Genomic DNA, 111,329 nt, shown 5'->3' with positions numbered 1-111,329 from the left:
TACGTCCGACCCGCAGGACCTGCACGTCGACCCACACGTCGGCCACGCCCATCCCGATGACCTGCCGGAAATCGATCTCCATCCAGCGCGCCAGGGCAATCGGCACGCGGGACCCGGGAACGTCGAACTTGTCCCGGAACCACATGAGTCGGGCGTCCTGGGAGAACTCCTGGAAACGCACGTTGTTGACGTGCATGCCCACGAAGTCGGAGATGCGGAGGGGGATCCGGACGCGGTGTACCGGTCCGGCGGCCTCCGGTGCGGATGCTGTGGGGACGGACATCTCGCCTCAGTCCCGGGTGAGCTTGCGGTGGGTGACGCGGTGCGGGCGTGCGGCCTCGGGCCCCAGACGCTCGACCTTGTTCTTCTCGTAGCCCTCGAAGTTGCCCTCGTACCAGTACCACTGGCCCTCTTCGACGTTGCCCTCCCACGCGAGGATGTGGGTACAGGTCCGGTCGAGGAACCAGCGGTCGTGGGAGATCACGACGGCGCAGCCCGGGAAGTCCTCGAGCGCGTTCTCGAGGCTGCCGAGCGTCTCGGTGTCCAGGTCGTTCGTCGGCTCGTCCAGGAGGATCAGGTTGCCGCCGACCTTGAGCGTCAGTGCGAGGTTGAGGCGGTTGCGCTCACCACCGGACAGGACGCCGGACTTCTTCTGCTGGTCGGGCCCCTTGAACCCGAAGGCGCTGACGTAGGCGCGGGACGGCATCTCGTTCTGGCCGACCTCGATGAAGTCGTTGCCCTCGGAGACTACCTCCCACACGGACTTCTCCGGGTCGATGTTCGCGCGGTTCTGGTCCACGTAGCTGAGCTTGACCGTGTCGCCGATGCGGACGGTGCCGGCATCCGGCTCCTCCAGTCCGACGATGGTCTTGAACAACGTGGTCTTACCGACACCGTTGGGGCCGATCACGCCGACGATGCCGTTCCGCGGCAGGGTGAACGACAAGTCCTTGATGAGGACCCGGCCGTCGAAGCCCTTCTGCAGGTTCTCGACCTCCACCACGACGTTGCCCAGACGGGGCGGCGTGGGGATCTGGATCTCCTCGAAGTCCAGCTTCCGCATCTTCTCCGCCTCGGCGGCCATCTCCTCGTACTTGGCCAGACGCGCCTTGGACTTGGTCTGCCGGGCCTTGGCGCCGGAGCGGACCCACTCGAGCTCGGCCTTGAGCCGCTTCTGCAGCTTCTGATCCTTCTTGCCCTGGACCTCCAGTCGCTCGGCCTTCTTCTCCAGGTAGGTGGAGTAGTTGCCCTCGTACGGGTGGAGCTTGCCGCGGTCGACCTCACAGATCCACTGCGCGACGTGGTCGAGGAAGTAGCGGTCGTGTGTCACGGCCATGACGGCGCCCGGGTAGCTGGCCAGGTGCTGCTCCAGCCAGAGCACGGACTCGGCGTCGAGGTGGTTGGTGGGCTCGTCGAGCAGCAGCAGATCAGGCTTGCTCAGCAGGAGCTTGCACAGCGCCACGCGGCGCAGCTCGCCGCCGGAGAGGTTGGTGACCGGCGAGTCCCCTGGCGGGCAACGCAGGGCGTCCATGGCCTGCTCGATCTGCGAATCGACCTCCCAGGCGTCGACGGCGTCCAGGTACTCCTGGAGCTGGCCCATCTCCTCCATGAGCTCGTCGGTGTAGTTGGTCGCCATCTCCTCGGCGACCTCGTTGTACCGGCGCAGCTTGACCATGGTCTCGCCGAGGCCGTCCTCGACGTTCTCCTTGACGGTCTTGGACTGGTCGAGCTCGGGCTCCTGCATGAGGATGCCGACGGTGGCCTCGGGGTCGAGGAACGCCTCACCGTTGGACGGCTGGTCCAGGCCGGCCATGATCTTGAGGATCGAGGACTTACCGGCGCCGTTCGGCCCCACGACGCCGATCTTCGCACCGGGGTAGAAGGCCATCGTCACATCGTCGAGGATCACCTTGTCCCCGTGCGCCTTGCGAACCTTCTTCATCGTGTAGATAAACTCGGCCATTCTACCCTCTCACCAGCTGAAACAGATCTGATCGCCGCGGGCGGGCCGCGGGCACGACCCCCATGTTACGTGCCCGCCCGCGACCCCGGCTCCCACGGCGGGAGCAGCCCCCGCGATCCGGCCGCTCAGGCGCTGGCCGCGCCGACGTACCGCCCGGCATCCGAGTCGTCGTCCGAGGGTTCCGAGCCCGCGTCCGAGCCGTCGTCTCCCGCGCCTGCCTCCTCCGCGTCGAGCGCGTTCAGGACGGCCGCGGCCTCGTCGATGTCCACCTCGTGGGCGTCGACCGAGCCGATCTCCATCGGGTCACCGTCCGCACCCTGCTCGCCCGCGCCGCCGGCACCCGTGGCCTCGGGATCGCGCGGGTCGAACCGGATCCGCTTGGCGGTGACGTCCATGCGGGACATGTCCGGGCCGATCGAGATGACGCGCATCTCCAGGTCCCGCTGCACCCGCCCGTCCTTCTCGTACTCGTTGGTGAGCAGCCGTCCCTGCACGAGGATCCCGTCGCCCTTGAACAGTCGCCCCGCGGTGCGCTGCGCGAGAGTTCCCCAACAACTCGCCGAGAAGTAGAGGGTGCCGCCGGTCTTCCACTCCCCCGTGGTGCGGTCCTGGTAGCGGGTGTTGCTCGCGACGCGGAACGTGAACACCTGGTCGGTGCCCACGCGCCGGGTGACGGGGTCGGTGATGATGGTGCCGCGGATGGCCGTCTGGGTCTCGTTCATTGCGCCTGCTCCTGCCCTTACCGGACCGACCGGGTGTCGGTCTCGTGAGGAAAGGATGTCGCACCTCGTCGTCGTCGCCCCCGGTCTACGCCGCGCCGCGCGGCGTCCCTGTGGACAGGGACGCCGGGTGTGGAAATCGGGACGACGACGACACCACGCCCGCGCACTCAGGGCCGGCGGTCCCCCTCGGCCATCTGGGCGAGCATCTCGTTATAGGCCTTGAGCTCGGCATCGTCGTCGCGATCGGCCTGCCGCTCGCCGCGCCGCGCCTCGCGCATATCGCTGCTGTACCACTGGAAGCCCAGCGCCACCATGACGATGAACAGAGGGATTTCTCCCATCGCCCACGCGACGCCGCCGCCGACACGCTGACTCTGCAGGAGATCCGGGATCCACGGCAGTCCGATCCCCGAGTACCAGCCCTCGGCCAGGACCGTCGGGTAGTTCATGAGCAGGATGCCGAAGAACGCGTGGAACGGCAGGGACCCGAGCAGCACCATCAGCCGGTACATCGGCGTGAACTGCCGCGGCGCCGCGTCGACTCCGATGATCACCCAGTAGAAGAGGTACCCGGAGATCAGGAAGTGGACGTTCATGAACATGTGACCCAGGTGCTCCGAGGCGAGGGTCTCGTAGAAGCCGCCGAAGTAGACGACGTAGAAGCCGGCCACGAACTGGATCGTCGCCACGATCGGATGCGTGAGAAACCGGGACAGCGGATTGTTGATGAACTCGACGATCCACTCGCGCGGCCCCGGCGGGTTGCCGCGACCGGCGGCCGGGAGGGCCCGCAGCGCCAGGGTCAGCGGCCCGCCGAGGGCAAGCATGACCGGCGCGAGCATCGAGATGATCATGTGGCCGATCATGTGGCTCGCGAAGTCGGCCATCATGTACATCCCCATGCCAGACGAGGTGGTGAGGAACACCATCACGCAGCCGAGGACCCAGAACACCGTGTAGCCCACCGGCCACGAATCGCCCCGGCGGCGCAGGTGGAACACGCCCCACAGGTACAGCCCCAGCAGGATCACCGAGGCCAGTCCGAGGATCAGGTCGAAGCGCCACAGCCCGAATACGGTCCCGAACGAGAACGGGCCGGGCAGTTCGAACCCGAGCAGCGCCTCCTGGCGGGTGGGTACGTACAGCGGCGCCGGCGGCGGGGTGCGGCCGAGCGAGACCGACAGGCCGATCGTGCCCGCCATGACCACCGACTCCAGCACGGCGATCCGCAGCAGGCTCGCCCTGTCGACGGGCGCGTTGGCACCGGTGGATTCGATATTGGCGATCACGCGGCGCCTCATCGCGAGACCGAAGATCGCGAGCAGGATGAGCAGCAGCGCCTTGGCCACCACGAGCAGACCGTAGGTCGAGGAGAACAGGTCCGCCGGGTGCAGGCGCACGATCGCGTTGATCAGGCCGGTGAAGGCCAGGGCGGCGATGGCGACCGTCGCGACCACCGAGAAGCGGCGCAGCGCCAACGCCACCCGGGCGCCCCCGCGCAGCGTGTGGATGAGTACCGCGACCAGCCCTCCGACGTAGAACGCGGCACTGAACAGGTGGATGATCAGCGAGTTGGTGGCCAGATCATGCGCCGTGCTTCCGGAGGCGTGGCCGGTCGCGGCGACGGGCAGCAGCGAGGCGACGGTCACCGCCAGCCAGATGACCGACCACCGCCAGCTCAGGGTGAGGCGCTGCCCGATCGCGGCGACGAGCGCGATCACGAACGTCCAGCGCCACGAGGAGGCCACATCGATCTGGTTGATCGCCACGAACCACTGGTCCGGCGGCAACGACTCAAAGAACGTCCGGCCCGAGACGTCGGAGAGGGTCAGCGGGATGAGCAGCGCCGCGGCCACCGCCCACGCGATGTTCACCCGGGACGAGATCTGCTGCATGCGGTAGCCGTCCACATCGAGCGTCTTGTCCTTCTGCGGCGGCGTGAAGAACGCCGCGAACAGCGCGGTCCCCACCGCCACCGCCGCCAGCAACTCGCCGATCGCGCGGAGCGCGGGCAGGCCGGCTGTCGTCACCGGGCCCGGGTCCGGAACCCCGACCAGTTCGAGCGCGATGTCGGTGGACATGGCCGACAAGGGAACGACCACCGCCGCGGCGACGGTCGCCAGGAGCAGCACCAGCAGTACGGCACCGCGGGCTCCCAGCCGTCCGAGAAGGGCGGGAGCGGACTTCGACGACGTCATGACCTCCATCGTAGGAAGACCAATGCCCAAGCGACGATTCGCGCCTGCTCGGCTCTCCCCCGGCATCCCGGTCGGTGCCGCCGAGCGATCGGCTACCATTCTTCCGGCGACGCCTGCTGCAGGTGCCGCATGCCTCCGTAGCTCAGTGGATAGAGCATCCGGTTTCTACCCGGCTGGTCAGGGGTTCGAATCCTCTCGGGGGCGCGCAGGTCAGGGCATGTTTTCGGCACGGCGGCTGGTTCTCAACCGGTCGCCGTGCCCACATTTTGCCCACATTCCTTCTGCCGCAGTTCGCCGAGCGCGTCCGCGACGGTGTCCAGGTCGTCGTCGAACAGATGCCCATACCGGTCCAGGGTGAGCGCCGCGGACGCGTGGCCGAGCATCCGCTGCACCACCTTCACGTTCGCCCCCGACCGGATCGCCAACGACGCGCACGTGTGCCGCAGTTCGTGCGGGGTCAGCCCGTCAGGAACGTCCGCTTTGTCGACGGCGGTGTCCCACCAACGGCGGGCGTTGCGGTACCGCAGCACTCCCCCACGGGCCGCGGTGAACACCAGATCGTCCGCCGCCTTGTCTTTGATTGCGAACCGGAGTTGGTCGGCCAGGAACGTCGGGATCGGCACCTCCCGGTGCTCGCGGTTCTTCGTCTCACCCCAGTGCAGGGTGCCGGACACTTCCGTCACCGATCGACGGACAGTGATGCGCCGCTTCTTCGGGCTGATGTCCCGCTTCTGAAGGGCTGCGAGCTCACCCCACCGCAGGCCCGAGTAGGCGAGCGTATTGACCAGGGTCGGCCGCTTAGACACCTGTGCGAGGGACTCGACTTGCGCGGCGGTCAGGTACCGGCGCTCGGTTGCCGCGACTTTCGGCAGTTCCACTCCGTCGCACGGATTGGACTGGATCTGTCGGTCGCGGACGGCGCGGGACATGATCGAGTGGAGGATCGACGCCGCGTTGCGGACGGTTTTCGGCGAGCCGTTGAGCCCGTCGATCCAGTCCTGCACCACACCGGGCGTCACCTTGCCCACCTCGATGGTCCGTAGTGGCTCCAGGTGGAGTTTCACGGTGGTGGTGTACCCGGCGAGGGTCTTGGGGGTGACGCGGCTTTTGGAGGCCAGCCAGGCGTCCGCGACAGCACTCAGGGGGGTCTTGCCGGCTTCGGGTGGAATCCATGTGCCGGAGGCGAGTTCGACGACGTTGTTGGACGCCCACAACTCTGCGGCTTTCTTGGTGGTGAAGCCGCGTTTGTCTGTCTGTCGTCCGCCCGGTTTTCGGTACCGGACGCGCCAGCGTTTACCTGCTTTGGTGTCGTAGGCTTTGATGTTCGCCACGGTGGTTCCTAGTCGAGGTTGGGGGTGCCGACTCGGGGTCGGGCGGGTGTGCGGCTCATGCGGCGTCGTAGCCGTTTGGTCTGGACTGGGTAGGTGGCGAGGACGTCTTCGCGCTGAGCGAGCTGCTGCAGCAGTTGGTAGTAGCGGGTCGGCGACATGTCGAGTTCGTCGCAGATGGCGGACTCCTTCGACCCCGCGAGGCGCCACCATCGGTCCTCGAACTTCATGATCAGGTGCTCGAGGTCGGTCACGCGCTCCCCTCCCTCCGGGCGACTATCTGTTCAATGTAGGCCCGCTCGTCGGGCCGTAGTGCCCGGATGCGGGCGAGGAGGATCGCGCGGTCGACCCACAAGTCCTCGGCCATCCCGTCGTGGGCGTGGCCGTCGTGCCAGACGATCGCGTCGGCGAGGTCGTCCAGGCCGACGAGCCGGCGGGCGGCGATCTCCTCCACGATCAGTTCTTCGCGAGCGGCCAGGTGGGGCGGTGCCGGCCCGCGTTCGAGGTGCACCAGCTCGTGCGCCAGCGTCGACCGCCGCTCGGCTTGGGTCAGTAGCGGGTGGAGGGTGATCGTGTGGCCGTCGACCCTTCCCCTGGCGACGGCCGCGGACCACCTGAGGGTGATGTGGGGCAGGCCACGGAGGATCCGCCACGGATGGTATCGGTGTTCACGCATGGCCGACATAGGACCATACGACTACGACACTCATACCGGCTGAGCTGGGATTACATCGATGTAGTTCTATCGCCGCTTCATCGGCTTGAGCCGGTTATCTCGGACGGTCCCGTTCAAGTCGCGAGACACGTCGTTCACGGCGACGTACGCCCCGTACAGACGCGGCAGGGTGAGAACCACCAGGGCGACAATGTAATAGATCAGGCTGAAAGTGACCCCGGCTAGCAGCGCGTTGATCACCAGATCGGCATATTTTCCGAGGGCTGGTACCGCGGCGTCGACCGCAGTCACCCCAGCGGCCACGAGAGACAGCATGGCGGCAAAGAGGACATGAGCGACGGATTCGTCGATCATGTTCTTCTCCACTCGGTGGCCGATGTCTTCCTCCGAGAACCACTCGGTCAACTTCAGCCTAAGGGAGGACAACTGGGCGAAGACAGTAAGAAGCGATCCTGTCAGCAGCGCGAACGCGGCAAGGCGAAGACTGGGCTCACCGAGGGGCGCTTGGGTGAAGAGCCCCGCCAGGCCCGCAATGGTAGCCCCTGCGAGCAGTACCGACCTTGCGTACCAGTCAGGCACCGGCTCCGAGCCATCCGTCTCCTGTGATAACCCCTTCCAGTGGGCGCTGAACAAGGATTTCACCTGGAATCGTGACACTTCCGCCCACCTCCAGCCTCACCAAGAGTCAACGTCTATTGTTGCACCGATCTCCCGCCGAACCGACAGCACCCGCCGTTTCAGTTCGGCCAGCCAGTCGCTGTCAGACGGGCGGTCGGTCGAGACCGGGTAGGTGAAGACTTCTGGCAAACGCGACGGGCTGACCGCCTCCTTGCCGGATTCCGTATCCAGAACGATAAAGCCGTCGTCGTACGTCAGCCCTCCCAGGCCCTTCCCGATGCTGCTCGCCACCGCCTTCGCGAACTCGGCGTCGGACGCCACTACCAGCTCGTCGTCTGTGGCGTCTGGATCGAGATTGTCTCGCTCGCCTTCTGATTCCTCGGCGTCGCGCATGATCACGCCCTCCGCAAGCTCACGCAGATCAGCCTCGGAGTTGTCGAAGATCGCAGCCTCGATGCGAAAGAGTTCGTCGGATCGGAGGCGGGACTCGGGCGTGCCGCGCCGAATGAGGACGGCGTGGTCCAAGCTGGCGCGCTTGATGTAGCTCCGAAGAAGTTCCGGGTCAGCAGCAGCGAACGCCCGCACCTTGTACCACTCACTCGGGTGCGCAGTGACCTGAGCTCGGTCATACATCCAACGTCGAATCCACTTCGTTACGTACTGGGTAGGGCATGCCCCACCGATGACTTCCACAGCCAAGACACCGACCTTCCCGGTCTCGGGAGGAAGGACTGCCACTCTGTAAGAACGTGTCGGAGCGAGGTCTCCGAGCGGGATGTCTGAGCTACCGCCACCACCGTTGATCGAAACTCCGAGATCCTCATCCTTGTGACGGCCATAGCGGACCTGCATGAGTACTCCTCGGCTACCGAGACCGTCCACCTCGACGACTCGGAAGCAGGGGCGTACGCGTCGATCGTTGTCAGTCAGAGGCGGCTCGGTCGGGGCCCGGGGTGCCCCGAACTCTGTCACGCCGCGGGCTCCATCGAGGACGTCCTTCAGCTCGTCGGCAAAGTCGACAGTCCGGCCCCCAAGCGACAAGCCCCGCCACTCCTGCGGGGTGCGACCGTCGCGCAGGACTGAATCCATGCTGAACAGCCGGAATCCATAACCGGGCATCAGGCACCCTCCCAATCGTCGGGTTCTTGGTTCTCTTCGCCGGCATCCTTGCCCGGGAGGCGGCGGCGTTCACCTTCGCTCATCCCGGGTAGGTCGCGTGCGGCGTGCAGCTGCTCGGGCTCGTACGGCAGGGGTTCCTCGAGCTCCTGCTCCGCTTCGTCCTGCCGGCGGGCTTCTTCGGTGACGCGGTCGAGCATGTCGTCAACGTCCGGGGCTCGCCTGTCATCAAGCCAGGCGATGTCGGCGCCTTTCATGGGGGCTCCGTCAGCCCGAGCTTCTCCATCAGCCGGCGGATTGCTCGGCGGGTCCTGCGTGCCCTGGTCTTCATCGTGAGTGCCCTTCATCTCTCGGAGGAGTGCTAGGAGCATCCGACGCTGCGAGTCCGCTAGGAGCGGGTCTCGGCGGATCGCAGTCTCGACGTCGTTGTCGGCTGCGTTACTGCGGTGGATGCCCATGCTTGCCAGGGCGGCGTCCGCGATGTCCAGGGGCGAGATCCCAAGTCCGGCCGCGAGGGCCTTGATCGCGTCGCCTTTGATCGAGCGGACTGGCTCGAGTCGTAGGCGGGAGATGTTGGACTTGCTGATCGTGTGCCCCCGTTGCCGCGCACGCTCGGCGACTTCTGGATCGCTCCATCCGTTCGCGTCCTCGACCGACTGGATCAGTGCGGCGAGCTGGTGCCTGGGTTGCATGGGCTCTACTTCACTTCCCTCTGTCCGTTCCGTCCAGCGGGGCGGACACCGGCGCTGCGCCCGTCGGCGAAAAACGTGGACACTAACGCGTTGCTGACGGGAACGACTATACGTGCAGGTCAGCCCCTACCTGCGAAAGAACAGGCGTGTCATTACTTGCGGTGTGGACACCAACGTGCGATCCTTTGGACAGGAATGCTGGACACAACGGACAGGAGGACGTACCGTGAGTACTGCCATCAAGGAACGACTTGGGGAGGTGTACATGGAGCTTCTTGACCGCAAGCGGCTCGCCCGCCTGATGGTCATTCAAGGGGTCTCCCAGAGAGAGTTGGCCAAAGCCGCAGGATGGAGCTCCCACTCGTACCTCGGCAGGCTCTTGGCTGGCGAGGTCAAGACCCTGAAGACAGACCCGGCTTTGCGCATAGCGCACAAGCTTCAGGTGGGGGTCGACGATCTTTTTTTGACCAAAGTGGACAGTCCCGCTGTCCACACTGGACAGACCAGTGGCCGATCGGCCGCATAGAAAGACCCCCAGCTGCTCGCAACAGCTGAGGGTCAACGACAAGGAAGGCACTTCAATGTCTGACCACAATGGTACCGGGGATATGAGCCCGGTCCAGCAGGAAGGCGGATCGCCGTTCGACGCGATCTGCCGCACCCGACCAGATGGTTCTGAGTTCTGGTCGGCCCGCGACCTCCAGCCACTGCTCGACTACGACAAGTGGGAGCGGTTCGAGGACGCGATCGAGCGTGCCGTCGTCGCGATGGTGGCGCAGGGCTACTCCCCGACCGATGAAGCTTCCCGGCTCCGGGAACCTTCCGGCCGCACGAATCAGTTGCGCGTCGACTTTCACCTCTCGCGGTTCGCTTGCTACCTCGTCGCAATGAATGGCGATCCTCGCAAGGACGCAGTCGCCGCGGCGCAGGCGTACTTCGCGGTCCGCACCCGTGAAGCGGAAACCCGGACTGAGTTTGATCCGGCGTCTCTGTCGCGGCAGGAGATCTTGCGACTCGCCCTGAACGCGGAGGAAGAACGCCTCGCACTCCAGGCGGAGAACAAGGCGCTCGCCCCGAAGGCTGAGGCGTACGACGACTTCATCGACGCGACCGGCAAGTACAGCGTCGGCGCGGTGGCGAAGATGCTCGGCTCATCCCAGAACAAACTGTTCCGGGATCTGCGAAACGCTGGTGTGTTCATCGCCAAGGGTGCGATGCGGAACACGCCGTATCAGCAGTACATGCGTCACTTCGAGGTGAAGGCGCACGCTTTCGAGCGGTCGAACGGTGAGCAGGGGACGTCGTACACGACTTATGTGCAACCGTCGGGGATCGCATTCATTCAGCGCAAGTTGGGGTTGCTAGCGATTGATCCGCTGCCTTCGTCTGAGTCGGAGGTGGCGTGATGATGCCGTACTCCGAACTGCGTGAGCAGATGATGCGGTCCCTGCAGCGTGCCCGCGCCCTAGCCGGGATCGAGGTCGTCGCTGACCTGTACGAGGCCGAGGTCGACGAGGCGTCCCGGGCGTTGAAGTGGCTGATCCTGCACCCCGACCACGAGACCGGGCACATCCCGGCCGAGGTGATGGAAGAAATCAACAGCCGGTTCGATGCGGCGTTCCCGAAAGCGGTGGCGTCATGAGTCGGGTCGATGTCGCCCAGGCGGCGTTCAAGTTGGTGCTGACCTCGCATGAGGCCGGCGCTTTGGTGAATCGGGACCCGAAGACGGTTGCCGGGTTGTGTGAGCTCGGGGTGATTCGGGCTTCTCGTGATCGGGCTGGTGGTCGGTGGCGTATTCCGCGGTCGTCGATTGATGAGTGGATTGCGTCTGGTCAGCCGATGGCGGTGGCGTGATGTGTAGCAAGCATCTTCGTTCCCCCGCACAGGGTGACTGGGTTGTTGCTCATCGGCTTCATCACTCCCAGCCGGTGCAGGTGCCGTCGGATCGTGGCGAGCGGATCTGGCTGGCCGAGTACTTGGTCGATGTCTACGGGTGGCCTGCGTATCGGGCGGCTGCGGTGCTTGGTCTGCGGACGCTGGATTTGGCGGTGGCGTCGTGACTTCTTTGTTCTTCTCTTCTTCTGAAAGCGGTGTGTCCGTGAAGCGTGCCTTGTTTGTTCTTCCTGTTGCTCTGTTGGCCCTGTCGGCGTGTGAGTCGGCGTCGTCGGTGCCGGTTTCGTCTGGGGATCGGGTGTTGGAGTCGACGACTGTCGCCCCGGTGTCCCCCGCTGTGGTGCCGCCGGCGGATCGTACGGATGCGGTGCTGCAGTCGGTTGCTGCTGGTGAGGGCATCGACATGCCGGACGGTATGGCGTCGCAGTACGCGGACATCATCTGCCAGGGCCTCGATGACGGCCTGTCCCCGATGGCGCTTGTTCGGATCGCAGCAAACGAGTTGACGCAGTGGGATGACGACCAGCACGCGTTTCTGGTCGGTGCGTCGATTGGGGCGAAGTGCCCTGAGTTCTCGTACCTGGTCGGGGGTGCGTGATGACTGCGAAGCCTTCCCCATCGGTGCGGCGCCGGCAGTGGGTTGTTCATGGCTCGAACGGTGCGGAGACAGTGTTCCTCGCCGACTACCACCGCACGACGGAACGTAAGGACGGCCTGGAGCTGCAGTTCCTCAACCGGGACGAACACTTGGATCGTCGTGTGGGGTCTGTTCGGCCTGGTGCGTGGCATTGGGTTGCTGAGGAGTCGGCTCTGGTTGAGGAGGACTCTGATGCGTGATCTGCGGTTTGAGGCGATGTGTGCGCATCCGGCGGGTAAGGGGATCCCTGAGTCGGCGGAGGTTGCGCAGGCGCGGATGGATTCTGAGGCGGTCGCGCTCGCTAACTCGGGTCGCCCGGTGCGTGGTGTGTGGCTGGTGGCGGTGGGTCAGGTCGCCGGGATTGTCGGGTTGTTTCTGCTGGTGATGGTTGTGACGGTGCTGGCTGACGTGGCCGGGGGGTGGCTGCTGTGAGTCGCGACCTATTGAAGGCTCACACTGCTGACCTGATCCGTCCCCGGTGGGAGCAGCACAAGGCCGGTCTTGGCCACCTAGTCACCACCGCGCATGACCCCAACGCGTCCGATGATCAGGCCGAGGCGGCGGCTCTCGCGTTTATCGATGAGTGGTCAGGTCACCCGGTGTATCGGAAGACGGCCCGTTATGGGCTGATCCTCCACACGTTGCGTCACCGACCCGAGTTGGCCGACAAGGTTGCGGCGTTCGGTGTGGTGGTGGACGGGGTGGGGTCCACGTCGGGCGGTTTGGAGGGCTGGTACTCGGCCCGCTACCCGAAGGCGGTGCCGTCATGAGTCTTGATCGTGAGTTTGAGCCGGACTGGGTGGACGACTACGACATCGAGTCGGACGAGCGTGACCCGGACGTGGAGCGTGACCGGGCATGGGCCGACGAATCGGATCGCCTGTACGAGGAGTGCCGCGACCGGCAGATGGGGTGGGACCAGTGACTGACCCTATGGAATCCCTCGCCATCCGGGTCGGGGAAATGTCCGTCGCCGTTGACGACCTCGAATATCTTCTCGCCGCCCTGGATAGCGGCAACCAGTGGGAGATCGACGCCGCAGTCAGGCGAGCCGTCACCACCCTCAACACACTTAAGGACAAGCCATGCTCCCCCGCCATGCAGTGGTGATGGACCGGGACGGCGACCTGTGGACCTGCCCTGACGAGGCCGAAGACCGCTGGTACTGCGCCACTCAGCACGACACGCACGGTGTGCCCGCCGAGGAGATGTTGGCCGCGTGCGGGCCGCTCGACGTGCTCGTGCATCGGCACCGAATCGAAGCAAAGGAAGACAAGTGAGCTCTCAGGAGATTGGCCGCCGGCTGGCGGTGTTGGAGTGGATGGCCCGCAAGATCAAGGACCGCCAGGAGGTGGAGAAAGCGGCGTATCAGGACGAGAAAGTCGGTCGGGGTACTGACTACATCGTTGACGACGAGGGCCGGGAGATCGGTTCGTTGCAGGTGGCGAAGGGCCGCAAGTCGGTCTCTGTCGATATTGCGGATGAGGCTGCGGCGCTTGCGTGGGCGGTGGATAACTTCGGCGAGTCGGTGATCGGGTTGTCTGCTGCGGGCCGGAAGTCGGTGATTGAGGCGGCTAAGCGTGGCACGCCGGTTCCTGGTGTGGATGTGGTGGAGAAGACGGGTGATCCGTCGGTGCGGTGGGTTCCGCATAAGCCCGGCCATGAGGATGGCGGTGCTGACGTGTTGGTGGAGTCGATGCTTTCGCGTGGCCTGCTGACGTTGGATGATGCCCTCGCGATCGAGGAGGGTCGACCATGACGTCCATCTATCAGGCTCTCAACTCAGTCATGCGTGACGTCCAGGCCGTGCGTAAGGGTGAGCGGAACACGCATGGCGGGTTCAATTTCCGCGGCATTGATGCGGTGACGAACGCTGTGGGTCCGGCGTTGCGTGAGCACGGTGTGATCGTGGTGCCGAATGTTCTGGACGCGCAGTACGACGTGGTGCATGTGGGGCAGAAGCAGACCGTTATGTCACGTGTCGCTCTGCGTATCGAGTGGAAGTGGTTCGGCCCGGAGGGTGATTCGCTCACGTGCATCACGCAGGGCGAAGCTTTTGACAGCGGCGATAAGGCGACGGCGAAGGCGCACAGTGTGGCGTTCCGTACGGCGATGTTGCAGACGCTCTGTCTGCCGACGGATGAGAAGGATCCGGACGTCGACACGTACGAGCGTGCCGCCGCCCCTACTGGTCAGGATCAGCTGATCACGGCTTTGTCGGAGATTGGTGTTGAGCCTGGCGCGTTTGCTGCGTGGGCGATCACTCCGCAGGGCTGGGACACGAATGTGCGGGCGCTGGACGATCGTCAGCTCTCTGCGTTGTCGACGAGGGTGCGGGCTGAGGCTGACAAGGTGAAGGCCGGCGTCCAGGCGGTGACGGCATGACTATCACTCTGACTGACCTCTTCTGCGGAGCGGGCGGATCCTCAACCGGCGCGATCCAGGTCCCCGGAGTCGAGGTGCGGGCCGCATCGAACCACTGGCAGCTCGCCGTCGACACCCACAACACCAACCACCCGGACGCCGCGCACATCTGCGCGGACCTGTCCCAGATCGACCCCGCCTACTTCCCGCGCACCGACATCCTGTGGGCGTCCCCGGAGTGCACCAACCACTCGGTGGCCCGCGGGAAGCGCCGCGAGTTCGCGACCCCCGACATGTTCGGCGACCTCCTCCCCGACGAGGCAGCCGAACGGTCGAGGGCGACGATGTGGGACGTCCCCCGGTTCACGGAGTACCACCGCTACCAGGCGGTGATCGTCGAGAACGTCGTCGATGCCGCGAACTGGCTGCCGTTCAACGCGTGGCTGGCAGCGATGGACTCGCTCGGCTACGACCACTCCATCGTGTACCTGAACTCGATGCACGCCCACCACATGGGTGTGGGTGCCCCGCAGTCCCGGGACCGCATGTACGTGGTGTTCTGGCGGCAGGGGAACCATCGCCCGGATCTCGAGCTAGTGACCCGCCCGGATGCGATGTGCGACATGCATGGGCCGGTGAAGGCGATGCAGTCGTGGAAGCGTCACGATCGTCTGCCTTGGGGCCGCTACCGGGCGCAGTACGTGTACCGGTGCCCGTCGGTGGAGTGCCGCAATCAGATCGTCGAGCCGCTGTTCCGGCCGGCCGCGGACATCATCGACTGGTCGCTCGAGGGGACGCGGATAGGTGACCGGGCGAAGCCTCTGGCACCGAAGACGATGGCGCGGATCCAGGCCGGGATCGACCGCTACTGGGCGCCTGTCGCGGTGCCGGTCGAGGGCCGGGAAGGCAAGCAGGCTGCCCCGGTGTCGGGTCCGTTGCGGACGATGACGACCCGCAATGAGACGGGGCTGGCGGTGCCGTTCATCGCTGAGCTGCGTGGGGGCGGGTCGAAGCATCGACCAACCACCGATCCCCTGTGCACGGTCACCGCGTCGGGGAACCATCACGGTCTGTGCACGACGGATGCGCTGACGATGACCTACTACGGCAACGGCGGGGTGCGCCCGGCGGACGATGAGTTGTCGACGGTGACGACGGTGGAGAAGCACGGACTGATCATGCGGAACAACCGCGGCGGCGCGGAGATGTCGACGCCGGTTTCGGAGCCGACTCGCACGATCACCACGACCGGGCATCAGTCGTTGCTCGACGCTCACCGGCCGACTGTGGACATTGATGATGTTCGCTTCCGGATGCTCGAGCCGTCGGAGATCATCGCGGCGATGGATTTCCCGTCCGGGTACACGGTGCTGGGGAATCGCCGGGAGAAGGTCCGGATGGCTGGGAATGCGGTTACTCCCCCGGCGGCGCGGGATCTGGTCGCGGTGGTCGCTGACTCGCTGGGGGTGACGGCATGAGTGACGTGCTGAACCCGGTGCAGATCGAGCAGTCGATCCGGGACGTGGCGAACCGCATGGCGAAGGGTGTTGCCGTCTGCTCTGAGCGGTACGGGCTGTACCTCGAGACGGAGCACGCCCACGACCTGGCGTATGCCCGCGCTTACATGGCGCATGACGGGGCCGCGCACGAGAAGAAGTACGCGGCCACTCTCAAGACGGCTGATGAGCGGGCGGCTCGTGATGCCGCTGACGTGGCGTACCGGCACGCAGACCGCACTGCTCGCGCTCTCGAGGCTGAGCTCCGTGCTTGGCAGTCGATTGGGGCGTCTGTCCGGTCGATGTACTCGGTGGCCGGGAGGGGTGAGGGCGCATGAGCGTGTCGGCTTTCTCTGATGTGGTGCGTGCCCGTGTCATGGCCCGCTCCGGCGGGTTCTGCGAGGTGCGGGTGGCGGGGTGTTGGGACGAAGCATCCCAACTGCATCATCGCCGGCCCCGCGGTCTCGGTGGGTCGAAGAACCCGGCGACGGGGCAGGCGAGCAATGGACTCATGGTCTGCCTTCCCTGTCATAACTATCTCGAGACGGTCGAGCGTGCCGAAGCGCGTGACCGTGGATGGATTGTCCGGCAGGGCCAGGACCCGCGTGAGATCCCCGTCTACAGGTACCGGCGGTGGGTGCTTCTTGATGACGAGGGCGGTATCGCCCCGGTGGAGGTGACGGCATGAACCCGACAGTCGAAACGATCATCCGCGACTACCAGCGGCAGCTCGCAGCAGCCCAGGCGGAGAACGAGACGTTGCGTAAGCGCTTGTTCGCCGCGGATCGGCGGGACGAATGGACGCAAGGCCTGCTGCGGCAGTTGAACCGGAAGGTGGCAGCCAATGTCGCGTAGTGGTGCTAGGCATCCGGTGTCGCGGGTGGTGTTCCCGAGGTTGCGGGCGGAGACGTTCGCTGAGGCGCCGTGTCATACGGAGGACGAGAACTTGTGGGAGCCGGTCCGTGATGGGGAGCCGGATAAGGCGGCTCGGGTGCGGTGGCGTGAGGCCGCGGAGTTGTGCGGCTACTGCCCTGCCTTGGATGCGTGTGCCCGTCTGGCTGATGCGCAGGAGTCTCTGTCTGGTGTGTGGGCGGGTCGTGTGCCCCGCATCAAGGGTGAGCGCATCCAGGGTGAGCTCATCAAGGGCGACCTGATCGGGTGCGGGACCCGGGCTGGGTATCAGCAGCACAGGCGGGCCGGTGAGGACGCGTGTGGCGCGTGTTCGGCGGCGAATCGTGCGTATTCGAAGGAGTACAACGCTCGCAGGAAGGCGGGTGTGGTGTGAGCAGTTTTGTTGAGCCTCGGTTGTTGCCGGCGGTGCGTCGGGACCATTGGACGCTGCCGGATGAGCAGGTTGGGTTTCGTTTGTCGGATGCGCGTGTGGAGCGCCGGGAGGAAGCACGCCGGCGGACACAACCAAGGAAGGAGGAACGACCATGAGGATCCGCAGTATCAAGCCCGAGTTCTGGCGATCTCTCGACACCGCCCGCTACGACTACTTCACCCGCCTACTGTTCATCGGCCTCTGGTCGTACGTCGACGACAACGGGGTCGGGAACGACTCGGTCGACCTTATCCGGGCGGACCTGTTCCCTCTCGACTCGGCCGACAGTGAGCTCTCACGGAGCATTCACGGAGGGCTCACTGAGCTCTCAAACGGGGGTCAAATCGTGCGCTACGAAGGCCCCGACAGGCGCCGATACCTCTACGTCCGTAAATGGGAAGAGCATCAGCGGATCAATCGCCCATCCAGGTCGACAAAACCGCTCCCCACCAGCAACGACACAGACACTCACGACACCCTCACTGAGCCGTCAGTGAGCCCTCACGACACCCTCACTGAAGGCTCATCCCCGGAACAAGGGAACAAGGGAACAAGGGAACAAGGGAACAAGGGATCGAGTGAGCCGCGCAAGCGCGGCGCTCGCGGGACTCGCCTCTCCCCCGACTGGAAGCCCTCGGCCGAGCTCATCGAGCAGATGCGGGCTGAGCGGCCCGGCATCGACTTCGAGGCCGAGCACCGGAAGTTCGTCGACCACTTCCTCGCGGCGCCTGGGCAGAAGGGCGTGAAGGTCGACTGGTCGGCCGCTTGGCGGAACTGGATGCGCCGTGCTCACGAGTTCACCCCGAAGCAGTCGGGGCGCCGGGAGAACACGATCGACGCGTGGTCCACCCCGGCAGGCCAGCCGGCGATGGACTTCATCGACGGTGAGGTCGTCGAGTTCCGGAGGGCGTTGCCGTGATGGACATCGAGTTGGCGAAGCACATCCTCCGCAAGGGCAAGGCGCTTGCCCCGGACAGGTTCCCGCAGCCGTCGCTTGAGGTGGCCCAGGCGTGGGCGGGGGCGCTCGGTTCGCCGGAGTTTCCGCCGGCGCTCTGGTCGGAGTCGGTGGATCTGTGGGCCACGACGCTCGTGGGTGACCGGATGTGCACCCCGAAGGAGCTTTTCCAAGCCGCTCTGGTCGTCCGCGATCGGTGGGATGCCGTCCCGGAGAAGAAGCAAGTGCTGGACGAGTTGCGGGTCGCTCGGGCTAACAGCTTCTACGCGAGAAACGGCCTGGATCCGATTACGGCGGCGGACCTGCCCCAGCATGCGGGCAGGCCACCGGAGGCGCTCACAGCGCGTTCTGGGCGGCAGCAATCACAGCCGGAGCGCATCGGCGCGGCCGGAACATTCATCAGAAGGAGCCAGCAATGAGGCACGAACTCATGACGGACTGGTCGGCCCAGGATCCGGACGGGACGCGATTCCGAGTGGCGTGGCTAGACCTCTCCGAGCCGAACGCTGCCTACGTGCTGACGGGCCGGGAGGGCATGCACCTCACATCCCAGCAGTGCCGTGAGGCGGCAGCACACCTGACGGCACTTGCCGAGCAGTGGGACCGCAACCAGGTGGCCCACTTCCTGATGCACCAAACCGAGGAGAACTGACCATGAGCGCCATGTTCGGGCGAATCCCGGCGACGTGGGCAGTCCGCGCCGACTACGCGTACGAGGACCGATATGGCGGCGGCACGGACGGCGAGAAGGCCGAAGCGTTTGACCGCTGGCTAGACCAGGTCCGCGCCGACGCGTGGGACGAGGGCCGCAAGGCGGGCGTGGACGACATGATCGCCGCCGAACTCGGCACATTCCGGAGCCGCAAGCCCAACCCATACCGAACCATTAAGGAGAACTGACCATGCCTAACCAGATTCGTATCGAGGGCAACCTCGGCAAAGACAGTGAGCTCAGGTACATCCCGAACGGCCGTGCCGTGCTGGTGTATTCGATCGCCGCCGACCAGCAGTCGCGCAAGAACGAGCAGGGCGGGTGGGAGCAGACCGGCCCGACCCTGTGGCTCGACTGCGAGCTGTGGGGCGACGAAGCCGAGCGGGTGCATGAGAAGGCTGTGAAGGGTGCCCGGCTGGTGACGTTCGGTCATCTGAAGTGTGAGACGTGGGATGACAAGCAGACCGGGGAGAAGCGGTTCAAGGCGAAGGTTGCGGTGGATGCGGTGAAGGTGTTGCCGCCCCGCAATCAGCAGGGCCAGCAGTTCGGCGGGCAGCAGCAGGGCGGGTTCCAGCAGCAGCAGCAGGACGACCCGTGGGGCAGCACGCCCGGCCAGCAGCAGGGCTTCGGCCAGTCCGACGACGAGCCCCCGTTCTGATGTCGCGCTCACGATCGTCGGCTAAGGCCGCCGGCTCCCGCATGGAGCGGATGGTCGCGGACTGCCTGTCCCATCACGTCGACGACCGGGTCGACCGCCGGGTGAAGACAGGCGCGGCGGACAAGGGCGACATCGGCGGGTTGCGCACCCACACCGGCAAGCGCGTGGTCGTCGAGGTCAAGGACTACGGCGGCCGCTACCTCATCGGCCCCTGGCTCGACGAAGCCGAAACCGAACGCATCAACGACGACGCCACCGCCGGCGTAGTTATCGCCAAACGCCGCGGCATCACCGACCCCCTTCAACAGGTCTGCGTCATGCAGGTCGCCGACCTCATCGCCCTCATCACCGGGAGCAGACCATGACCACCCCCTCCGGCACCTCCAACGCCGCCATCACCTGCCTACTCGCCGGACAACTCGACGACACCCACCTCGGCAAGCACATCGCCTTCTACACGGGCGGCAAACGCCAGTTCGGTGTCCTCGAATCCATCTACCGACCGAAGCAGGGCGTCCGCACCCTCGGCCTGTCCTCCGGCCGGCACCGCGACGTCACTGCCACCACCGAGATCGACGTCATCACCCAGGAGGCAGAACAGTGACCGCACTCCCCGGAAACCCGCACAATCTGTGCGTCGACGACCTCAACGACCAGGTGAACGACTGGCTAGAGAGGGAGGGCGAGACAGACGCGACCATGACTGCTATCGCCCTCGCGGCCAACACCCAAGCAGTCCTGGCCCTGGCACATGAGCAGCGCACTGCCACGCTCTTGCAGTTCCTCATGTGGGAACCGACCCGTGGCCTCGATACGACTGGTGCCGAGTTGCAGGAGCAAATCGTGCAGCGACTCGGATTGAGGGAGGACCAGTGACCGCCCGCGACTCGGTGGCCCGCGACTGGCTCGCCCACATCCCCTACCTGCCGGCCTGGTCTGGCTGGCCGACAATCTCACGTCTCGCGGAAGGAACCCCGACATGGTGAACAAATGGACCGCAGAGCAACTCATGCACGAGTTGAGCAACCCGGACCAGGAGAAGGTGGCGCTGGACGAGGCCCGCATCAAGGCGAACATTGAACGCAATGAGGCGCAGCGCGAGGCGGATCGTTGGCGTCGTGCTCACGGGATTGTGGAGCAGGAACGCGACCAAGCACGTGACCAGTGGAAGAAGTGGGAGCACGAGGCGCGGGAGCGGGCCAACCGCGCCGAGGACGCCGAGCGGGAGCGGGATGATCTGCGCCGCCAGGTTGACGATCTGAAGGAGCGCCGTCGGAAGCACGCGACAGAGCGGGAGGCGTGGACTCGGAACCGGCGAGAGTTGGAGTCGGAGCGTGATGCTGCGGTCGCCCGCGCCGAGCAGGCAGAGAACGCCCGCGACACCGCCGCCACCCGCGCCGAGCAGTTGGAGAAGGCGCTCGCGGGGTCGCGTGACGCTCACCAGCGGTCCGCCGATGCGCACATGGAGTGGAAGGCCCGCGCTGAGGCTGCCGAAGCCCGACTGGCTGACCCGTACAGTCAGACGAACCAGGACGCGGCGGCATGGAAGCGCATCGCAGATCACCCAGCACTGCGGATGGACCTCCTGCCCGAGGCAGACCACACCTACGCGGGCCGCGTGTTCGAGCGCATCACGTGGCTTGCGGAGACCGCTGAGGCCGTTACGGAGATGAAGCCCGCCCCCGCCGTCACCCGCGAGGACGTAGAGGGCGCAATCAGGGCCGCTTATTTCCAACGCAGATTCGGATACACCAGCGGAGACATTGAAGTCTCGACCGATGCCGTGTGCGACCTGTTTGGTGTCTCGACTGGGCAGGGCACCGACCCGGTGCTGGAGAAGGCGCGGGAGCTCGCCCAGGCCGGGGGAATCGACTTTGACGAACAGGAGCCAGAAGGCGTGGAGATGCTCATCGGCATGGCCCGCCACGTTCTCGGGCAGGAGGCAGACCAGTGATCGAGCAACTCCGACAGTCGACCCCCACGGCACGCAAGGCTCACCACTGCTCACTGTGTCACGGGACCATCTCCGCTGGCGAAACCTATACGCGCTCCAGCAACGTCTTCGACGGCCACGTCTACGACTTCCTCACATGCCAAGGGTGCGAGGCCGACCGCATCCTGGGCCGCGTCTACGACTGGTGTGGTGACCCAGATGAGGGCGTGAGTTTCGACGACGCTATCGAGTGGGCCACAGATCACGCTGAGCATGGGGGTGGCGCGGCTAAGGGTGCCGCCTCTAGGTACCTCGACCGCTATCGCAAGGTGAGGGCCGACCGATGACGGCCCGTGAGCGTGTGGCCCGCGTGTGGCACGCGGGGTCGGATCACGCCAAGGACGGCAGCCCGTTCGGTGGGCCACTGTGCAACTGCTGGCGGGTGGCAGGACGGATCATGCCCATGCTCGACCACGCATGGACCGAGGGGTGGGCCGAATGCTACGAGTGGCTACAAATGGCCCCTGCCAGCCAGCCAGAACCGACCAGTCCCTACGAGGCCGAGGAGGCCCATCATGTCGATCAGTGACCCGATAGTGGATAACGCCTGGCACGCGGTGTACAGCATCGAGAGCCGCCACCACATTCACGGCACCCAATGTCTGTGCGGTTTCCAGTCCCACAAATCCCGCGACCGGACGAAACACATCGTGCGGATCGCCCTGGCCGAGTTCCTGGGCACTGACGTTGCCGAGGCTGTCGAACGTCGCGAGAGGGGCGAGTAGTCATGTCGATCAGTGACCGCACGTGCCCCGAGTGCGACAACCCAGTTGACGCTGACGGCGTGACCACGGGGGAATGCGCAGCCGGGAAGAGTGACTGTGATGAGTGTTTCTACTGCTACTGCGATGGGAGTTGCTGATGTCGATCAGTGACCGACTCGACCAGATCGAGCGCAGAGCATCTAGCGCCACCGACGGACCGTGGGTGGCGTACCCGAACGATCAGACCCCCGGCATCTCCCACGTCGACATTCCGGGGTCGATGCACCCAACGGCGTGGCCTGGCAATGCCGAGTTCATCGCGGACGCCCGCACTACGGTCCCGGCCCTGGTGGCTGCTCTCCGGGCCGTCCTCGACGTGTGCGAGGGGCTAGAGGAAGCGTACCGCGCTAACCCTGAGCAGGCTTACGAGTACGGGCTGGAAGAGGCTGCACACCAGGTACGCAACACCATCGCTGCCGCTCTCAGGGAGGAATCGTGACCACCGTGTTCCGGGCGCACTCCCCCAGCCGCAATGAGGGCACCATCGTCACCGACGACCGCACCTGGGCGGCAGGTGTGGCGGGGACACGTAACCAACTCTGCGCCGTACACCCCGACCACACACCGGATTGGGTTGTGCAGGCAGGCCACGTCGAATGGGAGACACCATGACTGACACATTCCTCGACGACCACCGAACCCAACTCCTCGCCGGCGACTGCACTGTCATCGCCACATCCTCAACCGAACTGCTCCGCATCGCACGACGGGAGACATCACCACCCGGAGGAAGGGCAGCCCGCAACCCCAACGTCCCCGACAGTCGACCACCACTCAACATCGGAGCCCTGTCCGTCTCAGAGGAAATGACCGCCTGCCTCAAAGGCTGGTGCGACAACCTCCGCACCGACACCGGCATCCCCATGCCCACCATTGCCGACGTCGCCGGCTACGCCTTGCATCTGCGCTACCACTCCCACCGGGTGGCACAGCAGCCGTGGGCTGAGGACTGCGCCACCGAGGTGGGCCGCTGGGCACGCATCGTCCAAACGATCACCACCCCACCACCGGAGAAGCTGCTCGCCGACTACACCCCGGAACAACGCCGCGAAGGGATGACCCACGCGAAGGTCGACGCCCCCACCTGCGCCGAACTGGTAGCCGAATGGACACACGGCCAGTGCAAGCCGACCGCCGACATGATCCGCAACTGGGGCCGACGCAACCATGTGACCAGGTTCGGCCCCCAGCCGGGCAAGGGTGTGTACTCGCCGCGGGAGGTGATCGCCCACATGCGCCGCCAGAAAGCGAAACCTGCTTGACCTGCACTGTCTGAACTGTGTGCTAGACTGACGTCTAGAGCGAGCCCCGTCCCCATTGGATGCGGCTCGCTTTAGTCGTATCCCGTGACCACACCGGGCCACGACCCCTAGTCTCCCGGTCGTCGCCGTCCGCGCTCACTCCCCCACTGGCCCCGCCATCGAGCGAGGGCGCGATACACACGCGACACGCGACCGACCGGGCCAAACCACACGAGGAGCGGACAATGCCTGAGCTCGCAAAGAAGATCACCATCGACCGCAAGCAACACAAGGTGTACATCGACGGCATCGAGTTCCCCTACGCGATCGCAGAGCGCGGCCCCGACGTCGAGAGCGTCGACGAGGCCCACGCCATTCCGATCGTGTCGCTACCGATCCTCACCGCGGACCTCGAGATCATCCCCAAGGGTGAGCCCTCCATCTCTCCGGACGTGCTGGCACAGTCGAGACTCGACAAGGCGTGGCGCACCGAGATGACCACACCCAATCCAGAATCTAGATAGCCAAGGACCGGCCATGTCCACCGGCACGACAGCACGCGGGTACGGGTACAGGGAACACCAAGTCCACCGCGACCGTCTCATGCGCACACACCGCGACGGCACACCATGCCCCGCGGTCATCAACGGCGAACACTGCGGCAAACCCATGTGGCGAGACAAGACCCGCAACTACGACGGCATGGCCCTCGAAGCTGACCACGAAGACCAACTCCAAGACCAGACCAGCCGCCGCGGACACAAACCCTCACGGCTAACCCACGGACGATGCAACCGCCGCATGGGCAGAGCACGCCAACTCGAACGCCAAGCCGCCACAGCGACACCCAGCGACCCCCACGGCCTCCCCAGCGGAGTGCAACCCCTCATCTGACCCACCCCCCACAAATCTTGAAGGGGTACCGCTCCTGACAGCCCCCCGCCGGTAGTCAGGCTTTTTTGTACGGCCCGAAAAGTTGCGGGTTTGGAGGTGACGGTGGTGGACGAGTTCGGCCCGGGTGGGACGGAGTTGCACGGGGCGCTGTCCCGGCCGGATGACGAGTACTCGACGACGTCGCTGGTCGTTGAGGCGGCGCGCATCAAGGATCGTCTGGATCGGCTGCACGCGTTGACGTCAGGTGATGCGGATTCATGGTGCCGGGTATTCCGTTCGGACTTTGACGGGGAGTTGGTGCTGAAGCTGGACACGGCGGTGTCGGAGCAGCGGCAGTTGACGACGGTGTTCCGACAGCTCCTTGCCGAAATCGAGAGAAGGCAGGGCGATGACGGCGGTGCGGGAGATGGAGGCGACGACCTCGCTGGGCTCTGACTTCTGGTCGGCGGGGATGGAGTCGTGGCCGACGCTGACCGGTCGTCAGGAGCCGCATCATCTTGTCGCCACTCCGGGCGACTGGTCGTTGGGCGAGAAGACGATCACGTTAATGGAGCGGATCCGTCATCCGTTGATGCCGTGGCAGGGCGGGTCTGTTCGGCTGATCGAGGCGACTACCGCTGAGGGGCGGTGGACGCACACCGACGGGGTGCTCATCTGCACGCGGCAGAACGGTAAGTCCGAGCTCGTTTCCGCCGTCATCATCCGGCGCACCATGCTGGCAGGGCACAAGGTGTTCTACACCGCCCAGAGGTGGAAGACCGCGAAGGAGATGTACGAGCGGACGCTGGCGATGATCTGGTCCCGACCGTCGTTGCGCCGGCGGATCGTCAAGAAAACGTGCTCCCAGGGCGAGGGAGTCCTGGTGTTCGACAACGGCGGTACGGTCACGTTCACGACCCGCTCCCCCGATACAGGTCGGGGCCTGACCAAGCTGGACCTAGCCGTCTACGACGAGGCGTACAACCTCTCCGAGGGCGAGATGTCCGCGCTGAACTACGCGCAGGACGCCGCCGAGGATCCGCAGACGCTCTACGTGTCATCGGCGGTCAACGCGGATGAGATGCCGAAAGGCGAGGTGCTGTCCGGGCTGCGTCGTCAGGCGTTGGCCGGGGATGACCCGCAGATGTTCCTCATCGAGTACATGGCGCCGGAAGACATGGACCGCATGGATGAGGCGACGTGGAAGTACGCGAACCCGTCTTACGGCGTGATCAAGACCGCGGAGAAGATTCGGAAGAACATGCGGGGCATGGCAACCGACCGTGGCCGACTCGCGTTCGACGTTGATGCGCTGGGCCGCGGCGTCTGGTTCGAGGAGCGGGCCGCCGCTGACGAGTTCGGCCCGGAGATTGATCTGGATGTCTGGGGGCAGTTGGTGGATCGTTCCCCTGTCCGTGCCGGGCACTTCGTGTTGGCGGTGGAGGCGACCCCCGATGAGAAGTTCGCGTCGATCGCCCAGGGGGTGAAGACCGCGACCGGTGTTCACGCTCAGGTGATCTATCACGGCCCGTTCGATCGTGCGGAGATCGTGTCCCGCATCAAGTCGGTCAAGGCGCGTGAGACGCCGACCGCGGTGCTGTTGGATCCGAAGTCCGCGGCCGGCGCGTTCCGGATCCCGCTCGAGGACGCGGGGATCGAGGTGACGTCGATGACCCTGACCCACGTGAAAGAGGCGTGCCGCGACTTCCTCGTCCAGGTGCGTGAGGGCAAGGCCACTCACGACGACGATCCTCGGCTCGTGTCCGCTCTTGAGCAGGCCCGACTCCGGGAGTTCTCTGACGGGTCGAAGGCGTGGGAGCGCCATTCGGGTGAGGTGTCGCAGTTGGTGGCGCTGACTCACGCGACGTGGGGTGTGTCGGTGTTCAAGCCGCTGGTTGTGAATGCGGCGCCGTTGAAGTCGGTTCCTGCGGTCCCGGTTGGTTCGGGGTCGTCGTGGCAGTCGATGAGTTTCTAGGGGGTGAGTATGGCCGACACTACTGAGACTGGGTATGCGAAGCCGGTTGGGGTTTCCCGTCTGGCGGAGACGAACTTCGAGTTGAAGTGGCCGCAGTCGGTGCGGCAGTACTCCCGCATGGTGCGTGAGGACGCGCAGGTGAAGAGCCTGATCAAGGGTGTCACGTTGCCGCCGCAGCGCACGACGTGGCGCATTGACCCGAATGGTGCGGACGTGGCGCGGGTGCAGTTGGTGGCGGAGGATCTTCGACTGCCGGTGTTGGGTGATGATGGCTCGAATCCGGTGTCGTCGTCGGGTGGGCATGTGTCGTGGCAGGAGCACCTGTACTGGGCACTGCAGTCCCTCACCTACGGTGTGATGTTCTTCGAGAAGGTGTACAAGATCGTTGACGGCCGGGACAGGTTGTGGAAACTGGCGCCGCGGATGCCGGACACGATCGCGAAGATCAACATCGCTGATGACGGCGGGCTGGAGTCGATTGAGCAGAATCCCCGCCCTGGGGCGAGGGACGCGAAGCCGATCGTCATCCCTGTGGAGCGACTGTTGGTGTACGTGCATGACCCGGTGGTGCAGGACTGGACCGGGACGTCGATGCTTCGGCCCGCCTACAAGCATTGGGTACTCAAGGACCAACTGATGCGTCTCGAGGCGCAGGTGCTTGAGCGCAACGGCATGGGTGTGCCGGTGTACACGACGGCCAACCCGGAAGACCGGGAGGAGCTGGATCGGGGCCAGAAGCTTGCGGCTGGTCTGCGTGCCGGGTCGGAGGCCGGGGCGTCGATCCCATTCGGGGCGAAGCTGGAGATCGCGGGCACGAAGGGCCAGCTCGTGTCGCCGCGTGAGGCGATCGACTTCCACAACCGGGAGATCACGAAAGCCGGACTGGCGCACGTCCTGAACTTGGACGGCAAGGGCGGTTCGTACGCGCTCGCTGAGACCCAGTTGGACATGTTCATTCAGTCGCTGCAGACGATCGGTGAACAGATCGCGACGGTCGCGAACAAGTACCTGATCGAAGAGATGGTCGACATCGCGTTCGACTCGACTGGCGGGCCGTACCCGCGGCTGGTGTTCGATCCGATCGGCTCCAAGAAGGAACTGACCGCCGAATCCCTGTCGATCTTGACGAACTCGGGCGTGATCTTGCCGGACAAGGACCTCGAGGAAGAAGTTCGTAGGCGGTACAGCCTGCCCCCGAAACGACCACTGCCGAATCAGACGGAGGATTCATGAACCCGTTCATCACCGATCCGAACCGGTCGCGGGCCGAAGTGACTGCGACGGTCACTGATTCCGGGGTGGCGACGATCCGCTTGTACGACCCGGTCGACTCGTGGGGTGGCCCGTTCGGTGTGTCTGCGAAGGAGTTCGTTGACACGCTTGACGCGCTGCCTGACGAGACGGAGGAGATCCGGCTTCTCATCAACTGCCCGGGCGGCGAGGTGTGGGAGGGCATGGCGATCTACAACTCGCTGCGCTCTCACAAGGCCCGGATCGTGACCATCGTGGAGGGGCTGGCAGCGTCGGCGGCGTCGTTCATAGCGATGGCCGGCGACGAGGTCATCATGCGTCCCGCGTCGGAGATGATGATTCACGACGCGTGGATTGTCGGAATCGGCAACGCCGAGGGTCTGCGGGAGATCGCGGACCGTATCGACGCGGAGACGATGCTTATCGCTGAGATCTACGCCGAGAAGGCGGGCACTCCGGCGGACATGTGGCGTGAGGCGATGCGGGCGGAGACGTGGTTCTCCCCGACGGAGGCGGTCGAGGCCGGGCTGGTGGAGCGGGTCGAGTCCGGCGTCCCCTCCCCTGCCGCGTCTACGAACAGGTTCAACCTCGCGTCTTTCAACTACGCCGGGCGCCGTGAGGCTCCCGCCCCGGCAGTTCAGACTTCCTCCGCGCTGGCGGAGGACAACAGGAAGGAGAGCAGCATGGCTGATCTCATGAACGAGCTCCGCCAGCGCCTCGGTGTCGCCGACGCTGACGCTGACGAGGGCACGATTCTGGCGGCTCTGGATGAGGCGCTGAACGAGCGGGCCGCAGACGAGGACCCCGCCGAGGACCCGTCCGATGAAGCGGATGAGACGCCCGACGAGGACGATCAGGGCGACGAGGCCCCGGCCAATACCGTCGAGCCGGACGATGAGACGGTTGTCCTCGACAAAGAGGTCTACGCCGACCTCCTGGCTCGCGCCGAGAAGGGCGACGAGTTCGACGAGAAGACCACCCGCGAGGACGCCGAGGAGTTCGTGCAGAACGCCATCGACGCCGGCAAGCTGTCCGCCGCGTCGAAGGACCGGTGGGTGACTCGTGTGCTCGGTGATCCCGATGACGCGAAGGCCCGCATCAACCAGATGGCATCCGGGCGAATCCCTCGCGAAGAGGCCGGCCGCGGTGGCAGCGATGCTGACACCGGCACCTCGAACGAACTGTCCGCTGCCGCTGATCGTGCGGGTATCGCCGCACGTCCCAAGCTCTGAGGAGAAGCCAGATGTCCAATCCCACCTTCAAGACCGGTCCGATCTCGTTCGAGGTTGCTGACGCGGTCACCAAGTTCTCTGTCGTCACCCTCGCCGCGGGTGGTGTCTCTCCGTGTGGCGCTGCTGACGTGCCGTTTGGTGCAGTCGCCACGTCCGGCGCCCCGGATGTGCCGCGGGAGCCGAACGACCTTCAGCATGGTCTGCCGGCGCATGTGGCGGTTCACTCCGCAGGTGCCGCGCTGCCGCTCCGCCTCGACGGAGAGGCTGCGGTCGGTGCAACCGTCTACGCCGCCGCTGGCGGCGCTGTGTCCGCGACCGGCACTAACCCTGTCGGTGTTGTGGTCCGTGCGGCCACTGGCGACACGGACAAGACGGCGGTTGTTCTGCTGACCTGCCCCAACCCGGCCGCCTCGGCCTGACACGAAACGGAGTGACTGATGGCTAACAACATCACCTCGATCTACGACGGCGACAAGATCACCGTCGACTCGATGATCGCCGACCCCACGTGGATCGCCCAGCGGATCATCCAGAACCTCGATGGCGCGTTCCTGGTCGACGCGGTTTTCCGCGACGGCGGCTCCAACCAGGGGGTCGTCGCCTACCGTGAGGCCGCCGCGCCTTTCCTCAACTCGGACGCGGAGAACGTCGCCGAGTTCGGCGAGATCCCGGTCGCGGATCTCAACATCGGCAAGGTGCGAACGGTCATCGCCCAGAAGATCGCGCAGGCGGTGCGTGTCTCGTTCGAGATGCGCAACTTCAACAAGATCGACCTGGTCAACCAGCAGATCACTGCCCTGCAGAACAACGTCCTGCGGTCGTCGATCCGCGCCGGCCTGGCGTCGTTCAACGCCGCCAGCGTTCCGGACGCGGCTGCCTCCGCTACGTGGGGCACGACCGGAGATCCGATCAAGGACGTGTTCGACGCGATCGACGCGATCCAGGGCGCCAACGTGGACGGCGACGACACCCGCAACTTCGGGTACAGCCCCGACACGATCGTCGCGCACCCGCGTGCCGTGACCGCCCTCCTTCGTAACGAGAAGGTGCAGTCGAAGTACATCGGTGACGCGGCGTCCGCGAACCCGCTGTACACGGGGCAGCTCCCGCAGACCGTGTTCGGCCTGAACGTGCTGCAGTCCCGCTACATGGACCCCACCGAGGTCCTCGTGATGGAGGCCGGCACTGTCGGTTTCCGTTCGGATGCGATTCCGCTGCAGATGACCCCGCTCTACGCCGAGGGTGGCGGACCGGACTCGAGTGGTGGCCCGACCATGTCGTACCGGTCGGATTGCTTCCAATCCCGTGTGTACGCGGTCGACAACCCGAAGGCCGCGTTCCGGATCACCGGCATCTCCTGATGTCTGCGGTGAGGTTGACCTGCCAGTGGTGGGACCAGCCCACGGACGGCGGGCATGTGCGGCGGGTGCAGGGCGAGACTGTCGAGGTGTCAGAGTCTGAGGCGGAGCGTTTGATCCGTGCTCGGGCCGCTGAGCCCGTCCAGGCATCGAAGCCCCGCACCCGCCGCAAGGCTGGGCCGACCGACGCCGAGTGATGCAGAGCGGTTAGGGAAGGGGGCCCTATGTGGGTAGTCAAGGAACCGTTCGCGAGTGTCGGTGATGTGGCCGCCGAGTTCCCTCGGCCACTGACCCCGTCTGAGGAGAAGCGCGCCGAGTCGCTCGTGCTTGTGGCGTCGCGGCTATTGGAGACGAACGTCAAGACCCACATCGCAACGATGGAAGAGCACGAACTCGCTCGGATCGTCGTGGTTGACATGGTCGCGACCGCGCTACTCCCCGGCGAGTACCGGGGGCATCAGTCCTACTCGTGGCGTAACGGTTCGCTGGCGGGGTCGGGGACGTTGGTCGCTGACGCTGCTGGCGGTATCCGTCTACTGGATTGGCATCTGGCGATGTTCGGCGGATCAGTGAGGGCGATGCCCAAGGGAACATTCCCCAAGCCCCAGAGGTGGCCGGAATGAGTCAGGGGTTCACCACCGAGATTGAGATACTTCGGGCGACGTGGGTCGAGGACAGGTACTCGTCCAGCGGCGGCCGGTGGTCGTGGGACGACCCGGAGGTTACGCCGGTGGAGTTCCCGGTCTCGGTGCAGCCGACGACGTCATCGGAGGGCCCGCCGGAGCGCCCGACAATCATCACGAGTTGGCAGATGATCACCCCGCCTGGACGGGATCTGCCACTGGACTCAAAGAGTCGGATCCGGGTCGCGTCGGGCGATGAATACAGCGTGGATGGCGACGTCCATCGTTTTCCCCACCCCACGATCATCAACGGAATCCATCACCTCGAGGTCCAACTCCAACGAGTGAAGGACTAAGCCGTGGCGATCAACGACGAGATCTGGCGTCAGGTCAACCGCTCCAAGCCGGTGAGGCAGGCCGAGAAACGGGTGGCAGAACAGTTGGCCGCCCGCGCACGGGCCATCACCGCCGCGGAGGGCGGGAAAGCGAAGATCCGGGTGGAAGCGGGTATCCGCCCTGGTGGTCGTTCAAGGGTGAACGTCGTGTCGGACTCCCCTTGGGAGGAGTACGGGACGGAATCAACGAAACGGATCCGCGCCTTGGGCCGGGCCGCGAGAGAGGTATAGCGAGATGGCAGATGACATGGTGTCGGTGACGTGGGCAAGTCACCGCGATTCGAAGAAGGTCGGCACGTCGGAGAAGGTCACTCGGGCGAAGGCCCGGTCGCTGGCGCGTGAGGGCCTGGTCCGTGTGGAGGAGCCGAAGCGTTCCAGCAAGCCGGCGGCGAAGCCGGACTCGGACAGCAAGAAGGCGTAAGCGGTGCGTGACGTCGAAGCCGATCTGGTGGTGGCGCTGGTGTCGTTGCCGTCGGTGACGGCGTCTGGAGTGGACGCGGTCGACATCGAGGCCGGATCTCCGTTCGTTCAGGTGACCGAGCTCCCGTCGCAGGAGGCGGAACGGTTCTCGAACGGGCCACGCCGCTCCCTGTACGACCTCGTGGACGTAGACCTCGACGTGTACGCCTCCACCCTCGATGCGGCGTTCGACACGGCTCAGGCGGTCCGTGAATGGCTCCTATCTGGGGCGCCGGGGCTGCCGTTCACGCCGGTGCAGGTTCCGGTGTTCGCGCGCCGCCCGGACTACAACGAACGCATCAGGCGCAGAGGAGCTGCGGTCACATTCCGTGTCCGCTCCGACAACTGACCCACCCAACTAGAACCACGAACCCCGTACACACCGTGCGGGGTTTTTCTCATGCCTGAAGGAGGCAGTGATGGCGGACATTGACAAGACCGGCCCCAACTACGACCCGGATGCGGTCGACTTCGCGAAGGAGGGCGCGGTTTCGTACGCGCCTCTGGGTACGGCGGAGCCGACGGGTCTCGACCCGTACGAGGCGGAGTACGTCGACCTCGGCTGGTTGTCCACGGACGGGATCGAGGAGTCCCTCGAGGACGAGTCGGCGAACGTGCAGGTGTGGCAGGCGGCCGGGAACCTGAAGGAGTGGCGCCTGTCGCGGGCGATCACGTTCGGGTTCACGATGATGGCCCGCTCGATCTCCACCCTGTCGGTGTTCTACGGCATCCCGGAGGACGCGTTCGAGCTCGTCACCCCGACGGAGGGTGACTCCTACTACGAGTGGACCGACGGCGGTGTGCCGAAGGTGGACGAGCGCCTGTACAGCCTGGACATCGCGTCCGGCGGCGGCACCGGCCACGACCGGATCATCATCCCCCGCGGCACGTTCACCCCGTCCGGGGCGATCACCTACAACCGTGACGGCTCGGTGCAGATGCCGGGTTCGATCTCCTGCCAGGTCAACCAGCTGGGCTACTCGATCAAGCGCCGCTCGTCCGCGCTGGTCCTGCCCACGCCCTGACCGTTTCCCCTCGCCCACCTCTGGTGGGCGCCTGATCGGCGTCGGCCGAGAGTTTCATGGGTAGCTCTCGGCCGGCGTCTTCATACCCATGAATGCCCGTGAAAGTGGAGGTGCGGCTATGGCTGCGAAGGTGACACCCCTGTCCGAGATGCTGGCGACCCGCAAGGAGGCGCTCGGCACCGAGGACCGTTTCGACTGGCCTGTTGACGACGAGAAGTCGTTCCAGGTCCGTGACCCGCGGATGGCGTCGGAGGCGTGGCGCGACGAGCTGGTGCAGCTCGGGCGCGACTTTGAGGACGGTGAACTGCTGCCGTCTGAGTTCTCTCGTGAGCTGATCGAGATGTATCTCGACGACCAGACCGATGACTACCTGGCCCTGTTCGAGGGCATGTCCGACCCGGCGTCCACGGCGCGTGAGCTTCTCACTGACGCGGTGAAGTCGTGGGTTGAGCAGACGGACCCTACCCAGAAGTCCTCGCGCGCCACGCGGAGGCGATCGAAGCAGCGCTGATCCACGAGTATCCGTCGCTCGGTGATCCCCTCGCGGCGTTCTGGCGGGGCGAGATCACGGGCCGAAAGCTCGTGGCGCTGATCAACGGACTCCCGCCGGATTCGGCGCTGCACAGGGCGCAGATGAACGGGCAGTCGTGGACGTGGACCGAGGCACTGTTGTGGCGCCTCGGCTACTTCCTCGAGGTCATCGTCAAGCTCCTGATCTGGCAGAAGGACGGCAAGAAACCGAAGTTCCCGAAGTGGCGCGACTATCCGTGGGCGAAGGCCGAGGGGTCGACGCATTACGGCGATCGAGGCGATCTGACGAATGAGGACATCGAGCGGTGGGTGGATTCGCTTCACCCGCACCGATCCAAGAAGTGAGGGGTGGTCGTTGTGGCTTCTGACGATGCGGTCTGGGTCCCGGTACTCCCCTCTCTGAAGGATTTCGGGAAGAACCTGGCGTCCGGCACCAAGGGGGCGGGGGCGAAGGTCGGCGAGCAGGTCGGCAAGGAGATCGCCGACGGCATCTCCAAGTCGGAGGCCGCAGTCACCAAGGCCAGCAGCGCGGCGGAGAAGGCACATAACCGTGTTGCTGACGCCGCCGGCAAGGTCCGTGTCGCGCAGGAGCAGTACAACAAGGCGCTCGAGTCCGGCGACCCGGTGAAGATTGCCCGTGCCGAGGAGCAACTGGAGTCACAGCGCCGTCGTCAGGCGGAGGCGACGACCGCAGCGGAGCAGGCGGACAAGAACCTCACCGGGGCGCAGGAGCGTCTAGCGCAGGCCCACAAAGATTCGGAGCAGGCGGCGCGGGAGCAGTCCCGTGCAGTCGGTGAGTCGAAGCTGTCCGCCGAGCAGGCGGAGCAGGCCACCAAGGATCTGGAGTCGGCGCAGAAGATCCTCGAAGTCGGTCTCGTAGCGGTCGGCGCTGCAGCGATCGCCACCGCTGGCTACCTGGTGTCGCTGGGGTCGGATTTCCATTCGATGTCCCGCGACATCCGAGTCGGTACGGGCGCCTCGGGTGAGGCGCTGGCGGGCCTGGAAGCGTCGGCCCTGTCGGTGATGCGAACGGTCCCGAACGCGATGGGCGAGGTGGGCTCGACCCTCGCGGACCTGAACACCCGTCTCGGGTTGACCGGTACCGACCTTGAGACGGTGTCGCGGCAGATGCTCGAACTGGAGAACATCACCGGCATCGCTCCGAACATCAACGACATCTCTGCCGCGATGACCGGGTTCGGCATCTCCGGGGCGGACACGTCAGGAGCGCTGGACACCCTGTTCCGGGTGTCGCAGGCGACCGGCGTGGGCGTGGACTCCCTCGCGTCCAGCATGGGCAAGGGCGGCGCCGCGTTGCGCCAGTTCGGCATCAGTTTCGACGAGTCGGCGGCGCTCATCGGTTCACTGGACAAGGCCGGCATCCAGGGCGATCAGGTCATTCAGCGGCTCACCCGATCACTGGGCGAGTTCGCAGAGGCGGGCAAGGACCCGCAGGACGCCCTGTTCGACACGGTCAACGAGATCGACCGGTTCATGGAGGCCGGTGACCGTGCCGCTGCCTACGACCTGGCGGAGGGCTTGTTCGGTACCCGGGGCGCGGCGTCGTTCATCGACGCGGTGCAGTCTGGGACGCTGCAGGTCGACGACTTCATGTCCGGCATCAATGCCTCGGACGACACGATTCTCGGGCTCGCGGATGAGACCCGCACGCTGGGTGAGCAGTTCGACATCCTCAAGAACCAGGCCCTGGTGGAGTTGGAGCCCTACGCCCGGGCGGCGTTCGATGCGTTGCGTGAGGGCGGGGTGTGGGTCCGCGACAACGTGATCCCCGCGATTCAGGATCTGGTCGAGTGGATCCGGGAGAACAAGGAACTGGTGATCGGCCTGACGATCGTCATCGGGTCGATGGCGGCAGGTCTCGCGCTCGCCCGCATCGGGATGGTGGCGTACACGGTCGCGACTCGGGCGATGGCGGTGGCGACCCTGCTGTCTGAGAAGGGCATCCGGGGTCTCAATCTGGCGATGAAGGCCAACATCTTCGGCCTGATCGCGGGGGCGATTGTCGGTCTGATCGCGGCGTTGACGTGGTTCTTCACGCAGACGGAGACCGGCAAGGCGATCTGGGAGTCTTTCACCTCCGCGATGGGCACCGCCTGGGAGTGGGTGAAGGGTGTCCTGCTGTCCGGGTGGGAGATGATCAAGGGCGCGTTCGCTGCGGCGTGGGCGTTCATCTCCCCCATTTTCGAGGGCCTCAAGATCGCGTTCGCGGTCGTCGTGACGGCTGCCCTGCTGTGGTGGGAGGGCGTCAAGCTGTACTGGGGCCTGGTTGCCGACCTTGTGGTGGGGGCGTGGAACAACGTCATTAAGCCTGTCTGGGATGCGATGCAGTTCGGGTTGCAGGCGCTTGGTGCGTTCTTCTCGTGGGTGTGGACTGCCCTGATCCAGCCGGCGTGGAATGCGCTCGGCGCCGGGATCCAGTGGGTGTGGGCCACGATCATTAACCCGACGTGGGAGCTGCTGAAGGCGGCTCTCGGCGCGGTGGGGGCGGCGTTCTGGTTCTACTGGAACAACGTCATCAAGCCCGCCTGGGACGCCCTCGGCGCGGGCATCAACTGGGTGTGGCAGAACGTCATCTCCCCCGCCTGGGATGCGCTGAAGGCCGCGCTCGGTGCGGTCGGCGACTTCTTCAACTGGGTGTGGAACGTAGTCATCAAGCCCGCGTGGGACGCCCTCGGGAACGGGATCCGCTGGGTCCTCGACACCGTGGTGCATCCGGCGTTCGAGGGGCTCAAGACCGGGCTCGGGTTCGTGCGCGACGCGTTCCAGACGGCGGTCGACTTCATCGGGCAGATGTGGGACCGGATCAAGGGCATCACCGCCGCCCCGATCCGGTTCGTCATCGACACCGTGTACAACAGCGGCATCAGGGCCGTGTGGAACAAGGTGGCCGGCTGGCTCGGTCTCGACGAGTTGGACGAGATGCCGATGCCCGAGGCGCTCGGCGCCTACGCCCGCGGTGGTGTCCTGCCCGGCCACACGCCGGGCCGGGACATCTACAACTTCGTGGACCCCAAGACCGGCGTGCGCGTCGATCTGGGTGGTGGCGAGGGCATCATGACGACCGAGTTCGTCGACGCTGTCGGCGGACCGAAGGCGATTGACGAGCTCAACGCCCGCGCCCGCAAGGGTCTGCCCCTCGGTCACGCCGGGCACTACGCCGCCGGTGGTGTGCTGCCGGGCTGGGAGAAGCTCACCACCGACATTCAGCGAGCAATGGCCGGATCCGTGGCCAACGCGTTCCCGAATCAGGTCATCACCTCCGGCACCCGCTATCAGGATGTCGGGTCCGGGTTCGACAACCACATGGCCGGCCGGGCGGTGGACTTCGGCCCGTCCGGTGCGCTGGCGTCGTGGATCGCCCGCGAGTACCCGGACACCCTCGAGTTGTTCTGGGATCCGGGTCCGAACATGAAGAACGGCGCCCCCACTGGTGCGATCGGCGGTCACTCCGATCACGTGCACTGGGCGATGGCGAGCATGGTCGACCCGTACACCGGGGACGTCATCTCTCACGATGGCCCCGGCGGGGGCGGTGGTGGCGTGTCGGCGGTGCGGTCGCTGGTGGCGAACGCGTTCTCCTCGATCATGGATCCGATCATGGGCATGATCCCAGAGGGGCCGGGCTTGTTCGGCGGGGTTGCTAAGGGCATGGCGACGAAGCTGGTCGACTCTGTCAAGGAGTTCCTGATGGGCCAGTCGGGGGGCAGTTCGCCGCACGGCGATTGGGTCGGCACGCCGGGCGTTGAGCAGTTCCGCAGCCTGGTGGAGCGGCTGCTCGCGGAGAAGGGGCACTCGCAGGCTCTCGTCGGTTCGGTGCTGCGGCGCATGAACCAGGAGTCCGGGGGCGACCCGAACGCGATCAACCTGTGGGACTCCAACGCGCTTGCAGGCTGGCCAACCAAGGGCCTGATGCAGATGCGCGACGACACGTTCCTGACGAACGCGGATCCGGGGTACACGAACATCTGGTCCCCGGAGGACAACCTGCGGTCATCGTTGAACTACGCGATGAACGAATATGGGTCCATTTCGGCCGCCTACGACCGGGCCGGCGGCTACGACCAGGGTGGTTGGCTGCCCGATGACGGTATCGGGATCAACACCTCTGGGATGCCGGAGCCGGTGTTCAGCCACGACCAGTGGCGCGACCTCAAGGCCCTGATCGGTGCGGTGATCGAGCTGACCCCGGCGATCGAGGCGTGGGTCGACGAAGGCATGGTCGCGCTCGAGGAGTTCGCCAACGGGATCATCCCGGCCGCACAGTCCGAGATCGGCGACGGCATCGCCGAGTTCTTCGGATTCGGTGGTCTCGTCACCGACGTCAACAGCCTGATGTCGGAAGTGCAGCAGGCGCAGGCCCCCACCGTGGGGCCGGTGGCGGTGGCCGAACCGCCCACTGCGGAGGCCGCCGAGGCATCCGAAGGCGCCCAGGGCGCGGTGCCGCTGGTGCATATCGAGAACCTGCACGTCGAGGACGAGGACGCCGCCACTGCGGTCGGCCGTGAGGTGCGGCGTGCTGTCCGTTCCGAGACTCTCGTCGGGGGGTGGTGACATGACGGGCCTACTGCCGCTGGATCAGACGCTGGTCTGGTACATGTCCCCCGACGGGCGGATCGTGCACCTGTCCGGGGAGCCGCTAGCCGGGTCGGACGGGGTGTGGCTCGGCCCGGACCCGGACGGGTTGGGGTCGGCGGAGGTCGAGTCACTGTTCGAGGCCGCGGCCCGCCAGTCCGGTGAGACGTGGATCGGCACGAAGATGGGGCACGGCACCATCGATCTGCAGCTGTACGTGGAGGCCGAGTCGGCTGACGCGTTCCGCCGCCGCTGGTTGTGGTTGTCGAACCTGATTGAACGCCGCCGGCCGGGCTGGCTGTTGGCGTACACGTCGGCGACCGGCTGGCGGTGGCTGGCGGTCCGCAAGGAGTCATTCAAGCCTGCGCTCGGTCGGGATCCGGGGCCGCGGAACTGGGCAACGTTTGATCTGCTGCTGATCGTCGAGTCGCCGCTGGCGCGTGAGGCCGACGACACCGACGAGTGGATCAACGCGGCCGGGTCGGGGCGGGGCGACCTGTACCTGTACCCCGGTGACAGTGAGTGGCCGCCGTGGCCGCAGTTCGTGCTGCGCGGTCCGGGCCGGTTCAGGCTGCGGTGGGCGGGTAACGATGTCGAGTTCCCGATGCTGAGGGCGGATGAGTGGGCGTTGGTCAACACCGACGAAGCCCGCCCGACGATCCGGGCGCGGGACATCAACGGGGTGGATCGGAACTTGTGGCCGGAGATGAAGCCGGGCACGAAGATCGAGCACCCGCTGCGGCCCCGTGAGGTGTCGCGTGTGGACGTCAAGGTGACCGGCGGATCGTCGCAGTCGTCGGCGTGGGGCACGGTTGCAGTGCAGCGGGAGGGGCTGGTGTGACCACCGCGAGGAGCATGTACGCCGCCCTGACGGCGGACGAGAAGGCGGAACGGGACACCTACGGGCATCCGCGGGCGCACGTCCGGTTCATGTCGAAGTTCATGCAGGTGTGGTCGCCATGCGGCGACTACGCCGAGCTGAAGTTCACAGAGAAGGAGAACGCGCCCGGCGGTCTAGTCATCCTCGTCCCGGACGACGAGCACTGGGGCGAGTACTTCTACGGCCAGCCGCGGGACACGGCCCGACCGATCGTGGTGGATCTTCCCGGCTGGCGCACCATGTGGCTGACCGTGTCGTTCACCCGCACCCGGAAGGGTAAGCGCCGCTACATCGAGGTGTCGGCGGTGCACTGCATCGAGTACCTGAACTGGATGCGGATCTGGCCGGACCCGGGCCTGCCGGCGGAGTTTCAGCCGTCGAAGTGGCGGATGCCGATCGGGCCGGCGGCCACGGTGTGCGCCGCGATCATGATCCCGGAACTGCAGCGCCTGCAAGGCGACCTGTGGCCAATCATGACGCACGCCCGGTTCTACCGGGAGCCGGACAACACGTCGTGGACGAACGGCGTGTACCGGATGGACAAGGTGTACGACGCGGTGCTGGACATCTGCGAGGCGGAGAACCTGCAGATGGTGCCGACGCTGTACATCCACGGCGAGGACGAACAGCCGTTCCCGCAGCATCACGTGCTTCACCGGACGACGTTGATCTTCGACTTCGTACCGCGGAGTAATTCGCGGGCGTTCACGGGCACCTTGTCCGGGGGTCTGCTGCGCACGGGGATCGAGATCGCCCAGGACTTGTTCGAGTGGGTGCAGTTCCCTGTCGCGGATCCGCAGGACCCGCGCGCGATCGACGATCTGGCGGGCCGTGACGGTGAGGTGTTCCCGGTCTACTCCGATGGGGAGTGGTCGCCGGTCGACGAGGTGTCGCAGACGGTCCATATCCAGATGGCTCGCCGGTTCACCGGCGGCGGCAAGTCGCCGGACTTCATCAACGACGTTGTGATCGGTGGGCTCGAGGCCCTCGTCCGCGGTATCGCCGGGTTCTTCCAGCTCGAGGGGTTCCTGCCCGACTTCCTGGCGGAGCGTGCCAAGGATGTGGCAATGGCGTTCCACTCGGTGAAGGATCGTCGGGCTGACGAGGTGCAGGGGCCGTGGGCGCTGCACGAGGCGTTCACCGATTCCCAGGCGACCGGATTGTCGCTGCAGGTGGCGCAGGCGCTCAAGTCGACCGCGTACGCGCACCGCGGGTACACGTCGCACGCGATCACGGTCGAGAACGGGATGCCCTACCTGGTGGGTCGCCACATTCGCACGGGATGGCCTGTGGGTGTCGAGATGCGTGATGGGACGGTGGAAGTCGACAGGGTGTCGGAAGTGACTTATGAAGATTCCCGGTCGGCCCGCGGCCGGATCACCCTACAGATCGGTTCGGGTGACGCCGAGCTAGAGCCTGGAATGAAGGGGTTGACCAAACTGCGTAGGTTCGCGGGCTGGATTCATAGGGTCTCCATGGGCGGGTAAAATGCCCTGTTACCTGCTAGAATGTAGGCGTGGCCGGGGGTGCGCTAACACCGTCCGGCCACTGACCCACTCACTTGAGCGACCAAGGAGCAGGCTGTGGAAGAGCATACATGCGAGGCCGATGAGGCTGTGAAGGTGTGCACCAGGTGCAACGAATCGAAGATGCTCGCTGAGTTCCACAAGGACGCGTCGAAACGTGACGGTCGTCGTACTGCCTGCAAGGTGTGCGTTCGACATCGGGAGCGCGCCTACAGAGAGGCTAATCGGGATAAGAAGATCGCCTACATGAGGGTCTACAACTCGGCCAACCGCGATCGGATCAATGCCAGCAATGCGGCTAGGTACGAAGCCAATCGCGATTCTCGGCTTGCTTGGCAGAAGGACTATCACGAGCGCAATGGGGATGCGGTTCGCGAGCAGAGAAAGACGCGACGTCGCGAGGAGCCTGATCTGGTTCGCGCACGCGATCGGGCCTACTACGAGACCCACCGTAAGAAGAAGCTCGACACGCGTAAGGCGAACCATAAGCGGCGGTGGGAAGCCGACCCGGAGTACAGGGCTAAACGGAATGCGGACAGCGTTCGCCGCCGCCGAATGCTCAGCGCAGCCAAGCAGGAGCCGTACACCCGCGAGTCAATCTTCGAGCGGGACCAATGGGTGTGCCAACTCTGCGATGAGCCAATCGACCCGGGTGCCGCTTGGCCTGATCCGGGCACTCCGTCGATCGACCACGTGGTTCCACTGTCGCTCGGTGGCGACGACACCCCACGCAATACGCAAGCGGCTCACATGGGCTGTAACTCAAGCAAGGGCAACCGGATCGTTGCCTGACACAACGAGACGAGGTGTCGATCGTGGACGTGTATGAGATTGATGATCCGACGGTGCAGGACTTGGCGCGGTTCCTGCAGTCGGCCCCGCTGGCGAATGGCACCACCACCAGCGGGCTCGGTGGGGAGCTCGCGTCCTTGCTCGCGCAATCCATATGCAACTGGACGCGTGGCGTGGTGTGGCAGGACGGCGGCTGGGTGTCCCGGTCGGTGTTCGAGTCCCTGCCCGATGTTGGCGAGGTGGAGATCGAGACGCTCGCGGATGGGGCGGTGGTGAAGATGCGTCACCGCGCCACCGGGATCACGGCTCTGGGCGAGAGCCACGACGAGGCATGGCAGGACTTGCGACGAAGGGTAGTGACTGAACGTGGCGACTAATCCGGACCCGATCGAGAAGATCACCGCGGAGATCGAGATCCACGGCATCCCGCAAGCCGATGGGGCGCCGCCGATGACGACCAGCTACCTGCACGTGAAGCGCCGTCAGGACGGGGCCGCTGAGCGGGCTGTGCTGGGGTTGCCCGCGTACAAGGGCGAGCCGGGTGAGCCGGGTCCGGCGGGCACGATCCATCAGGGTGAGCGGGACACCGCCGAGCTCGATGCGCTGGCGCTGGTCCTGGACCGGCAGCACACCGGGTACGCGTACCGGAACACCGATACAGACGATCAGTACGTGTGGTCGGGTGAGGTGTGGGTCATCTACCACGATGTGTACTCGACTCCGGGTCCGGTGGGGCCGGCGCCGACGATGACACCCGGGGTCCTGACGATTGATGGTGAGCCGGTCGATGACGGGTTCGGTGTCCATGTCGGCGGGTCGGGTGGCACGTACACGGTGGGGATTGATCTGCCTCCGTCACCGCAGGGCGATCCGGGCCCAGTAGGTCCGGCGGGGCCGGTGTATACGTCGGTGGACGTGGATCAGACGGTGTCGCCGTCAGATGGGGACACGCTCGTCCACAACGCCACGACCGGCAAGCTCGAGTGGGCGCCGTCGATGTACGGCATCGAGGAGTTCTGTGTCCCCCCGGGTGAGTTCCCGGAGGCGTCCGGCATCTCCGGTGGGCGGTACGAGTTCTTCACCGTGGTCATCCCGGCTCGGGATTACGACTACCGCATGGACATCTCGGGTGGCGTGGATCTGAATCTGCCGTTCGGTAACCACGTCGATGTGGAGGTCCGGCTGGGGGATCCGGAGACGGGCCGCCTGGTCGGGATTGCGCGTGATGATGCGTCGCAGGGTTGGTCGCGGAAGTGGTTTATGTCGTTCTCGGAGGACGCGTTCGAGCCGGGCACGACGGGTGGTGGGATTGTCGCGGCGGGTACGGAGGCGACCCTGTACGTGGCGGCGGTGCGTAAGCAGTCGTCGTTCTTGTCGTGGGGGCTGCGGCGTGACTTTGCGCAGCTGCGGGTCCGTCTGATGCGGGTCATGTGATGGTGGAGTTCCCTCCCCCGTCGTCCGGTGGTGGTGCTGCTGGTGTCGAGCCTGCTTATCCGTCGGCGCCGGAGCGTCCGGGGTTCGTGTTCCCGCCGCCGCGGCAGTCGTCGGGGTCGGTGCGGGATGCGGGCCGGTACGTCGGCGAGAAGCTGCGGGATGCTACGGATCTGGCCGAGTGGTCGGCCGAGACGAGCCGCAATCAGGGGCAGGTGCTCGTCGACTACGGCAGCGCGATTGAGGATCTTGGTAAGAACAGGGTGATGCCGTGGGCGGTGCCGACGGTGGCCCCGTTGTCGCAGTCGATTAACCGCCGCGCCGATCCGACGTTCCAGCTGTCGGATTTGATGAGTCCGTTGATGCGGGGCCGCTCGGATGCTGCTGGACATAACCACCAGCACGACACCACCTCGGTGCCGTGGCAGATGCAGCGTGGCATGAACACCAAGGGCCGCATCTACTACGCGTTCATCACGCCCGCCGTGACCCGTGCATACACGCAGCTCAACTTCATGGTGTCCGAGGTTACGGACCCGTGCCGCATGGACATTGCCGTCTACGTCGTGGACCCGAACCGTGGCCTTACCCGTCAGGTGCATCAGACGGACGCTGCCGCTACGCTCGGGTTCGGCGAGTCAGTCTTCACTGTCAACTTCCCGACGTTCGTTGCGGACCAAGGCTCGTACCTGGCGATCGCCTTCTTGCAGCACGGCACCGGCAACTCCCGCTACATTCTGGGCCTTGACGACACCCCCCGCCCACTGTTGGGTTCGATCTTCCCGCCGAAGATCTCCGCCACAAACCAGCAGACGGGCAGGACTGCGCTGCCCGCGTTCATCGACGGCAACAACGGCAACCTTGTCGACTTCGCCGGCTACTGGTTCACCCCGTACGCCGAACTGTCCGAGGACGTGGGCATCGACTACAAGATGTTCACGGAGGCGTGGGGGCACGGCTCCGTAGCCCCCCGCCCGTGGGTCACCATCGGCCCCGGCGGCATCTACTCGGAATCGATGGGATACGCCGCCCCCAGAGGCGACGGCCTGCGCGTGTCCATGTACGACACGCCACTCACCACCGACCACGTACGGGTCCGCACGACGATCCCACACCTATCCAGTGGCGGCACCCGCCGATCTACACTCGTGTTCCGCGGCACCAACGACCTCCGCACAGGTCTCGGACTGTCCGCCATCAATGACACCCGCTACGAGATCATCCGATGGGCAAACCTTGCAGTCGACTCGGATGAGGACTGGGACAACAGGACAGTCGTCGCAACAATAAACCGCGCCCCCACAGTGGGCGACCGCCTAGAGGTTGACTACCTCGACGGCCAGGTGATCGTCCGCATCAACGACGTGGAGCGCTACAACGGCACTATTGCCGGGTACAGCGGTACCGCCTATAGGTTCCTCGGTATCCAGATGCGACGCGCCCAGTTCATCACCTCCACCACTTCCCCCCGATTCGGCCCATGGTCGGCGTGTGACCTGCCGCAGGAGTCTGGCGGCGACGACGGCGAGGACGCCGCATGACCCACCACGGCCACACCCGAAAGGACCCACACCATGTCTGACGTGACCAGCTACCGGGTGACCGGCGATTGGCGGCATATCGTCGATGACGGCATGACCGACGCGGACGCCGAGCCCGACCACGTCTACCCGTCGGGGCACGTCCTGTTCGAGGCCATCGACCCGGACGTCGCACAGTCTGGCGACCCGACCCTGGCCTACACGCTCGCCTCGGTCACCGCCCCCATCGTGGAGGGGATCCTCGTCGACAACGAGGACCGCGAAGGGATCTGGCTCGCCGGGTCCATCGGCGACACCCCGGTGACCTGGCGAGCCACCACCCACCTCGAGTACGCCGGGCAGCCCCTCGACTACCCGGTCCTCGAGTTCGAGCTCGTGGGCGACACGCACATCACCGGCATCGAGCCGCACGACGGCGGGTACCGGCTCAGCACCACGGCCGCCCCCGCCGGGGTTGTCTCGCACCCGGTGACTGGCGACTGGCGGCACATCGTCGACGACGGCATGGTCGACCTCGACGCGTTGCCGGACGAGGCGCTCCCCACTGGCAAGGTGGTGTTCCACCCGGTGTGGCCTGCGGTCGCCACCGCGGGCGACCCGGCGGTCGCGTACACGTTCGCCACGGTCACAGCCTTGGTAGCGGCTGGGGAGCTGCGGGACCTGCAGGGCCGGTCTGGGGTGTGGCTCGCCGCGCGCGTGGGCGTGACGCCGATCCAGTGGCGCGCCGTCACAGAGGTCGAGTTCCAGGGGCAGAAGATCAAGCTGCCGCCTGTCGATCTCGTGCTGGACGGGCCGGCGCGGCTGACGTCTCTGTACCGCGACGCCACGGTGTGGCCGGCGCCGGTGGTGACCGCTGTGGAAGGTCACCGCCTGGCCGCCGAGGATGCGGCAGACCGTGCTGAGGTGGCGGCTAACGAGTTTGGTCTGACTGCTACGTCGTCGACGCTCGCACCGGGTTCGCAGGCGACGGTCACGGTGTCGGGTGAGGGGCCTGCCTACGCCGTCGAGTTCGGCATCCCCGACCCAGTGTGGGCCGGGACGGCCGATGATCTACCGGCCACCGGAACCCCCGGTGTGCTGTACGCAATCTTCGAGGAGTAACCGAGTGGCAATCCAGGTGTGGGACGAGCAAACCCAGCAGTACCGGGGTGTGGAGTTGGCCCGGTACGGGTCGGACGGGACGCTAGCGGAAGCCCTGGTGTGGGCGGGCGGCCAGTACCGAAAGGTGTGGCCTCCCGTTGTGCGCTGGTCGGACGACTTCACCTCCCCCACTTTGCATGAGCGGTGGACGCTAATATCTGGCGACTACACGCCTCCAGGACTCTCGGCTGAGGTCCTTGGTCCGGCTGTCACCGAGGCGTTTGAAGTTTCGCACTCAAAGGGCGGGAACGCGGCAACAAGTGTGGCTGTCATTGACGAGTCGTTTTCTAACGGCATCCTTGTCGACTGGTCGTCCGGGATCACGGTGTTTGACATGGCCACTTTCCAGTCCTTGATCGATCTGCCGAACGTCGCCCCCACGTCACGTGTGGGACTACGTCGTACAGGGGGGCAGTGGGAACTGTTGTTGGACGGAAGCGTCGCCGGGAGCGCCCCCGACACTCACATCGGTGTTGGCTTGAGCTTGTACCTCCAGGGGGCTACTGCGGCCCCGATCACCCAGGTGGCCTACACCGAGCTGTAGCCGCGACTCGGACCCCCGCCTGCGCGGGATAATCCTTTCGGTACCAGACGGCGGGTTTCTGGCCCCACACGAAGAACCACAACCCCCAGCCCACCAGCTGGGGGTTTCGTCATTCAAGGAGGAACCCGTGAACAGAACCGTCATCTGTTTCGACGGCGTCGGAACAAACGGCAGAACCGCAGGATCCGTCCTCGCCCCAACCGCCGACAGACTGGCCACCAAGATCGGCGCCGACACACGCTGGTTCCCCTGGGGTGGCTCGACCATGCTCGGCATGGGTGGGGGCGGCACGTGGGCCGACAACAGTCGCCAAGGCGTGCAATCCCTGGTCGAGTGGATGGACGCCAACCCCGGCCAACACATCGTGCTCATGTCCTTCTCCGGCGGCTCGAAACCCGCACACGACTTCCTCGACCAACACCCCCGCTTCCACGACCGGGTCCTCGGCGCAGGATTCCTCTCAGACCCCTGGCGGCCACGCGACCGCTGGCAAACAGGACTCCCCTACCCCGGCGGCTGGGGCATCTGCGGAGAGAACTACACACCCATCAGTGACCGTGCGTGGTGGACCGCAGTGCCGGGGGACGTCATCCCCAATGCTCAACCTGACAGTTTGCTCCGCTACTTCGCCGACGTGTCTTATGGCGGGCCAGACCAGATGATCACCGAAGCAATCAGAGCGTTCCAACAGGGCCGGTTCCAGCTCGCCGCCCACCTCGGGCTGCCGCTACATGAACGCATCTTCGGCTTAGGCCGTCGCATCAACGACGCATCCACAGCAGTACACCAATACCTGAACGGCTGGCATACCCGCCACTATCACGGCCCCGTCGACACCGGTGGCGGCGATCATCGCAGTCTGTCTGACCGTCTGGCTGATTCAGTGGCGTGGGGCGTGAACAGGCGCTACCCCTGATGAGACGCGCCGCATGGCTGGCGTGGCACACGATCCGGATCCACGTCATCAGTATCGGCAGACCGTACGACGCTCCGGTCGGTGTGGTCGCTAGATGCCGCTGCGGAGAACGCAAACACCTCTACTAAGGAGCACCAATGAAAGACTGGGAAACGCTCGAACCGGACGTCTACCGCCTAATGAACAAGCACTACACGCCAGGACGGGGCGGACGGAAGATCCGCTACATCGTCCGCCACCACACCGCCGGGGTACTCACCACCGAGCAGGTGTGGAACGTATGGCAGACCCGGCAGGCGTCCGCAAACTACATCGTCGAACCGTCAGGGCGTATCGGGCAACTGGTCAACGACTGGGACACGTCGTGGGCGAATGCCAACGCAACAGCAAACGCTGAATCCATCACCATCGAACACTCCAACAGTGCCGGGGCCGCCCAGGACTGGCCTATATCCGACGCCACCATCGAGGAAGGCGCCCACCTCGCCGCCGCCCTGTGCCGCGCCTACGGGCTCGGACGCCCGGAGTTCGGCAAGAACATCAAGGACCACAAGGACTTCTGGAACACCAGTTGTCCCTATCACTTGGCGCGTGGCGGCAAGTACCACCAGCGGTACATGCAGCGTGCCCAGTACTGGTACGACCGCATGGCCAATCCCGCGCCGACCCCGGCGCCCGCACAACCGGAGGACACAGACATGGGATTCACCGACGAAGATCGACGTATTCAGCGTGAGATTTGGGAGCAGCTGCGCGGTCCCGGTGGCGAGGGCTGGCCCCAGCTCGGCCAGAACGCGGACGGCCAGAACCTGACCCTGGTGGACGGTATCGCCGCCCTCCGCCGAGACGTGAACACCAAGGAGAAGTGATGAAGCATCTCGATCCGAAGATCCGAATCTCTCTGTACATCGTCGTCGGCTCCGTGGGCGCGATACTGGCCGCCTGGGGGGTCGTCACTCAAGACATGGTCGACGCGATCTTGCCCGTCGTCGCGGGTGTCCTCGCCGTCGGTGGTGGCGTGACAGCGGTCCGCAACATCACCCCCGAGGATCAGGACCAGGGGCCAGACCTGACGGAGTGGATCGGCATCGGACGGGACAGCATCCCGCAGATCCTCCACGAGCTCCACCAACTCCGCAACGACATCGCACAAGGCACGGTCACCCCTACAGACGTCGGTGGCCTGCCGGTTTACGACCAACCATCGACCGGCGTGTACGTCGGCCAGCACCGGGCAGATGGCTGACCGTCCTGGGGTGATGGAATGGGTCGTGGCCCTGGCCCTCGCGGTGTTCCACGGCTGCTACTCCCTCCTGATCGTGTGGCACGACACCGATCTGTGGTCGCTGCGCACCTATTCCGCTGCTCTGGCTGTGCCCGGGTCGCCGGGTACGTGGGCGGTAGTCGCGGCGGCGGCAGCGGTGCTGCTGATTGTCGGTACCGTCACTGGTCGGGAACGGCTCGTCGCTGCCGGTGCCGCACTCAGCGGATTGTGGCTCACGTTCTTCGCGCTGATGTTCGGCATCGCCGCAGTCGGTGACACCACCCCCGTCGCTCAGCCCGGCGTCATCATCTACGGCTGCGCCGCCGTCATCGCTGTCACCCGCGCCGGCACCGCATGGGGGCGTCGATGAGAGCCTTCGACCCCCTCCACCCCAGGCTGCGGGTGTCCGCGCTCGCGGTGTTCGCGTACGGGTCGGTGTCCCGCGGCCTCGCCTACATCGACGCACCCCAGACCGGCCTCACGACGTTCGTTGACGCTCTCGTCCCCCTGCATGTGTGGGCGGTCGTCTGGATCGCGGCCGGCACATTGATGATCGCTGGGATCTGGCACCGCGTCATCGCCCGCGTGGCACTCAACCTGGGCGGCACCCTCTGGGCGGTGTGGGGACTTTCCTACATGGTCGCCACGATCGTGGGGGACTCGTCGCGTGGATGGGTGACCGGCGCACTCATGCTCACACTCGCCGGCAGCATGTACATCTGCGCCGCACTCGCCGACAGTGCAGGGCCTCCACCGGGGCCGGTGATACCCGACAGTGAGGAGACGGGGTGACGTGGGGCCAGATCGCCGTAGGTGTCACCTCCGCAGTGTTGGTCCTGGTGGGGACGTGGGTGTCGTCTCGGTTTTCCGCCAAGGTCGGACATCAGGCCAACGAGGTTTCCGACCATGCGAATCTCACTGCGGGTTGGGAAGCTTTTTCGCGGGAGCAGCGGGAATGGACTGAGGATCGGCTCGCGGAGCGGGACCGCAAGATCGGTGACCTGGCGACCGAGGTCGCGGAGATCCGCGCCGAGTTGGACACGCTCACATCGAAGTACAGGATCGCGATCGGCTATGTACGGCGTTTGGTGCGGCAGTTGCAGCGGCATGTCGACCCAGACGACATCGAGACCCCACCGGACGAGATCGTCCCCGACCTATAAGGCCGCTTGGCCTCACATTGCACGAATGAGCCCCACCTACCTCACATGAGGCGGGTGGGGCTCCTTTTCGTATTTCAGGGGGTCAACGGAGATTGCAATCAACCGTATCCTCGCCACGCGACACGATGATCTGCCCAGGGGTCTCCGTCCCGCCTACTGTGACCACCACATGATCAGCCCAGTCTCCCTGGCTCCCATTAGTCCACGCCCACTGGTGCATATCGTCGGAGACGCGGCCAGCGAAGCATTCTCCCAGTCCGTCCACTTCGTCAGGTAGTCGTTCTCCCATCCACTTGGACGTTTCCTCGAAGTCGGCTCCTGGAACGGTGAACATCTCGCTGGAGTCGGTGCTGCCGTCCGCCTCTGCTGATGCCGGTACGACGATCCCTTCGATCATGGTCGACTTTTCTTCGTCACCGATGCCTCCGCTGCCTATCGCGGTGACGAGGATGGCAACGAGGATGATGATGCCGACGAGTACAGCTATCGCGATGAGGCCGATCTTCATGCAGCCGCTCTTCTTCTTCGGCTGGTCTAGGTGGGGCTGTGTGGGCGTGGTCATGTCGGGCCTTTCGTAGGGGTGTGAGGGTATTCATATCAGGTGTGTACGACGCTCACGCAGCGCACGTTATTTCCAGCTGCACGTCGGTTCCCATAGGGTGACGGCGCCGCACTCGCGGCACTCGTGGGTTCGGTGGCCCTGCTCGAGCGTGCCGGCGCGTGGCGCGAGCCAGCCGACGAGGACTCGGTTGGGTCCGAGGCGGTGGCCGTTGGGGCAGTGGGTGGGGGCGCCTTCGGTCCAGAGCATGGGCTGACTATAGAACATGCGTGCAACAGTCTTTGCCCACATTTTGCCCACATTTGTGGCACTTTCGGACCCCGCGACACCCCGCCGCACCGACGAACGTGCAGGTCAGGACCGTATAGGTGCAGGTCGGAGAGGTCCCAGAACTGGTTTCTACCCGGCTGGTCAGGGGTTCGAATCCTCTCGGGGGCGCAACCACACCACTGCTTTCCCGCGCGCACCGCCGCTGCCCCGCTCGCCCGTGGCTGCGTACCCGCTCGACCCGCCGCAACCCGGCTCAGCCGTCACTCCGGTACGGTTTCGCGAACCGCGACCTGGGCAAACGCTGACCGCAGTGACGGCTGACCGTCGCTGCCCCGCTCGCCCGTGGCTGCTTACCCACTCACACCGCCACTATTCAGCCTCGCACCGCCGCTATCGAGCTCAGCCGTCACTCCGGTACGGTTTCGCGAATCGCGACCTGGGCAAACGATGACCGGAGTGACGGCTAACAGTTGAGAAGACGGTTCAACGTCCTCGTCTCGGCCAGAGTGCGATGTCCGCGTCGGTCGCATCCGAGTCGGAAGTGGGCACGGCCCCGGCTGTACGGTCCATCACTTCGAGCGCAATCCGTCTCACCCGATCGGTACGCCGACCGCCGCGCAGAGCTCGGGATCGGTGATGTAGCCCTGCTCACATCCGTACTGCGTCTGGATCTCCCCTGACGAAGGATTCGGGTTCCCGTTCTCGTCATAGCCGTAGCCGCAGATCGCCGCCGCGCACGAATCGTCGCCATTGGTCTGTGGCTGGGTCTGGGTCTGGGGCTGTGGAGGCGGCGTCCACTGCGCCAACATCTGATCCGCACAGAGCTGCGTCCATCCCGAGCCTCCGCCGGTGAAAAACGTAGTCCCCATCTCGTGGATCGACGGGTCGCCGCAGGACGAGATTTGTTCATCCAAACATGTCGTACCTTGGAACTGGGGCTGACCGTAGGAACCGACGAGACAGTCCGCGCTGGCCTCGGATCCAGCAGCGGTCGGCGCCGGAGTAGACGGCGACGACGACGGTCCCTTGTCGGGGACAGGCCAGGAGAAGTCGGTGTCCTCGATCTCCGGATTGAGGTACCAGCGCGCGGGCAGCGTTTCGACCCGGTATTCTCCGGAAGCTCTGGCCTTGGTCCCTGGCAGGACCGGATCCGAGAACTCCTGAATCCCGGATTCTGGGTTTGCCCTGCAGTCACTCGCCGGAGCCAACTTAATGCTGAGGCGATCTGCGTCGGCCGCAATCCATTCGGGGACCACAAAATCCTCTGTTGCTTCCCGCACGTCGATCAGCCCGACCACCTCGACGATGTGCCCCTCGCCCTCTCCCGAGGTTTCAGCGTCTTCTGCGGAATCATTGACACCATAGCGGCACTCGTCGGCGACGGAGATCTCCGTGATGGTCACGTCGATGTCGCGCGGTTCGGCGACGCTGCCGGTCAGGTGCGCGGTCTCGCCGAGTTCCAACTCCACGGGGCCGGTTCGTGCTTCTTCGGTCGGCGTCGGCACCGGTTCGGACTCGCTGGCCTGGCCTGAGCATCCCGCGAGAGCAACGATCATGGCGGCGGCGACGGTGAGAATAGCGCGCATCGGCATACCTTCCAGCAGCAATGATCTACATGTAGCACCGGCCTAGCCTCCACTGCACTGATTTGAAACGAACGAGACCTCGCAGCAGCCAAGCGTCGACAACAGTCCCCGCACCGCGAAACCCACGCGTGCCCCACTCAGTTCGTTGCGCGCCAGGCTCGCGCAGACGGCGCGCCCGGATCACACCGACGGCGTCGACGGATCTGCCGCCCAGTGCTCGCTGGTCTCGGCACTCGTCGGAGTACGCACCGGCAGCAGCAGGAGCAGACCGACCAGAAGGACGAGCGCGATCCCCGCAATGCCCGCGCGGTCGGCACTGAACGCCCAGGTGAACAGCCCGAACAGAGCCGGCGCGAGGAACGAGACCGCCCGGCCCGTGGTGGCGTAGAGGCCGAACATCTGGCCGTCGCATTCCGGCGGGACGAGCCGCGCGAGGAACGAGCGCGACGCCGACTGGGCCGGCCCCACGAACAGTCACATGAGCAGGCCGAAGATCCAGAACATGGTGGTGCCGGAGACGAACAGCAACACGGTCATGGTCGCGAGCATCGCCACCAGTGAACCCACGATCACGGCCTTGGGCCCGATCCGGTCGTCGAGGTAGCCGGCCACCACCGCCCCGAGCGCCGCCACGACGTTCGCGGCCACGCCGAAGATCAGCACATCCCCCGGGGCCAGGCCGTACACGCTCACCGCGAGGATCGCCCCAAAGGTGAACACCCCGGCCAGTCCGTCGCGGAAGATCGCGCTGGCGATGAGGAACTTCACGGTCCGCGGATCGCGCGCCCACAGCGCCTTCAGATCGGCCCAGAGGATGCGGTACGACGCGAGAAAGCCGGCGTTGTCAGCCGCGCCGTTGTCGTCGTCATTACTCCTGGCGCCATCCCCGCCACGCCTGGCCGCCGCGCGGTTCTCGGGGACCTTGAACAGCACCGGCAGCGCGAACACGGCGAACCACACGGCGGCGACCAGGCACACCAGTCGCACGTTGAGCCCGCCGTCCACGGGAATCCCGAGAAGCCCGCGCTCGTCCCCCTCGCCGGAGATGAACCCGAGGAACGCCGCGAGCAGGAGAAAGATCCCGCCGAAGTAGCCCATGGCCCAGCCGAAGCCGGACACCCGCCCGACGGTGGACGGCGTGGACACCTGACGCAGCATCGCGAAGTAGGAGACCTCGGCGAACTCGAACGTGATCGACCCGACCGCCAGCAGCACCAAGCCCACCCAGAACCACGGGTTCGGCGCACCGGAGTCGACGAGGAACATCGCCGCCGTGAGCGCGACGGTCAGATAGGTCCACAGGGCAAGGGAGCGCTTGCGGCGCCCGCCACGGTCGGCGCGTTGGCCCATGACCGGCGCGGTGAGCGCGATAACCAGCCCCGCGAGGGCGATGGCGATCGACAGCCACGTCGCCGCGGAGAAGGGTTCCTCCAGGTCCTTGCCTACGGAATCGGTGAGGTAGACCGAAAAGACGAACGTCACGATCACCGCATTGAACGCAGCCGACCCCCAGTCCCACAGGGCCCAGGAGGTCACCTGACCGCGGGTGGTGGGGCGGGAGGGGGATGACGACGACAACGCCGCGGAGGCGTTCGCGGGCGGCGGTTCGGGATCAGACGTACTCACGACCTAGAACCTAGCCTCTGGGTGCAACATCCGACCGGCGATGCATCCCTGCCGCAGTGCCACCGAGGCGCCGTCACCCGACCTCTCTACCAGGAGGTGCCGTACTCGAGGACGTCACCGGTACGCTCAGTCACGACCTCGCGGCCACCGAATTGGTCCCGCCCCTGTCCAGAGCACTTCCGAGAACGTAAGGACGCACCATGCCGCTCCCCCTGCCCACCGCCACGAACCGCGCCGTCGTCACCGGCGCCTCTTCCGGCATCGGCATGGCGCTGGCCACCGAGCTCGCCCGTCGCGGGCACTCGCTGATCGTCGTGGCGCGGCGCGCCGAGGTGCTGGCGGAGCTCAAGGCAAGCCTGGAGAGCGAGTTCGCGGTCACCGTCGAGGTGCGGGCCTGCGACCTGGCCGACCCGGCCGCGCGCCAGCCGCTGCTCGACGAACTGGCCGGTCGGGAGATCTCGATCCTGTGCAACAACGCCGGTATCGCGACCTTCGGACCCATCGCCCAGCTCGACCCCCAGCACGAGAAGCACCAGGTGCAGGTCAACGCGGTCGCCTGCCACGACCTCGTCCTGGCCGTGCTGCCCGGGATGGTCTCGCGCCGCTCGGGCGCGATCCTCAACGTGGGCTCGGCGGCCGGGAACATGCCGATCCCCAACAACGCCACCTACGCCGCTTCCAAGGCGTTCCTCAACACGTTCTCCGAGTCGCTGCGCGGCGAGCTCAAGGAGTCCGGCGTGGCCGTGACCCTCCTCGCTCCCGGACCGGTGCGCACCGAGGAGATCGCCGAGGAGGACAAGACCTTCGTGGACCGCCTGGTCCCGGACAAGCTGTGGGTGGACACCGCGTACACGGCCCGCGTCTCGCTCGACGCTTTGGCCCGCAACAAGATGCGCGTGGTCCCGGGGCCGCTGAGCCAGGCCATGTCCGTGGCCGGCAACTACACACCTCGCGGCATCATGGCCCCGATCGTTGGCCGGTTCTACGCCAAGCTCGGCGAGGGGCAGGCCGAGGCCTGACCGCCGGAGTCCTCGCCCTCGGTCAGACCGAGGGTGCGGAGCTGCCGCCCGACCACGGCGGCGTACAGGCCGTCCGCCGGATCTGCCACCCCCACGAAGTGCCCGGCCAGCTCGTGTGCCACGAACCCGACCAGCTCGGAGATCGCCGCCACCCCTGCTGCCGCCGCTGACGGGCTGGTACCCGCCTCAGCGGCGATCGCGTGGAGCCCCTCACCGCCGGACCGGTGAAGCTGGTCGAACCCCTCGACCTGACGTCCCCCCAGACAGCCGAGGAAGGGTGCGGCCACAGCGGCGGCCGCCGGGATCGTCTCCGGGGGCGCGATGTAGCCCGGAATCGGCGTGCCGTAGATGAGCTGGAACTCGTGCGGCCGGTCCCGTCCCCACTGCCGGAGCGAGTCTGCGATCCCCGCCCAGCGTCTCGCGTCCGGCCATGGAGCACGCCGGTCATCGGCAGTCGGACCCGCCGCATCGGCGACGTCCGGCGTCTCGGCCGAAACGGCAGCACATGCCGTTGGGGCAGCACTTATCGTTGCGGCAGCAGCAGCCGTCTGGAGCACCCTGGCGAGGGCGCCGTAGCTCTCCACGATCATCGCGGTGAGCAGGTCCTCCCGGGTCGGGAAGTAGCGATAGATCGCCGAGGAGACCATCCCGACCTCGCGGGCGACCGACCGCATCGACAGGCCGACACCACCCACCCGCTCGATCTCGTGTCGCGCCGCCGCGAGGATCCGCTCGGTCGTCTCGACCCTTGCCTCGTCGCGCTTGCCCATGCCACGAGCATTCCACACATTCGCGAGCACTGCTCTTGCTTTATATCCGAGGGCGCCCTACCGTCAGGATCGACACATAACGAGAGCGCCGCTCTCACTTCTGCCGGAGGTCGCCGTGACCAGTCAGAAAACCGTCCATTCCATCGCCGCAGACTCACTCAGCACACAGTACGGACCGCCGATCCACGCCCGTGCAGTCACAGCCCTCACCGTCACCACCGGGGCCCTCATGGCCTTCTACCTGCTCGCGCGACCGTACGGCGATGCCGGTGGGGCCGAGACGGCCGCAGCGGCCGACGCGTTCGCCTCGCCGATGTGGATCTGGTCGCACCTCGCCGGCGCCACCGCCCTGGTGCTCCTGGCAGCCCTGTGGGCGCTCGCCTCGACGGGGGCGATCCGGTGGGCCGCACTCGCCGGCGTCGCGATGGTGCTGCCCTACTACGGGGCCGAGACCTTTGCCCTCCACGCGATCGGGATCCGCGCCCTCTCCGACCCCGCAGCGCTCGCCCTGGTTCCCGCGATCCGCAACGACCCGGCGGCTCTGCCCCTTTTCGGTCTGGGCCTGATCGCCCTGGCGGTGGCAGGAATCGCCGCAGCGTTGCAGAAGATGCGAACACAGAACGACGGGCCGGGGCGCGGTCGCCTCGCCTGGGCGCTCCTACCCCTCGCGGTGGTGGCGGCGCTCTTCCTCCCCCAGTTCTTCCTGCCGGCGCCCGGCCGGATCACGTACGGGCTACTCTTCGCCGCCGCGGCCGCGGTAGCGGCTTACGCAATCCGCGGCGGCGCGGGACCGAGCCAGCGGATGCCATCGGGCCCCTCGCGGTCCGCCGCCGGCGGGAGCACCGGATAGAAGTCATTGAGCACGACTGCCTCGGCGACAGCGCCCGGGTCATCCCTTGAGAATCCGGCACGCAGCTCGGTCAGGTTCATGTAGCGGCCCGCACGCACCGGCCGACCATCTTCCGCCAGTGCGCCCGGGAACGACCACACGAGCCTGACGTGTGTCCCGTCATACGAAAGCTCGTCGATCCGGTAGCCGTCATCGTCCGGATAGTCCATCTCGGTTCCCGGTCCTAGAGCGAGCATCCGCGCCAGCTCGGCGACAAATCCGAGGTTCCACTCCGCCACGCCGGACACTGCAGCACTTCCCACCCGAGAGTCCACCGCGCCCGCGTCAGCGGCGCCGCCGGCGGCGGGTCCCGAAGAGGCTGCGCGTGATCTCCCGGCCCGCGGCGGACGCGGCGGACCGCATGAAGCTGCGGACCGCGGGATTGCCCAGCGCCTTGGCGACGAACCCCTCGTCGTCGTCGCCACCACGACCACCACCACCGTCCCCGCGGCCACGCGCCTCCTGCCGCGACTCCTCGCGGGCCTGCTCCGCCTGCCGGGCGGCCTCCTCGGCGTCGACCTCGGCCTGCTGCGCGGCGGCCGCCTTCTGCTCCAGCTTCTCGAAGGCCGACACCGGATCCACAGTCTCGCCGTACTTGACGAACAGCTCCGACGCACGCGAGAACTCCGTGATCGCCGACTCCCCGATCGTGTCCATGAGCGACCGCGGCGGCGCCATGAGCGTCCACGCCACCGGGGTCGGGGCGCCCCGCTCGGACAGGACCGTCACGAGCGCCTCGCCGGTCCCGACGGAGGTCAGCGCCGTCTCGATGTCGTAGACATCCGACTTCGGGTACGTCTTGACCGTCTTGGACAGGGCCGCCTGATCTTCAGGCGTGAACACGCGCAGGGCGTGCTGGACCCGTGCGCCGAGCTGCGAGAGCACCTCCGACGGAATGTCCGACGGTTGCTGCGAGCAGAAGAACACGCCCACGCCCTTGGAGCGGATGAGCTTGACCGTCTGCACGACCTGCTCGAGGAACGCCTTGGACGCGCCGGTGAACAGCAGGTGCGCCTCGTCGAAGATAAACACCAGCTCCGGGGCGTCCACGTCGCCCTTCTCGGGCAGTTCCTGGAACAGTTCGGCGAGGATCCACATGAGGAAGGTCGAGAACAGCGCAGGGCGGGAGGCCTGGTCGCCGAGCTCGACAGCGGTCACGACGCCGCGGCCGTCGCGGGTACGCATGAGGTCCGACGGATCGAGCGCGGGGTCGCCGAAGAACGTGTCGCCACCCTGCGACTCGAGGGTCACCAGGGCGCGCAAGATCACGCCCGCCGTGGCGGAGGAGACGCCGCCGATACCCTCCAGGTCCTCCTTGCCCTCGTCGCTGGTCAGGTGCGAGATGACCGCGCGCAGGTCCTTGAGGTCGAACAGCTCGAGTCCCTGCTGGTCGGCCCAGTAGAAGATCAGACCGAGCGTGGACTCCTGGGTGGCGTTGAGGCCGAGGACCTTGGCCAGCAGGACCGGGCCGAAGTCGGTGATCGTCGCGCGGAGCGGGACCCCGATCCCCCCGGTGCCCAGGGAGACGAACTCCACGGGACAGGACTCGCCGGTCCAGTCGACGCCCGCGCGGGTGGCGCGGTCGGTGATCTTCGGGCCGGCCTCGCCGGGCGCGGCGAGGCCGGACAGGTCCCCCTTGATATCAGCGACGACGACGGGGACGCCGTTCGCGGACAGTTGTTCCACCAGGAGCTGGATCGTCTTGGTCTTACCCGTACCCGTGGCGCCCGCGATGAGGCCGTGACGGTTGATCATCGACAGCGGAATCGCGACACGCGAGGCCGGGTCGGCGGTTCCGTCGACCATCACCGATCCCAGGGTGACCGCGGGAGAGTCGGTGGCGTATCCGGCGGCGATCTTCTGGTGGGACTCAGTCGTGGTCATCTGCTTCTCTCCTCGGGCGTCGGACGCATCGGTGGTCGGCGATATAGTCGAATATATGTCAGAGCCGACCACCGCCCCCGCGTCCGCGCCGACGCCACATCAGGAATCCAAGAACGATCGGATCGTCTGGATCGACTGCGAGATGACCGGACTGGAAACCTCCCACGATGCGCTGGTCGAGATCGCGGCATTGGTCACCGACTCGGATCTGAACATCTTGGGTGAGGGCGTGGACATCGTCATTCACACCTCGGACGCCAAGCTCGACGCGATGCTGCCCGTGGTCCGCGACATGCACGCTGCCTCCGGCCTGACCGAGCAGATCCGGCAGTCCACCGTCACGCTGGCCGAGGCCGAGAAGGCGGTACTGGACTACGTGCGGACCTGGGTGCCCGTGGGTGGCTCCGCTCCCCTGGCCGGGAACTCGATCGGCACAGACCGCGGCTTCATCGCCCGCGACATGCCCGAGCTCAACTCCTACCTGCACTACCGGATGATCGACGTGAGCTCGATCAAGGAACTGTGCAAGCGCTGGTACCCGCGCATCTACTTCGGCCAGCCGGAGAAGGGCATGTCGCACCGCGCCCTCGCCGACATCAAGGAGTCGATCCGCGAGCTGCAGTACTACCGCGCCACGGCGTTCGTCCCCCAGCCCGGCCCCACCACGGACGAGGTGCAGCAGGCCGCAGCCGCGCTCCCCGCGGTCGAGTGACTCCGCCCGGCCCGCCCGTTGCCGGATTCCGGAGCGGGCGACCTGCCGGATTCCGGAGCGGGCGACCTGCCGGGTTCCGGGGCAGGCGACCTGCCGGGTTCCAGTGCGGGCGACCTGCCGGGTTCAGAAGTCGGCGACCTGCCGATTTCACGCCCGGCATATAACGGGGTAAAGTCGTCAGCGCTGTCCGCGAGGACGGCGATGGTGGCTGTAGTTCAGCTGGTAGAGCACCAGATTGTGATTCTGGTTGTCGCGGGTTCGAGTCCCGTCAGCCACCCCGACGAGCAGGGCTCGGACCGACATGGTCCGGGCCCTGCCCCTGTATGCGGAATTCTCTATAGGGACGTCCGGCTCGCGGTTGGTCCTGCTCCCGTTTGCCCTGTTCCCGTGGGTCCGGCGCTGCCGCCGGGCCTCACCTTCGGACCTCACCAGCGGTTGCGGGATTCCTCCGCCCAACCGACCAGTCCGTCGAGCGAGACGGTCGTCCCGTCGTCCAGAACCCCGGTCCCGCCCCAGACGCCGAACGCCTGCCAGGTCTTGACCGCCAACACGCCCAGCTCGGTGATGTCCCGGCGCTGGTGGAACGGCGTCAGGGTGGCGTCCAGGCGCTCCCCCTTCACCCGCCACGGACCGGTCCGGTCGTCCACGTCGTAGCTCCACCTGAGGTCCTCACCGATCTTGTGCATCCGCCCGTCCACGAGGATCCCGTTCTCGGTGCACCCAGTGCCGTCCGTCCACTGTCCTCCGACCTGGATCGCCCGCGGGGCGCCGTCGACCACTCCGCTGCCGGCGCCCCAGTTCCACACGTTCGAGTACCGCCAGCGGCCACGCCCACGGTCGAGAACGGCCCACCCCTGGCCCAGGTCGTGCGCCACCCCGTCGAGCGTCACCGTCCCCGTGACCGGATTGGCAAGGTTTTTGAGCGTGTACTGGAATCGGGTGTCGCTCCACGGCACCACCACGCCGAGACTGTCGTGTCCGGGACGGCTGACGACAAGATCCACCTGCACACCCGTCGCCCGCACACGGATGGTGGTGGTGCGCCCGGCCGACGTATGGGCAGCAGTCGTGGTGTCGGTGGGGTCGGTGCCTGCTGGCGCAGTGACTGATGGAGCAGTGCCTGCTGGCGCGGTGTCAGCGGGGTCGGTGATGTCGTCGTCGTTGTCGTTGTCGTCGATCTCGATACTCACCCGCGTCGACCCGGGACCTGCGGCCGCGTGGATCGTCCCGTCCCCCGGCACGTCGCTGAAGGCCGGCGCGCCGAACGGCGTGATCCCACTGCGCACGGTCTCCACACCGGTGCGCCGGTCCAGCACGTACACGGCGCAATTGGCGAGGTAATCGAGCCCGGCGACGGTCAGCCCCACCACGAACCGGTCGCTGACCACGCCCCAGTACTCCCACCGCTTGGTGCGTCCCCACCCGGAGATGGCGGTGCGCAGCACCGGCGAACGAGACCAGCCTACGGCGGCCGGGTTGAGGCGGCGGCCGTGGGCCAGGTCGGTGACGGTGGTGATCTCGTGTTCGGCGGTCATGCGCCCACTCTCGCACGGCGCTGACGCCCGTCAGGAGAGGCGGGGGCCGTTCGGCTCGTCGGTGTCACCGTCCTCGTCGGACTCCTCCGACGAGTTCCTCTTGGCGATCGCGGACTCGATCGCCCAGATCGCGACGCCGATCGCGGGGCCCAACGCAGCGCCGAGCACGAGGTTTCCCATGGCAGTCCCAATGGACAGGCCGATCGCCACTCCGATCGCGATCCACAGGCCCAGCCGGGATTCGTTCACAAGGATCAGGCAGCGCCCTGGTCGGCGTTCCCGGCCTTCCAGGTCTCCCAGGGGACGTTCCAGTCACCGAGGCCGTCCCAGCCGGGCAGCGTGCCGCCGACGGTGCCGGAGACCTCGAAGATGTCGCCACGCTTGGCGTTGTCGTAGAACCACTTCGCGTCCGCGGTGGTCACGTTGAGGCAGCCGTGGCTCGTGTTCTGGCTTCCCTGCGCCCACACCGACCAGGGCGCGGCGTGGACGAAGATGCCGCTGTAGGACATCCGGGTGGCGTACTGGACCGGGGTCCGGTAGCCCTCCGCCGAATCCACCGCGACGCCGTAAGTCGAGGAGTCCATGATCATCGACGCGTGCTTCTCACCGATCACGTAGACGCCGTTCGGGGTGGGCGTGGCCGCCTTACCCATCGAGGTGGGCATGGTCTTGACGACCTCACCGTTGCGCGTGACCGTGATGATCTTGTTCGAGTCGTCGACCCGCGAGATCACGGCATCGCCGATCGTGAAGCTGGCCTGGTTGTCCTCCTGGCCGTACATGCCGCCGCCCATGTCCTTGCCATAGATGTCGACGTGCACGTCCACCTCCGTGCCGGGGGCCCAGTACTCAGCCGGACGCCAGCGGACCTCCTGGTTGGACACCCAGTAGAACGCGCCCTCCACCTCAGGGGTGGTGGTGATGTGAATCGCATCCTGTGCCGCCTGACGGTCGGCGATCGGCTCGTCGAACATCACCGCCACGGGCTGGCCGATTCCCACGACCTCGCCCTCACCCACCGTGAGGTAGGCCGCGGTCATGATCTCCGGGGTCAGGGTGGAGAACGAGGCGTTGTTCCGTGTGACCAGTCCGGCCTCGTCGGTCGCCGAGGACTCCAGCGTGTACTCGCGGCCGTAGCCGAGTTCCTCGGTGCTGCGCCATTCCGTCTTGTCCGCGTTGAACTCTCCGGCGACCGGGGTGCCCTCGGGATTGGTCATCGACACCGAGTCGAAGGTGCCGTCCTCCGCCGTGAGCACGACAGGCTCAATGGGATTGAAGTCGGTCGAGCCGTCGGAGACCGAGACGTCGATCACGGCGGAAGGCTCCGGCGGAGCCTCGGCGACCTGCTCACCGGGCGCACCCGAGTCACCGATCGTGCAGCCCGTCAGGGTCAGTGCACCGACGAACACGGCAGCCAACGCGAGCCGAGCTCTCGACCGGGCTCCGGTCGACTCGAGTCCCGTCCGATCCGATGTCCGCAGGTTCACTGATGGCCCCTTCCCCGATAACGCCTCCCCCCGGCCACTGACGCGACCGGGCGGATGTCTCCTGCCATTATGCCTGCGAATGGCCCACTTTCCATATCGATAGCATTAAGACTGCGCCCTCACTCACGCACCGAACGCGTATCCTGACCAGGCGATTTCGTGATCCGGCAGGCGTCCTGTTAATGTTTCTCTCGCACCGAGCGAGCAAGGCCGAAGGGCCGGGCACGCAGGGAAAGCGCCATTAGCTCAATTGGCAGAGCAGCTGACTCTTAATCAGCGGGTTCGGGGTTCGAGTCCCTGATGGCGCACACGACGGAAGGCCCCGATCACCGGAATCACGGAGATCGGGGCCTCCCCCATTTCGGGGTGATTGCCAGAGAAAGCCAGGCGACTTCCGGACACGGTCACCGGAGAAATCAGCGAAAGGGCCCCTCCGTGACGGAGAGACCCTTCGCTGCTGACCGGCCCGGACCCGGGCGGCGGAGGAGTCAGCCCCTGCGGGCCGCCAGGTACGCCTCGATGCGCTGGCGCTCCTTACGCTTGTTCGCCATGGAGAAGGCGATACCGCCGATCACCAGTGCGGCGACGCCACCGATGGCCGCGAGAACACGGGGATCCTTGAGGGCCGCCGTGGCCTTCTCTTTGCCCTCGGTGGCGAGGTTCTTGGGGTTGACCCGGTCGGCGAGCTCGTCCAAGGTCGTCGCGAGGTCGTCGCGGGCCTTGGCGATATCTCCCTCGATGCTGTCGTAACTCCTGGACACGAGACCTCCGTCGATCGCACGACCGCGGGCCTGCCCGCGGGATCCTGACCCCGACCACGCTACTGCACACCGTGAGGATCCGCGCCGATGTGTCACCGCATCGGATAGGTTGGAACGGTCAAAAGTCCCGACTCGACATCAGGAGCACAGTGACGACACCTCGTCTCGAGGTGGGCCAGAAGGCCCCCGAATTCACTCTTCCCGACGCCGACGGAACGCCCACGGCGCTGGCCGACCTGCTCGCCGAGCACGGAAAGGTACTCGTCTATGTGTACCCGGCGGCCATGACTCCCGGCTGCACCACGGAGACCGTCGACTTCGAGGACGCCCTCCAGTCCCTGCAGGACGCGGGGATCGCCGTGGTGGGCGTGTCACCCGACCAGCCGGCCAAGCTGACGAAGTTCCGGGACAAGTACGGCATCACCTTCCCGCTTCTCTCCGACCCGGACAAGACGATGCTCACCGCGTGGGGTGCCTTCGGCGAGAAGAAGAACTACGGCAAGGTCGTCATGGGCGTGATCCGCTCGACCTTCGTCGTGGAGTCGGACGGCACGCTCTCGATGGCCCGCTACAACGTCCGGGCCAAGGGCCATGTCGCGATGATCGCCAAGCTGCTCGGCGTGGAGCTCCCCGAGCCCACGCCGTCCGAGGGCTGAGACCGCGCATGACATCAGAGCCGGAAGGACACACCTCGAGTACGTCGGGCGACACAGAGGATGACGTCGCCCAGAGCGAGCCGATCATCCTCGTCCCCCGCCGCCGCCCCATCCAGGAGCGGAGCAGGCTCAAGTTCCAGGCGTTGCTGACCTCCGCCCGCGAGGTCCTGGTCGAGGTGGGTTTCGACTCGTTCACGTGTGAAGAGGTCGCGTCCCGGGCCGGCGTGCCCATCGGGACCCTCTACCAGTTCTTCGCGAACAAGTACGTGCTGGTGTGCGAGCTCGACCGCCAGGACGCCCACGGGGTGATCGAGGAGATCGAACGGTTCTCGCAGAAGATCCCGGCGCTGGACTGGCCGGAACTGCTCAATGACTTCCTGGACCACCTGGCGGACCTGTGGCTGCGGGATCCGTCCCGTCGCGCCGTCTGGCTGGCCACCCAGGCCACTCCCGCCACCCGGGCGACGGCGGCGGTGAACGAGAGCGAGATCGCCCGCATGATCGCGAGCGTGCTGGCGCCGCTCATGCCGGCGACGGACCGTGTGCGTCGGGCCTTCATGGCCGAGGTCCTGGTCCACGCCTCCTACTCGATGCTCAACTTCTCCGTGAGCGCCGGCAACAACACGGCCGAGGACACCGGTACCGGTGAGGATTTCCACGACGCCACGGTCCGAGAGCTCAAGCGGATGCTGACGGCCTACCTCTGGCTGGCGGAGAAGGAAGCGCAGACGGACTGACCGGTCAGGTCGCACCGCACGGGCGGTACGGCACGGGTCGCACGACGCGGGTCGCACGACACCGCGGCGACTCTCGTCGCACTGTCTCACACGGCCCGGTCGCCGACCTCCGGCGCCTCGAGGACCACGAACGCGACCGCAGATCCCCCGTCGTGGCTGAGGGAGACGTTCCAGCGCGCGTCGTCCCCGACGGTGGCGGCGACCTGTCGGGCCACCTCCCCGCCGAGCCGGACCGCCGGCCGCCCCCAGGCGTCGCACACGGTCTCGATCTCCTGCCAGCGCAGCAGGTCCGGGGAGATCGGTGGTGGTGCGCCGTACAGGGCCGCGGACCACGCCTTGACGACCGCTTCCTTGACCGCCCACCGGCCGGCCAGGTGACGGGCCAGAGGGTCCTCCCCCGACTGTCCGCTCCTCGCCCCACGCGCCTCGGCGCGATCTCTGCACTGCCGTCGTTCGGTAGCCGAGAACGCGTCGGTCAGCCGCGTCCCGGGCTCGGCCAGGGATGCGGCGAAGGCGCCGAGGTCGACGATGTCGACCCCGACGCCCCGAACGCTCCCGCTCACGCCTCGGCGCTCCGCAGTTCGTTCATCCGCCTGTCCTGCTTTCTCTCGAGGCCGCGCACCCGCGGCTCACCGTCCGGGACGACCTATCGGCAGCCGCCGCCGGTCATCGCGGACAGCACGCCGTCGTCGTCGATCCGGGCCTCGGGGTCGAGCAGCACCGCCGCCTCGCGCTCCTTGACCGCGTCGGCGGAACCCTCACCGAGGCGACGGGACTCGGGACGGGTGTAGAGCGACTCGCCACCGTAGATCGCGTCCACGATCCGCCGGGCACCCGAACGCTCGCGCTCGAGGGCCGCCTCGCGGATCCGATCCGCCTCCGACTCTCCGAGTTCGGCCGCCGCTGCCCGGTAATACGCCTCCGGGTGCGTCACGGCGATGAGGCCGGACACGTGGCCGAAGCCGAGCGAGGTGAGCAGACCGGCCTTGAGGACCATGTCCCCACCGAGCTGCAGCGACTCGCGCAGCCACACCAGGTGCGGGTGGTGGTCCAGCGCGTCGTCGACGCAGTCCAGCGCGCGGTTGGGCGGGATGGTGCCCGAGCGCAACATCTGGGTGAGCCCGATGAGCTGGAACGCCGCCGCGCCGCCCTTGGCGTGACCGGTGAGGGTCTTCTGCGACACCACGAACAGCGGGTTACCGGCGGACCGGCCGATCGACTCGGCGAGCCGCTCGTGCAGGTCCGACTCGTTGGGGTCGTTCGCCTTGGTCGAGGTGTCGTGCTTGCTCACCACGGCCAGGTCGTCGGCGGTGAGACCCAGCTGGGCCAGGCCTCGGGCCAGCGGCGACCGTGCGCCACCGCGGCCGGCACCCAGCGCACCCAGGCCGGGGGCCGGGATGGAGGTGTGCGCACCGTCGGCATAGGAACCCGCCCAGGCCACGACACCGTGGACCGGGAGGCCCATGCGGGCCGCCACGTCACCGCGGGCCAGCAGGATCGTGCCACCGCCGGCGGACTCGACGAACCCGCCGCGACGGCGGTCATTGGCCCGGCTGAAGTGCCGGTCGTCGATGCCCTTGGCGGACATGGCCGCCGAGTCCGCGGTGGCGGACATGTCGGCGAAGCCCTGGATGCCCTCGACCGAGAGGTCGTCGAACCCACCGGCCACCACGAACTCGGCCTTGCCTGCGCGGATCTTGTCGAAGCCCTCCTCGACGGACACCGCGGTGGTGGCACAGGCCGCCACGGGGTGGACCATCGAGCCGTAGCCGCCGACGTACGACTGCATGACGTGCGCGGCCACGACGTTGGGCAGCGCCTCCTGCAGCGTGTCGTTGGCTCGGCTGCGGCCGAGGATGCCGTCGATGTACAGCGACCGCATGCTGGTCATGCCGCCCATGCCGGTGCCCTGCGTGTTGGCGACGTCGGCCGGATGCACGTGGGCGAGCAGCTCCGCCGGGGTGAAGCCCGAGGAGATGAACGCGTCCACTGTGGCCACGAGGTTCCACGCCGCCACCCGGTCGATGCCGGAGACCATGTCCGCCGGGATGCCCCACGCGGTGGGGTCGAAGCCGGTCGGGATCTGGCCGCCCACGATGCGGGTGAGCGTCGCCCGGCGCGGCACGCGGATCTCGGTGCCGGCCTTACGGGTGACGATCCACTCGCCGTCGGTGCCCTGGGTGACGACGGTGTTCTCCGGGTCGTCGGACTGGTAGGCGCGGGCCTGGGCCTCGTCGTCCACCTCGAAGGACAGGTCCTCCGGCAGGAACACCGAGGTGAGCTGCATCGAGGAGTTGTCGAACATCTCGGCGTCGGCGTCGTCCGCGTAGCGGCGGATGCCCACGCGGCCCAGCACCTCGTCGCCGAAGCGCTCGGCGATCTCGGCCTCGTCGATCGACTCACCGGTGGCGGTGACGGTCCAGCCGGCGCGCGGCGAGTCCTCCCACGTGATGAGGCCGGTCGACCAGGCGAGCTCGACGATGCCGGCAGCGGTGAGCGTGCCGGAGGTCTCCATCTCGAAGCGGGTACGCGAGCTGCCGATGGGGCTGACCTCACCGGTACCCACGATCACGACCATCTCCTCGAGGGCCTGCGTGACCTCGCCCCACTCGGGACGCTCGTCGGCCGCCACGACGGGCAGCGACGGGAGTGCGGCGATGGTGCCGGTGGCCTCCTCGGTGTCCGACGCACCGGAGGTGGCCGGACGGTCCGCGGCGAGTGCGGCCATGTCGAGGTCCGCGGTGCCGAGTCCGCCGGTGAGGTCGACGGTGACGGGGGCGTCACCGGCGGCCTCGCGGAACTCGGGGGCGCACCAGCGCAGGAGCTCGCCGGCGATGCCGGCGGTGGACCAGGTGGTCACGCCGGCGGCCTCGACGGCCTCCACGAGCGGGTCGTTGTGGCCCATGAGTCCGGTGCCGCGGACCCAGCCGATGATCGCGTGGACGAACGTCACGCGCTGCGACCAGGACTTCTCCGAGCTCCACTTGGCGATCATGGCGTCGAGGGCTGCCTTGGCCTCGCCGTAGGCGCCGTCACCGCCGAAGATGCCGCGGTTGGGCGAGCCCGGCAGCACGACGTGCAGGCGGGAGTCGACGTCGGTCTCGGCGCCGATCGCCCCGAGCCCGGCGACGAGCTTCTCCACGCCCCACAGCAGGACGCGCATCTCGGTCTCGGCGCGCGGTCCGGCGTCGGCCATCGAGCCCTGGACGCGGGGCGCCGCGAACGGGAACAGCAGCGTCGGGGTGAGGGCCGTCTTGAGGACGGTCGTCTGACCGCCGGCCGTCTCGGCGTGCTCGCCTCCGACCCACTCGACCAGCGCGTCGACGTCCGAGTAGGACGTGAGGTTGGCGGGCAGGACCCACAGCGCCGCGCCGCCACGGGCGTGGGTGCGGTAGAGGTCCTTGAAGAACGCCAGCTTGGACTGGTCCAGGTTGGAGGTGGTGGCCACCACGGTGGCCCCTCCGGCGAGGAGGTCGCCGGTGACCGCCGCGGCGATGGAACCCTTTCCGGCGCCGGTGACGACGGCGACGTCGGCCGCGTACTCGCCCACGAATTCCTCGGCGGAGGTCTCGGCGATCGCGCGGAACGTCGAGGCCAGTGCATCACGTCGGGCACCGGCGGCCTTGTCGGCCCACCAGCGCGCCTGCTCGGCGACGATCTCCCCCGCGCCGCGGAAGCTCTCCGCGACGTCTGAGGGCGCCTCGGTCCGGGCCCAGAGTCGGGCCAGGTCCTCGCGGGCGGAGGCCCAGCGGTCGTCGAGCAGGACTGCGCGCGTGGCGTCGAAGGCCGGGGCCACGACGCGGCGCCAGTCGCTGCCGAGCTCGGCGGCCACGAGGTCGGCCAGCTCGGTGTCCGGGTCGGCGTCGGCGAGCAGGTCCACGGCGTCGGGCTCGAGGTGTCCGAGGCGGGTCAGCAGGCCACGGGCGGCCTGGGCCAGGACACCGTCGCGTCCGGTGACCTCGTCGGCGAACTCGCCGAGCGCGGCGGAGTCCACGACTCCCCCGCCGCCCGAGGCGGACGCCGGCATGGTCACGGCGACACCGTTGGCGGCGCCGACGGACTGCACGGCGGCGTCGATGAGGGCGTCGAGTCCGGCGACGTCCTTGACACCGGAGGCGTCGAGGCTGGCCAGGTCGCCGCCGCGGATCGAGGCGCCGTCGCGGGTGCCCAGGGCGATCTCGGCGGTGACGTGCTGCGCCCAGCCGGTCCCGAGCTCCCAGGTGCCGGTCACTCGCTCGGTGATGTACGCCGCGCGCTTGCCGCTGCGGCCGAGCACGGCGCGCAGGGCCTCGCCGACCGCGTCCGACAGGACGGGGCCGAAGGGGGCGTAGCCACGGGCCAGGCGCGAGACCTGGTCGGCCAGGGTCGGGAAGTCGGCCTCGGCGGCGCCGTCGATGGCGCCCAGGCTCAGTTCGGTGCCCAGGTCCAGCAGGAGCTGGTTGCGGCGCGAGGACACGCCGTCACACAGAGTCTCGATGGAATCGCTCGCGGCGATCTGCTCGGGACGGACCTTGGTGCGCAGCGCCACCAGCATGCGGGTCGCGGCGGGGGCGCCGAACTCGAGGTCGTCCGGGCGGGGTGCACCGGGGGCGGCGGCCGGGGCCCCGGCGCCTCCTGCGGATGCGGTGGATCGGTCCGCACCGGCCGTGCCGGGGGTATTGACGGCCGGTGCGGGGTCTGTGGGGGCCGCCTGGTCGGCGGCCGCGGGGGTCGACTCGGTGGCGCCGGCCGCGTCGGCGGCGCTCACGGAGTCGTCGTCGTCCTCCAGGCTGGGCGGCAGGGTGCCGTACAGCGTCGTCGAGTCGCGCTCGACGTTGATCACCCGGGCGCGCGGCCCGCGGTGGGTGGGGAGGTCGAGGGTCTTGGAGGCGAGGTTCGCCACGGTTGGCGCATTGGACACGCCCACCTCGACGAACTGCTCCACGCCGAGTCCACCGCGCTCGATGGGGGTGAACAGAAGCTCCTGGGTCTCGATCCAGCGGACCGGGCTGGCGAACTGCCAGGCCAGGAGCTCGACGAGCAGCAGGCGTCCGAGACGGGTCGGGGTGGCCGACCAGGCGTCCCAGTTCGCGAGCACCTCGGCCAGGGACTCGGCCGGCACGAGGTCGGCGATCTCCTGGACGAAGTCGCGCTCGAGGCTGAACAGGCGCGGCACGAGGTTCGGGATGTAGCGGCCGACGAGCACCGAGATGTCGATGTCGTGCGGGATCAGCGCGTCGAGGGTGGCCCGGAAGTCCGGGACGCCGCCGCGCAGGACCGTGGAGTGGAACGGCACGTCGATGCCGGGGACGAGGATGAAGGCGTTCTTGCCGCCCGAGACCTCGAGCTCACGCGTGACGGCCTTCTCCAGTGCCTCGCAGCCGGCGACGGTGCCGGCCAGGGCGTACTGCGAGCCCGCGAGGTTGTAGTTGACGATCTCTATGAACTCGCCGGACTCTTCGGACACGCGCGCCACCCAGTCCTGGATGTCGGCATCGGCGATCCCCATCTGGGACGGGCGGATCGCGGCCATGCGGTAGTCCGAACGCCCCTGGGCGTCACGCGGGACCAGCTGGTGCATGGTCGAGCCACGCTGGAAGACGATCTCGAGCAGCGGCTCGAGCTCGAGCACGCCGGAGATGGCGGCCAGGGCGTCATACTCGCCGATCGAGTGGCCGGCGAAGTACGCGCCTGAGATGAACAGGCCGTCGGCCTCGAGCTCGGCGCGCTGCGCCACCGCGAGGCACGCCATGGCGACCTGGGTGAACTGGGTCAGGTAGAGCACGCCGTCGGGGTGACGGTGCACCTGCCCGCGGACGGTGACCTCGGTCGGGTTGTCGCGGACCAGCGCGAGGATCGAGAAGCCGAGGGCCTCGCGGGTGTGCTTGTCGGCGCGGTCCCAGACCTCGCGGGCGGCCGGGCAGCGGGTGCGGCCCTCCATACCCATCCCCTTGGACTGGATGCCCTGTCCGGGGAACGCGTAGACGGTCCGGGGCGCCTCGGTGAGCGCGGTGGCGGCCATGACGGTCGCCCCGTCGACGGTGCACGTCACCTCGAGGACCTGGCCGCCGGCGTGGCGTCCGGTCTGCACGGCGCGGACCTTGATGCGGTCGCCCGGACGGACCGGGGCGAGCATGCGGGCGGTCCAGCCGGCGATCCGCAGGGCCGGGGTCGCGCCGTCCGAGGCCTGGACGGCGTGCTGGGCCGCGGCGGAGAGCCACATGCCGTGGACGATCACGCCGCCCAGTCCGGCCAGCTCGGCCGCGGTGTCGGAGACGTGGATCGGGTTGTGGTCGCCCGAGACCAGCGCGAACGCGGTCATGTCGTGCGGGGCGGTGAGGGTGGTGGACACGCGCAGCTGGCGGCTGGTCTCGGCGGGCTCCACGACACCGCCCGCGGGGCCGACGAGGGCACCGCCAGCGGGGCGCGGGTCGCCCACCTCGGCGCGGCCGGTGCGGCCGCGGATGGCGAACCGCTCGGTGAGGGTGCACAGCGGGGTCCGGGTGCCGTCGGCGCCCTCGGTGGCGATCGCGACGGTCACCTCGACGACGCGGCCCAGGTCGGTGTCACGCACCGCGCCGGACCGGGCGACGACGACGAGGTCGGTCCCCGTCGCCGGCAGGCCCGCGAACATCCGGACACCGTGATCGAGGTGTACGAGGTCGAGCAGTCCCTCGACGACGGTGCCCTGGCCGCTCGGGCGGCGGGTCGCGCCGAGGACCGCGAACACGGCGGGCCAGGCGGCTCCCACGAGCGCGTCGGGCACGCCGGCGGACGGCACGAGCGCGGTGGGCAGGCTCCCGGCGGTGACGCCGGTGTGATCGGAGGCCAGGGTCGGGTCGAAAGTGAACCGCGCGGTGGCGACGCCGGCGATGACCTCGGGCAGCTCGGTGATCTCGACGCCGCCCGCTCCCCCGCGGCCGACACCTGCGGCGGTGGCGAGAAGGGTGCGCATGGCGGACTCGGCGGCCTCGTCGGTGACGACGGGCGCGGCGCCGGTGGCCACGGAGGCGTCGACGGTGATCTCGATGGTCATCTCGGCGGCGCCGATCGGCAGCGTGAGGTCCACGGTGCGGCCGTCGTCGGCCGGGGTGAGGACGGCGCCGGAGACCGGGTGGCGGCCGACGCCCTCGGCGTCGATCTCCCAGGCATGCAGCACGCCCAGTCGGTGGACGGGGTTGATGACCAGGCGACCCGCCCAGGCGACGTCCGGGCTGTTGAGCACGTCGGCGACGGGGCCGGTGGCGGTGGTGACGATGCCACGACGGCGACCGGACACGGCTTCGGTGGCGGGCAGGTATCCGCTGACCCGGTCGGCGGTGGCGGCCTCGAAGCGGTCGAGCAGCTCGCCGACCGGCTCGTCGACCCGGGTGATCCCGGCGACCGCGGTCGTGCCCGGGATGATGCACACGGCGTCGGCGTCGTAGCGGGCGTCGTGGGCCTGCCACAGGGAGTCCGAGCGCCACCAGCGGCGCACGTCGCCGTCGATCACGGGGACGAACGGCACGGGCTTGCCGGGCATGCGGCAGATGTCGAGGAACTCGGTGGCGTCCGCCGGGTGCAGGACGGAGCTGTCGAGACCGGGGTACCGCGCGGCGAGGGTGTCGATCACGTCGGCGGGACGCTCCATCGACTCCTCCCGCGGGAAGGCGGAGACGATGCGGCCGGTGTCGACCTCGTCGAGCCGGGCCTCGGTGCGCTGGACCATGCGGTGGAAGCGCGCGCGGATGGTCGGGTCGAGCCAGACCGAGCGGGTGCCGTCGGCGACGTCTCCGCCGAAGTCCGCTCCCAGGTCGAAACCGTTGCCGTCGCGGGAGACGGCCCCGTCGGCGGTGGCGCCGTGGGCGAGGGAGAGCTCGACGAAGCGGCGCAGCCACTGCTCGTAGGTCATGGTGTCGAGGTCGCCGAAGTACGGCTTGGCGGTTCCGTTGACCGCGGTGATGATCTCGTCGCGGCGCGCGGCCACGGCCTCGGCGTCGCCGGCGACCTCGTCGAGGAGGCGTCCCGTGCGGGCCGCGGTGTTGTCGATCTCGTGGATGTCCGCGCCCAGCTGGCTGCGGCCCGACGCCATGCCACCGGAGGCCTGGCCGGCACCGACCCAGGCGTCCACGCCGACGGTGTCCGCCAGGAGCTGCTTGACCTGCGGGCTGGTGGTGGCCTCGAGGGTCGCCATGGCGGCGGTGCCGACGAGGATGCCGTCGACGGGCATGGCCGGGTATCCGTGGGCGTTGGCCCAGGAGCCGGTCAGGTAGTCGGCGGCCCGCTCGGGGGTACCGATGCCTCCGCCGACGCAGAGCACGACGTTGGGGCGCTCACGCAGCATGGCGTAGGTATTCAGGAGGAGGTCGTCGAGGTCCTCCCACGAGTGGTGACCGCCGGCGCGGCCGCCCTCGACCTGGACGATCACGGGCATGTGCGGGACCTCGGCGGCGATCCGCACGACCTGGCGGATCTGGGCGACGGTGCCGGGCTTGAAGCTGACGTGACGCAGGCCGGCCTCGGTCAGCTCCTCGATGAGGGCGACGGACTCGTCCAGCTCGGGGATGCCGGCGGTGACGATCACGCCGTCGAACGGGACGCCCGCGGCGCGGGCCTTCTGCACGAGGCGCTTGCCGCCGACCTGCATCTTCCACAGGTACGGGTCGAGGAAGAGGGAGTTGAACTGGGCGCTGCGGCCGGGCTCGAGCAGTTCGGCGAGACGCGCGGTGTTCTCGGCGAAGATGTCCTCGGAGACCTGCCCGCCACCGGCGAGCTCGGCCCAGTGGCCGGCGTTGGCGGCCGCGGCGACGATCTCCGGATCCACTGTGGTCGGCGTCATGCCGGCGAGCAGGATCGGCGAGCACCCGGTCAGCCGGGTGAACGAGGTCTCGACGTGGACACTGCCGTCGGGGAGGGTGATGAGCTGCGGCTGGAACGCGGTCCAGGGCCGCTCGACCTCCGGGGTGGAGCCCGGGGTGAAGAGGTTGCGCAGGCCACCGCGGGTGGCGGCGGCGATGACGCCGACGCCCTGGCCGCGGACGACGGAGCGGTTGAGGCGGGTCAGGGCCTCACCGGGGCCCATGTCGAGGATCCACTCGGAGCCGGCGTGCAGGGCGTCGGCGAGTTCGGAGACCCAGTCGACCGGCTCGGTGAACACCTGGCGGGCGAGGTCGGCGGCGCGCTCGGCGTCGAGGCCGCACCGGCCGGCCCAGCGGTAGACCACGTCGACGGCCGGGGCCATCGCCGGGTGGTGAAAGCCGACCTCCACGTCGAGCGGGTCGAAGACGGGGGCGAAGACCTCGCCGCCGGTCAGCTTCGCCTCACGACGACGACGGGACTCGGCCTCGAGGTCGGCGCAGTGACGACGCAGGTCCTCGAGATCGTCCGGACGGCCGACGACGACGTGGCGCCGCTGGGCGTTGCGGATGGACACGAGAGGACGGACTGAGGCGTCGACCCCGGAGAACAGCTCGTCGACGATGGCCCGTAGCTCGTCGCCGTCGATGTCCGACACCCCGACCATCGGGCTGGCGTCGCCGCGCCGGAACAGCCCCACGCGGCGGCCCACGAGGGTCGCCGCGGCGCCGATGAGCTCGGCCACGGCGAGCAGGCGGTCGTCGACCGAGCCGAACGTCTCGACGGACTCGACGGCGAGGACGCCCTGGGAGTGACCCACCACGGCGGCGGGGACGGCGGCGTTGACGTCGAGGCCCTCGGCGGCGAGCGCACGGAGCGCACCGATCTGGGTGAGCAGGACCGCCGGGAGCGAGACCGCGGCGGAGGAGAGCGAGGCGTCGTCGGGGAGATCGCCGTTGGCCTCGTCCTCGCCGGTGGTGGTGTTGGCCCACTCGATGGGCCGGAAGCCATGGGTGCGGACCACGGCGATCTCGTCGTGAACCGGCTCGGTCAGTGCGACGGAGGCGTCGACGAGGCCCTGGAGATCGGGGCCGATGCCGGTGCCGTCGATGAGATCGCTCAGCGCGTCACGCCAGGCGATCCCCTGCCCACCGAAGGCGAGCGCGTAGGCCGTGCCGTCACGCAGCTCGTCCGCGAGGGCCCGGGTGGCACGGCCTGCCGGCACACCGGTCTCGAGCGGTCGGGGGGTGAGGTCGCGGTCGTCGATCGTCACGTGGGGAACTCCTTGGCACTCGCGTTAGTGGCAACGCCGGCTACCGGTGGCCCGGTACGACGCAGCGCACAGACTGCCACAGAAAGTTGAGGGCCGCCTCAGGTTGGCGACCGCCACCTGCGCCTTCGCCCACGGACCGTCGGACATAGCGGAGTGATCGTCGCCACTTTCGGACCTGATGGATTCCTCATATCCACAGGTGAGGGGCGCCTCAGGTTTGCGAATTCGACCGTTACCGAATCGTTACATCGCTCTCAGCTTGATCGACCCGCCGTGGGCGTGTCGGCGACCCCATCCGGGTCAGGCTCCGCAGCGCAGGATCTCCATCGCGGCCGCGTCCAATCCCACCGAGGGACACAGGTCCGCCTGCAGGCGATCCGCCCCCGCAGTCCACTCGACGTGCGCGGTGCGGACGGGGTCACCGAAAGAGATCGTGACCAGGCCGCCGACCCCCGGCACCGCGTCCGGGGACAACGCGCCATGCCCGATCGACTCGACGGACAGGACCTCGGCAACAGTCGCCGGACCGGGCGCCGGAATCAACCGCAACGCGATCCTGGTGCCGTCGAACGCGCCCATCCATACGGCGAAGTCCCCCGTGCCGTCGTCCCGCAGGTCGAGCGTGTACCCGTGCGCGAACCACGACCCGGTCTCCCGGACCACGTCCGCCGGAGTAGGTGCTGACGCCTGAGCCGGCGCCGGCGCCGGAGGTGGAACCAGCGCCGGAGGAAGGATCGGCTCCGGTGCCGACAAAGGAGAGGTCTCGGCGACAGTAACTATGGCCGGACCCGGAAAAACCTGAGAATCCGCTGGTCGGACCGTCGCGACAGTCGCGGCGCCAGCCGTGAGAACAGCCAGCGACGCAGCGAGAGCCACGCGACTTGCCGCCTTGCGCCCACAGACGTATCTCATGGGACTACTCTAATCCCACCAGTCACGTGAATCAGATAGACGCGAGGCGTCGAAATGATCACCGAACAGCAACCGACAGAATTGAAGTAGGAGGCGCCGCCCCGTGACACGTGGCGTCCCCTGCCAGGAGGAGAACAATGTCCACCACCGCCGCCGCAGGCGGCACGAAGAAGCGTGAAGGGTTTTCCGGACGCTCCGTCTTCGTGTTCGCCGCCATCGGCTCGGCCGTCGGCCTCGGCAATATCTGGCGCTTCCCGTTCGTCGCATACGACAACGGTGGCGGCGCCTTCCTCATCCCCTATCTCGTCGCACTACTTTCCGCGGGTATCCCGCTCCTGTTCTTCGACTACTCGATCGGTCACCGCTTCCGCGGTTCCGCCCCGCTGAGCTTCCGCCGCGTCAGCAGGTTCGCCGAACCCATCGGCTGGATCCAGGTACTCGTCTCGTTCGTGATCGCCGTCTACTACGCGGCGATCCTGGCCTGGGCGGCGTGCTACGCGTGGTTCTCGATCGACCAACGGTGGGGCGAGACGTATGAGGAGACCGCGACCTTCTTCTCCGAGGACTTCCTCCAAGCGGGTAGCGGGTTCGGGATCGACTTCGTCCCGATGATCACCGTCATCCTGGTGATCGTCTGGGTCCTCACGCTCGCCATCCTGCTCGCCGGCGTCCAGAAGGGCATCGGCGGCACCGCCCTGTTCTTCATCCCGCTGCTCGTCGTTCTCTTCGTCGCGCTCGTCATCCGTTCACTGTTCCTGCCCGGCGCGATGGACGGACTCGACACGTTCTTCTCGCCCAACTGGTCGGTGTTGTCCGATCCGGGCGTGTGGATCGCCGCCTACGGCCAGATCTTCTTCTCGCTGTCCGTGGGCTTCGGCATCATGCTGACGTACTCCTCGTACCTCAAGCGCAAGTCGAACCTCACCAGCTCGGGCCTCGTGGTGGGCTTCTCCAACTCGGCGTTCGAGGTCCTCGCCGGCATCGGTGTGTTCGCGACCCTCGGCTTCCTCGTCTCGACGCCGGCCGGCGCCACCTGGGACGACGTCAGCGGCGGTCCGGGCCTGGCGTTCATCGCCTTCCCCGCCCTGATCTCGCAGATGCCGGGTGGTCCGATCTGGGGCGTCATCTTCTTCGTTTGCCTGATCCTCGCCGGCCTCACGTCGATGATCTCGATCGTCGAGGTCGTCATCTCCTCGTTCCAGGACAAGGTCGGCGTCAATCGCGTCACCGCGACCCTGGCGATCGGCATCCCGATGACCGTGATCTCGGTCCTGCTCATGCCCACCGAGACCGGCCTGCAGAACCTGGACATCCTGGACAAGTTCGCCAACAGCCTCGGCATCGTCGGCGGCGCGCTCATCGCGCTGGTGTCGGTGATGTTCATCTTCCGTCTCGGCCCGACACTGCGCGATCACCTCAACTCGGTCTCGTCGTTCAAGGTGGGCCGGATCTGGCTGTTCTTCGCCGCGATCCTCACCCCGCTGGTCCTCGCCTACTCGCTCTTCGGTGAGATCCGCGACCTCATCAGCGAGCCGTACGGCGGGTACGAGAGCAGCGTCATCAACGTGTGGGGCTGGGGCATGATCGCCGCGATCATCATCCTGGCCGTCATCCTCACGCTGTTGCCGTGGCGCGGTGCCAAGCACCTCGACGGGCCTCCGGCGAGCGACGACGACCCCAGCGACTTCGCCTACGACGCACAGTCGCCGTCCCCCACCCCCGGCGCCGCGTCGACGGTGTCCGCCGACTCCCCGAAGGAGGGCTGAGCGATGTCCACAGCCGCGATCATCATGATGGTGCTGTTCCTGCTCGTGATCTGGGGTGGGATGCTCGCGAGCATCGGCCACTTCCTCCGGCATCCGGACAACATCACCGAGGACAAGTCCCTGACGACCAAGTGAGTCCGCTGACGAGGTGACCCTCGTGACGACGTCGGCCCCGCACCCCTCGACGAGGGGTGCGGGGCCGATCTCATCCGTGGTGCGCCCGGGGAGACTTGAACTCCCACGTCCTAGGACACTGGAACCTAAATCCAGCGCGTCTGCCAATTCCGCCACGGGCGCGCAGTTACCCGGCGTGACCGGGCGAGGTGAGTTTAGCGTGTGCTCGACGGTACCGTGGAGGCGTGTCCACCAAGCAGAATCGCCGCGCGACCGGAGGCGATCGTGCGTCCGGCCCGGCGGCGTCGTCGGTCAAGCACCGCCCGGGGTGGATCGCGTTCGTCGTACTGGGTGCGATCTTCTGCCTCGCTATGGGGTACTGGCAACTGACGCGCTTCCAGGCCGCCTCGGGAACGGTCCAGAATCTCGGCTACACGTTCATGTGGCCGTTCATGGCCGGGTTCCTGATCTACGCCTACGTCAAGTACGTGCGCCTGGAGGCCGAGGAGTCTGACTGGCTCGCCGATCAGGGCCGCTCCGCCGGCCAGGTCCGTTCCACCGATCAGGATCGTTCCGCCGAGCACGGGGTCACCGCCGGATCGTGGGAGGATGACGACGACGACACCGTGTCGCACTGCCCCACCTCCGGTGCTCACGCCCCGGTCGCGTCCCGTGCCCGCCGACGTCACGGGGTCATCACGGAGATCCCCGCCGACATCCTCCCCACCCGCCGGCCGACGGCCGACACCGAGGCGACAGACGAGGGTCTGGCCGCCTACAACACCTATCTCGCCGACCTGGCCCGCAGGGACGCGGCCGGCGATCGTTCCCAGGAGAAGCCCGCTTCATGACCGCCCCCGCAGATGCCACCAGCACCACTCGCAAGCCGGATCCCGACGGCAAGGTCGCGCCGGCGCTGACCCGCTACCGTGTCCTGGCCTACATCACCGGCATCTGGCTCCTGGTCCTCACCGCGGAGATCATCTACAAGTACCTGATCCTCCCGAGCTCGGACGACGCGCCGGAGTGGTTCACCTATATCGGCCAGGCGCACGGGGTGTTCTACATCCTGTACCTGTTCGCGACGCTCGACCTGGCCATCAAGGCCCGGTGGGCGGCCACGCGGACGCTGGCCACGGCGCTCGCGGGCACGATCCCGTTCCTGTCGTTCTGGTTCGAGCACAAGCGCACCGCGGACGTCCGCGCAGAGTACGCGGTCTGAGACGGTCCGCGGTCTACGCCGCCGCGTTCAACAGTCAGCGTCCCTCTGACCAGCTTGCCGCCCTTGACCAGCCTGCCGCCCTGCAGTCCTGCCGGTCAGGCGTTCTCTGCGAGGTTTCGCAGCGCCGGCGCCAACGCCCGCAGCGCCCGTCCACGATGGGACGCCGCGTCCTTCTCGTCCGGCGTGAGCTCGCCGGCGGAGCGATCTGACCCCTCGGGCAGGAACAGCGGGTCGTAACCGAACCCGCCCTCACCGCGCGGGGCCCGCAGGACCTGCCCCGACCACCGGCCCTCCTCGACCGACTCGACGCCGCCCGGCACCACGAGGGCGCACGCCGAGACGAACGCGGCGCCGCGACGGGCATCGGGCACATCGCCGAGCTGCGCCAGCAGGAGCTCGTTATTCGCCGCGTCGTCACCGTGACGGCCCGACCAGCGTGCCGAGAGCACACCAGGCATGCCGTTCAGCGCGTCCACGGCGAGCCCGGAGTCGTCGGCCAGGCACGCCAGGCCCGTGGCCCGCGCCCCGGACCTCGCCTTGATGAGCGCGTTCTCGGCGAACGTCGCGCCGTCCTCGGGCTCCTCGGGGAACTCGGGCACCTCGTCCAGCCCGACCGGCTCGATGCCGACGATCCCCTCGGACTCCAGTACCCGCCGCAGCTCAGCGAGCTTCTTGGCGTTGCGACTGGCAACCAGCAGGCGCACGGCCACGGTCAGCGCCTCGCGGAGGACGAGCCCGGCGCGGTCACCCCGGGCGGAGTCGGCAGCTCACCCGGGTACGGCGCGGCCAGTGCCTGACGCTGGAGCTCGAACAGCTTCTCGCAGCCGACCTGCGCGGAGTCCAGCATCGCGTCGAGGGTGTCGCGGCCGAACGCGGCACCCTCGGCGGTGCCCTGCACCTCGATGAGCTTGCCGTCGGACTGACAGACGACGTTCATGTCGACCTCGGCGCGGGAGTCCTCCTCGTACGGCAGGTCGCACAGGACGCGACCGTCGACGACGCCCACGCTCACCGCGGCGATCGCCCCGGTGAGCGGGTTGCCCACCACCGCGCCCTTCGACTGCAGCCAGGTGACCGCGTCCGCGAGCGCGACGTACGCGCCGGTGATGGCCGCGGTGCGGGTGCCGCCGTCGGCCTGGAGCACATCGCAGTCCAGCGCGATGGTGTTCTCCCCCAGCGCCGACAGATCGATCGCCGCCCGGAGCGAGCGGCCGACCAAGCGGCTGATCTCGTGGGTGCGTCCGCCGACCTTGCCGCGCACGGACTCACGGCCCGAACGCTCATGGGTGGCCGCCGGCAGCATCGCGTACTCGGCGGTGAGCCAGCCCAGCCCCGAGCCCTTGCGCCAGCGCGGCACCCCCTCGGTGACGCTGGCCGTGCACATCACCCGGGTCTGCCCGAAGGTTACGAGAACCGAGCCCGCCGGATGCGAGGTGAAGCCCCGCGTGATGGTCACGTCGCGCAGATCGCCGTCCGCGCGCCCGTCTGCCCTGCCTGAAGTCGAAGTGCTCACGAGCGCCGATCCTAGTCGCGCACAACGGCCTCCGCGCGCAGGGTCAGGCGACCCGGTCAGATGTCGACGTACAGGGTCAGGCGACTCGGTCGGATGGCGCCGCACAGGGTCAGGCGACCCGGTCAGATGTCGACCCGCAGGTCCGGCTCGGCCACGAGGATCTCGCCGCCGAACTCGGCCGCGGCCTCGGCCCGCACCGCCTCGCGGTCCGTCCACGGCGGGATGTGGGTCAGCACGAGTCGCCCCACCCCGGCGCGACTGGCCACCAGGCCGGCCTCCCTGCCGGACATGTGGATCCCCGGCGGGTGCGCCTCGTCGTGCGTCCACGACGCCTCGCACAGCAGGACATCCGCGCCCGCCGACAATTCGACCAGAGACTCGCAGTACGCCGTGTCGCCGCTGTAGACCAGGACCCGACCGTCGGCCGAGGTGAAGCGCAGTCCGTACGACTCGGGTGGATGGTTCACCCGCGCGGAGCGCACGGTGAGGGCCACGGCGCCGTCGTCGTCGTCACCCTGACGCAACTCCACCTCGGGCGTGACATCCCACGTCGACACCTCGAACGTGTCCGACAGGTCGTCCACGGTGCCCGGCTCCTCCGCCGACGCGACCCCGATCCGGTACGCCGACCCCGACGGGCCCACCAACGGCACGCGCGCGCACGTCGACGACCGCGGCCCGTACCGACGCAGGACCATCAGGCTTGGCACGTCGAGGCAGTGGTCGGCGTGGAGATGCGACAGCAGGACCGTCGCCTCCTCCGGCACGGCGTGGCGCTGCAACGCGCCCAGGACACCCGGCCCCATGTCGACCACCACCGGGGCCAGCCCCTCGACCTCCACGAGATATCCGGACGCCGGCGAGGTGGGACCACCGATACTCCCCGAACACCCCAGGACAGTCAGAAACATGGCCACCATCGTGCCACGCCGGACGCGACATCGTGTCCATCCCCGCCCTGCCCACGGCGAGGATCACGTCCGGATCACCCCACCGCCGTCCGACCGACTTTCACCAGACCGGGTCCGAGGAACCGCGACGCCACCCTGCGGAACGCATCCGGCTCCCCCGTCACGAGGAATTCCCTCGACGCGGGGGTGGACGGATCGTGGGGGCGCAGCAGGTCCCCGGCCGTGAGGACGCGGAGCACGTCCTTGGCCGTCTCCTCCGCGCTGGACACGAGCGTGACGTCGTCGCCCACCGCCAACTGCACGACGCCCGACAACAAGGGATAGTGCGTGCACCCCAGGACCAGGGTGTCGACGTCCGCATCGCGGATCGGGGCCAGGTAGGCCTCCGCCAGCCCCAGGACCTGACGACCACTGGTGATGCCGCGTTCGACGAACTCCACGAACTTCGGGCACGCGACCGACGTGAGCTCGACACCCGCCGCCGCGGCCACCGCGTCGTCGTAGGCCCGCGAGGCGACCGTCGCGCGCGTGGCGATGACACCGATCTTCCCCGACCGCGTGGTGGCGACCGCACGACGTGCCGCCGGCTGGATGACCTCGACCACCGGCACCGGGTAGCGCTCGCGCGCATCGCGGAGCATCGCCGCCGAGGCCGTGTTGCACGCGATCACGAGGGCCTTCACGCCCCGGTCGACGAGCTGGTCGGCGATGCCCAGCGCATGTGCACGGACCTCGGCGATCGACAGCGGACCGTACGGCCCGTTGGCCGTGTCCCCGACGTAGACGATCGACTCGTCCGGCAGCTGATCCATGATCGCCCGCGCCACCGTCAACCCGCCGGCTCCGGAATCGAAGATCCCGATCGGGGCGTCCGGGCTCGGTGGCGCGGCCGGCGAACCGTGTATCGCTGGGCTCACCTGGGCAGACCCGCGGCGGCCTGCCCGGACGTGCGATTCCGCTTGAGGCCGTACGCAGAGAGGAAACCACCGATCGCGCCACCGAGATGGCCCTGCCAGGACACTCCCTCGGCCAACGGTGACAACCCGGCGATCGCGTCGATCCCGTAGAACAGGCCGATCAGCACACCGATGAGCAGGTGCAGGAACTTGCGGGAGAAAAAGCCCCGGACGATGACGTAGCAGATGTAGCCGAACACGATCCCGGACGCACCGATATGGACCGTTCCGACGCCGCCGATGAGCCACGAGACCACACCGGAGACCAGCCACGAGATCACCGTGACGCTGACCAGGGGCTTGACCCCGGACATCGCGATGATCGAGCCCAGGATCAGTAGGGCGATCGAGTTGCCGATGAGATGCGGCCACCCGCCGTGGAGCAGGGGCTGGAACAAGATGCCCAGCAGGCCGTCGGTCTGGAGCGGTTCGACACCGTGGGCGTCGAGGACCTGCGGGTTCCCGGTGGCCCAGAGGATCACCTGGTCGGCGGCCTCGATCACCCACATCAGGGCGACGAAGCAGAAGAGGAGGACCAGCGCGGTGCCGCGTCGCGGCGCCGCGGGGTCCCGGCCGGTACCCGGCGATCCGGGCGTACCCGGTATACCCGGCGAACCCGGCATACCCGCCGCCGGGATCCCGCGGCCTCGCGGACGTCGATTCACAGCCTTCTCCTCACTGCCCGGTCAGGGCGGTGCACAGCGAATCCTGCATGAACGTCAACCAGTGGTAGACGTCGAGCTGCGCCGAACGGGGATCGTCGTCAGGGACGAACTCGGGGATGTCCGTCGCGGGGACGCCACCGTCTCCCCCGGCCTCGAGCAGGACCGCGCCCAGTCCCAGACGTACGTCGTTGAGGCAGCCCATCCAGGCGTTCGCCTGCTCGAGGGTGAGCGAGACGGTCCCGCCTCGTGACGGCAGGGAACGCAGGAGCACCGCCGCACCGGCGAGCTTGGCGTCGATGATCGCGGGCTCGTGGATCATCCGCATCCCCGCGTTGTGGGCGCGTGCGACCGCCGCGCCGTCGGGCTCGGTCCCCGACCGTTCCGATGCCGCGTCAGACTTCTCCTGTCGGTGGAAGTCCGGCAGGAGCCGTGCGAGAGGCGCCTCGTCCGGCTTCTCGGAATGACCACTGCGCATCCCAGTCAGTTCGGCCAGCTCGTCACGCGGCGCCGAATCCCGGCGCTGCTCGAGCATGTCCACGACGTTGGAGACCAGGGCGTGCAGGATCTGCACCTCGTGGCTTTCCATGACCGCCTTGATGCGGGCGCCGCCCAGGGAGGACTTTCGCTGCCAGGCCTTCATCGACTCACGCCTCCCGCTGCATGGTGGCCCATAGTCCGGACTCCTGCAGTTTCCGCACGTCGTTCTCCACCTTGTCCCGACTCCCCGACGAGACGACGGCCCGGCCGTCGTTGTGGACCTTGAGCATCAGGTCGTGGGCATGTTCCTTGCTGTAGCCGAAGACCCGCTGGAACACGAAGGTCACATAGCTCATCAGGTTGACCGGGTCGTCCCAGACGACGGTGAGCCACGGCTTGTCGATCCCACCGTCGAGTTGGGTGTCCGTGGACTCCACGGGCACGGCCGCCGGCATCGCCATGACTGGTGTGGCGCTCCGGACGACCGCGAGCGGTGTCGTCACTGGGTGCATGCATCCCAGGATACGGATTACCGGCCGTGGGGCCACGACGTAGAGTCTGGCGGGTGACGTCCACGACCCCTCCCCCCGACGCGCCCACGGTGGGGCGTCCCTCCACGGCGCTTCTCACCGACAAGTACGAACTCACCATGATCCGGGCCGCGCTCGCCGACGGCACCGCGGACCGCTCTTGCGTGTTCGAGGTGTTCGCCCGACGACTGGCGACGGGGCGTCGCTACGGCGTCGTGGGCGGCACCGGGCGACTTCTCGAGCGGCTGGTCGATTTCCGCTTCTCCGACGAGGAGATCGACGTCGTCGCGGATACACTGGACGACAGAACCGTCGAGTGGCTGAGGAACTACCGGTTCACCGGCGACATCGACGGCTACGCCGAGGGTGAGCTGTTCTTCCCCGGCTCCCCCGTGCTGAGTATCCGGGGCGGCTTCGCGGAATGCGTGGTCCTGGAGACCCTCGTGTTGTCGATCCTCAACCACGACAGCGCGATCGCCTCCGCCGCCGCACGTATGACATCCGCCGCCGCGGGTCGACCGATCATCGAGATGGGCTCCCGTCGCACCCACGAGGAGGCCGCCGTCGCCGCGGCGCGGGTGTCCTACCTCGCCGGATTCACGTCGACGTCCAACATGGAGGCCACCCGTCGCCACGGGGTGCCGTCCGCCGGCACGTCAGCGCACGCGTTCACCCTTCTCCACACCGGGCCGGACGGGCCCGACGAGGCAGCCGCGTTCCGCTCCCAGGTCGCCACGCTCGGGGTCGACACGACCCTGCTGGTCGACACGTACGACATCACCGCGGGCGTCGCGACGGCCATCGAGGTGGCCGGGCCCGAGCTCGGCGGGGTCCGGATCGACTCCGGCGACCTCGGCGTCATGGCGCGTCAGGTCCGTGCCCAGCTCGACGGACTCGGCGCGCGCAACACGAAGATCGTTGTGTCGGGTGATCTGGACGAGTACGCGATCGCGGCGCTGCGGGCCGAGCCGGTGGACGTCTACGGAGTCGGCACGCGCCTGGTGACCGGGTCGGGCGCCCCGACCGCGGGGATGGTCTACAAGCTCGTCGAGGTGGACGGAATCCCGGTCGCCAAGCGTTCGGCACACAAGGAATCCCTGCCCGGGGCCAAGCGCGCCCTCCGCCTCCACCGTCGTTCCGGTACCGCGGTCGAGGAGGTCCTCCTGCCCGCCACCGCCGACGCCCCGGACACCCCCGGCCTCTCCCAGCGGGAGCTGGCGGTACCACTGGTCCGGAGCGGCGAGCAGGTCGACGGCCTCCCCACTCTCGAGCAGTCACGCGCGACCCACTCGGAGGTGATGGTCACCCTGCCGTGGGAGGGTCTGGCCCTGTCCCATGGGGATCCGGCAGTCAACGTCCGCGTGATCCCACCGAAGTAGCCGCCACGCACCGGCGGACACCCGCCCTCAGTCACCCGCCCCCGGCCGGCGACGGGTTGTCGGACCGGACGGCTAGGGTAACCGCGTGACCGACTCGCTTCCTCCCGTCTCCGAACTCCTCGACACGGCCGTCGAGAGTCTGGGCGGCAGTCGACGCGACGGTCAGATGATGATGGCGGAGGCCGTCGGTAACGCACTGTCCACCGGAGAGCACCTCGCGGTGCAGGCCGGGACCGGCACCGGGAAGTCACTCGCGTACCTCGTCCCCTCGCTCCGACACGCGATCGAGACGGGTCGCACGGTCGTCGTCTCCACCGCGACCATCGCCCTGCAGAACCAACTCGTCGACCGGGACCTACCCCGCCTGTCCGCGGCACTGCGGCCGTCCCTGGGTGTGACCCCGTCCCACGCGATCCTCAAGGGCCGCGGGAACTATCTGTGCCTCCACCGCGTGGGTAGCGGGCCCGTGGACGAGGCGGATCCGGAGGAGATCGAGACCGAGGAACTGTTCAATATCCCGATCGGTGGCGAATCCACCTCCGCCCGCACACCCCGCGAGTCCTCACCCCGCGACACCGGACCGACGTCCTGGCTCGGTCGCGAGATCGCCCGGCTCCACGACTGGGCGCAGGACACCGAGACCGGCGACCGGGACGACCTGCCGAAGGGCGTGTCGGATGCCGCCTGGCGCCAGGTGTCCGTGACCAGCCGAGAGTGCCTCGGACAATTGTGTCCGGAGGTCTCCGAGTGCTTCGCCGAGCTGGCCCGACAGGAGGCCGGTCGCGCCGACATCGTGGTGACCAACCACGCGCTCCTCGCGATCGACGCCATGACGGATGTCTCCGTGCTGCCCGAACACGACGCGGTGGTGATCGACGAGGCCCATGAACTGTCTGACCGGGTCACCGGCGTGAACACCGCGGAGCTCACCGGCGCGGCCGTCATCCAGGCCGCCCGCCGCGTGGCGAAGATCGTCGATCAGCAGACCGCCGACCGGATGGTGGCCGCTGGCGAAGGCCTCGCGACGCTCCTCGAGATCTGCCCAGAGGGCCGGTGGGACATCCTACCCGAAGGCGCGGACCTCGCGCTGGCGGCCGTACGACACACCGCAGAGAACTGCCGGAGTGCGGTGCCCGGCCCCAAGCCCGGCGAGGCCGCGAACGACCCACAGGGCGCTTCGGACCGACAGAAGATCCTCGCTGCGCTCGACGAGATCGCCGACGCCGCGGACCGCATGCTCTCCTCCTACGAGAAGCCGGTCGCCGACCGGATGGAGGTCGTCTGGATGAGCGTCGAGGACCGCCGCGGCCGGATCCTCCGCGTCGCGCCGCTCACCGTCGCGGGCCTCCTGCGGACACGGCTCTTCGCCGAGTCGACGGTCATCCTCACCTCGGCCACGCTCACCACCGGAGGCAACTTCGATGGACTCGCTGCGAGCTGGGGGCTGCCCCCGGCCTCGTCCGCGCGTATCGACACCTCCACCGCGGTGTCCCTGGAACCTCCGTCGGACGACGACGCCTCCGCGTTGCGGTGGGCCGGGCTCGACGCGGGGTCACCGTTCGACTACCCCCGCAACGGCATCCTCTACATCGCCGCGCACCTGCCCGCCCCCGGGCGCGACGGGACCGCCCCCGCCGCGGAGGACGAGATGGTCGATCTCATCACCGCAGCCGGTGGACGCACGCTCGGGCTCTTCTCGTCGATGCGTGCCGCGAAAGCCGCCGCTGTGATGCTGCGTGACCGACTGGACACCCCCGTCCTGTGTCAGGGAGAGGACTCCACCGCGAACCTCGTGGCGCAGTTCGCCGAGGACGAGGAGACCACCCTCGTCGGGACACTGTCCCTGTGGCAGGGCGTCGACGTTCCCGGCAGGTCCCTGTCACTGGTGATCATCGACCGCATCCCGTTCCCCCGCCCCGACGATCCGCTGCTGTCGGCGCGGCAACGGTCGGTGGCCGCGCGCGGAGGGAACGGTTTCCTCGCCGTGGCCGGGAACCACGCCGCCCTCCTTCTCGCCCAGGGAGTCGGCCGACTCCTGCGACGGACCTCCGACCGCGGGGTCGTGGCCGTACTCGACTCCCGCCTGGCCACCGCACGGTACGGCGGCTACCTGCGTGCGTCCCTTCCGCCGTTCTGGCAGACCGCGAATCGCGACGTGGTGATCGGCGCCCTGGAACGACTCCGCGACGCCTGAGACCACGCCGATAAGGTCAGCCGCCGGTGGCGATGACGGTCAGTGAGCCGGGTTTGACCTCGGTGTACCCGGCATCGACCACAGCCGCCACCCCGGGCTCCGATCGACGCACCGCAGCTGTCAGCTCGGCCCAGCGGGCCGGACCGGATTCACGGACCGCGAGTGGGCAGCCGTCCGCGATCCACTCCTCCAGGCGCGTGCGCGACATCTCGGCCATGAGCAGCATGGCGCCGTGTCCGACCTGCGCGGCGGCCTTGCCGACAGACATCTCCAGGCCCGTGTCGATCCAGATCACGGGGATCCCTGGATCAGGCTCGGCGGGCTGATCGTGGTCCAGGTCGGTCCCGCCGATCTGCAGTCGGCCGAGCCGTGGGTCGATCTCGTCGACCGGGCCGGGGACGAAGGCCCTCGCCTCGCATCCGTCGACCGCGACGGTCACCCCATCGACCTCCTGGGCGGTGCGCCACTGCGCTCCCCTGGCCCGGCGGGCGATCTTCCGCATCCGGGCGTCCAACCATCCCGCGTACGGCTCGTGCCACGGACCACCGGGCGCCACCCGCTCGTCGACGCACACCAGGGCGACCGCTCGTGCCGCGGCCTCGAGCAGCGGGGTCCGCGACGGCGGCTCTGCCTTGGGCATGTGCAACACGATCGGCATCGACCTGACGGTCGACCTGTCGTCCGGGTCTTCGGCCCCGGCGGAACCCGCGACCAACCGCCGGTGGCACCAGTCGAGGCTGTCACCGGTGGCCAGAGCGCCCGTCACGACAACGGGACCCGGCGGTACGTGCCGGCCGCGGTGTCAGCCGCCTCGATCTCGTCCCGGGTGATGCCCAGGATGAACAGCACCGCGTCGAGGAACGGCTTGGACAGCGAGGCGTCCGCGACCTCACGCAGAGCCGGCTTGGCGCAAAAGGCGATGCCGAGTCCGGCGGTGGTGAGCATGTCGATGTCGTTCGCGCCGTCGCCCACCGCGACGGTCTGGCTCAGCGAGATACCGAGCTCGTCGGCGAACTCACGGAGGTACTCGGCCTTGGCCTCGCGGTCCACGATCTTGCCGATGACCCGGCCGGTGAGCTTGCCGTCTACGATCTCGAGCGTGTTGGCCCGGGCGAAGTCGAGTCCCAGTTCCTCTGCGAGACCCGAGATGACCTGGATGAAACCTCCGGAGACCACACCGCACCGGATCCCGAGTCGCTTGAGGGTGCGGATCGTGGTGCGGGCACCCGGGGTGAGGACGATGTTGGCGGCCACTTCCTGGAGGACCGACTCGGGCAGTCCGGCCAGCGTCGCGACGCGCTCGTGCAGGGACTGCGCGAAGTCGAGCTCGCCTCGCATGGCCCGCTCGGTGACCGCTCGGACCTCCTCCTCCTTACCTGCGTGCGCGGCGAGCATCTCGATGACCTCGCCCTGGACCAGGGTCGAGTCCACATCGAACACCACGAGCCGCTTGGACCGACGCGCGAGCCCGGCCTTGTCCACGGAGATGTCGACCCCGTGGGCGTCCGACAGCGGTGACAGGGTGGCGCGCAGCAGCGCGTCATCAGCCGCGTCGCGGCCGGCGGTCGAGACGAAGAGTTCGAGCCCGGTGACCGGATAGTCAGCGATCCCGCGGATGGAGTCGATGTTCGCTCCGATCGTGGCCAGAGACCCCGCGATCGCCGAGAAGGCCGACGCGGTGACGGGACTCCCCAGGATGACCACCGCGTGGGTCGACGGCGGAGCGGCCGGGGCGATGTCGTCGAACTGCACGTCGAGCTGCATCCCCAGTTCGGACACCTGCTCGGTGAGCTCTCGGACCACCACGACCGCGTCGGCGTTCTCGTCGACCCGGGTCATGATGCCGAGCGACAGGTGGCCGTTGACCACCACCTGCTCGACGTCGACCATCTCGGCGCCGTGGGCGGCGAGGACCGCGGTGACACGCGCGGTGACACCCGGACGATCGGGTCCGGTGACGGTGAGGAGGGCCGGGGTTCCAGAGGTGGTCACTGATACTCCTGACGAAAACGTGTGGGGGCGGTCGGCCACCCGGTGGTCATTGTGAGGGCGTCGTGGTGGACGTCTACGCAGCTGACACACGAGAACCCCGCCGGTGGTCGAGCCTACCGGCGGGGTTCTCGTGTCTACCGATCCCGTGGGTGAGTACGGGGTGGGTGATCAGCCCTTCTGCGGTGAGACTCCGCGATCAGCCACGTCCTTGGCGGAATGCGGATCCTTGGACTTGGTCCGGCCTCCGACGTGGGCCTCGGCGCGCATGCGCTCGCTCATGTGCGGGTAGTGCAGCTCGAACGCCGGGCGCTCGGAGCGGATACGCGGCAGCGTCACGAAGTTGTGGCGCGGCGGCGGGCAGGAGGTCGCCCACTCGAGCGAGTTGCCCGCACCCCACGGATCGTCGACGGTGACGATCTCGCCGTAGCGCCAGCTCTTGATGACGTTCCAGACGAACGGCAGCATCGCGATGCCCAGGACGAACGAGCCGACCGTCGAGATCTGGTTGAGGACCGTGAAGTTGTCCGACTCGAGGTAGTCCGCGTAGCGGCGGGCCATGCCCTGGTTGCCCAGCCAGTGCTGGACCAGGAACGTGGAGTGGAAGCCGATGAACATCAGCCAGAAGTGCCACTTGCCCAGCGTCTCGTCCAGCATGCGACCGGTCATCTTGGGGAACCAGAAGTAGATGCCGGCGAACACGGAGAACACGACGGTACCGAACACCGTGTAGTGGAAGTGCGCCACGATGAAGTAGGTGTCCGAGATGTGGAAGTCGATCGGCGCGGCGGCCATCATGACGCCGGTCAGGCCACCGAAGAGGAAGGTGACGATGAAGCCGAGGGAGAAAAGCATCGGCACCTCGAACGTCATCTTGCCGCGCCACATGGTGCCGATCCAGTTGAAGAACTTCACGCCGGTGGGCACGGCGATGAGGAACGTCATGAAGGAGAAGAACGGCAGCAGGATGGCGCCGGTGACGAACATGTGGTGCGCCCACACGGCCATGGACAGTGCACCGATGGACAGGGTCGCGAAGACCAGGCCCGCGTAGCCGAAGAGCGGCTTGCGGGAGAACACCGGGAAGACCTCGGAGACGATGCCGAAGAACGGCAGCGCGAGGACGTACACCTCGGGGTGACCGAAGAACCAGAACATGTGCTGCCACAGGATCGCGCCGCCGTTGGCGGGATCGAAGATGCGACCACCGAACGTGCGGTCGTAGAACACGCCCATCGCGGCTGCGGTGAGCAGCGGGAAGATCAGGAGGATCAGGATCGACGTGATCAGGATGTTCCAGGTGAAGATCGGCATCCGGAACATGGTCATGCCCGGCGCGCGCAGGCAGATGATGGTGGTGACGAAGTTGACGGCACCGAGGATGGTGCCGATACCACCGATACCGACACCGAGAATCCACAGGTCTGCGCCGACGTTCGGCGAGTGGATCTTGTCAGCCAGCGGCATGTACATCGTCCAGCCGAACGACGCCGCTCCACCCGGGGTGAGGAAGCCCGAGAGCAGGAGGGTGCCACCGAAGGTGAACAGCCAGAAACCGAAGGCGTTGAGACGCGGGAACGCCACGTCGGGCGCGCCGATCTGCAGCGGCATGACGAAGTTGGCGAAACCGATGACGATCGGTGTACCGAACAACAGGAGCATCACCGTGCCGTGCATGGTGAACATCTGGTTGAACTGCTCGTTCGACAGGAACTGCAGTCCCGGCAGGAACAGCTCCGCACGGATCAGCAGGGCCATGAGCCCGCCAATGAAGAAGAAGACCATGCACACGACGATGTACATGATGCCGAGCAACTTGTGATCAGTCGTGGTCAGCATCTTCCACACGAACGACCCCGGCCGGGCATTGCCCGTGGGTTCGCCCGGCGGATGGTCGAGCTCGTGGACCGGCTTGGGTGCCACTGCGGTCATAAGGGTCCTCCTGAACGCCTCACCCGACGTCGTGGGTCGAACCACCGACCCCACGTCGAACGCATAGGAATAGTGCGTGAGTGCAATCCTAACCCCCGCCTGAGAACTCCGCCCACCCACCCCGCCGAACTCGTCTGAGGTGGTCATCGGGCTGATCGGTGACAGCTCATCCACCGTCAACACCCCGGTCGCAGATCCCCTGTGACCTCCACGTCGACGAGGTGATCCGGGCCATCTCCTAGGCTGTGTTCTCATGACCGACTCCGCTTCGACGCCACCCGTCTGCCCCGGGCGGGGGTACGGGCGCCTCGCCGCCCGGCTCGCGCCCCCGCTGGCACTCGGATTGTTGCTCGCCGCGTGCGGCCCCTCCCCCGTGGACATGGTCGAACACCCGGTGACGACGACACCGTCGCGGATCGCCGGCGAGGAGCTGCAGCGGGCCGCCGAGCCCGAGAACTCGTGCGCGGAGGAGCCCGCTCCGGCGGAGTTCCCGGGAACTCGTGACCGTGAGGTGGACTCGGCCGGGCCCGGCGCCGACACGGTCGAGGTACCCCGCTCCCCCGAACGCATCCTCGCGATGGGCGCGGGAGCCGTGGACGTGGCGTGCGCGCTCGGCCTGCAGGACCTCGTCGTGGGGACCTCCGGGCTCCCCGTGGACGCGGACGTCTACCTCCCCGATACTCTCGTCGACCTCCCCGAGGTACTGACTGGTGACCGCGAGCCTTCGGCGGTGGCAACGGCGGCGCGGGAGCTACGTCCGGACCTCATTGTGATTCCCGCGGAGGGACTCGATCCGGCCCTTCTCGACGCACTGTCGTCCGTCGCCACCACGGTCGTCTATGACTCTGACGCCCTGTCCTGGGCCGATGCCACGGAAGCGATCTCCGACGCCTACGGTCGCCCTCGCGCGGGAGGGGATCTCCTCCTGCAGGTGCTCGACCGGGCCCGTTTCACCACGGGCGCGACGCACCCCGCGGACACCAACGTCTCTCTCGTGACCGTCACTGGTGATGAGGGCGACGGTGTGGCAGTCCAGGCCCCGGACACGCTCGGCTCCCTGATGCTCGAGGCGGTGGAAGCCGGACGACCGCCCGCGCAACGGACCCGGGACGGAGAGCGCATCCCTCCCCTGCCCCAGTCCCCTGCACTGGGCGACGAACTCGATGGGGACGTGATCTTCACCGTGGTCGGCGGCAGTCGTGGCACAGCGGAGGAGGCGCGCGAGGTGTTCGCCTCGGACAGGTGGTCGGAGCTCGAAGCGGTGCAGGCCAGCCGGATGTTCGTCGTGGACAGGGCGGTGTGGGAGGGCCACGGTCCGGTCGCGGCCACGGCGATCCTGGAGGACATCCGCAAGGCGGTCAACGGCATCGCTCCCGACGGATAGCGAGTCAGGCCGATGGGAATGACGAAGCGGGAGCACGCCGGTGGCGCGCTCCCGCTTCGTCGTCATCTCCCGGTCCCTGCGGGACGCCGGTTCAGAAGTCCCAGTCCTCGTCCTCGGTGGCGACGGCCTTGCCCATGACGTACGAGCTGCCCGAGCCGGAGAAGAAGTCGTGGTTCTCATCGGCGTTGGGGCTCAGCGCCGCGAGGATCGCCGGGTCCACGTCGGTCTCGTCCTTGGGGAACATCGGCTCGTAGCCGAGGTTCATCAGGGTCTTGTTCCCGTTGTAGCGCAGGAACTTCTTGACGTCCTCGGTCCACCCCACCGGGTCGTAGAGGTCCTCGGTGTAGTCCGCCTCGTTGTCGTACAACTCGAAGAGCAGCTCGAAGGTGTATTCCTTGAGCTCGTCGCGGGTCGCCTGGTCGACCTGATCGAGGCCGCGCTGGTACTTGTACCCGATGTAGTAGCCGTGTACCGCCTCGTCACGGATGATCAGCCGGATCATGTCCGCGGTGTTGGTGAGCTTGGCTCGCGAGGACCACCGCATCGGGAGATAGAAGCCCGAATAGAACATGAAAGACTCGAGCATCACCGAGGCGATCTTGCGCTTGAGCGGGTCGTCGCCGGTGTAGTACCCGAGCACGATCTTGGCCTTGCGCTGCAGGTACGGGTTCTCCTCGGCCCACCGGAACGCGTCGTCGACCTGCGGGGTGGAGCAGAGCGTGGAGAAGATGGTCGAATAGCTCTTGGCGTGCACCGACTCCATGAACGCGATGTTGGTGAGTACCGCCTCCTCGTGCGGGGTGGAGGCGTCCGGGATCATGCTGACCGCTCCGACGGTGCCCTGGAGGGTGTCGAGGAGGGTCAGGCCGGCGAACACCCTCGTGGTGAGCGTCTGCTCGTACTCGGTCAGGGTCTCCCACGACGGGATGTCGTTGGAGACCGGCACCTTCTCGGGAAGCCAGAAATTGCTCGTGAGCCGTCCCCAGACCTGGTCGTCGACCTCGTCGGGGATGCGGTTCCAGTTGATCGCGGACACGCGGTCGACGAGCTTGGGCTGGACGCCGGCGGCGGGACTGTGCGATCCCGGGGCGTGGATGTCTGCGGTCATCGGTGAGTTCCTTATTCGGGGCGCTGCGGTGAAGCGATCTGCAACGGGAATCGGTCGAGGACAGGTGGTCTGTTGCGCCGGGTCTCGGGCCGGCGCCGCCCGGTCAGGCGGCCGGGCCGGGACTGATCAGATCCGGCACGGCGGACCGGTCGAGGTACGCGGCGAGACGGTGTCCCGTCATGCCCTCGACCGTGAACTCCTCGGTCCGGCGGCCGCTCACAGCATGCACGAGACGCAGCCCTCGACCTCCGTGCCCTCGAGCGCGAGCTGACGGACGCGGATGTAGTACAGCGTCTTGATGCCCTTACGCCACGCGTAGATCTGCGCGCGGTTGACCTCGCGGGTGTCCGCCGTGTCCTTGAAGAACAGCGTGAGCGAGAGTCCCTGGTCGACGTGCTGGGTGGCGGCCGCGTAGGTGTCGATGATCTTCTCGTACCCGATCTCGTACGCGTCCTGGTAGTAGTCCAGGTTGTCGTTCGTCAAGTAGGGCGCCGGGTAGTAGACGCGCCCGATCTTGCCCTCCTTGCGGATCTCGATCTTCGAGGCCACCGGGTGGATCGACGAGGTGGAGTTGTTGATGTAGCTGATCGAACCGGTGGGCGGCACCGCCTGCAGGTTCTGGTTGTAGATGCCGTACTGCTGCACCTCCGCCTTGAGGGCGCGCCAGTCGTCCTGGGTGGGGATGGCCACCTCGGCGTCGGCGAACAGCTGGCGCACCTTGTCGGTGGCCGGCTCCCACACCTGGTCGGTGTACTTGTCGAAGAACTCGCCGGTGGCGTACTTCGACTCCGGGAACCCGGCGAACCAGGTGCCACGCTCCCGCGCGATGGCGTTCGAGGCCCGCAGCGCGTGGTAGAGCACGGTGTAGAAGTAGATGTTCGTGAAATCGACGCCCTCGTCGGACCCGTAGTAGATCCGCTCACGGGCGAGGTAACCGTGCAGGTTCATCTGGCCGAGACCGATCGCGTGCGACTCCGAGTTGCCGCGCTCGATGGAGGGCACCGACGAGATGGACGTCTGGTCGGACACTGCGGTGAGCCCACGGATCGCGGTCTCGATCGTCCGGCCGAAGTCCGGCGAGTCCATCGACTTGGCGATGTTCATCGACCCCAGATTGCAGGAGATGTCCTTGCCCACGTGCGAGTACGACAGGTCGTCGTTGAACGTCGACGGTGTGGAGACCTGGAGGATCTCGGAGCACAGGTTGGAGTGCGTGATCCGTCCGGCGATCGGGTTGGCGCGGTTCACCGTGTCCTCGTACATGATGTACGGGTAGCCGGACTCGAACTGCAGCTCGGCGACGGTCTGGAAGAACTGCCGCGCGTTGATCTTGGTCTTCTTGATCCGGCTGTCTTCCACCATCTCGTGGTAGTGCTCGCTGATGTTGACGTCGGCGAACGGCTTGCCGTAGATGCGCTCCACGTCGTACGGCGAGAACAGGTACATGTCGTCGTTACGCTTGGCGAGCTCGAACGTGACGTCCGGGATCACTACGCCCAGCGAGAGGGTCTTGATGCGGATCTTCTCGTCCGCGTTCTCACGCTTGGTATCAAGGAACTTGAGGATGTCCGGGTGGTGGGCGTGCAGGTACACGGCTCCGGCGCCCTGGCGTGCACCCAGCTGGTTGGCGTAGGAGAACGAGTCCTCCAGCAGCTTCATCACGGGGATGACGCCCGAGGACTGGTTCTCGATATGCTTGATCGGCGCACCGTGCTCACGCAGGTTGGACAGCAGCAGCGCCACGCCGCCGCCGCGCTTGGACAGCTGCAGAGCAGAGTTGATACCGCGACCGATCGACTCCATGTTGTCCTCGATACGCAACAGGAAGCACGAGACGGGCTCGCCGCGCTGCTTCTTGCCGGAGTTGAGGAACGTGGGGGTCGCGGGCTGGAAACGGCCCTCGATCACCTCGTCGACCAGCTGGCGGGCCAGCACCTCGTCGCCGGCGGCGAGGGTGAGGGCGACCATGCAGACGCGGTCCTCGTAGCGCTCGAGGTAGCGCTTCCCGTCGAACGTCTTGAGCGTGTACGAGGTGTAGTACTTGAACGCGCCGAGGAAGGTCTGGAAGCGGAACTTCTTGGCGTAGGCGTAGTCGAACAGCTCGCGCACGAAGTTGCGCGTGTACTGGTCGAGCACCTCACGCTCGTAGTAGTCCTTTTCCAGGAGGTAGTCGAGCTTCTCGTCCAGGTTGTGGAAGAAGACCGTGTTTTGGTTGACGTGCTGGAGGAAGTACTCCCGCGCCGCCTCATGGTCCTTCTCGAACTGGATCTTCCCGTCCGCGTCGTACAGGTTGAGCATGGCGTTGAGCGCGTGGTAATCCAGGCGCTGCCCCTCGGTCGCCATGGTGCCGGTGCTCTCGGGGGTCACTGTTGGTGCTGCCAAAACTCTTCCAATCCTTCTCGGACGCGGATGACGTCCTCCTGTGTACCCATCAACTCGAACCTATAGAGGTACGGGATCTCCAACTTCTTGGAGATCACGTCGCCTGAGCGACCGAAGTCGGTTCCGAAGTTGGTGTTGCCGGTCGCGATGACGCCCCGGCAGAGACTTCTGTTGTGCGCGTCGTTGAGGAACGCGACCACCTGACGTGGGACTGCTGCCCCGTTCCTCCCGGTGATCTCGAGGCTTCCCCCGTAGGTCGGGACGATCAGAACATACGGGTCCGACACCACCGGCATGGGCTCGGCCTTCCTCACCGGTATGCGCACCGCGGGAAGGCCGAGCCGGTCCACGAATTTCTTCGTGTACTCGGACACATTGGAGAAGTAGACGATCCTCACCGACTCGTCGGTCGGCACCGGAGCCGCCATGGCTGCCCCCTAGTCACCTGGAAAAGCGGTGTGGAAAGAACGTCCGGGATCAGGCCGCGACAGTCGCGAGGGCCTTGATGCGGTCCGGACGGAACCCCGACCAGTGGTCTGACTCGGTCACCACGACCGGCGCCTGGAGGTACCCGAGCGCCATGACGTACTCGCGGGCCTCGTCGTCCACGGAGATGTCGATGCTCTGGTACTCGATGCCGGCCTTGTCGAGCGCCTTGTAGGTCGCGTTGCACTGGACGCAGGCGGGCTTGGTGTAGACGGTGACCATGAGTGGGGGGACCTCGTTTCATCGCGGGCGCCACAGGGGCGCGAGGGGCTCTGTCTCGTGGCGGCTCTACCGACCGGCGCTTCTGGCGCGGCCTGCGGAGAACCGTGGTGGCTGTCAGTGATCGTGGACCGAATCGCATGGATGGCATTCATCGGTGCCGCAATACCTCTAGACACTACCCCTAGTGCCCAGAAGGTCAACCAACCACAACATTTTGGTCTTACATCCCTGGAATTCCCAGGTCGTGATCCCGCCTTGTGGGACGCGACCACCTCGGCTCGGGAGGGGCTGCGCCGGGGCCCTCATGGCGTTGGCACCTGACCATGGTGACACCCCGGAGGCCGTTGTGAAACATCGTTTCCGCAAGTCACAAACAGCCCCCAACGCCCCCACAATTCGTCCCCATTCCATCCACAGGTTCCCCACTATTTCGGCGTTCCGGCCACCCCCGTCGCCTCCGCAGGGATGCGGTGTCGGATGCGCTCACGGCTGCGTTCGGACACCGTTGTCGCCACGTTCGGATCGCCCTCTCGTCTGCGTTCCGAACGCGCCCGGGAGGACCCGGACGACGGGCCGTCACGACGCCGGGGCCGGGGCCATCCGGGGACGACGACAAGGGCCCGTCACCGGCGTACCGGTGACGGGCCCTTGTCGGGTGCGTGAGAAGTCACGCAGAGAATGCTCAGCCCTGGCGGGCCTTGAAACGGGGATCCTTGCGGTTGATCACGTAGACCTTGCCGTGGCGGCGGACAACCTGGGCGCCCGGCTTGTTCTTCAGCGACCGAAGGGACTTACGGACCTTCATCTGGCGCTCCTTAGGCTCTCGGGGCGGCCGGAGGGCCGCACTTGACGGGATTACTGTGCGACGCGGACGCCCGGAAGGGCGACCTTGCTCTACACACAACTGCTCTATCGTAACGGACTCACCCCCGGAACTCCATTCGGCGAGCAACCGCCGCGACCACAGTCGGTTATCGCGCGCCCGGCGCCTCTATGCTGGACTGCATGGACAATTCCGCCGGCGCCACCGGCCTCAGGGCCGCGATCATCTCGGGCCTCGGGGTCCGTCCCCACATCGACCCCGCCCGGGAGATCGAGGACCGGGTGGCCTTCCTCGTCGACTATCTCCGCGCGACACCCACGTCCGGTTTCGTCCTGGGCATCAGCGGTGGGCAGGACTCCACGTTGGCGGGTCGACTGTGTCAACTCGCCGCCGAGAGGCTGCGCGCCGAGGGCGAGGCCGATACCCGGTTCGTCGCCATGCGCCTGCCGTACGGCGTCCAGGCCGACGAGGACGACGCGCGGACCGCCCTCGATTTCATCCGACCCGACACGTGCGTGACCGTCGACATCAAGGCCGCCGCCGACGCCTCGTCCGCCGCCGCGGCCACCGCCCTCTCGGCTGTCCCCGGTCAGGCGGGCCCGCTCCGCGACTTCGTCCGCGGCAACGTCAAGGCGCGTGAACGGATGATCGCGCAGTACGCGGTGGCCGGGCAGCTGAACCTCGTCGTCGTCGGCACCGACCACGCCGCGGAGGCCGTCACGGGCTTCTACACCAAGTACGGCGACGGCGGCGTGGACCTCACACCCCTGACCGGTCTCACCAAGCGTCAGGGCGCGGCACTGCTGCGCCACCTCGGCGCTCCCGACTCCACCTGGCGGAAGGTCCCCACCGCCGATCTCGAGGACGACCGCCCGGGACTACCCGACGAAGTGGCACTCGGGGTGACGTACGCGCAGATCGACGACTACCTCGAGGGCGTCGACGACGTCCCCGCCGAGGCGGCGGCCCGGATCGAGCGCCTCTTCATGAACTCACGCCACAAGCGCGCCATGCCGGCGTCCCCGCTCGACACGTGGTGGCGCTAGGCGAGGGCACCCACGCGGCCGACACCGACCCACGCTGCCGGCGACACCCGGACCGACGTCAGACCTGCAGGAGGCGCCAGACCTGGTCCAGGGCTTCCTGCGTGCCCGGCACATCGAACGACTGGGTGACGAACACCGCCGCCGACCGGCCGCGGCGGCGGTCGACATACCCGATCGACCCCAGACCACCGGCCCACCCCACCGCCCCGTCCGGGCGCACCTCGACTCCGAACCCGTACCCGCACCCAGGGCCGAGCATGTCGTGCGTCGCGCCCCGCTGACTGTCGGTGAGTTGATCCGTCGCCAGCAACCGCGCCCCGGCCTCGGTGAGTACCGGTCCGCCGTGGACGAGAGCGTCGAGGAACGTCAGATAGTCGCCGACCGTCGAGGCCAGGCCGCACGCCAGGGACTCGAAGACCGGAGGGCTCGCGAACCTCTCGGCCGTGGACAGCGCCGTCGGCTCCCCATCCTGCCCCGCGCCGTAGCAGGTCGGCATCCGGGACGGATCGGCGATGAACGCCGTGTCCTCCAGCCCCAGCGGACCGGTCACGTACTCCTCCATCAGCGCGGCGACACCCGAACCGGTCGCCCGTGCCAGCAGGACACCCAGGACGTCACTGCTCGTGTGGTACCACCACCGGTCGCCGGGATGGCTGGCCAGTGGCAGCGCCGCGAGCCGCTGCAGGTACGTTTCCGGCGGGATCGAGGGGGCGTACGGCCCGGGCCCCACGCCGCTCTCGGACATCGCCTCGCCGAGCGCGGGGTTGTCCCCCACCCAGCCGAACCCGGCGGTCATGGCGAGCAGGTGGCGCAGGGTGATGGGCCTGTCCGCGGGGACGGTGTCGTCGAGCGGGCCGTCGGGGCGGGCGAGCACCCGCGGTGACGCCAACTCGGGCAGCAAGGGCTCAACCGGGGCATCGAGCTCGAGGACTCCGCGCTCGAGGAGCGCCGTGGCGAGCATCCCGCCCAGCGGTTTGGTGGTGGACGACAACGCGAACACCGCGTCCTCGGCCACGGACCGTCCGCCGAGCTCGTGCACGCCTCCCGCGACGATCTGCGACCCGCCGGATTCCCTGATCCCGCAGACGTAGCCGATCACCCGTCCGTCGGTGACGGCGTGGTCGAGTTCAGCCCGGGCGGCGGTGAGAGCGTCCACGCCCCGACCCTAGGAGTTCCGGGATCGGGGCGTGGCATTTTCCGGGTCAGCCCGGGACCGAGCTGCTCCCCGAGGTCGACCCGGTTGACGAGCCCGCCGAGATGACGAATCCCGAATCGTCATGGTGACGATCCGGGATTGTCTTTCCTGTGGAGCTAAGGGGACTCGAACCCCTGACCCCCACACTGCCAGTGTGGTGCGCTACCAGCTGCGCCATAGCCCCGTGTTCTGTTATCTGCCGTTTCCCTCTCGGTCACCGGCCTGGATTAAGTTACACGACCACCCGCACTGGTTCCAAATCGGGTCCGGCCCCGCCGGGTGAGGCGGGGCCGGATGACGCGAACTCGCAGGTCAGAGCGAGCCTGACGGGTCAGCCGATGATGTCGGTGAGCCAGGTGGGGCTACCGGTCTCGACGACCTCGCCCTCGAAGGCGACGGTCGGGGTCGACACCCGGTCAGAGACCTCGCGGATGGTCTTCTGAGCGTTGTCCGCGCTCTCCTCCGCCTTGTCCATGCCGCCGTTGGTCTCGACGTTGCCGATGCACTCGACGGAGTCAGAGTTGGCGCCCGCGTCCTCGGCCAGCGAGGCGAGCTCGCGCGCACTGAGGTCGCCGCCGCCCTCTGCCGGCTGGTTGGTGAAGAAGGCCTCCTTGACGGCGAGGAAGGTCGGCAGCGTGTCCTTCGCCGCGACGCACTGGATCGCGGCCAGGGCCCGGGTCGAGTACTCACCGGAACCGGACTGCGCGTTGAGGAAGTTCAGCGTGTGGAACTCCGCGCGCAGGTCGCCTGCCTCGATCGCCTCGGCGATCGCCGAGCCGTTCGTGGCCTCGAAGTTGCCACAAGCGGGACACATGTAGTCCTCCCACACCTGGATGGTCGGCGCGTCCGCCTCGCCGACCACCATGACGCCGGTGTCCGTGATCTCGATCGCCGGATCCGCCGTCTCGCCGAACGAGATCGGGTTCGCCTCACCACCGCGTTGCGCCATCCAGATGACACCACCGAGGACCACCACGGCGACCGCGATGAGAGCGATGACCGTGATGAGCATCCCGTTGTTGGACTTCGTCTGCAGCACCTTGGTGCTCTTGTTGGGCTTGGCGTTCACGTGTGCGACGGCCTTTCTCTACCGGGTGAAACCCGACCACTCCCGGTGATCGGCGCTATGCGAGAGGGTACCGAACATCGAGTCCCCTCCCCCGCGTCCCACCTCGAGCGAGGCCGAAAGCCCCTGGATGCACCTCACCCCCGGTCGAAACTCGACCGGGGGTGAGGCCCGAGTGTGGAGCTGCCGGGAATTGAACCCGGGTCCTCCGCAGCGTCGGCAGGGCTTCTCCGTGCGCAGTCCGCGATGGCCTCTACTCGGATCTCACCCTCATGCGGACGTGTTGGTGATGACGATCCCAGTCACTGTTTGGTGTCCCGACCCACCCCGTGACCGGATGGGCCGGTGATCCCTCTAGATGATGCCGGGGACCGGGGCGAGGGCGACCCCGGGCCGACAGACTACGGGCTCGCTGATCAGGCAGCGAGGGCGTAGTCGCGCTGATTGGTATCGGCGCGTAATTGGTTGCCACGACGCTCACGGTGGTCTCTGGCCTGCACCGGCACGCTTCCCCTGCGTCAACTCACGTAGTCGAAACCACATCAGCCCCTAGCAGGTCCGTCGACTCTCGACGACGGAGTGTTCACTCTACCCCGTCAGGCCGCCCGGGACCAGCGTGATCTCGGTCTCCGCACCGACCTCAGGCCGGTAGCGGGAGACTCACACCGGAGCCGGGAGATTCACGCCAGTGCCAGGAGGGAGATCGCCACCGCGGCCAGCGCGAGCCCGACGACCTGGACGATCCTGAGACGTTCTCCACCATGGGTCACAGCGAGCGCGACGGTGAACGCCGGATAGAGGGCGGCGATCACGCTGACCAGCGAGAGCATCCCCGCCTGCGCCGCGAAGTAGAACGTCCCGTTGGCGACGGCGTCGAACACGGCGATCACCACGCCCACGGCGATGAGCCTGCGGGCGAACCGGAACGACTCCCTCGCCGCGACCGCCGCGACGAGCAGGATGACGGTCGCCCCGACACGCGACGCACCGACCGGCCACAACCCCTGCCCCTCGGGCACCTGCGCGAGCAGGACGAAGAAGGCGGCGAACGCCAGGCCGGACAAGATCGACAGTACGAACAGCTGCCGGGTGAGGCGACCGTGGGCGACGGACGACCCCTGTTCGTCCTCCATGGACACCAGGACCGTCGCCACCAGCGCGATGGCCATCCCCACGAGCGCCGTGCCCCCGGGACGCTCCCCCGCCGCCAGGCCGAACGCCAGCGGTCCGGCCGCGGCGAGGACCGCGGTGATCGGCGAGATGACACTCATCGGCCCCCTGGACAGGGCGACGTAGAAGCTCCACACGGCGATGCCGGAGGCCACCCCCGAGGCCAGTCCCCAGGCCAGTCCGGCGAGCGTCGGCGATCCTCCCGCGATGATCGCGGCGATCCCCACGAGGCCTATCGAGACCGGGTAGGAGATGCTGACGACGCGCAGGGCCCGCGCGCGCCGGGAGGCGACTCCGCCGAGGTAGTCGCTGATGCCGTACGCCACCGCTGACGTGGACGCCAGCACGACGGGCATCATCCCCGCATGCCCTTGATCTTCCTGCCCATCTCCCGGACCGCCTCGCGTTCGGCTGTCCGACGAGCGATGTCGTGGCGCTTGTCGTGGGCCTGCTTACCGCGCGCGACGGCGAGCTCGACCTTCACCCGCCCGCCGACGAAGTAGAGCGACAGCGGCACGAGCGTCGCGTTCCCGTCGCGGACCTTGCCGATGAGCGAGTCGATCTCACGACGGTGCAGCAGCAATTTGCGGGCCCGCTTGGGCGCGTGGTTGGTCCAGCTCCCGTGGGAGTACTCGGGGATGTGGAGCCCGCGGAGCCAGACCTCGCCGTCGTCGACCGTCGCGAACGCATCGACCAGCGAGGCCTTGCCCTCGCGCATGCTCTTGATCTCGGTCCCCACCAGCGCGATCCCCGCCTCGTAGGTGTCGAGGATCTGGTATTCGTGCTTCGCCTTGCGGTTGCTGGCGACGATGCTCCCGTCGGTACCGAGGGACGACGCGCCCTTCTTCTTGTTCTTCTTGGCCACGCCGGTTCACCTCCTTGTTCCCGGTAGGGCAGACCCCACAGTCTAGATCAGCCGCGCCGGCGGTGCCGAACCCGCTCAGTCCTTGACCACCAGCCGCAGTGTCGCCCAGGCGGTCAGCGCGGAGACCACGCCGCCCGCGACGACGAGCACCGGCGCCATGAGCAGGATGTCGGAGGTGGTGATCCGCTCGATGAGGTTGGCCCGGTACGCCTCGTCGAGAATGCGGTCGAGGAAGACGCTCTTGCCCACGAGCAGGCCGCCCACGGCCAGGACCGCGCCGACCACGGCGGCGATGACCGCTTCGAGGATGAACGGCAGGTCGGTGTACCTGCGACTGGCACCGACGAGGCGCATGATCCCGACGGCGGTGCGGCGGGTGAACGCCGCGATCTGGGTCATGTTGGCGATGAGCAGGACCGTGGCGACGAGTTGGACCACGGCGATCGCGAAGGCCGCGTTACGGATGCTGTCGAGGATAGAGAAGACGCGCTCGACCAACTCGCCCTGCCCCTGGACCACCTCGATGCCCTCGACCGCTGCCAGCTCTGTCGCCACGGCCTCGGCGCGGGTGGGATCGGTCAGGGTCAGGGTGAACCGGGACCCGAGCGCATCCGGTGAGGTGGACTCGACCAGGACCGGGTCCGTGGACGCGAAGAGATCGACGAACTCCTCGTAGGTCTGGGTGGGGTTCTTGTACTCCACCGTGGCGACCCCGTCGGTGGACTCGAGCTGGTCCCTGATGGTCGCGCAGTCGGCCTCACAGTCCGGGTCCTCGATCGAGATCGATCGGTCGACGTAGACGCGGAACTCGTTGAGGTAGTCGTACTTGTCCTGGCTGGCGGAGGCGGTGATCACCACCAGTACGCCCGCGCCGAGCATCCCCAGCGCCACGGCGGTGGTGATGATCATGGCCAGTGTCATGGACAGGTTCCGGCGCAGCCCCTGGCCGATCTCCGAGGCGATAAACGACGCGGCGGCCATCAGCGGTCGACCCCGTAGGTGCCGCGGGCGTCGTCGCGGACGACCGCGCCGTCGACGAGTTCGACGACGCGGCGTCGCGACCGGTCGACGATGTGCCGATCATGGGTGGCCATGAGAACCGTGGTCCCCGTCCTGTTGATCCTGTCGAGCAGGAGCATGATGTCCTCGCTGGTCTCGGGGTCGAGGTTGCCGGTCGGCTCGTCCGCCAGCAGGAGCTTCGGGCGGTTGACGAAGGCTCGCGCGATCGCGACGCGCTGCTGCTCGCCGCCGGAGAGCTCGTGCGGGCGGCGGGTGGCCTTGTTGCCGAGCCCCACCATGTCGAGGGTCTCGGGCACGACCTTGGCGATCTCCTTGGGGGATTTACCGATCACCTGGAGGGCGAAGGCGACGTTCTCCGCCACGGTCTTGCCCTCCAGCAGTCGGAAATCCTGGAACACGACGCCGAGGGACCGCCGGAGCACCGGGATGTGCTTCGGCTTCATCGTGACGAGGTCGTGCCCGGCCACGACGAGCGCGCCCGAATCCGCACGGTCCTCGCGCAGCAGGAGCCGGAGGAACGTGGACTTCCCCGAGCCGGAGGCGCCGATGAGGAACGCGAACTCGCCCTTACCGACCTCCACGCTCACATCCGACAGAGCCGGACGCGCCGACGCGGCGTACGACTTGGTCACATGAGAAACACTGATCACACGAGCAGCCTAGCGTCACATCTGCCACGCGCCACCCTCCGCGATGGATTCGTCCCGCGTCCAGACCGCTCGTGCCCGTCGACTACGAGTCCGGGACGCCGGTGCCCGTCGCCTGCGCGTCTGGAATCGGCGTCGCCGGGGCCTGGTCTCCCCCGGTCGGCGCGGGCTCCGTCGCTGCCGGTCCACCGTCGGCGCCCGGCCTCCTCGCCGGAACCGACGTGTCGGTCGTCTCCGAGGCCGTGTCGCCGTCGGCCCCCGGCTCGGCCCCGGTGGGTGACGGAGAGGGTGACGACGGCACCGGCGGCGTCGTGACACCCGTGGACTGATCCGGGGCGGTCGTTCCGGACGATTCCTCCGACGTCGGGCCCGCCTCGCCGGTGTGCGAGGTGTCGGGGTTCTGTGGCGACCGGAACGCCACGACGGGCTCCTCCCGCACGACCAGGTACAAGGCCCCGGTCAGCAGGAAGACGACGAGCAGGATCGCACTGGTCCGCGACATCTTGACGAACTCCAGGAGCAGCGACAGCGCCTCCGGACGAGTCTGTCCTGTCTCCGGCTCGCCCGTGGTGACCCCGCCCCGCGTCGACGTGCCCTCGCCGTCGTCGCCACTGCCGCCCGCACCGCTCTTCCGCGACATCAGACCCCCGCCTCCGCGTCGTCGGGGCGCACCATCCCCGCGCGGATCGCGGCCAGCGCCTCGGGCTCGAGGACGATCCCCTCCTGCCGGAACCGACGCAGGATCACCGCGCGCATGCGCCGGCCGACCTCCCACTGCATACCGGGCTTGGTCCGCGCCAACAACCGGAGGACGGTCTGCTCGAGCCGGATCGCCTGGACTCCCATGACGCTCGGCTCGTCGAGGATGTAGACCCCCACGTAGTCGTCGTGGACGATGTCGCGGCAGATCTCGCCCAGGACGTCGTGGACGAGGTCCAGGTCCGCCGAGTTGGGCACCGGCACGTCGACGACCGCGCGGGCCCAGTCCTGCGACTGGTTGATCGCGGTGATGATCTGGCCGTTGGGGACGATGACGGCCTCACCGTCGAGCGTCCGCAGCCTGGTCACACGCAACGTGACGTCCTCCACGGTGCCCGCGGCGACCCCGGTGGACGTGGTGAGCTCGACGATGTCGCCGTAGCCGTACTGGCGCTCGGCCAACGCGAAGAAGCCCGCGAGGAAATCCTGGACGATCCGCTGCGCACCGAAGCCCAGGGCGGCACCGAGGACGGTCGCCGGGGCCACGAGGGCGACGAGGTTGACGCCGAACCGCAGCAGGATCTGGATGGCGACGATGATGTAGAGCACGCCGACGATGACGTACGAGAGCACCTGGACGAGCGAGTGCAGGTGCTTGGAGTCCTCCGACCACATGTCCTTGTCGGAGTTCTGGCGGTCGATCCGCTCCGTCCACATCCGGGCGATCTTGGTGATGACGCGGGTGAGCAGGGCCGCACCCAGGACCAGGAGCGCGATCTCGAGCCCCTGGTTGCTCAGCCAGGACAGGATCCCGCCGAAGTCGGTGTCGAGCCTCATTCGGCGTCGGCTCCCTCCCGCATACGCCAGCGGATGCCGGCCTCGATGAACGCGTCGATGTCCCCGTCCAGGACCGCGGACGGATTGTTGACCTCGTACTCGGTCCGGAGGTCCTTGACCATCTGGTACGGGTGCAGGACGTAGGACCGCATCTGGTTACCCCACGACGCGTTGCCGCCGGCACCGAGCGCGTCCATCGCGGCGCGCTCCTCCTGGCGCTTGCGCTCGAGCAGCTTGGCCTGCAGCACCTTCATGGCGGCGACCTTGTTCTGCAGCTGCGACTTCTCGTTCTGGCACGTCACCACGATGCCCGTGGGGATGTGGGTGAGCCGGACCGCCGAGTCGGTGGTGTTGACGGACTGACCGCCGGGACCGGACGATCGGTACACATCGACGCGGACCTCGTTCTCCGGGACGTCGATCGAGTCGACGGTCTCCACCACGGGCAGCACCTCCACCTCGGCGAACGAGGTCTGCCGGCGGCCCTGGTTGTCGAACGGCGAGATGCGGACGAGACGGTGCGCGCCCTGCTCAACCGACAGCGTCCCGTACATGTACGGGTCCTTGACGACGAACGTGGCGGACTTGATGCCCGCCTCCTCCGCGTACGAGGTGTCGTACACCTCGACCTTGTGGCCCGCCTTCTCGGCCCAGCGGATGTACATACGCATGAGCATCTCGGCGAAATCCGCGGCGTCCACCCCGCCCGCGCCGGCGCGGATGTTCACCACGGCGTCACGCTGGTCGTACTCACCGCTGAGCATGGTCTTGACCTCGAGCGCCTCCACGTCCTCACGCAGCGACGCGCGCTCGGAATCGGCCTCCTCGACCGCCGAGGAATCGCCCTCGGCCTGCGCCTCCTCGGCGAGCTCGTACATGAGCGGCAGATCGTCGATCCGGCCTCGGAGCTCGCGGCACCTGCGCAGGTCCGCCTGGATATAGGACAGCTCGCTGGTGACCTTCTGCGCGCGGTCCTGGTCGTTCCACAGGTCGGGGTCGGCGGCCATCTGCTCGAGCTCGTCGACGCGTCTGGCGAGTTCCTCGATGTCGAGGACCTTCTCGACCGTGGTCATGGTGGTGTCGAGGGCGGCGATATCAGCAGAGACGTCAGGGTGCACGGTTTCCAACTCTACGCGGCTCCCTCGTCTCCTCGTGTTCGCACGCCCGTCTCCCGCCCGTGACCCTTCCCACGTCGGATTGTCGCCCGCCGGGGGTAGCGTCGGCGCCACGGACCCGCTACCGACACCCGGGCAGCGGAGCCACCACGGCCGATCAGCGGAGGAAGACCATGTCCACCGATACCCGCACACCCCGCCACCTGCCCGACGAGACCACCGCGACACTGACGGACGTCGACCTGGCGGCGCGCCTCGTCGTCGACGCCGGGACCCTGGCCCGTCGCCTGCGCGAGGGCGGCCTCGACGTCCGACACAAGACCTCCGTGTCCGACGTCGTCACCGAGGCGGACAACGCCGCCGAGGCCCGCATCACCGCCCTGCTGGCCCGGCACCGCCCAGGTGACGGCGTCCTGGGAGAGGAGGGCACGCTCGTCCCGGGGGCCGACGAACGACGATGGGTCGTGGACCCCGTCGACGGCACCTACAACTTCGTCAACGGATCCGACTACTGGTGCTCGGCGGTGGCACTCACCGGGCCCGACGACTACCTGCTCGGCGCGGTCCACCGGCCGGTCACCGGCGACACGTTTGTCGGCGGGTCCTCCATCCCGACCCGACGCAACGGTGTCCCCGTCCCCCACCTCGACGCCGGCGATCTCGCCGCGGGGAGCCTCGCCACCTACCTCCACCCCCCGTTCTTCGACGACCCCGACCTCGCCGACCCGTTCCACCGCCTCAGCAGGGGTGCCGCGACGATCCGGATGCTCGGCTCGGGCTCGGTCGACCTGGCGTCCGTGGCCTGCGGAGTGCACACCGTCTGGGCCCAGCATTCGTGCCCCGAATGGGACTGGCTGCCCGGACGCGCGCTCGTCGAGGGCGCCGGCGGAGTGTGCGCGACGGTGGAGGTCAACGGGTACGACTGGTTCGTCGCGGGTCGCGCCGGCGCCGTCGAACAGGCGGTTTCCCTCCTGCGGGGCTGAATTCCCGGCCCACACACGCTTCGACGTCTCACGCACCGGTCGACCCGTTTCGGGGAAAGTCTGGCGCTCGAAACTTACTCCGAAGTAAGGTTGAATGCGACCACACCGTCCACTCCGTCACGAGAACAGCTGGTGATGATGAGCAAGAATCCCACGACCCCGTCCGCGACCGGGCGCGGTGAGAACTCCACACCGGGTCTGAACACGACCAAGATCGATGCGATCGGCGCCGCCATGCGCGCGCTCACGACCATCACCGGGTCCGAGTTCGCCGAGCGCTTCGGCCTCCGGCAGAAGGTCGACCGTGTCACCTACGAGGCCACCAAGTCCGGCTTCAAGACTCTCGGCGCCGCGACCAAGTCGTTCAAGAAGGTCTCCGGTGGCGGCACGCCCAAGCGTCTGCCCGAGGCCGACGCGCAGACCCGCTCGGACGCGTTCGACCTCACGCTGGACGACGAGCAGCAGATGATCGCCGAGACGGTGCGCGACTTCGCCACCGAGGTCATCCGCCCGGCCGCCTACGATGCGGACCACGCGGCCGAGGCCCCGGCGTCGCTGCTCGAGCGGTCGGCCGAGATCGGCGCGACCATGCTCAACGTGCCCGAGGAGTTCGAGGGCATCGCCTCCGAGCGAGGCGTCGTGACCAACTCCCTGGTCGCCGAGGCTCTCGCCTACGGCGACATGGGCCTGGCCCTGCCGATCCTGGCGCCGTCCGGCGTGGCCACCACGCTGACACAGTTCGGCTCCGACGCCCAGCAGAAGTCGTACCTGCCCGCGTTCGCCTCGGAGTCGGTTCCCGCCGCCGCCGTGGTGGTGACCGAGCCGCGCGTGCTGTTCGACCCGTTCTCGCTGCAGACCACCGCCACCCGCGGCCCCGGCGGCTTCACGCTCAACGGCGTCAAGTCCATGGTGCCCACCGCCGCGAGTGCCGAGCTCTTCGTGATCGCCGCGAACCTCGACGGCAAACCAGCCTTCTTCGTGGTGGAGTCCGACACCGAGGGCCTCGTGGTGGAGGCCGACCCGTCGATGGGTCTGCGCGCCGCCGGCCTGGGTCGCCTCAACCTCACCGACGTCTCGGTTACCGCAGACGCGATCCTCGGTGGCCCCGAGGCCTCGGACGCCGACCGCGCCGCCAGCTACGCCGACATCATCCGCCTGTCGCGCCTGGGCTGGGCCTCGCTGGCTGTGGGCACGTCGCACGCGGTGCTCGACTACGTGATCCCCTACGTCAAGGAGCGCCAGGCGTTCGGTGAGCCCATCGCCAACCGTCAGGCGGTCGCGTTCATGGTCGCCGACATCGCCACCGAACTCGACGGCATGCGTCTGGTCACCTGGCGCGGCGCCGCCCGCGCGGAGCAGGGCCTGTCCTTCGCCCGCGAGGCCGCGCTGGCCCGCAAGCTCGCCGCGGAGAAGGGCACGAAGATCGGCCTCGACGGCGTGCAGCTGCTCGGTGGACACGGCTTCACCAAGGAGCACCCGGTCGAGCGGTGGTACCGCGACCTCCGTGCGGTCGGCGTGGCAGAGGGTGTGGTGGTCCTGTGATCCACCCTGACCTCACCCACCCCGCCTCCTTCGGATCAAAGGACCTCTGATCATGATCAACCTCGAACTCCCCAAGCGGCTCCAGGTAGGTGCCAACCAGGCCCGCCAGGTCGCGACCCAGATCTTCCGCCCGGTCTCCCGCAAGTACGACCTGGCCGAGCACGAGTACCCGGTCGAGCTCGACACCCTCAAGGCCATGATGGAGGCCATGGAGGACGCCGGTCAGGCGGCCTCGGGCGCCACCATGGGCTCCGGCGGCGCCCCCAAGCGTGAGGGCGTGTCCAACGGCGGCAACATGAAGTCGCTGCTCAACATCATCGAGACCTGTTGGGGAGACGTGGGCCTGACCCTGTCGATCCCCCGTCAGGGCCTGGGCAACTCGGCTATCGCCGCCGTGGCCAACGACGAGCAGATGGAGAAGTTCGGCCGGGTGTGGGCCTCCATGGCCATCACCGAGCCCGACTTCGGTTCCGACTCGGCCGCGGTCTCGACCACCGCCCGACTCGACGGCGACGAGTACGTGCTCAACGGCACGAAGATCTTCGTCACCTCCGGTGCGCGTGCCGACCACATCGTCGTGTGGGCCACGCTCGACAAGAGCAAGGGCCGCGCCGCCATCAAGTCGTTCGTCGTCCCGCGCGAGCACCCCGGCGTCTCGGTGGACCGGCTAGAGCACAAGCTCGGCATCCGCGCCTCCGACACGGCCCAGATCACGTTCACCGACTGCCGGGTCCCCGCCGCGAACCTCCTCGGCGACCCGGAGATCCGCGTGGACAAGGGCTTCGCCGGCGCCATGCAGACCTTCGACAACACGCGTCCGCTGGTCGCCGGCATGGCCGTGGGCGTCGCCCGCGCCGCGCTCGAGGAGATCCGCACGCTCCTGTCCGAGGCCGGTCTGGAGATCGACTACGACCGCCCCGCGACCAGCCAGCCCGCCGCGGTGGCCAAGTACCTCGAGCTCGAGGCGGACTGGGAGTCCGCGTACCTCCTCACACTCCGTGCCGCGTGGATGGCCGACAACAAGATGCCCAACACCAAGGAGGCATCGATGTGTAAGGCCAAGGCCGGCCGCACCGGTTCCGCCGTCACCCTCGGTGCCGTGGAGCTCGCGGGCACATTCGGCTACTCCGAGCGCAGCTTCCTCGAGAAGTGGTCGCGCGACTCGAAGATCCTCGACATCTTCGAAGGCACCCAGCAGATCCAGCAGCTGGTGATCGCCCGCCGTATCCTCGACCTGTCCAGCGCAGAGCTCAAGTGAGCTGACGCGGGCCCGCCGCCCGCGCGGGACCACACCAGATGCCCTCACGGATCACGTATCCGTGAGGGCATCTGGCGTGTGTGACCCGCCAGAAGGTGGGACGATGCTCACATGGCCCCCACCCGACCGACACCACGCCGCCGCCTGACGAGCGCCCTCACGGCGGCGTCCCTGGTCGCTGCCGGCATCGCTGCTGGTGCGGCCGGCGGCGTCGTTGGCTCACCCGAGGCCTCGGCCCAGGCGTTCCGGTATGCGGACGCGCCCATGCTCTGGACGGTGGCGCACGGCCCGGCCTGCGCCGGCTGGATCACCGCCTCGACCGTGGTGGCCGAGAGCATGCCCGGCCAGATCCGCCTGGTGGCCACGGGGAACTTCTTCGGGATCTCCTGGAACCCCCCTCAGCAGTGCTGGTCCGCAGTGAAGGTGCACTGGCACAACCTCGACAGTGGCAGCCGCGGCTACTGGGAGGCACGGACGGCCGGTGCGGTCGGCGTCGCGCCGACGGAGATCGGCCAGGTCCACCTCGACACCGGCCCGGGTCGGGTCGTCCTCACTATCGGCACGGACCTACACCACCTGCCCGTGACGCACGAGGTCACCGCCTACTGACGGACACCGCCCCGGCCTCTCGACGTGAGAAAAGTCCGGGGCGGTGGGGGTCGCGGTGGACCGCGGACGAGTCAGGCCATCTGGAAGCCGCGGCCGGGCCAGTTGCGTTCGGTGGCATCGGCGACGACCGCGTCGAACGAGACCCCGAGGGCCGGGATGAAGAATGGCGACTGGGCGGGGTGGACGCAGGACGGCAGGACCTGACCGAGACTGCTCAGCGAACCGGCTGCCGGGGGCATGTGGCCGCCGGAGACCAGTCCGACGAGGCGGCCGTCCTTGGTCATGGGCCCACCGGAGTCGCCGAAGCCGGCACACGCCTGGCTCCAGAACCGGGCCCCCTCACGCTGCCAGGTGATACCGCAGGAGTGACCGGTGGTCATGCCGTCCTTACAGACGATGTCGCCGAACTCGGGAGCCGGTGCGCGGCCGGAGACACCGGCCTGGCGGACCGGGAATGCCACGCCGGGGTCCAGGCGGATGACGGAGTAGTCGAGGATCTCGTTCCGGGTGGCGATGGTGCCGATCACGCCGGCGTCCTCGTTGCCGCGGAGGAGGACCGGAGAATTGATCCGGTCGCTGCAGTGCGCGGCGGTGAACGCGACGGGAGCCCCGGAGGCGTCGAACCCCGCGGCGGTGATCGTGCATCCCGCCGTACCGTTGACGAGAACAGGGGTTCCGCCCCCGACGGGGACGGCGGCCTGCGCTACTGCGGGGGCCACCAGCGCGGTCGCCCCGGCCATGACGGCCGCTGCGGCGAGCCTCGCGAGTCGGGTCGTCCTCATATGTGCGGTTCCTCCTTCCCCGGCGGCGGTGCCGGGGTCTCAGCCCTAGCCAGGGTAACTGCCGAGCCGGTCAAACGCACGATGCACACT

General features: G+C 67.5%; 126 protein-coding genes, 5 tRNA genes, 1 other RNA gene and 1 pseudogene (1 of these 133 only partly in view). 82 read left to right on the top strand and 51 right to left on the bottom strand.

Annotation, left to right across the window (positions count from 1 at the left end; translation table 11 throughout):
- From OPF83_RS03015 to OPF83_RS03000, 4 genes are all read right to left on the bottom strand, one after another.
- Positions 1–283: the 5' portion of a thioesterase family protein gene (locus OPF83_RS03015; protein ID WP_264885731.1), read on the bottom strand. Its footprint begins 167 nt before the window's first position; 283 of the gene's 450 nt are visible here — the first part of the coding sequence; the start codon lies at positions 281–283; its stop codon lies off the left edge, out of view.
- A 6-nt stretch (positions 284–289) separates the two neighbouring features.
- On the bottom strand, positions 290–1,963 hold the full coding sequence (gene ettA, locus OPF83_RS03010; protein ID WP_264885730.1) for an energy-dependent translational throttle protein EttA: 1,674 nt from the start codon (positions 1,961–1,963) through the stop codon (positions 290–292).
- A 125-nt stretch (positions 1,964–2,088) separates the two neighbouring features.
- Entirely contained in the window at positions 2,089–2,685 is a 597-nt protein-coding gene (locus OPF83_RS03005) for a single-stranded DNA-binding protein (RefSeq protein ID WP_264885729.1), read from the bottom strand.
- Positions 2,686–2,852: 167 nt separating this feature from the next.
- Positions 2,853–4,883 carry a bifunctional copper resistance protein CopD/cytochrome c oxidase assembly protein gene (locus OPF83_RS03000; RefSeq protein WP_264885728.1) on the bottom strand — a complete coding sequence of 677 codons (2,031 nt, stop codon included), beginning with the start codon at positions 4,881–4,883 and terminating at the stop codon, positions 2,853–2,855.
- A gap of 131 nt (positions 4,884–5,014) precedes the next feature.
- Between OPF83_RS03000 and OPF83_RS02995 the strand changes: the two genes are divergently transcribed.
- Positions 5,015–5,087, top strand: a tRNA-Arg gene (locus OPF83_RS02995).
- A 38-nt stretch (positions 5,088–5,125) separates the two neighbouring features.
- Here OPF83_RS02995 and OPF83_RS02990 read toward each other — a convergent pair.
- The 6 genes from OPF83_RS02990 to OPF83_RS02965 form a co-directional block, all read right to left on the bottom strand.
- A complete protein-coding gene (locus OPF83_RS02990; RefSeq protein ID WP_264885727.1) occupies positions 5,126–6,214 on the bottom strand; it encodes a site-specific integrase in 1,089 nt (362 codons plus the stop codon).
- Positions 6,215–6,222: 8 nt separating this feature from the next.
- Positions 6,223–6,465, bottom strand: a complete 243-nt coding sequence (locus OPF83_RS02985; RefSeq protein ID WP_264885726.1) for a DUF3263 domain-containing protein — start codon at positions 6,463–6,465, stop codon at positions 6,223–6,225.
- The gene (locus OPF83_RS02980; protein ID WP_264885725.1) at positions 6,462–6,887 is read right to left on the bottom strand and encodes an ImmA/IrrE family metallo-endopeptidase; all 426 of its coding nucleotides are present in this window, start codon (positions 6,885–6,887) and stop codon (positions 6,462–6,464) included. The genes OPF83_RS02985 and OPF83_RS02980 overlap by 4 nt, the downstream gene beginning before the upstream one ends.
- A gap of 66 nt (positions 6,888–6,953) precedes the next feature.
- On the bottom strand, positions 6,954–7,544 hold the full coding sequence (locus OPF83_RS02975) for a hypothetical protein (protein WP_264885724.1): 591 nt from the start codon (positions 7,542–7,544) through the stop codon (positions 6,954–6,956).
- An 18-nt stretch (positions 7,545–7,562) separates the two neighbouring features.
- A complete protein-coding gene (locus tag OPF83_RS02970; protein WP_264885723.1) occupies positions 7,563–8,594 on the bottom strand; it encodes a hypothetical protein in 1,032 nt (343 codons plus the stop codon).
- Between the two features lie 29 nt (positions 8,595–8,623).
- On the bottom strand, positions 8,624–9,313 hold the full coding sequence (locus OPF83_RS02965) for a hypothetical protein (protein ID WP_264885722.1): 690 nt from the start codon (positions 9,311–9,313) through the stop codon (positions 8,624–8,626).
- Between the two features lie 226 nt (positions 9,314–9,539).
- Here OPF83_RS02965 and OPF83_RS02960 point away from each other — a divergent pair, with 226 nt between their 5' ends.
- From OPF83_RS02960 to OPF83_RS02665, 62 genes are all read left to right on the top strand, one after another.
- Positions 9,540–9,839: a helix-turn-helix transcriptional regulator gene (locus tag OPF83_RS02960; protein WP_264885721.1), complete on the top strand. Its 300-nt coding sequence runs from the start codon at positions 9,540–9,542 to the stop codon at positions 9,837–9,839.
- An 82-nt stretch (positions 9,840–9,921) separates the two neighbouring features.
- A complete protein-coding gene (locus OPF83_RS02955; protein WP_264885720.1) occupies positions 9,922–10,719 on the top strand; it encodes a phage antirepressor KilAC domain-containing protein in 798 nt (265 codons plus the stop codon).
- A complete protein-coding gene (locus tag OPF83_RS02950) occupies positions 10,719–10,955 on the top strand; it encodes a hypothetical protein (RefSeq protein ID WP_264885719.1) in 237 nt (78 codons plus the stop codon). The genes OPF83_RS02955 and OPF83_RS02950 overlap by 1 nt, the downstream gene beginning before the upstream one ends.
- On the top strand, positions 10,952–11,167 hold the full coding sequence (locus tag OPF83_RS17450) for a helix-turn-helix domain-containing protein (protein ID WP_375546198.1): 216 nt from the start codon (positions 10,952–10,954) through the stop codon (positions 11,165–11,167). Before OPF83_RS02950 ends, OPF83_RS17450 begins: the two co-directional genes overlap by 4 nt.
- Positions 11,168–11,369: 202 nt before the next feature.
- Positions 11,370–11,804: a DUF732 domain-containing protein gene (locus OPF83_RS02945; protein WP_264885718.1), complete on the top strand. Its 435-nt coding sequence runs from the start codon at positions 11,370–11,372 to the stop codon at positions 11,802–11,804.
- Between the two features lie 231 nt (positions 11,805–12,035).
- Positions 12,036–12,275 carry a hypothetical protein gene (locus OPF83_RS02940; protein ID WP_264885717.1) on the top strand — a complete coding sequence of 80 codons (240 nt, stop codon included), beginning with the start codon at positions 12,036–12,038 and terminating at the stop codon, positions 12,273–12,275.
- 167 nt (positions 12,276–12,442) lie between these two features.
- Complete coding sequence (locus tag OPF83_RS02935; RefSeq protein WP_264885716.1) at positions 12,443–12,613, top strand: hypothetical protein; 171 nt, start codon at positions 12,443–12,445, stop codon at positions 12,611–12,613.
- The gene (locus OPF83_RS02930) at positions 12,610–12,768 is read left to right on the top strand and encodes a hypothetical protein (protein WP_264885715.1); all 159 of its coding nucleotides are present in this window, start codon (positions 12,610–12,612) and stop codon (positions 12,766–12,768) included. The genes OPF83_RS02935 and OPF83_RS02930 overlap by 4 nt, the downstream gene beginning before the upstream one ends.
- Entirely contained in the window at positions 12,765–12,953 is a 189-nt protein-coding gene (locus OPF83_RS02925) for a hypothetical protein (protein WP_264885714.1), read from the top strand. The genes OPF83_RS02930 and OPF83_RS02925 overlap by 4 nt, the downstream gene beginning before the upstream one ends.
- The gene (locus OPF83_RS02920) at positions 12,929–13,123 is read left to right on the top strand and encodes a hypothetical protein (RefSeq protein WP_264885713.1); all 195 of its coding nucleotides are present in this window, start codon (positions 12,929–12,931) and stop codon (positions 13,121–13,123) included. Before OPF83_RS02925 ends, OPF83_RS02920 begins: the two co-directional genes overlap by 25 nt.
- On the top strand, positions 13,120–13,602 hold the full coding sequence (locus tag OPF83_RS02915; protein WP_264885712.1) for a hypothetical protein: 483 nt from the start codon (positions 13,120–13,122) through the stop codon (positions 13,600–13,602). Before OPF83_RS02920 ends, OPF83_RS02915 begins: the two co-directional genes overlap by 4 nt.
- A complete protein-coding gene (locus OPF83_RS02910; RefSeq protein ID WP_264885711.1) occupies positions 13,599–14,228 on the top strand; it encodes an ERF family protein in 630 nt (209 codons plus the stop codon). The genes OPF83_RS02915 and OPF83_RS02910 overlap by 4 nt, the downstream gene beginning before the upstream one ends.
- Positions 14,225–15,685: a DNA cytosine methyltransferase gene (locus OPF83_RS02905; RefSeq protein ID WP_264885710.1), complete on the top strand. Its 1,461-nt coding sequence runs from the start codon at positions 14,225–14,227 to the stop codon at positions 15,683–15,685. The genes OPF83_RS02910 and OPF83_RS02905 overlap by 4 nt, the downstream gene beginning before the upstream one ends.
- Positions 15,682–16,041: a hypothetical protein gene (locus tag OPF83_RS02900; RefSeq protein ID WP_264885709.1), complete on the top strand. Its 360-nt coding sequence runs from the start codon at positions 15,682–15,684 to the stop codon at positions 16,039–16,041. Before OPF83_RS02905 ends, OPF83_RS02900 begins: the two co-directional genes overlap by 4 nt.
- Positions 16,038–16,391, top strand: a complete 354-nt coding sequence (locus OPF83_RS02895) for a hypothetical protein (protein WP_264885708.1) — start codon at positions 16,038–16,040, stop codon at positions 16,389–16,391. The genes OPF83_RS02900 and OPF83_RS02895 overlap by 4 nt, the downstream gene beginning before the upstream one ends.
- Positions 16,388–16,558, top strand: a complete 171-nt coding sequence (locus OPF83_RS02890; RefSeq protein WP_264885707.1) for a hypothetical protein — start codon at positions 16,388–16,390, stop codon at positions 16,556–16,558. The genes OPF83_RS02895 and OPF83_RS02890 overlap by 4 nt, the downstream gene beginning before the upstream one ends.
- Positions 16,548–16,988 carry a WhiB family transcriptional regulator gene (locus OPF83_RS17445; protein ID WP_375546197.1) on the top strand — a complete coding sequence of 147 codons (441 nt, stop codon included), beginning with the start codon at positions 16,548–16,550 and terminating at the stop codon, positions 16,986–16,988. Before OPF83_RS02890 ends, OPF83_RS17445 begins: the two co-directional genes overlap by 11 nt.
- Positions 16,989–17,139: 151 nt before the next feature.
- The gene (locus tag OPF83_RS02885; RefSeq protein WP_264885706.1) at positions 17,140–17,946 is read left to right on the top strand and encodes a hypothetical protein; all 807 of its coding nucleotides are present in this window, start codon (positions 17,140–17,142) and stop codon (positions 17,944–17,946) included.
- A complete protein-coding gene (locus OPF83_RS02880; protein ID WP_264885705.1) occupies positions 17,943–18,401 on the top strand; it encodes a hypothetical protein in 459 nt (152 codons plus the stop codon). The genes OPF83_RS02885 and OPF83_RS02880 overlap by 4 nt, the downstream gene beginning before the upstream one ends.
- Entirely contained in the window at positions 18,398–18,634 is a 237-nt protein-coding gene (locus tag OPF83_RS02875; protein ID WP_264885704.1) for a hypothetical protein, read from the top strand. The genes OPF83_RS02880 and OPF83_RS02875 overlap by 4 nt, the downstream gene beginning before the upstream one ends.
- Positions 18,635–18,636: 2 nt before the next feature.
- Positions 18,637–18,882 (top strand): hypothetical protein, encoded by a 246-nt coding sequence (locus OPF83_RS02870; protein ID WP_264885703.1) that lies wholly within the window; start codon positions 18,637–18,639, stop codon positions 18,880–18,882.
- A 2-nt stretch (positions 18,883–18,884) separates the two neighbouring features.
- On the top strand, positions 18,885–19,352 hold the full coding sequence (locus OPF83_RS02865) for a single-stranded DNA-binding protein (protein ID WP_264885702.1): 468 nt from the start codon (positions 18,885–18,887) through the stop codon (positions 19,350–19,352).
- On the top strand, positions 19,352–19,717 hold the full coding sequence (locus OPF83_RS02860) for a hypothetical protein (protein ID WP_264885701.1): 366 nt from the start codon (positions 19,352–19,354) through the stop codon (positions 19,715–19,717). The genes OPF83_RS02865 and OPF83_RS02860 overlap by 1 nt, the downstream gene beginning before the upstream one ends.
- Positions 19,714–19,956, top strand: a complete 243-nt coding sequence (locus OPF83_RS02855) for a hypothetical protein (protein ID WP_264885700.1) — start codon at positions 19,714–19,716, stop codon at positions 19,954–19,956. The genes OPF83_RS02860 and OPF83_RS02855 overlap by 4 nt, the downstream gene beginning before the upstream one ends.
- Entirely contained in the window at positions 19,953–20,228 is a 276-nt protein-coding gene (locus OPF83_RS02850; protein WP_264885699.1) for a hypothetical protein, read from the top strand. The genes OPF83_RS02855 and OPF83_RS02850 overlap by 4 nt, the downstream gene beginning before the upstream one ends.
- 103 nt (positions 20,229–20,331) lie before the next feature.
- Positions 20,332–21,306 carry a hypothetical protein gene (locus tag OPF83_RS02845; RefSeq protein ID WP_264885698.1) on the top strand — a complete coding sequence of 325 codons (975 nt, stop codon included), beginning with the start codon at positions 20,332–20,334 and terminating at the stop codon, positions 21,304–21,306.
- Positions 21,303–21,632, top strand: a complete 330-nt coding sequence (locus OPF83_RS02840) for a hypothetical protein (protein WP_264885697.1) — start codon at positions 21,303–21,305, stop codon at positions 21,630–21,632. The genes OPF83_RS02845 and OPF83_RS02840 overlap by 4 nt, the downstream gene beginning before the upstream one ends.
- Entirely contained in the window at positions 21,629–21,874 is a 246-nt protein-coding gene (locus OPF83_RS02835; protein WP_264885696.1) for a hypothetical protein, read from the top strand. Before OPF83_RS02840 ends, OPF83_RS02835 begins: the two co-directional genes overlap by 4 nt.
- Complete coding sequence (locus OPF83_RS02830) at positions 21,861–22,070, top strand: hypothetical protein (RefSeq protein ID WP_264885695.1); 210 nt, start codon at positions 21,861–21,863, stop codon at positions 22,068–22,070. Before OPF83_RS02835 ends, OPF83_RS02830 begins: the two co-directional genes overlap by 14 nt.
- A 136-nt stretch (positions 22,071–22,206) precedes the next feature.
- Positions 22,207–22,548: a hypothetical protein gene (locus tag OPF83_RS02825; RefSeq protein ID WP_264885694.1), complete on the top strand. Its 342-nt coding sequence runs from the start codon at positions 22,207–22,209 to the stop codon at positions 22,546–22,548.
- The gene (locus OPF83_RS02820; protein WP_264885693.1) at positions 22,545–22,721 is read left to right on the top strand and encodes a hypothetical protein; all 177 of its coding nucleotides are present in this window, start codon (positions 22,545–22,547) and stop codon (positions 22,719–22,721) included. Before OPF83_RS02825 ends, OPF83_RS02820 begins: the two co-directional genes overlap by 4 nt.
- Entirely contained in the window at positions 22,718–23,371 is a 654-nt protein-coding gene (locus OPF83_RS02815) for a hypothetical protein (protein ID WP_264885692.1), read from the top strand. The genes OPF83_RS02820 and OPF83_RS02815 overlap by 4 nt, the downstream gene beginning before the upstream one ends.
- 224 nt (positions 23,372–23,595) lie before the next feature.
- On the top strand, positions 23,596–23,874 hold the full coding sequence (locus tag OPF83_RS02810) for a hypothetical protein (protein WP_264885691.1): 279 nt from the start codon (positions 23,596–23,598) through the stop codon (positions 23,872–23,874).
- A gap of 475 nt (positions 23,875–24,349) precedes the next feature.
- On the top strand, positions 24,350–24,679 hold the full coding sequence (locus OPF83_RS02805) for a hypothetical protein (RefSeq protein WP_264885690.1): 330 nt from the start codon (positions 24,350–24,352) through the stop codon (positions 24,677–24,679).
- Positions 24,633–26,198 carry a phage terminase family protein gene (locus OPF83_RS02800; protein WP_264885689.1) on the top strand — a complete coding sequence of 522 codons (1,566 nt, stop codon included), beginning with the start codon at positions 24,633–24,635 and terminating at the stop codon, positions 26,196–26,198. The genes OPF83_RS02805 and OPF83_RS02800 overlap by 47 nt, the downstream gene beginning before the upstream one ends.
- A gap of 9 nt (positions 26,199–26,207) precedes the next feature.
- A complete protein-coding gene (locus tag OPF83_RS02795; RefSeq protein ID WP_264885688.1) occupies positions 26,208–27,431 on the top strand; it encodes a DUF935 domain-containing protein in 1,224 nt (407 codons plus the stop codon).
- Positions 27,428–28,681: a head maturation protease, ClpP-related gene (locus OPF83_RS02790; RefSeq protein WP_264885687.1), complete on the top strand. Its 1,254-nt coding sequence runs from the start codon at positions 27,428–27,430 to the stop codon at positions 28,679–28,681. Before OPF83_RS02795 ends, OPF83_RS02790 begins: the two co-directional genes overlap by 4 nt.
- A gap of 11 nt (positions 28,682–28,692) precedes the next feature.
- Entirely contained in the window at positions 28,693–29,100 is a 408-nt protein-coding gene (locus OPF83_RS02785; RefSeq protein WP_264885686.1) for a hypothetical protein, read from the top strand.
- Positions 29,101–29,118: 18 nt separating this feature from the next.
- Positions 29,119–30,042: a major capsid protein gene (locus OPF83_RS02780; RefSeq protein ID WP_264885685.1), complete on the top strand. Its 924-nt coding sequence runs from the start codon at positions 29,119–29,121 to the stop codon at positions 30,040–30,042.
- Between the two features lie 221 nt (positions 30,043–30,263).
- Positions 30,264–30,662 carry a phage Gp19/Gp15/Gp42 family protein gene (locus OPF83_RS02775; protein ID WP_264885684.1) on the top strand — a complete coding sequence of 133 codons (399 nt, stop codon included), beginning with the start codon at positions 30,264–30,266 and terminating at the stop codon, positions 30,660–30,662.
- On the top strand, positions 30,659–31,018 hold the full coding sequence (locus OPF83_RS02770; RefSeq protein WP_264885683.1) for a hypothetical protein: 360 nt from the start codon (positions 30,659–30,661) through the stop codon (positions 31,016–31,018). The genes OPF83_RS02775 and OPF83_RS02770 overlap by 4 nt, the downstream gene beginning before the upstream one ends.
- Before the next feature lie 3 nt (positions 31,019–31,021).
- On the top strand, positions 31,022–31,288 hold the full coding sequence (locus tag OPF83_RS02765; protein WP_264885682.1) for a hypothetical protein: 267 nt from the start codon (positions 31,022–31,024) through the stop codon (positions 31,286–31,288).
- Between the two features lie 4 nt (positions 31,289–31,292).
- The gene (locus tag OPF83_RS02760; RefSeq protein WP_264885681.1) at positions 31,293–31,478 is read left to right on the top strand and encodes a hypothetical protein; all 186 of its coding nucleotides are present in this window, start codon (positions 31,293–31,295) and stop codon (positions 31,476–31,478) included.
- 3 nt (positions 31,479–31,481) lie between these two features.
- The gene (locus OPF83_RS02755) at positions 31,482–31,865 is read left to right on the top strand and encodes a hypothetical protein (RefSeq protein ID WP_264885680.1); all 384 of its coding nucleotides are present in this window, start codon (positions 31,482–31,484) and stop codon (positions 31,863–31,865) included.
- A 70-nt stretch (positions 31,866–31,935) separates the two neighbouring features.
- Entirely contained in the window at positions 31,936–32,541 is a 606-nt protein-coding gene (locus OPF83_RS02750; RefSeq protein WP_264885679.1) for a hypothetical protein, read from the top strand.
- A gap of 118 nt (positions 32,542–32,659) precedes the next feature.
- Positions 32,660–33,052 carry a hypothetical protein gene (locus OPF83_RS02745; RefSeq protein WP_264885678.1) on the top strand — a complete coding sequence of 131 codons (393 nt, stop codon included), beginning with the start codon at positions 32,660–32,662 and terminating at the stop codon, positions 33,050–33,052.
- A 71-nt stretch (positions 33,053–33,123) separates the two neighbouring features.
- Positions 33,124–33,417, top strand: a complete 294-nt coding sequence (locus OPF83_RS02740; RefSeq protein WP_264885677.1) for a hypothetical protein — start codon at positions 33,124–33,126, stop codon at positions 33,415–33,417.
- Between the two features lie 12 nt (positions 33,418–33,429).
- Complete coding sequence (locus tag OPF83_RS02735; protein WP_264885676.1) at positions 33,430–37,644, top strand: phage tail tape measure protein; 4,215 nt, start codon at positions 33,430–33,432, stop codon at positions 37,642–37,644.
- A 1-nt stretch (position 37,645) separates the two neighbouring features.
- The gene (locus OPF83_RS02730) at positions 37,646–38,506 is read left to right on the top strand and encodes a phage tail family protein (protein WP_264885675.1); all 861 of its coding nucleotides are present in this window, start codon (positions 37,646–37,648) and stop codon (positions 38,504–38,506) included.
- Positions 38,503–40,032 carry a hypothetical protein gene (locus OPF83_RS02725; protein ID WP_264885674.1) on the top strand — a complete coding sequence of 510 codons (1,530 nt, stop codon included), beginning with the start codon at positions 38,503–38,505 and terminating at the stop codon, positions 40,030–40,032. The genes OPF83_RS02730 and OPF83_RS02725 overlap by 4 nt, the downstream gene beginning before the upstream one ends.
- Positions 40,033–40,128: 96 nt before the next feature.
- Positions 40,129–40,863 carry an HNH endonuclease gene (locus tag OPF83_RS02720; protein WP_264885673.1) on the top strand — a complete coding sequence of 245 codons (735 nt, stop codon included), beginning with the start codon at positions 40,129–40,131 and terminating at the stop codon, positions 40,861–40,863.
- Between the two features lie 14 nt (positions 40,864–40,877).
- Positions 40,878–41,240, top strand: a complete 363-nt coding sequence (locus tag OPF83_RS02715) for a hypothetical protein (RefSeq protein ID WP_264885672.1) — start codon at positions 40,878–40,880, stop codon at positions 41,238–41,240.
- On the top strand, positions 41,230–42,297 hold the full coding sequence (locus OPF83_RS02710; RefSeq protein WP_264885671.1) for a hypothetical protein: 1,068 nt from the start codon (positions 41,230–41,232) through the stop codon (positions 42,295–42,297). The genes OPF83_RS02715 and OPF83_RS02710 overlap by 11 nt, the downstream gene beginning before the upstream one ends.
- Entirely contained in the window at positions 42,297–43,835 is a 1,539-nt protein-coding gene (locus OPF83_RS02705) for a hypothetical protein (protein ID WP_264885670.1), read from the top strand. Before OPF83_RS02710 ends, OPF83_RS02705 begins: the two co-directional genes overlap by 1 nt.
- 33 nt (positions 43,836–43,868) lie before the next feature.
- A complete protein-coding gene (locus OPF83_RS02700; RefSeq protein ID WP_264885669.1) occupies positions 43,869–44,936 on the top strand; it encodes a hypothetical protein in 1,068 nt (355 codons plus the stop codon).
- A gap of 4 nt (positions 44,937–44,940) precedes the next feature.
- On the top strand, positions 44,941–45,519 hold the full coding sequence (locus OPF83_RS02695) for a hypothetical protein (protein WP_264885668.1): 579 nt from the start codon (positions 44,941–44,943) through the stop codon (positions 45,517–45,519).
- Positions 45,520–45,646: 127 nt separating this feature from the next.
- Positions 45,647–46,435, top strand: coding sequence for a hypothetical protein (locus OPF83_RS02690; RefSeq protein ID WP_264885667.1), 789 nt, complete (start codon positions 45,647–45,649; stop codon positions 46,433–46,435).
- 137 nt (positions 46,436–46,572) lie between these two features.
- Positions 46,573–47,304, top strand: coding sequence for a peptidoglycan recognition family protein (locus OPF83_RS02685; protein ID WP_264885666.1), 732 nt, complete (start codon positions 46,573–46,575; stop codon positions 47,302–47,304).
- Entirely contained in the window at positions 47,304–47,681 is a 378-nt protein-coding gene (locus tag OPF83_RS02680; RefSeq protein ID WP_264885665.1) for a hypothetical protein, read from the top strand. Before OPF83_RS02685 ends, OPF83_RS02680 begins: the two co-directional genes overlap by 1 nt.
- Positions 47,674–48,069 carry a hypothetical protein gene (locus OPF83_RS02675; RefSeq protein WP_264885664.1) on the top strand — a complete coding sequence of 132 codons (396 nt, stop codon included), beginning with the start codon at positions 47,674–47,676 and terminating at the stop codon, positions 48,067–48,069. Before OPF83_RS02680 ends, OPF83_RS02675 begins: the two co-directional genes overlap by 8 nt.
- Entirely contained in the window at positions 48,066–48,491 is a 426-nt protein-coding gene (locus OPF83_RS02670) for a hypothetical protein (RefSeq protein WP_264885663.1), read from the top strand. The genes OPF83_RS02675 and OPF83_RS02670 overlap by 4 nt, the downstream gene beginning before the upstream one ends.
- Positions 48,488–48,862: a hypothetical protein gene (locus tag OPF83_RS02665; RefSeq protein ID WP_264885662.1), complete on the top strand. Its 375-nt coding sequence runs from the start codon at positions 48,488–48,490 to the stop codon at positions 48,860–48,862. Before OPF83_RS02670 ends, OPF83_RS02665 begins: the two co-directional genes overlap by 4 nt.
- 82 nt (positions 48,863–48,944) lie before the next feature.
- On the opposite strand, the gene OPF83_RS02660 is transcribed toward OPF83_RS02665, so the two are convergent.
- The 3 genes and pseudogenes from OPF83_RS02660 to OPF83_RS02650 all read right to left on the bottom strand — a co-directional run bounded on the left by OPF83_RS02660 (position 48,945) and on the right by OPF83_RS02650 (position 52,855).
- On the bottom strand, positions 48,945–49,424 hold the full coding sequence (locus OPF83_RS02660) for a hypothetical protein (RefSeq protein WP_264885661.1): 480 nt from the start codon (positions 49,422–49,424) through the stop codon (positions 48,945–48,947).
- A gap of 857 nt (positions 49,425–50,281) precedes the next feature.
- Positions 50,282–51,298 (bottom strand): hypothetical protein, encoded by a 1,017-nt coding sequence (locus tag OPF83_RS02655; protein ID WP_264885660.1) that lies wholly within the window; start codon positions 51,296–51,298, stop codon positions 50,282–50,284.
- Between the two features lie 159 nt (positions 51,299–51,457).
- Positions 51,458–52,855 (bottom strand): annotated as a pseudogene (locus OPF83_RS02650) (MFS transporter).
- Positions 52,856–53,103: 248 nt separating this feature from the next.
- Here OPF83_RS02650 and cmrA point away from each other — a divergent pair.
- Positions 53,104–53,922 (top strand): mycolate reductase, encoded by an 819-nt coding sequence (gene cmrA / locus OPF83_RS02645; protein ID WP_264885659.1) that lies wholly within the window; start codon positions 53,104–53,106, stop codon positions 53,920–53,922.
- On the opposite strand, the gene OPF83_RS02640 is transcribed toward cmrA, so the two are convergent.
- Complete coding sequence (locus OPF83_RS02640) at positions 53,886–54,692, bottom strand: TetR/AcrR family transcriptional regulator (protein WP_264885658.1); 807 nt, start codon at positions 54,690–54,692, stop codon at positions 53,886–53,888. The genes cmrA and OPF83_RS02640 overlap by 37 nt on opposite strands.
- Positions 54,693–54,807: 115 nt before the next feature.
- Between OPF83_RS02640 and OPF83_RS02635 the strand changes: the two genes are divergently transcribed.
- Positions 54,808–55,542, top strand: coding sequence for a hypothetical protein (locus OPF83_RS02635; RefSeq protein ID WP_264885657.1), 735 nt, complete (start codon positions 54,808–54,810; stop codon positions 55,540–55,542).
- Here OPF83_RS02635 and OPF83_RS02630 read toward each other — a convergent pair.
- Both OPF83_RS02630 and OPF83_RS02625 read right to left on the bottom strand, forming a co-directional pair.
- The gene (locus OPF83_RS02630; protein ID WP_264885656.1) at positions 55,458–55,844 is read right to left on the bottom strand and encodes a hypothetical protein; all 387 of its coding nucleotides are present in this window, start codon (positions 55,842–55,844) and stop codon (positions 55,458–55,460) included. The genes OPF83_RS02635 and OPF83_RS02630 overlap by 85 nt on opposite strands.
- Positions 55,845–55,866: 22 nt before the next feature.
- Entirely contained in the window at positions 55,867–57,465 is a 1,599-nt protein-coding gene (locus OPF83_RS02625) for a DUF853 domain-containing protein (RefSeq protein WP_264885655.1), read from the bottom strand.
- 55 nt (positions 57,466–57,520) lie between these two features.
- Here OPF83_RS02625 and orn point away from each other — a divergent pair, with 55 nt between their 5' ends.
- Positions 57,521–58,177 carry an oligoribonuclease gene (gene orn, locus OPF83_RS02620; RefSeq protein ID WP_264885654.1) on the top strand — a complete coding sequence of 219 codons (657 nt, stop codon included), beginning with the start codon at positions 57,521–57,523 and terminating at the stop codon, positions 58,175–58,177.
- A gap of 204 nt (positions 58,178–58,381) precedes the next feature.
- A tRNA-His gene (locus tag OPF83_RS02615) sits at positions 58,382–58,454 on the top strand.
- A 148-nt stretch (positions 58,455–58,602) separates the two neighbouring features.
- Here the strand turns inward: OPF83_RS02615 and OPF83_RS02610 are convergent.
- Genes OPF83_RS02610 through OPF83_RS02600 form a run of 3 tightly spaced genes read right to left on the bottom strand, consistent with a single transcriptional unit; the run spans position 58,603 to position 61,199 of the window.
- A complete protein-coding gene (locus tag OPF83_RS02610) occupies positions 58,603–59,712 on the bottom strand; it encodes a DUF2804 domain-containing protein (protein ID WP_264885653.1) in 1,110 nt (369 codons plus the stop codon).
- Between the two features lie 30 nt (positions 59,713–59,742).
- On the bottom strand, positions 59,743–59,961 hold the full coding sequence (locus tag OPF83_RS02605) for a hypothetical protein (protein WP_264885652.1): 219 nt from the start codon (positions 59,959–59,961) through the stop codon (positions 59,743–59,745).
- 5 nt (positions 59,962–59,966) lie between these two features.
- Entirely contained in the window at positions 59,967–61,199 is a 1,233-nt protein-coding gene (locus OPF83_RS02600; RefSeq protein ID WP_375546196.1) for an Ig-like domain-containing protein, read from the bottom strand.
- Positions 61,200–61,434: 235 nt separating this feature from the next.
- On the opposite strand from OPF83_RS02600, the gene OPF83_RS02595 reads away from it, so the two are divergent.
- A tRNA-Lys gene (locus OPF83_RS02595) sits at positions 61,435–61,507 on the top strand.
- Positions 61,508–61,687: 180 nt separating this feature from the next.
- Here the strand turns inward: OPF83_RS02595 and OPF83_RS02590 are convergent.
- Positions 61,688–61,960: a DUF3618 domain-containing protein gene (locus OPF83_RS02590; protein ID WP_264885651.1), complete on the bottom strand. Its 273-nt coding sequence runs from the start codon at positions 61,958–61,960 to the stop codon at positions 61,688–61,690.
- 149 nt (positions 61,961–62,109) lie between these two features.
- Here OPF83_RS02590 and OPF83_RS02585 point away from each other — a divergent pair, with 149 nt between their 5' ends.
- Both OPF83_RS02585 and OPF83_RS02580 read left to right on the top strand, forming a co-directional pair.
- Positions 62,110–62,616 (top strand): peroxiredoxin, encoded by a 507-nt coding sequence (locus OPF83_RS02585; RefSeq protein WP_264885650.1) that lies wholly within the window; start codon positions 62,110–62,112, stop codon positions 62,614–62,616.
- 8 nt (positions 62,617–62,624) lie between these two features.
- The gene (locus tag OPF83_RS02580; RefSeq protein WP_264885649.1) at positions 62,625–63,353 is read left to right on the top strand and encodes a TetR/AcrR family transcriptional regulator; all 729 of its coding nucleotides are present in this window, start codon (positions 62,625–62,627) and stop codon (positions 63,351–63,353) included.
- 86 nt (positions 63,354–63,439) lie between these two features.
- On the opposite strand, the gene OPF83_RS02575 is transcribed toward OPF83_RS02580, so the two are convergent.
- The 3 genes from OPF83_RS02575 to OPF83_RS02565 form a co-directional block, all read right to left on the bottom strand.
- Positions 63,440–63,916: a holo-ACP synthase gene (locus OPF83_RS02575; protein ID WP_264885648.1), complete on the bottom strand. Its 477-nt coding sequence runs from the start codon at positions 63,914–63,916 to the stop codon at positions 63,440–63,442.
- A gap of 83 nt (positions 63,917–63,999) precedes the next feature.
- Positions 64,000–73,440 carry a fatty acid synthase subunit beta domain-containing protein gene (locus tag OPF83_RS02570; RefSeq protein WP_375546195.1) on the bottom strand — a complete coding sequence of 3,147 codons (9,441 nt, stop codon included), beginning with the start codon at positions 73,438–73,440 and terminating at the stop codon, positions 64,000–64,002.
- A gap of 300 nt (positions 73,441–73,740) precedes the next feature.
- Positions 73,741–74,103, bottom strand: coding sequence for a hypothetical protein (locus tag OPF83_RS02565; RefSeq protein WP_264885647.1), 363 nt, complete (start codon positions 74,101–74,103; stop codon positions 73,741–73,743).
- Between the two features lie 386 nt (positions 74,104–74,489).
- On the opposite strand from OPF83_RS02565, the gene OPF83_RS02560 reads away from it, so the two are divergent.
- Together OPF83_RS02560 and OPF83_RS02555 are read left to right on the top strand one after the other, a co-directional pair.
- Complete coding sequence (locus OPF83_RS02560; RefSeq protein WP_264885646.1) at positions 74,490–76,118, top strand: sodium-dependent transporter; 1,629 nt, start codon at positions 74,490–74,492, stop codon at positions 76,116–76,118.
- 3 nt (positions 76,119–76,121) lie between these two features.
- Positions 76,122–76,253, top strand: coding sequence for a methionine/alanine import family NSS transporter small subunit (locus tag OPF83_RS02555; protein WP_264885645.1), 132 nt, complete (start codon positions 76,122–76,124; stop codon positions 76,251–76,253).
- A gap of 77 nt (positions 76,254–76,330) precedes the next feature.
- Here the strand turns inward: OPF83_RS02555 and OPF83_RS02550 are convergent.
- Positions 76,331–76,415: transfer RNA gene (locus OPF83_RS02550), tRNA-Leu, on the bottom strand.
- A 62-nt stretch (positions 76,416–76,477) separates the two neighbouring features.
- Between OPF83_RS02550 and OPF83_RS02545 the strand changes: the two genes are divergently transcribed.
- Entirely contained in the window at positions 76,478–77,083 is a 606-nt protein-coding gene (locus OPF83_RS02545; RefSeq protein WP_264885644.1) for a hypothetical protein, read from the top strand.
- On the top strand, positions 77,080–77,454 hold the full coding sequence (locus tag OPF83_RS02540) for a DUF3817 domain-containing protein (protein ID WP_264885643.1): 375 nt from the start codon (positions 77,080–77,082) through the stop codon (positions 77,452–77,454). The genes OPF83_RS02545 and OPF83_RS02540 overlap by 4 nt, the downstream gene beginning before the upstream one ends.
- 95 nt (positions 77,455–77,549) lie before the next feature.
- Here the strand turns inward: OPF83_RS02540 and rdgB are convergent, their stop codons facing one another.
- The 7 genes from rdgB to clpS form a co-directional block, all read right to left on the bottom strand.
- A complete protein-coding gene (gene rdgB, locus OPF83_RS02535; protein ID WP_264885642.1) occupies positions 77,550–78,164 on the bottom strand; it encodes an RdgB/HAM1 family non-canonical purine NTP pyrophosphatase in 615 nt (204 codons plus the stop codon).
- A gap of 2 nt (positions 78,165–78,166) precedes the next feature.
- Positions 78,167–78,967: a ribonuclease PH gene (gene rph / locus OPF83_RS02530; RefSeq protein ID WP_264885641.1), complete on the bottom strand. Its 801-nt coding sequence runs from the start codon at positions 78,965–78,967 to the stop codon at positions 78,167–78,169.
- A gap of 122 nt (positions 78,968–79,089) precedes the next feature.
- Entirely contained in the window at positions 79,090–79,878 is a 789-nt protein-coding gene (locus OPF83_RS02525; RefSeq protein ID WP_264885640.1) for an MBL fold metallo-hydrolase, read from the bottom strand.
- 74 nt (positions 79,879–79,952) lie between these two features.
- Positions 79,953–80,795 carry a glutamate racemase gene (gene murI, locus OPF83_RS02520; protein ID WP_264885639.1) on the bottom strand — a complete coding sequence of 281 codons (843 nt, stop codon included), beginning with the start codon at positions 80,793–80,795 and terminating at the stop codon, positions 79,953–79,955.
- Positions 80,792–81,499, bottom strand: coding sequence for a rhomboid family intramembrane serine protease (locus OPF83_RS02515; protein ID WP_264885638.1), 708 nt, complete (start codon positions 81,497–81,499; stop codon positions 80,792–80,794). The genes murI and OPF83_RS02515 overlap by 4 nt, the downstream gene beginning before the upstream one ends.
- Before the next feature lie 10 nt (positions 81,500–81,509).
- Positions 81,510–82,139: a DUF2017 domain-containing protein gene (locus OPF83_RS02510; protein WP_264885637.1), complete on the bottom strand. Its 630-nt coding sequence runs from the start codon at positions 82,137–82,139 to the stop codon at positions 81,510–81,512.
- Positions 82,140–82,143: 4 nt separating this feature from the next.
- Positions 82,144–82,488 (bottom strand): ATP-dependent Clp protease adapter ClpS, encoded by a 345-nt coding sequence (clpS, locus tag OPF83_RS02505; RefSeq protein ID WP_375546194.1) that lies wholly within the window; start codon positions 82,486–82,488, stop codon positions 82,144–82,146.
- A 53-nt stretch (positions 82,489–82,541) separates the two neighbouring features.
- Between clpS and OPF83_RS02500 the strand changes: the two genes are divergently transcribed.
- Positions 82,542–83,885, top strand: coding sequence for a nicotinate phosphoribosyltransferase (locus OPF83_RS02500; protein WP_264885636.1), 1,344 nt, complete (start codon positions 82,542–82,544; stop codon positions 83,883–83,885).
- 85 nt (positions 83,886–83,970) lie between these two features.
- Complete coding sequence (locus OPF83_RS02495) at positions 83,971–86,079, top strand: ATP-dependent DNA helicase (RefSeq protein ID WP_264885635.1); 2,109 nt, start codon at positions 83,971–83,973, stop codon at positions 86,077–86,079.
- A gap of 16 nt (positions 86,080–86,095) precedes the next feature.
- Here the strand turns inward: OPF83_RS02495 and OPF83_RS02490 are convergent, their stop codons facing one another.
- The 3 genes from OPF83_RS02490 to ctaD form a co-directional block, all read right to left on the bottom strand.
- Entirely contained in the window at positions 86,096–86,737 is a 642-nt protein-coding gene (locus OPF83_RS02490) for an aminoacyl-tRNA hydrolase (protein WP_264885634.1), read from the bottom strand.
- A gap of 104 nt (positions 86,738–86,841) precedes the next feature.
- Complete coding sequence (serB, locus tag OPF83_RS02485) at positions 86,842–88,071, bottom strand: phosphoserine phosphatase SerB (protein WP_264885633.1); 1,230 nt, start codon at positions 88,069–88,071, stop codon at positions 86,842–86,844.
- 168 nt (positions 88,072–88,239) lie between these two features.
- Positions 88,240–90,000 (bottom strand): cytochrome c oxidase subunit I, encoded by a 1,761-nt coding sequence (ctaD, locus tag OPF83_RS02480; RefSeq protein ID WP_264885632.1) that lies wholly within the window; start codon positions 89,998–90,000, stop codon positions 88,240–88,242.
- 253 nt (positions 90,001–90,253) lie between these two features.
- Here ctaD and OPF83_RS02475 point away from each other — a divergent pair, with 253 nt between their 5' ends.
- On the top strand, positions 90,254–91,384 hold the full coding sequence (locus tag OPF83_RS02475; RefSeq protein ID WP_264885631.1) for an ABC transporter substrate-binding protein: 1,131 nt from the start codon (positions 90,254–90,256) through the stop codon (positions 91,382–91,384).
- Between the two features lie 91 nt (positions 91,385–91,475).
- On the opposite strand, the gene nrdF is transcribed toward OPF83_RS02475, so the two are convergent.
- From nrdF to ykgO, 5 genes are all read right to left on the bottom strand, one after another.
- Positions 91,476–92,492: a class 1b ribonucleoside-diphosphate reductase subunit beta gene (gene nrdF, locus OPF83_RS02470; protein ID WP_264885630.1), complete on the bottom strand. Its 1,017-nt coding sequence runs from the start codon at positions 92,490–92,492 to the stop codon at positions 91,476–91,478.
- A 216-nt stretch (positions 92,493–92,708) separates the two neighbouring features.
- Entirely contained in the window at positions 92,709–94,835 is a 2,127-nt protein-coding gene (nrdE, locus tag OPF83_RS02465) for a class 1b ribonucleoside-diphosphate reductase subunit alpha (RefSeq protein ID WP_264885974.1), read from the bottom strand.
- A 20-nt stretch (positions 94,836–94,855) separates the two neighbouring features.
- On the bottom strand, positions 94,856–95,302 hold the full coding sequence (gene nrdI, locus OPF83_RS02460; RefSeq protein WP_264885629.1) for a class Ib ribonucleoside-diphosphate reductase assembly flavoprotein NrdI: 447 nt from the start codon (positions 95,300–95,302) through the stop codon (positions 94,856–94,858).
- Positions 95,303–95,351: 49 nt separating this feature from the next.
- Positions 95,352–95,582, bottom strand: coding sequence for a glutaredoxin-like protein NrdH (nrdH, locus tag OPF83_RS02455; protein WP_264885628.1), 231 nt, complete (start codon positions 95,580–95,582; stop codon positions 95,352–95,354).
- A gap of 682 nt (positions 95,583–96,264) precedes the next feature.
- Positions 96,265–96,387, bottom strand: coding sequence for a type B 50S ribosomal protein L36 (gene ykgO, locus OPF83_RS02450; RefSeq protein ID WP_264885627.1), 123 nt, complete (start codon positions 96,385–96,387; stop codon positions 96,265–96,267).
- A gap of 200 nt (positions 96,388–96,587) precedes the next feature.
- Between ykgO and nadE the strand changes: the two genes are divergently transcribed.
- Positions 96,588–97,451, top strand: coding sequence for an ammonia-dependent NAD(+) synthetase (nadE, locus tag OPF83_RS02445; protein ID WP_264885626.1), 864 nt, complete (start codon positions 96,588–96,590; stop codon positions 97,449–97,451).
- Positions 97,452–97,509: 58 nt separating this feature from the next.
- Here nadE and OPF83_RS02440 read toward each other — a convergent pair whose 3' ends face one another.
- From OPF83_RS02440 to prfB, 11 genes are all read right to left on the bottom strand, one after another.
- Positions 97,510–98,607, bottom strand: a complete 1,098-nt coding sequence (locus OPF83_RS02440; RefSeq protein WP_264885625.1) for a serine hydrolase — start codon at positions 98,605–98,607, stop codon at positions 97,510–97,512.
- Positions 98,608–98,757: 150 nt separating this feature from the next.
- Positions 98,758–98,830, bottom strand: a tRNA-Ala gene (locus tag OPF83_RS02435).
- Positions 98,831–98,977: 147 nt separating this feature from the next.
- Entirely contained in the window at positions 98,978–99,715 is a 738-nt protein-coding gene (locus tag OPF83_RS02430; protein ID WP_264885624.1) for a thioredoxin domain-containing protein, read from the bottom strand.
- A gap of 172 nt (positions 99,716–99,887) precedes the next feature.
- Positions 99,888–100,262, bottom strand: a transfer-messenger RNA (tmRNA) gene (gene ssrA / locus OPF83_RS02425).
- Between the two features lie 130 nt (positions 100,263–100,392).
- The gene (locus OPF83_RS02420; protein WP_264885623.1) at positions 100,393–101,241 is read right to left on the bottom strand and encodes a DMT family transporter; all 849 of its coding nucleotides are present in this window, start codon (positions 101,239–101,241) and stop codon (positions 100,393–100,395) included.
- On the bottom strand, positions 101,238–101,747 hold the full coding sequence (smpB, locus tag OPF83_RS02415; RefSeq protein ID WP_264885622.1) for an SsrA-binding protein SmpB: 510 nt from the start codon (positions 101,745–101,747) through the stop codon (positions 101,238–101,240). The genes OPF83_RS02420 and smpB overlap by 4 nt, the downstream gene beginning before the upstream one ends.
- 75 nt (positions 101,748–101,822) lie before the next feature.
- Positions 101,823–102,728 carry a permease-like cell division protein FtsX gene (gene ftsX / locus OPF83_RS02410; protein WP_264885621.1) on the bottom strand — a complete coding sequence of 302 codons (906 nt, stop codon included), beginning with the start codon at positions 102,726–102,728 and terminating at the stop codon, positions 101,823–101,825.
- Positions 102,728–103,417: a cell division ATP-binding protein FtsE gene (ftsE, locus tag OPF83_RS02405; RefSeq protein WP_264885620.1), complete on the bottom strand. Its 690-nt coding sequence runs from the start codon at positions 103,415–103,417 to the stop codon at positions 102,728–102,730. Before ftsE ends, ftsX begins: the two co-directional genes overlap by 1 nt.
- Positions 103,418–103,499: 82 nt before the next feature.
- Positions 103,500–104,054, bottom strand: coding sequence for a hypothetical protein (locus OPF83_RS02400; protein WP_264885619.1), 555 nt, complete (start codon positions 104,052–104,054; stop codon positions 103,500–103,502).
- Positions 104,054–104,950, bottom strand: coding sequence for a mechanosensitive ion channel family protein (locus OPF83_RS02395; RefSeq protein ID WP_264885618.1), 897 nt, complete (start codon positions 104,948–104,950; stop codon positions 104,054–104,056). Before OPF83_RS02395 ends, OPF83_RS02400 begins: the two co-directional genes overlap by 1 nt.
- Positions 104,947–106,068 carry a peptide chain release factor 2 gene (gene prfB, locus OPF83_RS02390; RefSeq protein ID WP_264885617.1) on the bottom strand — a complete coding sequence of 374 codons (1,122 nt, stop codon included), beginning with the start codon at positions 106,066–106,068 and terminating at the stop codon, positions 104,947–104,949. The genes OPF83_RS02395 and prfB overlap by 4 nt, the downstream gene beginning before the upstream one ends.
- A 170-nt stretch (positions 106,069–106,238) precedes the next feature.
- Between prfB and OPF83_RS02385 the strand changes: the two genes are divergently transcribed.
- The 4 genes from OPF83_RS02385 to OPF83_RS02370 all read left to right on the top strand — a co-directional run bounded on the left by OPF83_RS02385 (position 106,239) and on the right by OPF83_RS02370 (position 110,457).
- Complete coding sequence (locus OPF83_RS02385) at positions 106,239–107,048, top strand: inositol monophosphatase (RefSeq protein ID WP_264885616.1); 810 nt, start codon at positions 106,239–106,241, stop codon at positions 107,046–107,048.
- Between the two features lie 135 nt (positions 107,049–107,183).
- Complete coding sequence (locus tag OPF83_RS02380; protein ID WP_264885615.1) at positions 107,184–108,590, top strand: acyl-CoA dehydrogenase family protein; 1,407 nt, start codon at positions 107,184–107,186, stop codon at positions 108,588–108,590.
- A gap of 52 nt (positions 108,591–108,642) precedes the next feature.
- Positions 108,643–109,848 carry an acyl-CoA dehydrogenase family protein gene (locus tag OPF83_RS02375; protein WP_264885614.1) on the top strand — a complete coding sequence of 402 codons (1,206 nt, stop codon included), beginning with the start codon at positions 108,643–108,645 and terminating at the stop codon, positions 109,846–109,848.
- Positions 109,849–109,959: 111 nt separating this feature from the next.
- The gene (locus OPF83_RS02370) at positions 109,960–110,457 is read left to right on the top strand and encodes a hypothetical protein (protein ID WP_264885613.1); all 498 of its coding nucleotides are present in this window, start codon (positions 109,960–109,962) and stop codon (positions 110,455–110,457) included.
- A 71-nt stretch (positions 110,458–110,528) separates the two neighbouring features.
- Here OPF83_RS02370 and OPF83_RS02365 read toward each other — a convergent pair whose 3' ends face one another.
- On the bottom strand, positions 110,529–111,239 hold the full coding sequence (locus OPF83_RS02365; RefSeq protein WP_264885612.1) for a S1 family peptidase: 711 nt from the start codon (positions 111,237–111,239) through the stop codon (positions 110,529–110,531).
- Positions 111,240–111,329 lie beyond the last annotated feature (90 nt).

Origin of the sequence: Dietzia sp. NCCP-2495, from assembly GCF_026011735.1 — a bacterium.
In the GTDB taxonomy this organism is placed as follows: Bacteria; Actinomycetota; Actinomycetes; order Mycobacteriales; family Mycobacteriaceae; genus Dietzia.
This window is presented reverse-complemented; position numbering and strand designations above follow the sequence as displayed.

What these genes read in the sequence shown, in the direction of transcription:
- ettA (WP_264885730.1), bottom strand. Translation starts at nt 1,963, where the DNA reads ATGGCCGAGTTTATCTACACGATGAAGAAGGTTCGCAAGGCGCACGGG.
- OPF83_RS03005 (WP_264885729.1), bottom strand. Translation starts at nt 2,685, where the DNA reads ATGAACGAGACCCAGACGGCCATCCGCGGCACCATCATCACCGACCCC.
- OPF83_RS03000 (WP_264885728.1), bottom strand. Translation starts at nt 4,883, where the DNA reads ATGACGTCGTCGAAGTCCGCTCCCGCCCTTCTCGGACGGCTGGGAGCC.
- OPF83_RS02980 (WP_264885725.1), bottom strand. Translation starts at nt 6,887, where the DNA reads ATGCGTGAACACCGATACCATCCGTGGCGGATCCTCCGTGGCCTGCCC.
- OPF83_RS02970 (WP_264885723.1), bottom strand. Translation starts at nt 8,594, where the DNA reads ATGGATTCAGTCCTGCGCGACGGTCGCACCCCGCAGGAGTGGCGGGGC.
- OPF83_RS02965 (WP_264885722.1), bottom strand. Translation starts at nt 9,313, where the DNA reads ATGCAACCCAGGCACCAGCTCGCCGCACTGATCCAGTCGGTCGAGGAC.
- OPF83_RS02955 (WP_264885720.1), top strand. Translation starts at nt 9,922, where the DNA reads ATGAGCCCGGTCCAGCAGGAAGGCGGATCGCCGTTCGACGCGATCTGC.
- OPF83_RS02950 (WP_264885719.1), top strand. Translation starts at nt 10,719, where the DNA reads ATGATGCCGTACTCCGAACTGCGTGAGCAGATGATGCGGTCCCTGCAG.
- OPF83_RS17450 (WP_375546198.1), top strand. Translation starts at nt 10,952, where the DNA reads ATGAGTCGGGTCGATGTCGCCCAGGCGGCGTTCAAGTTGGTGCTGACC.
- OPF83_RS02940 (WP_264885717.1), top strand. Translation starts at nt 12,036, where the DNA reads ATGCGTGATCTGCGGTTTGAGGCGATGTGTGCGCATCCGGCGGGTAAG.
- OPF83_RS02930 (WP_264885715.1), top strand. Translation starts at nt 12,610, where the DNA reads ATGAGTCTTGATCGTGAGTTTGAGCCGGACTGGGTGGACGACTACGAC.
- OPF83_RS02920 (WP_264885713.1), top strand. Translation starts at nt 12,929, where the DNA reads ATGCTCCCCCGCCATGCAGTGGTGATGGACCGGGACGGCGACCTGTGG.
- OPF83_RS02910 (WP_264885711.1), top strand. Translation starts at nt 13,599, where the DNA reads ATGACGTCCATCTATCAGGCTCTCAACTCAGTCATGCGTGACGTCCAG.
- OPF83_RS02905 (WP_264885710.1), top strand. Translation starts at nt 14,225, where the DNA reads ATGACTATCACTCTGACTGACCTCTTCTGCGGAGCGGGCGGATCCTCA.
- OPF83_RS02900 (WP_264885709.1), top strand. Translation starts at nt 15,682, where the DNA reads ATGAGTGACGTGCTGAACCCGGTGCAGATCGAGCAGTCGATCCGGGAC.
- OPF83_RS02895 (WP_264885708.1), top strand. Translation starts at nt 16,038, where the DNA reads ATGAGCGTGTCGGCTTTCTCTGATGTGGTGCGTGCCCGTGTCATGGCC.
- OPF83_RS02890 (WP_264885707.1), top strand. Translation starts at nt 16,388, where the DNA reads ATGAACCCGACAGTCGAAACGATCATCCGCGACTACCAGCGGCAGCTC.
- OPF83_RS17445 (WP_375546197.1), top strand. Translation starts at nt 16,548, where the DNA reads ATGTCGCGTAGTGGTGCTAGGCATCCGGTGTCGCGGGTGGTGTTCCCG.
- OPF83_RS02885 (WP_264885706.1), top strand. Translation starts at nt 17,140, where the DNA reads ATGAGGATCCGCAGTATCAAGCCCGAGTTCTGGCGATCTCTCGACACC.
- OPF83_RS02875 (WP_264885704.1), top strand. Translation starts at nt 18,398, where the DNA reads ATGAGGCACGAACTCATGACGGACTGGTCGGCCCAGGATCCGGACGGG.
- OPF83_RS02870 (WP_264885703.1), top strand. Translation starts at nt 18,637, where the DNA reads ATGAGCGCCATGTTCGGGCGAATCCCGGCGACGTGGGCAGTCCGCGCC.
- OPF83_RS02865 (WP_264885702.1), top strand. Translation starts at nt 18,885, where the DNA reads ATGCCTAACCAGATTCGTATCGAGGGCAACCTCGGCAAAGACAGTGAG.
- OPF83_RS02860 (WP_264885701.1), top strand. Translation starts at nt 19,352, where the DNA reads ATGTCGCGCTCACGATCGTCGGCTAAGGCCGCCGGCTCCCGCATGGAG.
- OPF83_RS02855 (WP_264885700.1), top strand. Translation starts at nt 19,714, where the DNA reads ATGACCACCCCCTCCGGCACCTCCAACGCCGCCATCACCTGCCTACTC.
- OPF83_RS02845 (WP_264885698.1), top strand. Translation starts at nt 20,332, where the DNA reads ATGGTGAACAAATGGACCGCAGAGCAACTCATGCACGAGTTGAGCAAC.
- OPF83_RS02835 (WP_264885696.1), top strand. Translation starts at nt 21,629, where the DNA reads ATGACGGCCCGTGAGCGTGTGGCCCGCGTGTGGCACGCGGGGTCGGAT.
- OPF83_RS02830 (WP_264885695.1), top strand. Translation starts at nt 21,861, where the DNA reads ATGTCGATCAGTGACCCGATAGTGGATAACGCCTGGCACGCGGTGTAC.
- OPF83_RS02825 (WP_264885694.1), top strand. Translation starts at nt 22,207, where the DNA reads ATGTCGATCAGTGACCGACTCGACCAGATCGAGCGCAGAGCATCTAGC.
- OPF83_RS02815 (WP_264885692.1), top strand. Translation starts at nt 22,718, where the DNA reads ATGACTGACACATTCCTCGACGACCACCGAACCCAACTCCTCGCCGGC.
- OPF83_RS02810 (WP_264885691.1), top strand. Translation starts at nt 23,596, where the DNA reads ATGCCTGAGCTCGCAAAGAAGATCACCATCGACCGCAAGCAACACAAG.
- OPF83_RS02800 (WP_264885689.1), top strand. Translation starts at nt 24,633, where the DNA reads ATGACGGCGGTGCGGGAGATGGAGGCGACGACCTCGCTGGGCTCTGAC.
- OPF83_RS02795 (WP_264885688.1), top strand. Translation starts at nt 26,208, where the DNA reads ATGGCCGACACTACTGAGACTGGGTATGCGAAGCCGGTTGGGGTTTCC.
- OPF83_RS02790 (WP_264885687.1), top strand. Translation starts at nt 27,428, where the DNA reads ATGAACCCGTTCATCACCGATCCGAACCGGTCGCGGGCCGAAGTGACT.
- OPF83_RS02785 (WP_264885686.1), top strand. Translation starts at nt 28,693, where the DNA reads ATGTCCAATCCCACCTTCAAGACCGGTCCGATCTCGTTCGAGGTTGCT.
- OPF83_RS02780 (WP_264885685.1), top strand. Translation starts at nt 29,119, where the DNA reads ATGGCTAACAACATCACCTCGATCTACGACGGCGACAAGATCACCGTC.
- OPF83_RS02775 (WP_264885684.1), top strand. Translation starts at nt 30,264, where the DNA reads ATGTGGGTAGTCAAGGAACCGTTCGCGAGTGTCGGTGATGTGGCCGCC.
- OPF83_RS02770 (WP_264885683.1), top strand. Translation starts at nt 30,659, where the DNA reads ATGAGTCAGGGGTTCACCACCGAGATTGAGATACTTCGGGCGACGTGG.
- OPF83_RS02760 (WP_264885681.1), top strand. Translation starts at nt 31,293, where the DNA reads ATGGCAGATGACATGGTGTCGGTGACGTGGGCAAGTCACCGCGATTCG.
- OPF83_RS02750 (WP_264885679.1), top strand. Translation starts at nt 31,936, where the DNA reads ATGGCGGACATTGACAAGACCGGCCCCAACTACGACCCGGATGCGGTC.
- OPF83_RS02745 (WP_264885678.1), top strand. Translation starts at nt 32,660, where the DNA reads ATGGCTGCGAAGGTGACACCCCTGTCCGAGATGCTGGCGACCCGCAAG.
- OPF83_RS02730 (WP_264885675.1), top strand. Translation starts at nt 37,646, where the DNA reads ATGACGGGCCTACTGCCGCTGGATCAGACGCTGGTCTGGTACATGTCC.
- OPF83_RS02705 (WP_264885670.1), top strand. Translation starts at nt 42,297, where the DNA reads ATGGTGGAGTTCCCTCCCCCGTCGTCCGGTGGTGGTGCTGCTGGTGTC.
- OPF83_RS02700 (WP_264885669.1), top strand. Translation starts at nt 43,869, where the DNA reads ATGTCTGACGTGACCAGCTACCGGGTGACCGGCGATTGGCGGCATATC.
- OPF83_RS02685 (WP_264885666.1), top strand. Translation starts at nt 46,573, where the DNA reads ATGAAAGACTGGGAAACGCTCGAACCGGACGTCTACCGCCTAATGAAC.
- OPF83_RS02680 (WP_264885665.1), top strand. Translation starts at nt 47,304, where the DNA reads ATGAAGCATCTCGATCCGAAGATCCGAATCTCTCTGTACATCGTCGTC.
- OPF83_RS02675 (WP_264885664.1), top strand. Translation starts at nt 47,674, where the DNA reads ATGGCTGACCGTCCTGGGGTGATGGAATGGGTCGTGGCCCTGGCCCTC.
- OPF83_RS02670 (WP_264885663.1), top strand. Translation starts at nt 48,066, where the DNA reads ATGAGAGCCTTCGACCCCCTCCACCCCAGGCTGCGGGTGTCCGCGCTC.
- OPF83_RS02660 (WP_264885661.1), bottom strand. Translation starts at nt 49,424, where the DNA reads ATGACCACGCCCACACAGCCCCACCTAGACCAGCCGAAGAAGAAGAGC.
- cmrA (WP_264885659.1), top strand. Translation starts at nt 53,104, where the DNA reads ATGCCGCTCCCCCTGCCCACCGCCACGAACCGCGCCGTCGTCACCGGC.
- OPF83_RS02640 (WP_264885658.1), bottom strand. Translation starts at nt 54,692, where the DNA reads ATGGGCAAGCGCGACGAGGCAAGGGTCGAGACGACCGAGCGGATCCTC.
- OPF83_RS02625 (WP_264885655.1), bottom strand. Translation starts at nt 57,465, where the DNA reads ATGACCACGACTGAGTCCCACCAGAAGATCGCCGCCGGATACGCCACC.
- orn (WP_264885654.1), top strand. Translation starts at nt 57,521, where the DNA reads ATGTCAGAGCCGACCACCGCCCCCGCGTCCGCGCCGACGCCACATCAG.
- OPF83_RS02610 (WP_264885653.1), bottom strand. Translation starts at nt 59,712, where the DNA reads ATGACCGCCGAACACGAGATCACCACCGTCACCGACCTGGCCCACGGC.
- OPF83_RS02580 (WP_264885649.1), top strand. Translation starts at nt 62,625, where the DNA reads ATGACATCAGAGCCGGAAGGACACACCTCGAGTACGTCGGGCGACACA.
- OPF83_RS02560 (WP_264885646.1), top strand. Translation starts at nt 74,490, where the DNA reads ATGTCCACCACCGCCGCCGCAGGCGGCACGAAGAAGCGTGAAGGGTTT.
- OPF83_RS02555 (WP_264885645.1), top strand. Translation starts at nt 76,122, where the DNA reads ATGTCCACAGCCGCGATCATCATGATGGTGCTGTTCCTGCTCGTGATC.
- OPF83_RS02540 (WP_264885643.1), top strand. Translation starts at nt 77,080, where the DNA reads ATGACCGCCCCCGCAGATGCCACCAGCACCACTCGCAAGCCGGATCCC.
- OPF83_RS02525 (WP_264885640.1), bottom strand. Translation starts at nt 79,878, where the DNA reads ATGTTTCTGACTGTCCTGGGGTGTTCGGGGAGTATCGGTGGTCCCACC.
- OPF83_RS02510 (WP_264885637.1), bottom strand. Translation starts at nt 82,139, where the DNA reads ATGAAGGCCTGGCAGCGAAAGTCCTCCCTGGGCGGCGCCCGCATCAAG.
- clpS (WP_375546194.1), bottom strand. Translation starts at nt 82,488, where the DNA reads ATGCACCCAGTGACGACACCGCTCGCGGTCGTCCGGAGCGCCACACCA.
- OPF83_RS02490 (WP_264885634.1), bottom strand. Translation starts at nt 86,737, where the DNA reads ATGCCGATCGTGTTGCACATGCCCAAGGCAGAGCCGCCGTCGCGGACC.
- ctaD (WP_264885632.1), bottom strand. Translation starts at nt 90,000, where the DNA reads ATGACCGCAGTGGCACCCAAGCCGGTCCACGAGCTCGACCATCCGCCG.
- OPF83_RS02475 (WP_264885631.1), top strand. Translation starts at nt 90,254, where the DNA reads ATGACCGACTCCGCTTCGACGCCACCCGTCTGCCCCGGGCGGGGGTAC.
- nrdF (WP_264885630.1), bottom strand. Translation starts at nt 92,492, where the DNA reads ATGACCGCAGACATCCACGCCCCGGGATCGCACAGTCCCGCCGCCGGC.
- nrdE (WP_264885974.1), bottom strand. Translation starts at nt 94,835, where the DNA reads ATGGCGACCGAGGGGCAGCGCCTGGATTACCACGCGCTCAACGCCATG.
- nrdI (WP_264885629.1), bottom strand. Translation starts at nt 95,302, where the DNA reads ATGGCGGCTCCGGTGCCGACCGACGAGTCGGTGAGGATCGTCTACTTC.
- nrdH (WP_264885628.1), bottom strand. Translation starts at nt 95,582, where the DNA reads ATGGTCACCGTCTACACCAAGCCCGCCTGCGTCCAGTGCAACGCGACC.
- ykgO (WP_264885627.1), bottom strand. Translation starts at nt 96,387, where the DNA reads ATGAAGGTCCGTAAGTCCCTTCGGTCGCTGAAGAACAAGCCGGGCGCC.
- nadE (WP_264885626.1), top strand. Translation starts at nt 96,588, where the DNA reads ATGGACAATTCCGCCGGCGCCACCGGCCTCAGGGCCGCGATCATCTCG.
- OPF83_RS02420 (WP_264885623.1), bottom strand. Translation starts at nt 101,241, where the DNA reads ATGATGCCCGTCGTGCTGGCGTCCACGTCAGCGGTGGCGTACGGCATC.
- ftsX (WP_264885621.1), bottom strand. Translation starts at nt 102,728, where the DNA reads ATGGCCGCCGCGTCGTTTATCGCCTCGGAGATCGGCCAGGGGCTGCGC.
- OPF83_RS02400 (WP_264885619.1), bottom strand. Translation starts at nt 104,054, where the DNA reads ATGTCGCGGAAGAGCGGTGCGGGCGGCAGTGGCGACGACGGCGAGGGC.
- OPF83_RS02395 (WP_264885618.1), bottom strand. Translation starts at nt 104,950, where the DNA reads ATGAGGCTCGACACCGACTTCGGCGGGATCCTGTCCTGGCTGAGCAAC.
- OPF83_RS02385 (WP_264885616.1), top strand. Translation starts at nt 106,239, where the DNA reads ATGTCCACCGATACCCGCACACCCCGCCACCTGCCCGACGAGACCACC.
- OPF83_RS02380 (WP_264885615.1), top strand. Translation starts at nt 107,184, where the DNA reads ATGATGAGCAAGAATCCCACGACCCCGTCCGCGACCGGGCGCGGTGAG.
- OPF83_RS02375 (WP_264885614.1), top strand. Translation starts at nt 108,643, where the DNA reads ATGATCAACCTCGAACTCCCCAAGCGGCTCCAGGTAGGTGCCAACCAG.
- OPF83_RS02370 (WP_264885613.1), top strand. Translation starts at nt 109,960, where the DNA reads ATGGCCCCCACCCGACCGACACCACGCCGCCGCCTGACGAGCGCCCTC.
- OPF83_RS02365 (WP_264885612.1), bottom strand. Translation starts at nt 111,239, where the DNA reads ATGAGGACGACCCGACTCGCGAGGCTCGCCGCAGCGGCCGTCATGGCC.